This window comes from Luteibacter sp. dw_328, from assembly GCF_018449605.1.
Taxonomy (GTDB): Bacteria; Pseudomonadota; Gammaproteobacteria; order Xanthomonadales; family Rhodanobacteraceae; genus Luteibacter.
This window is the reverse complement of the sequence record NZ_JAAVUW010000002.1, coordinates 1-115,343: the sequence shown is the minus strand read 5'-3', so window position 1 is coordinate 115,343 and position 115,343 is coordinate 1. Positions and strand designations below refer to the sequence as shown.

Sequence of the window (115,343 nt, the reverse complement as noted above, 5' to 3'; positions counted from 1 at the left end):
ACGGCTACGACAACCTGGACCCGACCATGCGTGCCCTGTTCATCGCGCGCGGGCCGGCCTTTGCCCACGGCGTGATCGTTGCGCCGTTCCCCAATGTGGACGTGTATCCGCTGATCATGAGCGTGCTGCGCCTGCCGGCGGAGGCCAACGATGGTCATATCGAGGATGTGAAGGGCCTGCTGGCTCCGGCGCAAATCCCGTAGAATCGGGGTATGCGCCAACTCTATACCTCACCCCGCCCGGAAAATATCGACCGGATCGTGTCGCTCCTTACCGAGCACGACATCGAGACGACCGTCACCAACCGGTCGACCTGGAATCGTCCGACCTACCAGCGCTTCAGCTATTCGCAGCGCAATAACGACCGCGATTCGTGGCCGCAGGTATGGGTCAAGAGCGCCGACGACTTTCCCAAGGCCCGTGCCTTGCTGAAGGACATCGGCATCGAGCCGGTCGTGCGTTTCCAGGAAGAACTGCAGATGCACCGCTCGCCGGACCTGCGTCCGAAGCCCCAGCGCACCGCCTCGCGCGTGCGCCTGATGGCGTTGGCGATCGTCGCCGGCGTGGTGGTGGTCGTGGTGCTCAAGGCTGTCCAGGTGCTCTGAATGGCCGGAGTCGTCGGTTCGACGCCCGCCCATCTTCTCCTCCGTGAAGCGACCCGCGATGCCCATGAGGCGGCCGAAGCGACGGCCGGCATGCGCCTGTTGCTCGCCGGCGATCTGGATGAGGCCGGTTATGCCGGGCTGTTGCGGGCGCAGCTGACGCTGTTCCGTGCCTGGGAAGCCGAGCGAAGCGGTTGGCTGGCCAGGCTGGAAGAGTGGCGGTACGTGTCGCGCGCTTCGTTGATCGAGGCGGATCTGTGTAGGAGCCGATTCATCGGCGATTCGGCGCGCGATAACGCTACCTACCCCGCTGCGGCGCCTATCGGCGATGAATCGGCTCCTACCGACCATGGCCTTGCGGCCACCGAACGGGGTGCGGTGCATGACCACGCCGCCCACTGGGGCGAACTCTACGTCATCGAAGGCTCCGCTCTCGGCGGCCGCGTGATCGTCCGCCGCCTTCGCGAACTCTACCCGCAGCTATCGCACACCTTCTATGCCGTCGGTGAAAACGCCCCGGCCAGCTGGCGACGCTTCCAGTCCCTCCTCGACCACGCACTCCCCGACGAGGCCTCCCAGGACGCCGCCATCGACGCCGCGCAGCGCATGTTCGCGCGCTTTCAACAGACGCTGAAGGATCCTGCCGCCCATGACTGACCTGCCCGATCTGACCGCCTGCGACCGCGAACCCATCCATATCCCCGGATCGATCCAGCCTCACGGCGTCCTGGTCGTGGTGGACGCGCGCACACGGACCATCCTGCAGGTGAGTGAGAACGCAGCCCGTGTACTCGGGGTCGAACCGGCAACCGTACTGGACGCTCCGCTGGACGAAGTCATATCGCTTCCGGCAGATCTGTTCGAGGATGACGAACGCCCGGCCCATAGCGCGTGGGTGCCCGTGGCTTTCCCCAACGCAACGATACCGGCCGCGTGGTACGCCTCGGTGCACGCCTACGACACGCGCTGGATGATCGAGATCGAGCCGCGCGAGCGTGCCTTCGAAGACGAACCGTTCCGCGTGGGCTACGACCTCACGCACAAGCTGGAGCTCGACGCCACCGTGGAGCGCGCCGCCGCGCGCGTCGCACGCACCGTACGCAACCTGCTTGGCTACGACCGCGTCATGGTCTACCGCTTCGATCACGACTGGCACGGCGAAGTCGTGGCCGAAGCGCGCAAGGAAGACCTCGAGGCCTACCTCGGCCTGCACTACCCCGCCACGGACATCCCCGCGCAGGCGCGGGCACTCTACCTGCGCAACCGTGTGCGTCAGATCAGCGATTGCCGCTATGTGCCCGCGCACATCCTCCCGGCTTACGATCCGGAGACCGCGGCCGCGACCGATCTCAGCGATGTCTCGCTGCGCAGCGTGTCGCCGGTGCATCTCGAATACCTCGGCAACATGGGGGTCACCGGTACGCTCGTGGCGTCGATCATCACCAACGGCAAGCTGTGGGGCCTGATCTCCTGTCACCACTACAGCCCGCTTTTCGCCGATCACCGCATGCGTGAAGTGACCGATGCGGTGGCACGCGCGTTTGCCTCGCGCGTGTCGGCGATCGAGGAACTGGCGAAGATCGAAAGCGAAAGCATCCTGCTCACCGTGCGCGAGAAGCTGATTACCGCGTTCAACGAGCGCGATCGTATCGATCCGGAACTGCTGGCTTCGCTCGCGCCTGAACTGCTCGAAGTGGTCGACGCCGACGGCATCGCCATCTTCGCGGGCAACCGCGTGATGCGTCACGGCCAGTTGCCGGATGAAGCGGCTTTGCTGCGCATTCGCGACTTCGTCGGCAAAGGCGTCACCGAGGACGTCGACGGGATCACCGGCGTCCTGCATACCGACGAGATCGGCGCACGTTATCCGGAGCTGGCGGACCCCACCGTCGCCAGCCTGGCGGCGGGCCTCATCTTCATGCCGTTGCAGTCGGACGCCCACAACGCGGTTGTCTGGACGCGCGCCGAGCAGGTGCGCAACGTGCGCTGGGCCGGCAACCCTGGCCTGGCCAAGCTGGAGAACTACCCCGGTGCCCGACTGTCGCCACGACAGAGCTTCGCCACATGGCAGGAGAACGTCCGCGGTCGCTCCCGGCCGTGGTCGCGGCTTCACCTGGAATCCGCGCGGGGCCTGCGCGTACTGATCGAGATGATGGAGCGTAAGCACTTCCAGCAGAGCTTCGCGCTGATGCGCGCCTCGCTGGCCCGCCTGCCCGACCCGATCGTCATCACCGATGCCTCACAGGACGACTGGCGCGAGTGCGCCGTGGTGTTCGTCAACGATGCTTTCGTGCACAAAACCCGCCGCAGCGCCGAGAGCGTCACCGGATTGCCGATGTCCGCCCTGCTCGGCGAAAGCGCCAACCCGGTGGTCGTACCCCTGCGCCATTCCGACGGCTCGCTACTCAAAAGCCGCGTCGAGCTGCAGCCGGTAGCAGACCCCGCCGGCGCCATCACGCATTGGATGTCAGTCTTCCATTTCGGCCCCTGACCCGCCCCTTCGGACCCTGGCCCACGCCCCTGTAGGAGCCGATTCATCGGCGATCCCGCGCCCGCGGGCCAGACTACCGCCAGCACCCATCGCCGATGAATCGGCTCCTACGGCGCAATCCCATTCCGCGAGACGCCAACCGGCCTTAGCGCTATAACATCCCCATGACCGACCGCGTCCGCCTATTCCAAACCCTGCCGCACACCTGCGGCTATTTCGCCGAGCGGACGGCGCAAAATCTCGTGGTCGACCCGGGCGCGCCCAACCTCGACAAACTCTACGGCCCGGCGCTCGCCAAAGGCTTCCGCCGTGCCGGCGGCCACCTCTACCTGCCCCAGTGCACCGCCTGCCAGGCCTGCGTGCCCTGCCGCATCGACGTCGAGCGATTCACGCCGGACCGCGCCCAGAAGCGCTGCCTCAAGCGCAACGCCGACCTGACCATCCGCGAAGGCCTCCCGGGATTCACCGCCGAGCGGCACGAGCTGTACGAGCGATACCTGCAGGCACGCCACAGCGGCGGCGGCATGGACGGGGCGGACGAAGAGGATTTCCAGCGGTTCCTGGCTGCACCCTGGAGCCCTACCCTCTTCCTCGAGTATTACCTCGGTGAGCGCCTGCTCGGCGTCGCCGTGACGGATATCGCCCTTGCCGGGGTTTCGGCCGTCTATACGTTTTTTGATCCTGAGGAAGAAGCTCGCGGCCTTGGCACCTTCGGCATCCTGCAGCAGGTGGAGCTGGCGAAGCGGCGTGGCATTCCATATGTGTATCTTGGCTTCTGGATCGCCGGGCATCCGAAGATGGATTACAAGCGGCGGTTCCGGCCGCTGGAGATTCGGCGGCATGGGCGTTGGATTGAGATGCCTTGAAGCATTGGCCTCAGCGTTCCGACCCATGGTCCCATGGCATGTTATTTTCGAGCGCGTAGGACTTTCCCTACAGACACAGAATCCCCGGCTCGCTTATCTTCGCCGTAGAACGGGGCGCTCTGGCCCCTGAGGGGAACACCTTCCTTGGGTAGTCGGCGTCCATGATCAACATCGAAACCCTGACGGCCGTAACCCTGCCCGCTTTAGCACACTCGGGTCATCTTTTTCGATTTCGGATTGATCCACTACCCGGAGGCTGAACCGGATCTCCAGTTGGTCCGTAGGCCAAGTGATCAAAACATCAAGGATGTAGCCAGTGCCTGAGAACGCCCTTCTTGACGATGCGAATGTCGAGTCCATCGACATCGACGCAGTCAACAGGATTCTTCGCATCCGCGTGAATCGTTACGAGGCTCCTGACTCCAAGCAGAGAATCCAGGCGACAGTTCAGTTCGGAAACGTCCAGTCGTTCTCGGGAACCTTGAATCTCATGGCGTTTCTCTCAAATGCCTGGGATGGCCACATCCAGTATTGGCAACCATCGACGGGCTTCGGCCTGAGCTACGTGTATTTCGCCCGCGGTGTTTTTTCCATTCACTCGGATGAGCCGTTCATCCTTTAAAGGGGTCACTGCGTGCCTGAGAAGGTCAATCTTCACGACGCAAACGTGGAATCGGTTGAAATCGACGCAATCAACAGGATTTTTAGAATCCGCATAGATCGCTACGTGAGCGATGATTCGCGGGAAAGAGTCCAATCGACAGTTGAATTCAAGAACGTCCAGTCGTTCTCGGGAACGTTGAATCTCATGGAGCTCGTCTCGCATGCCCGGTTTGGTAACGTCGCGGACTGGGAGCCATCGATGGGTTTCGGCCTGAGCTATCTGTACTTCGCCGGAGGCGTCTTCTCCGTCCACTCCGACGAACCGGTGATCTTTTGATTCACGACAAACAGATTGCAGAGCGCATGTTGGACCTGAAGCACGCCACTAGCGATTAGGTGAATGAATCGATCCGAAAAGTGCAAGAACAGTGCACCAAGGAAGAGTTCGAGGTCTACCGTCGTAGGGCCTGGTGTGTGATGGGCTACGCCTACACGGACGTTATGGTTCCCATCTCCGAAAACATCTGGATCTCAAGCCAGCGATGGCGCGGTAAGGTCGTCGATTCAGGAACCCTTTGCGCGCGGACTCTTGATTTAAAGGAATCACATGGAATTGGGGCAGGTAATCGCATCGCGGACGTTCTCGATGGACGACGCAGTTGTCGAACTTCTCATTGGTGTGCCCATTCCTGAAGGACCGGACTACTTCTGCCCCGTCCAGGTGAAGGGACTGGGAAACGAGAAGATCCGCAAAATCGGCGGCATCGATTCGTTGCAGGCGTTGATTCTTGGCATCGAATACGCAGCGATCTACCTGTCGACGACCACCGAGGCGAAGAGCGGCCAGCTGACCTTTCTCGGTGCGAGTGGAATAGGTTTCGGCGCGTCACCGTAGCCGCTGTAGTTCCCGTTGGATGCACCGGAACGCCCACGGGCCCGCGCCGCATCGTCCGGTTAACGCTAGACACGATTTCTGCCTAGCCCCGCAAGTCCTTGCACAAGGCGGGACGGCGTGACTGGCAACGATGAGGAGCCGGAACAATCAAGGGCTCCGTGGGGGCTTGCGAGGACTGTGAAAAGTGAAGACGATCAATCCGATCATTGCTGTTTTTCTTGGGCTGCTGGCACTCCTGTCCATCTATGTATGGTGGTCACGACGCACCAAGGTTGATAACAGAGTTAAGCGAACGGCCGACTTCGTCTTTCTTTGGCCTCTCGTTTTACGGGGAAGCCGAACTGGCAGGGAGAAGGTCTTCATCTGTGTCGGCGTCGTCATTGCGCTCCTTCTCATCTGCTGGTCCTTTACGCTGCCTAAGCCCTAGCGAAGCCAACGTATGAAGTCGCCGCGTAGGCTACATTTCGGCCGGTGCCGTGCGGGCGAGACCGATTTGGCTCAGGAGGTGTTGAGCCCTCACAATGGGCCCATTCCCCCGCTTCGGAACCCCCCATGGGCCCGCGCCGCATCGTCTGCCTCACCGAAGAACCGACCGAAACCCTCTACCTCCTCGGTGAGCAGGACCGCATCGTAGGAATCAGCGGCTTCACGGTGCGACCCACCGAAGCGCGCCGGGACAAGCCCAAGGTCAGCGCGTTCACCAGTGCCAAGGTCGACAAGATTCTCGCGCTGAAGCCCGATCTCGCCATTGGCTTCTCGGACATCCAGGCCGACATCGCGCAGGCGCTGATCAAGGCTGGCGTGGAAGTGTGGATATCCAACCACCGCAGCGTTGAAGGCATCCTCGAATACATCCGTCGGCTTGGCGCAATCGTCGGCGTTGCGGATAAGGCCGAGAAGCTCGCGGCAACGTTCGAACGCGGGCTCGATGAAACGCGCGAAGCGTCGGCGCGCCTGCCCCGCCGGCCACGCGTGTATTTCGAGGAATGGGACGAGCCGATGATCTCGGGCATCCGCTGGGTGTCCGAACTGGTGGGCATCGCCGGTGGTGACGATGTGCTGCCGGGCCGCGCCGTGGAGTCGCTGGCGAAAAACCGGATCATTGCCGACGCGCAGGAAGTCATCGATACGGCGCCGGACATCATCATTGGCTCCTGGTGTGGGAAGCGTTTTCGCCCGGAGCAGGTTGCCGCGAGGCCGGGCTGGGAGAATGTGCCGGCGGTTCGCGATGGGCAACTGTATGAGATCAAGTCGCCGTTGATCTTGCAGCCGGGACCGGCTGCGCTTACCGATGGGCTGGGGGAGTTGCGGCGGATTGTTCATGGGTGGGCGGTACGGTAGGAGCATCGTTACCGGGTGGGGCGTAGGTAGTTTTGCGGAAGTCCGGTACGTGCAACTGCGCTGTCGCGGGCTGTTGTGCGGATCGATCCTTTCCCTCGGGATCCGCATGAGGGAGAGCGCTCGTGAATGCACGCATGGTTTGGCGGGTGGGCATCGCAGCCCTCTGCGCCCTTGGCGTACCGGTCGCCTCGGCGCAGGCACCTGCGCCCGCGCCGGCCGCACAAAATGCACCGGCTCCTGCTTCGGCACCGGTATTCAAGAAGGAACAGATCGACCAGTTCATGGCGCCGATCGCGCTGTATCCGGACGCTCTGCTCTCCCAGGTATTGATGGCCTCGACCTATCCGGCTGATGTCGCCGATGCGGCCGCCTGGTCGAAAGCTAATCCCAAGGCGACCGGCGATGCCGCCGTGAAGCAGGTTGCCAACCAGCCCTGGGACCCCAGCGTGCAATCGATGGTGGCCTTTCCACCGGTGCTGGCCCAGATGGGTGCGCATCCGGATTGGGTGCGCAATGTGGGTGATGCCTTCCTCGCCCAGCCCGATGACGTGATGGGCTCGGTACAACGCCTGCGTGCGCAGGCGCAGAAGGCCGGCAACCTGAAGAGCACCGAGCAGCAGAAGGTGATCGTGCAACAGACCGCGCCGACGACGACGATCATCCAGATCGAGCCGGCCGATCCCCAGGTCGTCTACGTGCCGTCGTACAACCCGACCGTGGTGTACGGCACCTGGGCCTATCCGGCCTACCCGCCGCCTTACTATCCACCGCCTCCCGGCTATTACCACCCGGTCGCGACGGGTCTGGCTGCCGGCCTCGCCTTCGGCACCGGTATCGCCGTCGCCAATTCGCTATGGGGCGGGTGCGACTGGGGGCATAACGACGTCAACATCAACGTCAATCGCTACAACAACATGAACGTCAACAACCGTATCAGCGGAAACGGCAACACCAACTGGAACCACAATCCAGCCAACCGTCGCGGCACGCCCTATAACGGCGCGGCTACCCAGCAGCGCTTCAACCAGGGCGTGGGTGGCGCGCAGCAGCGTCAGGCGTTCCGTGGGCAAGCGGGAGGCGCAGACGCCAGTCGGCAGCGGGCGATGCAGAGCTTCGATCGCACAACGAATGGCGGCGCGGCAGCCTCGGCGCGGCGGCCCGGTGAAACGTTCAACGGCTCGCGCCATCCCGGCGGTGCGGGCAACGCCGGCAATCGCGCCGACCTCGGGAACCGCGCCAACGGCGCCGACCGGCAGGGTGGCCTCAACAACCGCCCCGGGGCGAACGGCGGCGGCATACAACACCAGCCTGGCGCATCGCAGGCGCGTGCCAATGCCTTCTCGGGTGTGCGCTCGCCAGGTGATGGTGCGGCACAGCGCGAGCAAGGCCAGCGCAGCATGCAGAGCCTGGGAGGCCAGCGCGGCGGTGCCTCTGCTGGGCGCCAGATCAATCGGCCTGTCCCCGCGCGCGCCGGCGGCGGCGGATTCCATCGTCGCTAGGAGCACGACATGACCCGACTCATCACTCAACGCTTCGCGCAATCACTCCTTGCGTCGTCCCTGCTCGTCACCTTCGCCGCATGGGCCGCGGCGGCAACCTATCCGACGCCGGATGCGGCATCCGATGCATTGGTCGCCGCGCTGAAAGCACACGACCAACCTGCCCTCGCCAAAGTACTCGGCGACGACTGGCGCACCTACATTCCCACCGACGGCATCGACCGCGACGACGTGGATGCCTTCGTCACCGACTACGACAGCGCGCACAAGATCGTTACCGAGGGGACCACCCACCACCTCGCTGTGGGCAGTTCGAACTGGGTGCTGCCGATCCCCCTCGTGAAGGGCGCGAACGGCTGGTCGTTCGACACAAAAGCCGGCCGCGAAGAGATCCTCGCCCGGCAGATCGGCCACAACGAAGCCTCGGTGCCCCAGGCCCTGCTCGCCTACTACGATGCGCAGCGCGACTACGCCTCGAGCTTGCACGACCAGGACAAGGTGCTGCATTACGCCAGCAAGCTGATCAGCACGCCCGGCAAGCATGACGGCCTGTACTGGCAGGCAAAGGACAACGCACCGGAGAGTCCGCTGGGGCCGTATTTCATCACACCGCCCACCGGCGGCGGCTACTACGGCTACCACTACCGCATCCTCACCGCACAGGGGCCCTCAGCCCCCGGCGGGGCTTACAACTACATGGAAGGCAAGCTGCTGACCAACGGCTTCGCGCTGATCGCCTGGCCCGTGCGCTACGGCGAAACGGGAGTGATGACCTTCGCGATCAGCCACGATGGGCAGATCTTCCAGAAGAACCTGGGCAAGGACACCGAGCACGCCGCTGCCGCCATTACCCGCTTCGACCCGGACTCCAGCTGGACCGACGTACCGGCCGACACCCCGACTGCAGGAGACACCAAGTGAACGCTCGCACCTTGCCCGCTTTGCTCGTCCTGGCCGCCGGCACGCTCACCGCCACACCCGGTCATGCCGAGGCCACCTTGAAGTGCACGATGCGCTTCGATCTCGCTTCGTGGTCCATCCTCTACAAGCACGCCGCCGGGACGGGGACAATCACCTGTGCGAACGGCAGCCACCTGAAAGTGAAGCTCACCGCGAATGGCGGTGGTCTCTCCGTCGGCAAATCCAGCATCAAGGGTGGCAAGGCCAACTTCTCCGACGTAACATCGATTGACGAAACACTCGGCACCTACGTCGCCGCCGAGGCCAGCATGGGCATACCCAAGAGCGGCGAAGCCCAGGTCATGACCAAGGGCGAGGTGAACATGTCCCTCGCTGGCGCCGGCAAAGGCTTCGGCCTCGGTGTCACGGTAGGTGGCATGACGATCGAGAAAGTGCCCTGAGGTGAGGTACAACGCCATGCGCAAGGTGAAGCTCGATTACTCCTACGAAGTCAGCTGCGTGCGGCACGAGAGCGACACGGGCGCCTCGTGCTTCTCCGCGGACGTGATCATTCGCGATGCCGATCACAAGGAAGTCGCTCGCGTGGTGGGCAAGCGTCTGCACAGCTACGCGGAAGCGGCCGAGGACGAAGCCGTGGAATCGGCCAGGCAGGAGGTGCGCCGGCTTAAGTCAGGCCAGGCGCCTGATGCTGGCAATCATCACTGACGCAACCAGTGACAGCTATCGCCGCTGAAGCGGCTCCTACGGGGGTGGACCACCGCTCTTGTAGGAGCCGCTTCAGCGGCGAAATCCTATCTGCCTGACTACTTACCCGTCACCGCATCGTTAAGCTTCTCGATCGCCTGGTCGGCAGTGAAGGTGTTCGGCTTCTGGATCTTCGGGAACTCACCAAAGGTTTGATTGAATTTGGTGAGTAGCGCTATGGCGCCGTAGACGATGTAGACATGGTTGATGTACCAGTCCCAGTAGGTGTTCGACGTGACGTCCGCAAACTCATACGGATCCGTCCTCAGGTTGTAGATCTTGGGAATGCGCATGGCCGTGAACGGTTCGCCCCAGATCTGCATCGTTCCCCTGCATCTCTGCTCCATGAACGTTATCTTCCAGTTGTCGTAGCGAATGCCAAGGATGTCGCCGTCATCGGAGATGTAAACGAAGAGCTTGCGCGGCGATTTCGCCTCCTGGCCGGTGAGGTACGACAACAAGCTCACGCCATCGATGTGATTCTTATAGGTGCGGCCTAGCGCCTTGACGCCTTTCTTGAGATCGTTGACGACGGTCGTGTTGCCCGCGAGCTCCAGAAACGTCGGTAGCCAGTCATGGTGCTGCACGATCTCGTTCGATACGGAACCGGGCTTGATCTTCCCGGGGTAGCGAACGACGAGCGGGATACGGAAGGCGCCCTCCCAGTTGGTGTCTTTCTCGCTGCGGAACGGCGTCGTACCACCATCGGGCCAGGAGTTCCGGTGGGGGCCGTTGTCCGTGGAATACAAGACCAGGGTGTCGTCGGCGATGCCGAGTTCATCAAGGTAGTCGAGCAGGGTGCCGACGTTCCTGTCGTGATCGACCATGGTGTCGTGATAGGGGGACTGCCAACGGCCGGCCTGGCCCAGGCTCTCTTCCTTGGTATGCGTATACAGGTGCATGTGGGTGAAGTTGACCCAGACAAAGAAGGGAACATCGTCGTCTGTCGCCCGCTTGATGAACCCCGTCGCCCTCTTCGCGAAGTCGTCATCGCAGGTGAGCATCCGCTTCCGGTTGAGTGGGCCGGTATCTTCGATCTTCTGCTTGCCGATCTTTCCCCACCTTGGCTGCTCCGTCGGGTCGTCGACATCGGTGGCGAAGCTATGGATCACGCCTCGCGGCTTCACCGTCTCGATGAAAGCGCCGAATTCCTTTTCGGGAAAGTAGTCGTACATCTCCGGCTCTTCTTCAGCGTTCAGATGATAGAGATTGCCGTAGAACTCATCGAAGCCATGGTTGGTCGGCAACATGTGGTTGAGGTCACCCAGATGATTCTTGCCGAACTGGCCTGTCGTGTAGCCCTCGTTCTTCAGTAGCGCGGCGATCGTCACGATCTTTTCGTTCATGCCGACCGGCGCGCCAGGTATGCCGACTTTCGACAGGCCGGTGCGCATGACGCTCTGGCCCGTGATGAAGGAGGATCTTCCGGCCGTGCACGACTGCTCGCCGTATGAGTCGGTGAAAATCATTCCTTCGTTTGCCAGGCGGTCGATGTTCGGCGTCTGGTAGCCCATCAACCCTCGCGTGTAGCAGCTCAGGTTCGATATGCCGATGTCATCGCCCCAGATCACCAGGATGTTCGGGCGCTTGCCCTTCCTGGAGGCAGCTCCTTGGGCCGATTCGGCCTTTTTTGCCTTCTTGTCGCTCTTGCTTGCGCTTGCCATGGTCATTCTCTCCGCGAATGCACAGGTGGATCAGGGGGCCGACGGTCGTGGGGTCACCGACGGATCGAACACGGTCTTCCAGTCGTTCCTGATGCTGACGACGCGGAAGTGGTAACGGGTAGCGGCAGCGAGGGAGTCGCCGTTCTTTTCGGCGTAGACGAACTCGCGCTTGGCGTCGTCGTGATTAACCAGCAACGCAAACGACGGACCGCCGCGATCCATCGCATAACGCATCATCGCCACGTCGCCGACGCCGCCCACGTTGCCGCCGACGAAGACAGGCCGGCGTCCAATGGCCAGATGGATGACCGGCGGCTTGCCCTCACGATCGGTCACGTGCTCCACCTTGCCGGTATAGGTCAGCACCGTCTTGCCGTCGCGTTCGCCGAAGCGCGTCTGCAACGAACTGCCGATGACCCGTTCGGGGGGAATACCGAAGACTTCCTGTGACATGCCCCGTGTGTAGGCGACAGGTGAGCCGCTGCATATCCACGTCTGGAAGCCGTTGGCCTCGAGATAGCGCAGCAGCTCGACCATCGGTCGATAGGCGAGCTTCGTGTAGGGCTGACCAAAATGTGGGTTGGGCGCCGCGCGCTCTTCACGCGCCATGTCTGCGGAAACCTCGTCGACCGTGCGACCATCGATGGCGGCGGCGACGATTTGCGCGAGCCCCGTTTCGCCGAGCGCCTGCAGGCCCTTTAAGTCACCGGCGAGCAGGGCCGCCACACCGGGCTGCTGTTTCAGCTCCGGGTGCTTGGCCACCGCCGTCTTCACGTCCGCCACCAGCGGCAGCAAGGCACCTGGCAAGGGCTTCTCGGGCATCAGCGTACCGTCCATGTCGAACACGGCAACGCGGGCTTCCGGTGCGATGTAACCCGGATCGCCGTCTTTCGTCGCCGCGGTGACGAAATCGATAACGGCCGTCCGCGTCGGACCATCGTTCCAGGAAGGCAGTACGCCGCTATCCCCGTCCGAATGCGCCCGACCCGTCGTGGCGAGGATGAGCAACATCGCGAACGTCGCGACCGTGTGACGCATTTCCCATCGGTAGCACAGCATGGACACCCTCCTCTTGAGCATCCGATGATCCGCATGTGGATGACACAGTCGAAGCGTAGTAGCGCCGAGAAGACCCTAGGTAAATCTACGAGGGACGGGAAGGCTACGTAGAAATACCCAGCCCTTTCGCGGAGGTTTGCGCTGTGGCATGCGACGATCGGCAGCGAAGATCGGGGCATGCGAATCGCGACGATCCCACGTCTGATGTGCCGCGCGTTGCTCGCGCTGGCGCCCGCCTGCGCCTTCGGCCAGGAAGCCGCACCGACCACTCCGGGAATACCCCCCGCGCCCGCGCCGAAGGAATCCTTCTGGCAGCTCATCCATGACCCGAACGACCACGCCATCGACATGTCGCGCTGGCTGCTCCAGCATAAGGGCGCACTGATCGTGCCCATCGTCATCACCGAACCGGCCGTGGGCAACGGCGGTGGCGCCTCGGCCGTGTTCTTCCGCCCCGCGAAGCAGTCGCAGGCTTCGAAAGACCGCGGCGAGCGTATCGCCCCGAACATCTACGGGTTCGGTGCGGCAAAGACGCAGAACGGCACCTACGGTGGCGCCCTGGCGGGTGAATTTCATTTCCGCGACGATCGTTGGCGCTACAAGGGCGCCCTGGGCAAGGCTTCGGTCAACCTCGACTTCTACACCCAGGGGCTGGTGCTGGCGCCACGCAAGATCGGCTACAACCTCGACGGCTACTTCTCGTTCCAGCAGGTGCAACATCGCGTCGGCGACACGCCGCTCTACCTGGGCGTGCGCTGGATCTACATCGATCTCAACAGCCGCCTGAACATCGAAGGCAACAAGCAGTTCTTCAAGCCGAGCGACTTCGCCAGCAAGGCCTCCGGCCTCGGCCCGGTGATCGAGTACGACACGCGCGACAACACGCTGACCCCGTCGAGCGGCGTGCTCGCGATGATCGACACGACGTTCTACATGCCGGGTATCGGCAGCAGCAATACCTTTCAGTCCTATCGCGCCCATACGCTGGGCTATATCCCGATCGGTAGCAGCCTGGTGCTCGGCCTTCGCGCGGATTACCGCACGGCGCCGGGTAACGTGCCCTTCTACCAGCTGCCCTCGATCGACCTGCGCGGCATTTCCTACGGACGCTACCAGGACACCTCGGTCGGCATGGTCGAAGCCGAGCTTCGCTGGAACATGACCAAACGCTGGGCCACCCTGGCCTTTGGCGGCGCGGGGCGCGCGTGGGGCAGGCATAACGCGTTCGACAGCGCGCCGACGGAAACGACCAAGGGTGTCGGCTTTCGTTACCTCATTGCCAGCGCGCTCGGGCTATATGCCGGCGTGGACTGGGCCTGGAGCCACGACGACCACGCCTGGTACCTGCAGGTGGGCAGCGCGTGGCGCTGACGCGGAGACTTCGATGAATACACCATCCGGCGGCTACCGTTACACCGTTGCGGCCATCGACGGCGACCGGCACGATCCGGCTGTCGAGCTTTCGTCGCGACGCACCGGCATGTCCTTCCAGCGCACGCGGATGAGCACCGACCGCACGCTGATGTCGGTGATGCGGACCTCGATATCGCTGATCAGCTTCGGTTTCACCATCGGCCAGTTTTTCGAGCACCTGCGCACGTCGAAAATCCTCGCCGAAGGAAGCCACGCCCCGCGTAACTTCGGCGTCGCCCTGGTCGGGCTCGGTATCGCCATGCTGGTGCTGGGCATCGTTTACCACCTGCACTACATGCGTACGCTCCGTGCCGAGCGCGAAGCGATGGCACGCGAAGGACTGATCCACGGCGAAACGCCCTACCCCGTCTCGATGACGTTGCTCGTCGCGACGGTCATGCTGCTACTCGGCGTCCTCGCCATCATCAGCATGACCGCCCACATCGGTCCCTTCGACTAGCGGATGACGCCATCGGCCTTCATTTTGGGGATGAGGGTTTTCGACAGTTCGTTCGTGGCCTTCGGAATGTCATTGCTCGCCAGGCCTTGTGTGGTCACGGTCCAGACCAGCTTCTGGCTACGCACGTCCCACAGGCTCGTCTCCAGGGTGACAACCGTGGTCTGGGTGACCTCCGGTGTGTTGTCCCACGCGCCGCCGTACCAGCCATAGAAACCGCCATACCCCGGACCCGGTCCGGTAGGCGTCACATTGATGCGATCTTCCACACGCTGGATACGCGTGACCAGCACCGCATCGCTGCCCGTGCTGCGAACGACGTCACCGAGCTTCGCCGATCCGTCATGCCCGGAGGGAATCGCCGCGTAACTGGCCTCCGCACGCACGCCGGCGGTGGTGAGATCGCGCGCGAAGGTGTCCTCGAAGAGACGCCGCATGGTGTCGCTGCGCGCGACGCCGATGACGAGGATGTTCGACGCCGGTGGGCCGGACCAGCCCGGATCCTTCCATTCGTTGGTGACACTGAAGGTGGCGCAGCCGGACAACACCAGGGCGACGACGACGCTCGCGCGATACTTCATGATCGGACCTCCTCGGGTTAAGACGGCTTCTGCGGCAGACCCTCGTCCCGCACCGCCGTGTACGGACCGCCGGGATCCCGAATGAGCCCCATGCGGATGGCTTCGCGCACCAGGGCCACGCCACTGTGCACATGGAAGAGATCCAGCAACGACTGTCGGTGACTTTCCACCGTGCGCACCGAAATGCCGAGCTCCGTCGCGATGTCGCTGGCCCGCAGCCCGTTCGCCATTCGCTCGAGCACTTCGCGCTGGCGTCGTGTGAGCCGGTGGACGGAAGGCGGCGCGTTGACCAGGGCGGCCATCAGCCCGGGGCTGACGTAGCGCTGCCCGTCCAGGACATCCCTGACCGCATCCAACAGCTCGTTGCGTGGCGACTGCTTCAAGACATAAGCCCATGCACCCATCTGCATCGCATCCTGGACGATCAGGGGCTCGTCATGCCCGGAAAGCACGATGAAGCGGCTGCCGTCACGGCGTTCGGCGATACGGCGCACGGGCTCGAGGCCCGGCATGTCGGGCAGATCGATATCGCCGACGACGAGCATGCCGGGCGACACACCGTCGAGCAGCGCGCCAGCCGAATGCACCAGCACCACGGAGCGCACGTAAGGCCTGAGCAAGGCGGAGACCCCTTCGGCGACTACACGGTGGTGGTCGGCGACGATGATGTCGACCGCCAGGGGTGGGCCTTCGCGTGGCTCATGCATCGCCGTCAGAGCGCAAGACTGATGTTCAGGACCAGCGGCTCACCCTTGATGCGATTCTTCACATCGAACTCCTTGACCCAGCGCAGGGTGAAATCGATGTTGCTTTCCTTGCTGAAGGACTTTTTATAGGCGAGCGCAGGGCCGGCGCCGTACGAACGACCCTTGAAGCCATTGAGACGATCCGCCGTGGGGCCCTTGTCGTCGTCGATCTGGCGGATCACGCCGATGACCCCACCAAAACCCCAGCCGCTCGGCGTGCGCTTCATCGCCAGCAGGTCGAGACGAAAGACCGCGCCATTCTGGTAGTCGGTGGCGTGGTTCTTCGAATAGAAGTCCACGCCGGCAAGCGCGCTGAACTCGAATGCGCCCTTGTCGTAAAGGTGCGTATAGCCCACGGCCGGCGAATAGGTCCAGATGTTGAGACCCTTGTTGGCCAGCCTGCCCTTCGTGTAATCGGCAGTGGGCGCGTAGACGTACACGCCAAACGACCAGTGCTCCACCTCGCTCACGTGGTAGCTGGCGATCACCGGTGCGAAGTACAGGTCGAACAAGCCCGACGCACGGTCGCTCACGGCGGCGGAGCGCTGGCCGATGAAGAGCGATGCCGTGGCCGAGGGGCGGATGTACGGGACGGTGAACATACTGGCGAAGTTCCAGCGGCCCTTCCCCGTGTCCCATATATACGCGAACGTCGCGGCGTATAGATCGATCTTGGCATGCAGGTCCAGCGCCGTGCTGCCGCCGATGGGCACCGGCCTGCTGCCGCCGATGTTGCCGTCATAGTTGACGTAGCTCACCGAGACGTTCAGGCCGGGCGTCGGCGGCACGATACCGACAAAGGGGGTGATCTGCGCGCCCGTGATCGAGCGACCCAACGCGCTCTCCGTGGCATGAGCTGCCACGGGTGCAAGCGCGGTGGCGATCAGGACGAAGGCAATTCGATGGTTCATGGTCACGATCCGGCATCGTTGACGGTATATGCAGAGTGCGGCCCTCGTGCCCATGCGATAAGCGAACTTTCACCCTGCGCACGTAGGTAAAACTACCGGCCTCACAACCTGGGTCGCAGCAGGGAGCCGAAGTTCAGGTAGACGGCGGTGTGTCCACCGGCGGCATGACCGACGCCGAGGAACACGGGACCGAGAGGCGACTGGACGCCGGCGAAGATGCTGCCGGCGTAGATCAGTGAACCGAAGCTGACATCGCTCTTGCGTTGCCATGTATTGCCCGCTTCCAGGCTCATGCCGATGAAGATGGGCGTGGAGAACAAGGCGTCGAGATTGCCTGTACGCCGGTAGAGAACGGCACGCCCAAGGGCGGACTGGTTGCCGTAGAGCGATCGCTCGCTGTAGCCGGAGAGGTTGAGGAAGCCGCCGAGGAAGTCCTGGGCCTCGAAGAAATTGGAGTTGTCGATGGCGCTGGATGCACGCACACCCAGCAGCAGGTGATATCGACCCGTGCTCATCCCCCAGTCCGGCACCCAGTCGGCGACGATGCGCGCGACATCGCCTTTCACATCACCGCCAAGGAAGGGCCGGTAGCTCTCGTAATCGATATTGACGTGCGCGCCCTGCGTCGGAAACGCCGCGTTGTCCAGGCTGTCCCAATCGACCTTGGCACCGATGGAGGCGAACTCCGAACTGCCACTGGGAAAAGCCGAGGGTGTACCGATGCGAAGGTCGCCGTTATCGCGACCACGGGCAAAAATGGTCGAGATACGCCAGTACGACGCCGGCGTCCAGCCGAGTTCGAAACCCGCGTTGCGACGGCGGATACGGTATTCGGCCAGCTGATGATCCGCACCGTGATCGAACACCGGCACATCTTCATTGCGCACCACGACAAACGGCATGACATACGCCGTCGCTCCCTCCCCGAACGGCTGGTAGAACTCGGAGCGAATGCCGCCAATGCGACCGCTCCATAACGTGTTGCGCCATTCGCCGCCGCTGTCGTTGAGGTTGGCTGCGGTGATTTCGGCCGAGATCAGGTATTCGCTTCGACCGTTGAAATCGTCGTCCAGCTGAAAGCCCATTTTCCCGTAGATCGGCCCCCACGACTTATCGACGGGAGTCAGGCGGATGCCACGATCCGCACCGCGCTCGACGAGGTGGTAGTCCACCTGCTGGTAACCGCCCTGCCCATAAATCGTGCCGATGCGCGCTTCGACGTCTTTCGGATCGAAAGGCTTGCCGACCTCGGGCTGCAAGCGCCTGGCGGCGGACTCGCCACTGCGCGTGCTCTTGGTGTCCACGTCGATGAAGGCCACGAGCTTCGGGTCGAACTGGCGCTGGCGATGATTATCCTCGAAGGCCTGCCAGGCCTGGGGCGACGCGGTGAGCGCACGCAGCCGCGGAAGGGCGGCCTCCGCAGCGGCCCGGCCGATCGCGATGGCCTCCGGTGCGCGATTGAAGTCGCCCGCGCCCAGCTTCCCCAGGGCTGGCCGGATGAGGATGTCGCGGTCCTCCAGGGCGCCGAGTTGCCGCTCCGTCTTCTCGGCCATCAGCGCGCTGACCATCTGGTTGAGCAGGGCCACCGGATTGGACAAGGTCGATTCCTCGGCCAGCGGCGAGCCGACATCCACCACGATGAGCCGGTCCGCCCCCATGCCGCGGACCACGTCGATGGGCACGTTGTCCATGAGGCCACCGTCGACCAGCAATTTGCCGTCGACATTGGTTGGCGCAAACGCGCCGGGCACCGACATGCTGGATCGGATCGCCAGGGGCAGGTCACCATGGGAGAACACCACCGGCTTGCCGGCCACGATGTCGGTCGCCACGGCGCGGAAGGGCACGGGAAGGTCGTCGAAGTTGTTCACGTTCCACGTCGAGACCAGTAAGCGGCGAAGTAGCAGGAGCAGCTTTTGCCCCTGGACAACGCCGGCAGGCGTGACGATGTGGCCGTTCTTGTAGCCGACCTCGAAATTCAGCAGATAGCGATAATCGGCATCTTTGCGACGCATCGGTTCTTCGACGCGGTCCGGATCGTCGGAGAAGAGGTCCTTCCAGTCGAGCTGGCCGATCACGTTGGCCATCTCCTCGGAGCTGTAGCCCGCCGCGTAGAGGCCGCCGACGATCGAGCCCATGCTGGTGCCGGCGATCCGGCAGATGGGGATGTGCTCGCGCTCGAGGACCTCGATCACGCCGATGTGCGCGGCACCGCGCGCGCCGCCACCACCAAGCACCAGGCCGATGCAGGGCGACGGATCCCGCGGTGCGGCATGTGCCCCGCTCGCACAGATGAGCAGGCCCGCTGCCAGCGTCCAGAGACAGGAGAGGGACAGGCGCATGCGGTTTGCCCTTGTCGAGATCGGTTCCCCAGTCTCGACCCGGAGGGTCCCGCGGCGGCAGCGAAGAAGCGGCCGGGGGAACTGCGCAGAATTACCTAGACCGAAGTGGGATGGACGTCTGTGTACCGACGACACCCATCGGGCGGCGCACGGGTATAGTCACCCGAGGGTGTGGCGGGGGCCGCCCTTGACTGTCGTGACAGCTGGTCGGGTCACCCTTGAGGGTGATGGGAGAGGCGATGACGCAGGCCTTGGCAACGACGCATAACGCGACCCATTGGTGCGGGGGTGTCTTTGCGGGCGTCATGGCGGCCCAGTTGCTTTCCGCCGCGCTATGGAGCCATCAGGGCGGTACGCACATCGTCTGGTTCCCCGGCGCGGTGCTGCTCGGCGCCCTGCTTGCCACGCCGCGGCGCATGTGGCCCGCGCTGATGGGTGCCGCCCTGCTTGGACTGGTGACCACAGGCGTGGCATTCGGCCTGCCATTGGCCGATACGGCCCTGGTCGTAGCGCCCGCCGTGCTGCTTACGCCGATAGCCGCGTGGTCGCTCCAGCTCCTGCCCTCGCGCGCCCCGCCACTGGAAGACTTCACCCGGCTCTACGCCTTCGCGGCGGTGGCGGTCATCGCCCTGCCCGCCGCCTGCGCCACGCTGATCGATCACGCGAGCCACTACACGTCGTTTCGCGGATCCATTCTCAGCGACTGGCCGAACATCGCCCTCGCGCATGCGCTCGGCTATGTGCTGTATGTGCCGGTGTGGATGAGCGTGCGCAGTCCGGACGCGGCCGTGCGCCACGAGCCACCGCTTCCCACCGAGTTCTACCTGCTGATGATCGTCTCGATCGCGCTGCTTGGGGTCATCTGGTATGGCTACGGCGACCGCCCGGAGCTCGTGCCCGTGCTCTGCCTCGCGCCGGCGCCGATCATCATCGCGGCGATCATCCGTGCGCAGATGACGGGTAGTTCCATCGCTGTCTTTATTATCGTGATCATGGCCGGCCACCTGAGCATCGGCGGCCACGGCCCCTTCATGGCGGCCACGCCGCAACAGACGACGCTCGCCCTGCAACTGTGGACTCTGACCGCGGCGCTGTCCGCACTGACGCTCGGCGTCGTCGTCGAGCAGCGCTTCGCCAGCCGCCGCGCCCTCAGCGACGCCCACGCCGAACTGCGCGAGATGACCGGGCGGCTCATCGCCACCCAGGAGCAGGAGCGCGCACGCCTCGCCCGGGACCTGCACGACGACATCAACCAGCGGCTTGCCGCGTCGTCGATCGGCCTGAGTGCACTACGACGACGTGTACCACCGGCGATACAGTCCGAGGTAACACATATCCAGCATCAGGTCATCGCGCTGTCCGAGGACGTGCGCCAGTTATCACACGAACTTCACCCCAGCTGCCTGCACCATGCGGGCCTGCGCGATTCACTCGAAGCCCTGTGCCATACGTCACGGCGCCCACGCGCCCCGCACGTGGTGTTCATTGCGGATCGCGCCATCGACGTGCTTTCGGCGGACATCGCCTTGTGTTTCTATCGAGTCACCCAGGAAGCACTGACGAATGCCCTTCGTCACGCGGAAGCCAGCCAGGTGACCATCAAGGCGTCGGTGACCAGCGACCTCGCGTCGCTATGGATCTTCGATGACGGCAAGGGGATCGATCCCGACGAGTTGCCTTCGGCGGGACCGGGTATCGGTTTGATCAGCATGAACGAACGTGCGAAGTTGCTGGGGGGCAGCTTCGAATTGCGTACCGCACCGGGAAAGGGAGTGGATCTATGTCTGCGCATTCCGCTGGAAACGAACTGAGTTGCGAGGCGCTTCCGCGCATCGTGTTCGCGGATGACCACCGCATGGTCGCCGAGGGCATCGAGCGCCTTCTCGACGACGACTTCGAACTGGTCGCCCTCGCCCAGGACGGCCGCAGCCTGCTGGATGTCGTCGAGCGCGAGAGTCCGGACCTGATCCTCTCGGATATCAACATGCCCGGCGGCAACGGCCTGGAAGTCCTGAAGACGCTCCGCAGCCGCGGCGACAGCACCCCGTTCGTCTTCCTGACCATGCATGCCGAACCCGCCCTGGCCGCCTCGGCCATGCGCTCGGGCGCCAACGGCTACGTTCTCAAGGTATCCGCGGGTGACGAATTGCTCAGTGCGCTGCGCCAGGTGCTCGCCGGTGGCACCTACGTCACACCCTCGCTGGGCGCTCGTTACCTACGTGGCCGCATGGCCGACCTTCACGAACTCACGCCGAAGCAGCGCGAAGTGCTGCGTCTGGTCGGATCCGGCCTGCGCTCCAAGCAGATCGCCGCGCAGCTGGGGCTCTCGGTACGCACGGTGGAAGCCCATAAGTACACCATCATGCAGATCCTGGATGTGCACAGCACGCTCGAGCTGGTGCGGCGCTCGGAGGACCTCGGTCTGCTGTTCTGACCGGGAAAACACGGAAGTAGATATACGCAGCAGCAATCGCGTGGCTTTACGCTGTTCCGCGCCGGCTGCGAAGTGGAGAGTTGAATTCATGGACGAGTTACGTTTCACACCTTTCCGGGCCAGTGTGGTTCTCGCGGACGACCATCCGCAGACCGCGCGGGAGCTGGAGCGCTTGTTGCGAGAAGACTTCGACGTCATCGGTGTCGTCAGTAACGGCGTTTCGCTCGTGTCGCTGGTCGAAATCCTGAAGCCGGACGTCGTCGTCACCGACATCGCCATGCCGGAGATGGACGGACTGGAAGCGGCGCGCCGACTCACCCTCAGCTGCCCCGGCCTACCCGTGGTTTTCGTCAGCTGCCACGACGACGCCGGCGTCGCGCGGCGTGCGCTTTCCCTCGGCAGCGGCTACGTGGTCAAGGCATCGGCCGGTGAGGACCTGCTCGACGCCGTGCACGCGGCGCTCCGTGGCGACGCGTACGTGTCGTGCTCGGTACGCATCGGCTACCAGGACACTCCGTAAATCTACTTGAGCGGAAACCGTAGTTCCTCGGTCGCATGGCGGTGATCGACGCGCGAGCATGGACGCCGACATCCTTTTCCCGCTTGCCACGCCCGGCGGAACACGGAACATGGCCACCACCACCCCCGGTGGTCTGCCGTCGGCGTGGCGAGTGGGTTCTTTGCCGAGGCAACCTCCAGGGAGTGCTCATGGCCCTCGCCAATCCCGTGCACGCTTTCCCCGCCACGCGGGAGCACGACGACATGATCCGGCTGGAAGGCGGCATGTTCCGCATGGGGTCCGAGCGCTTCTATCCCGAGGAGCAACCCGTGCACCGCGTGCGTGTGGATCCCTTCCGGATCGACCGGGCGCCGGTGACCAACGCGCAGTTCGCGCACTTCGTGGAGGCCACGGGTTACGTGACGTTCGCGGAGATCCCTCCCCGCGCTGAGGACTATCCGGGCGCCCTTCCCGACATGCTCCATCCGGGCTCTCTGGTTTTCGTGCAACCGCCCGGTCCGGTACCGATGCAGATCGATCGCTGGTGGCGTTTCGTTCTTGGCGCCGACTGGCGGCACCCGACCGGCCCGGGCAGCGATCTCGATGGCCTGGACGATCACCCGGTGGTGCACGTGACTGCCTCCGATGCCGAAGCGTATGCGACGTGGGCAGGCAAACGCCTTCCCACCGAAGCCGAATGGGAATTCGCCGCGCGTGGCGGACTCGACCACACGGAGTACGCCTGGGGTGATTTCCTCGAACCGGCGGGCCACTTCATGGCCAACTACTGGCAAGGCCGTTTTCCCTACGAGAACACCGCGCAGGATGGTTACGAGCGCACCTCGCCGGTGGGGTCGTATCCCGCAAACGGCTACGGTCTCGTGGACGTGATCGGCAACACGTGGGAATGGACGTCCGACTGGTATCGAGCCAGCCACGCTGCCGAGGTGCAGAAGGCATGCTGTGTACCGGCCAATCCCCGTGGCGGCAGCATGGAGCACAGCCATGACCCACGCGCGGCGGGTCCTGCCATCCCGCGACGGGTACTTAAAGGTGGCTCTCACCTGTGCGCCGTGAACTACTGCCAGCGCTACCGGCCGGCAGCACGTTACCCGCACCCGATCGATACATCGACCAGCCACATCGGCTTTCGTTGCGTTGCCGACATCGCCCCGGAGGCGTCATCGTGAACGTCACGCAGCTACTGAGCCTGTCGCAAGTATTCACCCTGCTGTTCGTGGTCATGGGGCCGCCGCTGAAAACGCCACTTGCCTACTACGTGCGCATGCAGGCCTTCGATGCCGCGACACGCCGGAGCCTTGCATTCAAGACGGCCATACTCGCGACCGTCGCGGCCCTGATCGGCGGTTTTTTGGGCCTCGCACTGCAGCACAGCTGGCAGATATCCGTGCCGGCGATGCTTCTGGCCGGAGGCTTGATCTTCCTCCTGGTGTCGCTGCGTACGGTGCTCGAGCAATACACGCCCAGCCCGGTGCCCCACCCGGTACCGGAGGGGACGGCACCGACGCAACCGCATGCGCCCAGCGCGTTCGAACTCTCCGTGCCGATGATCGTGACACCCTATGGACTGGCTGGACTCATCATCCTGCTCGCGTCCAGCCATAGCACCGAGCGCACGTTGGGTATCGTCGCCATGCTGGTGCTGGTGATGGTTTTGCATCTGCTGGCGATGCTCTTCTCGGGGCCGATCGTCCGCGGGATCGGGCCATTGCCATTCAAGCTGTTCGGCACGGTGATCGGCTCGCTCACGGTCGGCCTGTCCGTGCAGATGATGATCCTCGGTTACCAGATGCTGGCCTCGGCACCCGCGCTCAGTGGCCCGATATCGTCACCGTGATCTTGCGCTGGTGGGCTTCGTGACGATGGTCGTAGAGGAACACACCCTGCCAGGTACCCAGCAAGGGGCGTCCACCGTGCACCGGTACGGAAAGCGACACACCGGTAAGCACGGCACGCACGTGCGCGGGCATATCGTCGGGGCCTTCGTCCTGATGGCGAAATAGCGGATCGCCATCAGGCACCAGTCGCGCGAAGAAACGCTCAAGGTCGGCCACCACCGTCGGATCGGCATTCTCGCCGATGAGCAGCGAGGCACTGGTGTGCTGGACGAACACGTGCGCAATGCCGGTCGTGACACCGCTGGCCGAGACGGCGTCGGCGATCCGGTCGGTGATCTCGATGAGCGACCGCCCTCGCGTGTGCACGGTGAACGTGGTCTGCGCGATGTGCTGTACGGGCTGGGCGCGGCTCATCGCAAACTCCGGATCAGGGATAAAGCAGGCGGCTCGTCCAGCTTGTACCGTGTTCCGCGTGCACGATACGCTCGTGCAGGCGAAACTCGGCGCCGTACCAGAACTCGACGCGGTCCGGCTTGAGAAGATAGCCGCCCCAATGTGGAGGACGCGGCACGTCGCGGCCTTCGAACTCTTTCTCGAAATGTGCCACACGGTCTTCAAAGGTCTGCCTGTCCGGCAGTTCCTGACTCTGCTTCGACGCCCAGGCACCGATCTGGCTGCCACGCTGGCGGCGAACGAAATAGGCGTCCGATTCGGCGGCACTGGCCTTGCTCACGCGCCCTTCGAAGCGCACCTGGATGCCTTCGCGGATCTGCTTCCAGTGGAAGCACACCGCCACCTGGTCGTGCGCGGCCATCTCACCGGCCTTCGCACTCTCGTAGTTGGTGAAGAAGCCCAGGCCGTTCTCATCGATCTGCTTCAGCAGCACGATGCGTGAATGCACGCGGCCGGTAGCGTCCACCGTGGCGAGGTTCATGGCGGTGGGTTCACGATCGCCGCTGGCCTTCGCTTCGTTCAGCAGGCCACGGAAAGTGTCGAGGATCTCGGGAGTCAGCATGGGTAGGCTATGCTTGCCGGTATGGAATCAGCCGATGCTATCACGCTCGCCGAGCGGGTCCTGGGGCGTTTCGCCGCGTCGATCGCGCACGCCTCGTCGCCGTTCATCCTCGGCATTTCCGGCCTGCAGGGCAGCGGCAAGAGCACGCTCGCGGCCTCGCTGATCGAAGCCGCACGGGAGCGGGGCTGGTCGGCCGTGAGCCTTTCACTGGACGATGTCTACCTGACCCGCGCCGAGCGCGAGACGTTGGGACGTCAGGTCCATCCGCTACTGCGCACGCGCGGCGTTCCCGGAACCCACGACCTCACCCTGCTCGCTTCGACACTCAACGCCCTGGAGAAAGCCGCTCCCGAGCGACCCGTTTCGATCCCGCGTTTCGACAAGGGCCAGGACGACCGCTATGCGCTGTCGCTATGGCCCGAGGTCCCGCAGCCCCCGATGCTGGTCATCCTCGAAGGCTGGTGCCTTGGCCTCGAGCCGCAGGCGGATGCCGATCTGGTCCCGTCGATCAATGCGCTGGAGGCCGGGGAGGATCCCGACGGCGTCTGGCGTCGGTGGGTGAACACGAAGCTCGCCGACTACCTCACCGTATGGCGCCGCCTCGATGCCCTCGTCCTGTTGCACGCCCCCTCGTGGGACATCGTGGCCCGCTGGCGCGACGAAGCCGAATGGTCGCTACGCGCCCGCGGCGAACCCCGCGCGATGGACGAGGAAGAGATGACGCGCTTCCTCCAGCATTACGAGCGACTCAGCCGACATGCACTCGCTACGCTGCCGGCAAAGGCCGACATGGTTGTCGCGCTCGATCGTGAGCGCCATCGAATCGGATAGCTCGCTGCGCGAGCTCGTGCTCTGTCCTGTAGGAGCCGATTCATCGGCGAAAACCAACGGAGCGGTGATGCCACAGGCCTATCACGCTGGGGGATATGCGGGAGCCGCGAGGGGCAAGGCCCTTGGGGCCGCGGCGCGGCTCTTCGAGACGGGCCGTAGCGCCTCTTTCGCATTCCCTGTGGACTGAGCGGCCCTCAGCTTAGGCGTCCCCAAGGGCCTTGCCCCTCGCGGCACCGAACGCCGAAGTTGCGTGTAGCCGAGCGCCCCGCCAGCGACTCGCAGCGCCGCTTTTTGTAGGAGCCGATTCATCGGCGAACCCTCAGCGCTCATCCTCGCGAATGAGGCATTGCATCGCATCGTGCGGGCGTTCAACCGCTCGCCCGATCACCACAAGGCCTCGTTCGCAAACCCGATAGCCCGAGGGTTCGCCGCTGAAGCGGCTCCTACGAAGGCGTGTTGGCGCGTTGAGGCAGTCGTGCGACGCACGGCGACGAAGCGGCGTTGCGCATTTGCCGCGCGCAACCTCAACGTCCGGTGTCGCGGTCGGGTTGGCCCTTGGGGCCGCCTAAGCTGAGGGCCGCCCAGTTTCCGTGCAAGCGATTGCGCCACCTACGGCCCGTCTCGAAGAGCCGCGCCGCGGCCCCAAGGGCCAACCCGACCGCGACTCCAACGACAGCACGAGCGTGAGGCGGCAACGCCGCTAAGACATGCGCCGCGTAGCGGCGATCCTTTCAAATGCCCAACATCAAATAAGCGCGGCATACCCCATCCGCGCATCCGGCCAGCGACACTGGAATCCCGCCGCGCGAAGGCGCGCATTCGACATGCGCTTGTTGCCGACACCTGGGGCGGATGGCCCCTCGGGGGGAGGTGCCGCACCGAGCAGGCCGGCGAGGTAGTCATAGAGTTCATCGACAGGCAGCGGCGTATCGTCGACGCCGACGTACAGCGACTCGGGCGCATCCAGTGACAGGAGATGCGCCATCGCCGCAGCCGCGTCGTCCACGTGAATCCGATTGGCGAAGACGCTGCGACCGCGCGGCACGGAAACCTTGCCTTCGCGGAGCCGGTCGAACAACTGCGTGCGGCCGGGGCCGTAAAGCCCGGCGAGCCGCAATGACATGCCGCCCAGATCACGCGATGCCAGCCACTGCTCGGCCTCGACCAGAACACGTCCGTTGAAGCCTGGCGGATCCGTCGGCGTCGTTTCGTCGACCCAGTCGCCGGCGTGCTCGCCGTAGACGGCTGTCGAAGAGACGAAGAGCGTGCGACGGGGCGGCGCCGGTAGCGCTTCGACCAGATGACGGAGCCCATCGAGGAACACGGCGCGATACGCCGCCTCATCGCGTGCATCCGGCGTCGGCGCGAAGACCACCGCGTCGACCTTCGGAAGGCCACGCAAGGTGTCCGGACGGGTGAGGTCGCCGCGCAGCCAGCGAATCGCCGGATCGGGTGGCATCTGGCCACGGCGCAGCGCAAACACCTGTTTTCCCTGCGCCACGAGGCGCCGGGCCACGCGGCTGCCGACGTCGCCGGCGCCGGCGATCAGCACGGTCTCGTTCTTCTGCGGATGGCTTATTGCTAGCATGGGTGCGATGAATCCTTCGCCCAACCTGTTCCTGGTCGGCCCCACGGGGGCCGGCAAGACCACGATCGGACAGCGCCTTGCGGCGCACTATGGCCTGACGTTCGTCGACCTCGACGTTGAAATCGAGGCACGCTGCGGCATGACGATCCCCGCGATCTTCGAAAGCGAAGGCGAGGCGGGTTTCCGGGCGCGCGAGTGCGCGCACCTGGACGAGTTTAGTCTGCGCAACGGCATCGTGCTCGCCACCGGCGCCGGCGCCGTGCTCGATCCCGCCAACCGTGAGGCGCTGATGAGCCGGGGTACCGTGCTCATGCTCGGCGTCGACGTGGACGAACAGCTCGACCGTCTGCAGCACGATCGCATCCGCCCGATGATTGCCGGTAGCGACCGCCGGGGCCGGCTGGAAAACCTCGCGCACGACCGCAATCACCTTTATGAGGAGATCGCCGACCTGATCTTTCGTGGCCGCCACGAAGGAGTCGACGATGCCGCCCCGCGGGCAATCGCCCTGCTCGACCGCCACTGGAAACGCAGCTGATGGAAACCGTCGATGTCGCACTCGCCGGACGCGATTACAGCGTCTGGATCGGCCCTGGCCTCATTGCCGATAGCGCCCGCTGGCGTGCGAGGATTCGGGGTCGGCACGTGCTGGTGGTCAGCAACACCACCGTCGCGCCGCTCTATCTTTCCGCGCTGGCCAAAGGCCTCGAGGGCCTCACCTGGTCGTCCTACCTGATCGATGACGGCGAGGCTCACAAGACCTTTGCCAACGTCGGTCGTGTCCTCGAAGCGCTCGGTGAACTCGGCGCCACACGCGACGCCTGTGTCATCGCCCTCGGTGGCGGCGTGGTCGGCGATCTCGCCGGTTTTGCCGCCGCCTGCTGGATGCGTGGTATCGACTTCATCCAGGTACCCACCACCCTGCTTGCCATGGTCGATTCATCGGTCGGCGGCAAGACGGGCGTGAACCTGCCCGCGGGCAAGAATCTCGCCGGGGCCTTCCACCAGCCGCGCGCCGTCGTCGCCGACGTGGATGTCCTGGCCACCCTGCCCCAGCGCGAATACCGCGCCGGTCTGGCGGAAATCGTCAAGGGCGCCGCCATCGGCGATCCGGCCTTCTTCGAATGGCTGGAAACCCATGCCGACGCGCTGGCCCGACGCGAGCCCGCCATCCTGATCGAGGCCATCGCGCGTAAGTGCCGCTACAAGGCCGGCGTGGTAGCCCGTGACGAAACCGAACAGGGCGAGCGCGCGCTGCTCAACCTCGGCCACACCTTTGGCCATGCCCTGGAAACCGCGGGCAATTACAGCGAGATTCTTCACGGCGAAGGCGTGGCGATCGGGATGGTGCTCGCGGCCCGCTTGTCGGAGAAGCTCGGCATGGCGCCCGCCGCCGATACGCAACGACTCACCCGATTGCTGGAGGGCCTCGGCCTGCCTACGGCGCCATCGCGCGAACACGCCGCCAGCCGCCTGCTCGACCTGATGCGCCTGGACAAGAAAAACACCGCAGGCACGCTGCGCCTGATCCTCTGGCGCGGTGTCGGGCGTGCGGAGATCGTTTCCGGCGTGCATGACGCCGATGTGCTCGCCGTGCTGGATTGACGCATATCGTGCGTACCCCGGGGCGACCACCTACAATGATCGGCCCTGCGCCAGCCCGGATCGTTTGATGCGGATCTACATGCAAACCATGCCCGAAGCGGTGACGGAAGCGCCCCGCTTTTTCCAGATCACGTTGGAGCAGGATCTCCTCGGTGGCTGGACCCTGTACCGCGAGAGCGGCGTCCAGGGTGGCAAGACGACGCTGAAGCGTGAGGTCTACCTCGAGCGCGATGCCGCGCAAGCCGCCTTCGAGAAGGCGCGCGACGCACAGATAAAAAAAGGGTTCAAAGTCATGTTCAGCCAGGGCCAGGAGTCAGCGCATGGCCGCTGACACGCTCCGCAACGATCGTTTTCTCCGCGCGCTTCGCCGTGAAGCCACCGACACCACGCCGATCTGGGTGATGCGCCAGGCCGGCCGTTACCTGCCGGAATACCGCGCCACCCGCTCGAAGGCAGGCAGTTTCATGGGCCTGGCGACGAACCCCGAGTACGCCTGCGAGGTCACCTTGCAGCCACTCGAGCGCTTCGATCTCGATGCGGCGATCCTGTTCTCGGACATCCTGACGATTCCCGATGCGATGGGCCTCGGCCTCTCGTTCGCGCAAGGCGAAGGCCCGCGCTTCGAGCGCCCGCTGCGTGATGCCGCTTCGATCGAAAAACTCGCCGTGCCCGACATGGATGGCGAGCTTCGTTACGTGATGGACGCCGTCCGCCTGATCCGAAAGGAACTGGGCGGCCGCGTGCCGCTGATCGGCTTCTCCGGCAGCCCGTGGACACTCGCCTGCTACATGGTGGAAGGCGAAGGCTCGAAGGATTTTGCGCGGGTCAAGGCGCTGGCCTGGAACGAGCCCGCCCTCGCCCACCGCCTGCTCGATACCGTCGCACGCGCCGTCGCGGCCTACCTGATCGCGCAGGCCCATGCCGGCGCCCAGGCACTGATGATCTTCGACACCTGGGGCGGTCTGCTCGGCCCGACGCCCTTCAGGGAATTCTCCCTGCGTTACATGGCGCAGGTGGTGGATGCACTGAAGACCGATCCGGTCAGCCGCGAGCTGCCGGTGATCCTGTTCTCCAAGGGCGCCAGCGGCCAGCTCGAAGCGCTCACCGATACCGGCTGCACGGGCCTGGGCGTGGACTGGACGATCGATATCGGCGAAGCCCGCCGTCGCGTTGGCGACCGCGTTGCCCTGCAGGGCAACCTCGACCCGTCGGTGCTACGCGCCTCGCCGGAAGTCGTGGCGCGCGAAGCCCGTGCGGTGCTGGACGCCTTCGGGAATCACCCGGGCCACGTGTTCAATCTCGGTCACGGGATCACGCCGGAAGTCGATCCGGACAATGTGAAGGTGCTCGTGGATACCGTGCATGAGCACGGGCGAGTCGTTCGGGGCGGCTGAGGCTAGCTGGCCGCGCTTTCGCGCGGATCGCCGATGAATCGGCTCCTACCCGAGCAGGGGATCGCTCCGGCTCGGTAGGAGCCGATTCATCGGCGAATAAAGACATGCGCGGCGCAGCCGCGAACCGCCGATGGCGGCCCCCGGTCAGGCCAATCCCTTAAAACCGATTGGGCCCCGCAATATGACATTTCCCCACTTCAGCCCGAGCCGCCATCGCCTGGCTCTGGTCATTCGCCTGCATGCGCATTTCGTAAATGGTCTGCCAGTTGCGCGCGCAGAGGCTGCCCGACTTCGGGCCCATCTCGAACGACTGCTTCGCCAGCTTCTCGGCGAGCGGGAAGTCCTGCATGCGGACAGCCACTTCAGCGCGGTCCTGGATCAGTTCCGGCGCCTCGGGCGCCATCTTCAGGGCCTGCACGAGCTTGGCATCCGCGTCCGGGTAGCGACCGGCCTGTTCATCCGCCTGGGCGGACTTTTCCAGGCCCTGCACGCCAGGATCGCGTAACGGAGCGACTTCGATCGCCGACTTCTCGCGCTCACCCGCAGCGCGGATCTGGGCGACGATGTCGTAGGCGGGTTTGCTGGGACGGGTAGCCTGCGGCGGGGCGGGCTGGCTGCAGGCGGCGACGAGCGCGACGGCGGCGATGGCACAAAAGCGAAGGCGATGCATGGGTCAATCCGTAGGATTACTGGGAACGGGCGGCGCCGGCTGGGCGTCACCGCCGCCGAACATACCCTTGAATTGCTGCCAGAAACAGCCCTCCTCGGCATCCGGCACGTAACCGGACACGAACGGGAACTGCCGGGCGCCCTGGCAGGAGGGGTCGGTGCGCTTGCCTGTCTGCGGGTTCACCCAGGCCATTTCGAGGCCATCAGCCAAGGTCGTGGGTAGCGGCCGGGTCGGCAGCTTGCGGAACAGCTCCTGCCACACGCGCATGCTGCCGGTGGCGCCGTAGAGCCCCGTTGGCTTGTTATCGTCGCGGCCCATCCAGATCACCGCCAGGTGCTCGCCGGTGAAGCCGGCGAACCAGCTGTCGCGCTGGCTGTCGCTGGTACCCGTTTTACCCGCCGCGTGGAGCGAGCCCAGTGCGGAGTTGCCGATGGCCGCGGCGGTGCCACTGGTGACCACCTGCTGCATGGCCCACGTGGTCAGGCGCGTGGCCTGCTGGTACTCGCCTTCGCCACCCTTCACTTCGTAGCGCTTGATCGCCTGGCCCTTGTTGTCCATCACGCCGCTCACTGCCACCAAGGGCAAGGCATGGCCGTCGGCAGCAATGTATTCGTAGAGCTGGGCCACCTGGAAGGGTGAAAGGTCGATCGCACCAAGCAGCAGCGAGGGACTCGGATTGACATCCTCGAGACCGAACGATTCGAGGAAACCCTTGATCCGCGGCACGCCGACCTGCATGCCCAGGTGGACCGTCGCCAGGTTCCACGAATGCACCAGGGCGTCGAGCATCGGCACCTCGCCGTGAATCTCGCGATCGTCGTTCTGCGGGGTCCAGGGCTTGCCGTCCGGCTGGGTCATGTTGATCGGCGTGTCCTCGACGATCGTGGCAAGCGACCACTTCGACGGCTGCGCCCATGCCACCAGATACACCAGCGGTTTTACCAGCGAGCCGATCGAGCGGCGGGCATCCAGCGCGCGATTGAAGCCCTGGTCGCCCGGATCGCGCGAGCCGACCACGGCCAGCACGCTGCCCGTGGTGGTATCGGTCACCACGGCCGCTGCCTGGGCGGCCGCACCGCGCTTACCGAGCGATTTGGCCGTCGTCAGGATGGCCTGCTCGGTGTACAGCTGGGCGGCCGGGTCGAGCGTGGTGAAGATGCTCAGGCTACCGTCACGCAGGGCGGCTTCGTCGAAGTCGTTGGTGATCTGCGCACGAACCAGCTGCATGAAGGCCGGGAAGCGATTGTGCGGAAGCTGCGCGTTCTCGGCGATGCCCAGTGGCGTGGCCTGCGCCGCCTTCAGCTGGGCGTCGTCGAGCAGGCCGGTGTCGTGGAACTGCTGCAGCACGAGGTTGCGGCGCGATAGCGCGCGGTCCGGGTAACGGCGGGGATCGTAATAGCTCGGCCCTTTGACCAGACCGACAAGCATGGCGATTTCCTGCGGACGCAGGTCTTCGAGGCGACGGCCGAAGAAGAACTCGCCGCCGGCGGCAAAGCCGTGCACGGCCTGGCTGCCCTGCTGCCCGAGGAAGACCTCGTTGACGTAGGCCTCGAGAATGCGTCCCTTCGAGTAATGCGCCTCCATCAACACCGAAAGGATGGCCTCGTTCACCTTGCGCAGCATGTTCTGGCTGCGATCGAGGAACAGGTTGCGCACCAGCTGTTGGGTCAGCGTCGAGCCGCCCTGCACCGCATGACCGGCCCGGAGATTGGCCAGCGACGCGCGCGCGATCGCGGAGAAGTCGATGCCGATGTGATGGTTGAAGTCGCGGTCCTCCACAGCCTGCAGGCCCTGCACCAGCAGCGGCGGCACATTCTCGAGGCGCACGATGCGGCGCTCTTCCTGCTGCGCGCCATACAGCGTGGCGATGCGGGCGGGGTCGAGGTGGATGCTCTTGATCGGCTTGTCGTTCGTATCGTCGACGACCTGACCCACCTGGCCGTTGGCGAGAGTGACCCGGATGCGGTGCGGCAGCTCACCGCCATCGGGACCCGAATAGCCGCGCGAGGCGATGAGGAAGCGTGAACCGCTCTTCGAGTAGCTGCCCTGGACCTTGCCGCCGCCTTCGGTGGTGTAGCCGGCAAACGTGAGCTCAAGTTCCAGCGCCGCAGGCGTCATCGCACGCCCCGGTTCCAGCGGGAGCGGCCGCGCATAGACGCGCGTCGGCACCGCGAACACCAGGTCGTTGAAGCGATCCTGCAGGCGCGCATTGAGGATCAGCGTGTACGGCAGGAGGAAACCGAACACCAGGCCCATCACGAGCCAGAAGGGAATGCGCAGCCAGGGCCAGCTGGCACGCAGGAGGGAGCCAAGACGATTCAGGAAAGCCAACGCGGGGAGGTCCTGGGGAAAGAGACGTAGCCGGATGATAGGGGCACAGCCCCGGCGCTCATCTGAACGAATGCTGGCGAAGCGACGACCCCGACGGTCAGGACGCCACCTGCCAGGTCTCGGGTCGTGGCGAAAAGGCGCGCGGATGAATGTCCAGAGCGGCTTCCAGGGGGCGATTGTCGGCGATCAGGTCGCTATCGAGTCGGTGAATGGGCCCGCGCATCGCCGGCGAAACAAGGGTAGCCACGTTCAGGATAAACCGCGGAATCGGCAACGGCAGGGTCACCGACCCGGCCGTACGGCGTGCCCGGCGGAACATTTCGGCGGCACTGAGCCGTTCGCCGCCACCGATCGAGAACGTCTGGTTACGGCCCGCCGGCAGCGCCAGGGCGGCCACGATGGCGGCGGCGATGTCGTCGGCGTGGACCGGCTGACGTTGCCCGCGCCCTGCCGGCAGCGGAAAGACGTGGCGGCGGAGGGCACCCTGGACCACGGGGGTGAGGCTCTTGTCCAGACCGGCGCCATAGATGAGGGTCGGCCGGAAAATCGTCCACGGCATGCCTCGTGAGGCGCATGTCGTGCTGAGTTGCGTCTCGGCGTCGCGCAGCGTTCGCGACAGCTCGCGCTCATCGGCGTTCGCGGAATCGCGTTTGGTCTCCGCACTCATGGACGATGTCGCCAGGACATGTGGCGTACCCGGCAGCCGCGTGAGCGACAACCAGTGCGCCATCCAGTTCACGGGACCAAGGCAGACAATCGCCTTTAACGGCGGCAGCGAAGGCATGCCATCCGGAAGATGACCGACGAGCCAGTCGGGGTGATCGCCCCGGGACGTCCGGCTCATCGCGAGTACGTCTTCGCCGGCAGCCGCAAGGCGAGGCAGGAGAAAGTGGCCGATCTGACTCGATGCGCCAATAACGAGAATCTGCATGCGTTCGCTCATCGCCCCGTCGCGATGCGCTCGTAGGCGCCCTGGAGGCGCGGATCGTCCGGCGCGTAATGGCGTGCGCGATCGAGGGCCTGGAAGGCGCCCTGGCGGTCGCCTTGCGAGGAACGCTGGAGGGCGCTGTCGATCCACGCACTGCCGAGGCGGTGGCGCATTTCGCCTTGCGACGCATCACCGGGTGCGAGATCCGAAAGGGTGGCGTAGAGGTCCTCCGCACGCTTGACGTTGCCGTTGGCAACGGCCTGCTGCATGAGTTTCTCGACCTGCCCGGGCAAGCCCTGCAAGCCGGCACGAGCGGCCGGGTCGTTGCCATCGATCGCCAGCGCATTGCGATACAGGTCGTAGGCGCTGTCTCCGGGCGGGTCCATGATGTCGCCGCGCGTCACGGCGGCCTGGGCACGACCGACCAGCGCGGCGACCTTCGCCTTCTGCTCCGGACTGACCGCCAGCGAGGCCTCGGCGGTATCGCCATTACCTGTCGTGGCGACCGCGTCGGAAGACGTGCCGCGCTTGACGCTCTTGGACTCGCCGCCGCCGATGCGGGCGCGTGCGGCGGCGAGTTCAGCGGATTTCGGCGCGAGCTTGGCTGCCTGATCGAGCAGACGCGAGGCCTGCGCATCGTCTTCGCTGTCGAGCGCGGCATTGGCCTGCACGATCAGCGCCTGCGCGACCTGTCCAAGACCGGCCTTGGCGTCGGCGTTGTCGGGATCGGTCGCGAGCACGGCACGGAAACGTGCGAGCGCGTTGTCATCGCCGTCACCGGTGAACCGGCCGGCGCGCATGGCGTCGTTACCCTGCTGAATGAGGGCGGTGATCGCCTGGTCGTCCTGCTTGCGGTTTTCCGCCAGCGACGCGCGCAACGACGGCAGATCGCCGTAGCCCGGCACGAGGATCGCGATGCGATCGACCAGCGCGTTGGCCTTCGGCCTGTCGTTGTCCGCAATGGCCTGGCGCGCCTGCGTTGCGAGCGCGTCGCCGACCTTGTCCAGACCCCGCGCGGCGACGGCATTGGATTTGTCCGCGTCGAGGACGCGGCGGTAGAGGGCACCCGCACCGTCGTCGCCATCGAGTTTGCCCGCGGCGAACGCCTGCTGCGCCTGATCGACCAGGGACTCGGTATGGCCCTGCGGATTGCGCGCCTGGGACAGGCGAGCGCTGAGCTGCTCGACATCGTTACCGCCACCCAGCAACTCCCTCGCCACGCCGAGCGCGGCGTCCGCTTCGTCGAGCCGACCGGCGGAAAGTGCCTGGTCGGCGCGGGCGATCTCCGCCTGCCCCACCCGGCGCAGGCCGTCGCGAGCCTGGTCGCTGTCCGGTTGCTGGTCGCGCGCCTTTTCGAACAACTCACGCGCACTGTCGCCCTGCGTGCCGTCGAGCTTGCCGGCGTCGAGCGCCTGGTTCGCCTGGGTAAGCACATCGTTCAATTCGGTGCTGGGGACGAGGTTGCGCAAGCGGTCCTGCTGCAGGTACAGGCCGGTGGCCGCACCAATCAGCACCAGCACCAGCACGGGAATCAGCCAGCCGCGTTTGCGCGCACGCCGTGGGGGTGGCGGCGTGGGGCCACCCGTACGGCGACGCGGCTCGTCGACGACGAAATGAGGCAAGCCGTCGTCGACCGGCGGTGCCGGCTTGTCCAGGTCGTCGAGCCGACCGAGGGTCGGTTCGGTTCGTCCGCGGGGTTCGTGGTCGTTCGAGTCTCGGCGTCCGCTCATCGGTCAGGCATCTTCCCTAGGAGCGCAGCAGCTTAACATCGGGGTGTGAACGCCCGTTCAAAGCTCGACGCGGATGCGGCTCGCCGCGCGCTTGGCCTTCTCCAGCGCCTCCTCGACCGTCGCACCCCTGGCGAGCGTCACCGCCATGCGCCGGCGTCCACGCACTTCCGGCTTACCGAAGATGCGCAACATCGTGCCGGTCTCGGCCAGGGCGTCGGCGATGCCGTGGTAGGTCGGCGCCGCACCCTCGCCTTCAACGAGCACGGCGCAGGAGGCCGCCGGGGCAAAGGCGTGAATCTCGGGCACGGGCAGACCGAGGATGGCGCGGGCGTGCAAGGCGAACTCGGAAAGATCCTGCGAGATCAGGGTGACCAGACCGGTGTCGTGGGGGCGCGGGCTCACCTCGGAGAAGATGACCTCGTCGCCGCGCACGAAGAATTCCACGCCGAACACGCCCCAGCCACCCAGGGCGGCCGTGATCGTGTCGGCCTGGCGTTCGGCGGATGCACACGCGGCATCGCTCATCGGCTGCGGCTGCCACGATTCGCGATAGTCGCCCTCCTCCTGGCGATGGCCAATCGGCGCGCAGAACGACACGCCGTCACGATGGCGCACGGTGAGCAGGGTGATCTCGTAATCGAAGTCGATGAAGCCCTCCACGATGACGCGGCCGCGACCGGCGCGGCCACCCGACTGCGCGTACTCCCACGCGTCGTCCGCATCGTCCGGCTTGCGCACGACGCTCTGGCCTTTGCCTGAGGAGCTCATCACCGGCTTGACCACACACGGCGTGCCGAGCACGGCGATGGCGTCGAGAAATTCCTCGCGCGTGTCGCAGAACCGGTAGGGCGAGGTCGGCAGTCCCAGCGTTTCCGCCGCGAGACGGCGAATGCCTTCGCGATCCATCGTCAGCCACGCGGCTTTCGCGGTGGGAACGACCTTGAGGCCTTCTTTCTCCATCTCGATGAGGGTCTGCGTGTGGATCGCCTCGATCTCGGGAACGACCAGGTGCGGCTTCTCTTCCTCGATGAGCTTGCGCAGCGCAGCGCCGTCCAGCATGTCGATGACGTGGCTGCGATGCGCCACCTGCATCGCCGGTGCGTTCGGGTAGCGGTCCACGGCGATCACCTCGACGGCGAAGCGCTGGAGCTCGATGGCGACCTCCTTGCCGAGCTCGCCGGACCCCAGCAGAAGCACCTTGAGGGCGTTAGGGGAATGCGGTGTGCCAAAGGAGGTCATGGGGCGGGTCCGGGAGGGGGTCGAAGCCCCCATTCTACCGGGCCTGACCACGACCAATGGGGTACTTGACTCCGGCCACGAAAGTGCTGTTATGAAGGTGTCCCCAACAATCCGGAAGTACGCTCATGAGACGTCGTCTTGCCGCCGTCGCCGTACTGCTGTGTCTGACCGCCACCTCGGCCCTGGCGGATCAGCGCTGGATGACCGTTCTCCTCGACGGTCGCAAGGTGGGCAACCTGGAAATCGACCGCGATCTGGCGGGCGACAAGGTGACCACCACCCAGGTGCTCAATTTCCGCCTCACCCGCGTCCACACGCCGATCCTGCTCCAGACCCGGATCAAGACCGTCGAATCCCCTCTAGGCGCCCCGCTGGCGTTCTATGCCAGTACCAACATGTCGTCGCAGCAGAATCTCGTGCAGGGTGAGGTGCGCGATGACGGCGCCTTCCAGGTCGCCAATACCGTGGGTGGCCAGTCGAAGGTCAACCTGCTGATCTGGCCGACTGGCGCCTCGCTGGCCGAAGGGCAGCGCCTGTCCATGGTTGCCCATGGCTTCAAGCCGGGTACGACCTACCAGATCCGCAACTTCGACGCCGTAAAGCAGCAGGTCGCCAACGTCGAGGTTGCCGTGATCGGTGACGAGGTGGTCGACATGCCCGACGACCGCCGCGAGACGGTGCATCACCTGCGTGAGTCACTGGTCGGTGCCACGGGGGACCACAGCGTGGACATCTGGGTCGACAACCAGGGATACATCCGTCGTGGCATCTCGCCACTACTCGGGTTCCGTCTGGAAATGGCCGCCTGTAGCGAAGCCTGCGCGAAGGCGCCCGACCAGGACGTGGACCTGCTTCGCGCGGCCATGATCCAGTCCCCGCGGCCGATGGTGATGGGCCTGCGCGCCGCCCCGGTCCGTTATACCGTCACGGTTCGCGGCAACTACCCACAGCCCTTCGTCGAAACCGACGAGCAACGCGTGAACTCGATAGGCGACGGCGTCTACATCATCGACGTCGGTTTCGGCCGCATGACGGACCACGAGGCCGCGCCTTCTCCCGAAGACACCGCACCTAACGCCTGGGTGCAGTCGGATTCGCCGCAGATTCGCGCGTTCGCAAAACAGATCACCGGCGACGCGACCAGCGATCTCCAGCGCATGCGCCGGCTTCGCTCGTACATCTCCGATTACATCTCGAGGAAAGGCCTCGACGTCGGCTACGCCTCCGCGCTGGAGACCATGGAAAGCCGGAACGGCGACTGCACCGAACACGCGGTACTGCTGACCGCCCTGGCGCGATCGATGGGCATCCCAGCCCGCGTGGTCACCGGCATCGTCTATGTCGAGCGCATGGGCGGTGTATCGCGGGTGTTCGTTCCCCATGCCTGGACGCAGGCCTTCATCGACGGCCGGTGGATCAGCTTCGACTCCGCACAGCGACGATTCGATTCGACCCACATCGCGCTGGGCGTGGGCAATGGCGACCCGTGGCGATTCTTCGCCGCGATGAGCACGCTGGGCCACATCACCATCGACCGGGCCGTGGCCGCCTCTAACCTGATGGACTTGCCGATGCCTTCGGGCATCACCGCCAACATCGGGGGCGGGGGCAAGGGGTCCGACTGAGCCGGGAGGGCATCGCCGCTGAAGCGGCTCCCAGAAGAAGCATTGTGGGAGCCGCTTCAGCGGCGACGCCTACGGAGCGGACCGTCCGCCCCCGCGAAGTCCCAAACCCGCCGCGATCCACCCGACGATAAACGCGACCCCACCCACCGGCGTCACCAGCCCGACCAGACGCGGCGCACCCAGCGCCAGCGCGTAGAGACTGCCCGAGAACAGCACGATACCCAGCGCGAACAAGCCGATCGTCACCGATCGCGCCCGTCCCGGCGGCAAACCGATTACCGCGCCAAAGAGCGCCAGCGCGTGCCAGAAATGGTATTCGACGCCCGTGTGCCAGATCTCCAGCCCGCGGTCGTCGACCACGCCGCGCAGCGCATGCGCGCCGAAGGCACCCAGGGCCACGGCCGACGCGCCGGCGATTCCGACGAGAAGGGCATGGGCGCCGCTGACATGTTGTCGCATCCGGATCGTTCCTGGCAGGGGAAGTGCCTGATGGCCGGCACGGGTGGCGTATCCTTTGCGGGATATGTCGCGGAGTGTCGCATGAAGCCGTCGTTCTCCCGCCGGGCCCTTGGGGCCTTGCTGATCCTGATCGCCCTCGTCTGCGTAAGCGGCTGCCAACACGAGCCGCAACCCGCCTGGCGGCTGACCGACGTGTCCGGCCACCTGCCCGACCTCGACTTCCGACTCACCGACGACAACGGCAAGGCCGTCACCGGCGCCGACTTCAAGGGCAAGGTCACGCTCATGTACTTCGGCTACACGCACTGTCCCGACGTGTGCCCGCTGACGCTGACCCAGTTGCACGTGGTCCTGGATCGCCTCGGACCACCGGCCGACAACGTACGCATCCTGTTCGTCAGCGTCGACCCGAAGCGCGACACGCCGGCGATCATGCATGCCTACGTCAATGCGTTCGACAAGCGCGCCGTTGGCCTGGTCGGTTCGGATGCCGACGTCGAGGCGCTGGCCAAGCGCTACCGGTCGGCTTTCACCCGTGAGCCCGACCGCGGCGACGGTGCCTACGACGTGAGCCACAGTTCGGCCATCTATTTCTTCGACGCCCAGGGCAAGGCCCGCCTGCTGGCTACGCCGTCCGCCTCGCAGGACGACATGGTGCACGACCTGCACCTCCTCACTTCGCTGGGAGCCCAACCGTGATCTTCCGTTCGCTCGTTGCCGCCATGCTGCTCTTCACCGGGGCGGTACACGCCGCCGATGCGCCTACCGTCAAGGCCAGCGATGGCTGGTTGCGCGTGCTTCCCGGCAACCTCCCGGCAGGCGGTTACGTGAGCTTCGAGAACGTGTCCGATCGCACGGTATCCATCGTCGGTGCCTCGTCAGCGGACTACGCCGACGCAATGGTCCACCGCAGCAGCACCGATGGTGGCATGGGCCGCATGGAGATGGTCGACAGCGTACCGCTACCGCCGAAGGGCAAGCTCGCGTTCTCGCCGGGCGGCTACCACGTCATGCTGATGGGTGCGAAGCATCCGGTGAAAGCCGGCGACAAAATCGTCGTGACGTTCGCGCTGTCCGATGGGGAGAAGCTGCCGGTGACGTTCCTGGCCCGCCCTGCGAATGCGACGGGCCCCACCGACTGACCTGTGGGAGCCGCTTCAGCGGCGATGGGTGCTTGCGGCGACCTTGCCCGCTGCCGCGGGATCGCCGATGAATCGGCTCCTACAAAAGCAGGGCACTTTCCCGACTATCGGGCGACGAACTCGGTCGGCGCATCGTGTGCGCCGATGTCCTCGCGGTAGAGTTCGTTGACCTCCGCCGACTCGGGGCCGTCGTGCAGCCACACCTCGAGCCGGTCGATCGCCGCCGCCTCGCCATAGACGACCACCTCGACACTGCCGTCCAGCAGGTTGCGAGCATGGCCGGTGAGCTTGAGTGCCGTTGCCTTCTCCCGTGCCGACGCACGGAAGAACACACCCTGCACCTTTCCCCTCACGACGAAGCGAGCGGCTTTCATCTCATTTCCCCTTGCTGATGGCCTCGCCGAGACTCTGCTCGGTGACGGGACCCACGAAACGCTTGGCAACCGTGCCATCCGGCGCGATCAGGTACGTTGTCGGCAGGCCTTTCGGCTCTTCGAAGGCCTTCGGCGGATCCGTCACGTCGACCTGGGCGATCGGATAGACGACCGGATGCTTTGCCACGAAGGCACGGATGTCCTTCGCGTCGGTATCTTCGAAGGCCAGGCCGATCGCGGTCACGTTCTTGTGGTTCTTCACGAAGGCGGAAATGTCCGGCATTTCCTTGATGCAGGGCACGCACCAGGTGGCCCAGTAATTCACGATGACCCACTTGCCGTGCTGTGCGGCAAGGCTGAACGGCTTGCCGTCCAACGTGGTGACTTTCAGGTCGGGTACGGTGGCCGTGGCGGCGATCGCGGGACCGGCAAGAGCGAGTGCGACAACGGCGACGGCAAGAAAGCGGCGAATCATGCGGGGGTATCCTCGGGAGCGCTAACGACAGCGGGGGGAAAGAGCTGATCGAGCCTCGCACCCAACGTCGCGTCCAGCGCGGCGGCAAGATGGTCGAGCAGCACGAGCAACTCGGTGGGGAGATAGATGCCGAGCCGTTCCACCTGGTCGCGCGGATGCAGTGGCAGGCGGTACGAGGTGCAACGATAGACGCGGAGCAGTTCGGTGCAATCGAGGCTGCGGGTGAGCAGCCAGCCACCGGCCTCGCCGCGCTGGATCATGTCCGAGCGCTGCAGGTCGTCGAAGTAGCAGGTGATCGCACTGGACGGCAGGTAGGGAGCACGAACGCGCACCGTGGCCGGATCCACGCTGTCGCCGGCGCGTTGCGCCTCGACGAAGTGCTGCAGCACCACCAGCAAGCCGATGAACTCCGCCCCTTCGGGCAGGGCTTCCTGCGGCATGGTGTATTCGAACGCGGAAATCGACGCGGCGATCGACGCGCCGAGGATCACGATGATCCAGGACAGGTAGATCCACAGCAGGAAGATAGGGATGGCCGCGAGCGCGCCATAGATTTCTTCGTAGGTCGGGGCGTTACGGATGAACAGCGTGAAGCCCCAGCGCGCGACCTCGAACAGGATCGCGCCAAGCAGGGCACCGATGCCAGCGTGCCTCCAGTTGATCCGGCGATTGGGCACCATGGTGTACATCAGTACGAGGGTGACGAAAGTGATCACGAACGGCAGGAAATTGAGTAATCGGCTCTGCGTGGCGATCTGGTCGGCCGCCGCATGCAGCATCGGGAACGCGGTGATGTAGGAAGTGAGCACGAGGCCGCCGACGACGAGGATCGGCCCCAGCGTGAGTGCCGCCCAGTAGAGCAAAAGACGCGACGTCCATCCGCGTGGCTTGCGCACACGCCAGATGCGATTCATGCGGTCTTCGATACTGATCATCATCGACACCGCGCTGAACAGCATGACCAGGATGGAGATACCTGTCAGCTGGCTGGCCTTATCGGCAAAGGCAAGCATGTACTCCTGGATCTTGATGCCCGTGGCGGGCACGAAGTTCTGGAAGGCATAGTTGGCCAGGCTACCGCGCCACTCGGCGAACACGGGGAAGGCCGAGAGAATCGCGAACACGGCGACGGTCAGCGGCACGAGAGAGACGAGCGTCGTGTAGGACAGCGCACCGGCCGTCTCGAAGCATTTGTCGTCGACGAAGCGCAGCCACGTAAAACGGGTAAAGCTCAGGGCGCGGTCGCGATCGAAGCGAAGCGGCGGCATGTCTATCCTTAATCCTGTCCCGAAACGTTGGGAACGTGTGGTAGTTCTGCGAGACTAGTGCCTTCGCACAGGCGCCCATCCATGTCCCACGACGTCCTCGTACTCTACTACAGCCGTAGCGGCCACACGGCCCAGCTCGCACGCCTCATCGCCCGCGGCATCGAGGAAGTCCCCGGCATGCGGGGACGTCTTCGCCAGGTGCCCCCGGTGGCACCCGTGACCGAGATCGCCATGCCTCCCGAGCCGGACGAGGGCGCCCCCTACGTCTCCCGCGTCGATCTGGTCGAGTGCGTGGGCATGGCCATGGGTAGCCCCACGCGCTTCGGCAACATGGCCGCACCGCTGAAGTACTTCCTCGACACCACCGGTGCGGAGTGGGCTTCCGGCGCCCTGGCCGGCAAGCCCGCGGCCCTGTTCACCTCGACCAGCACGATGCACGGTGGCCAGGAAGCGACCTTGCTGTCGATGGCCCTGCCCCTGCTTCACCACGGCATGCTGATCGTCGGCATCCCGTACACCGAGCCCGCGCTGACCAGCACGACCACCGGTGGCACGCCCTACGGCGCCAGCCATGTGGCCGGCGGTCGCGGGGATAACGTCATCAGCGAGCACGAGCGGGAGCTCGCCCGCGCGCTGGGGCGCCGGCTGGCCGATGTCGCGCGGCGACTGGCGACGCACGCGTGAGCGCGGCCCTCAGCGGCACTCAGAAAACCGGGCTCGGGGCATGGGCGGGACTTCTCACGCTCCAGATCCTCTGGTACTCGCTGTATCCACCGGTGTCGATTCCGACGTGGGTCGCCTTCGCACTCACCGTGCCGCCTCTGCTGCTGCCGTTGCTGTCGCTGCCGAAGGTCACTCGCGCGCTGCTTTGGGTCGGTGTACTGGCGCTGTTCTATTTCTGCCACGGCGTCACCGAAACCTGGAGCGGTGGCCCCGACCGTTGGCTCGGCGTGATCGAACTCGTACTGACGCTGCTGCTCATCGGTACGCTGGGCGCAGGCGTCCGCAGGCGTCGTTGACCCTCCAAAGTCATCGGCGCAGGCTAGGCCTGCTTATTGACGGAGAGGATGCCACGATGAGTTTTCTGCAGGACGCGCCTCGCCTGGCGCATCCGTATCGCGCCGACCGTGTACTGAATGCCTGGCTCGGCCGCGTCTTGCCGGCCGGACGCCTCGACGCCATGCGCGCCGACCTCGACGCCCTCGGCGACTATGCCGTGATGGCCTGGGATCGACGCGGCCGCACGCCGCGCACCGAACCCGTCCTCACCTCATGGGATGCCTGGGGAGCACGCGTGGATCGCATCGCGCTCACCCCCGCATGGGAAGAAGGTCCCGGCGTGACCACCCGTCATGCCGTGCTCGCGTCCGGCCACGACGCCTCGGCCTGGGCACGCGTGGAAGAGTTCGCACGCGTTTACCTGTACCACATCGCCAGCGAGTTCTATTGCTGCCCCCTGGCCATGACCGACGGCGCCGCCACCGCGATTCGCGCCTCGGGCAACCATGCACTCATCGAGCGCGCGCTACCGCATTTTCTCAGCCGGGATGCCTCCACGTTCTGGCTTTCCGGGCAATGGATGACCGAGACGCCAGGCGGCTCGGACGTCGGTCGCACCGAGACGATCGCCCGGCAGGACAGCGACGGACAGTGGCGGCTGCATGGCCGCAAGTGGTTCAGCTCCGCCGTGGTGGGCGAAGCCGCGCTTGCCCTTGCGCGGCCGGAAGGCGCTGGCCATGGAACATCAGCCCTCGCCCTGTTCTACGTCGAAACCAAGGATGAGCAAGGCGCCTGGCGCGGCATCACGATCGACCGCCTCAAGAAGAAGCTGGGCACGCATGAACTACCTACCGCCGAGATCCATCTCGACGGTCTGCCGGCGACGCCGGTCGGGCCGCTCGATCACGGTGTGCGGCAGATTGCGCCGATGCTCAACGTGACCCGAACCTGGAACGCCGTTTGCGCGGTCGCGAGCATGGCCCGTGCGATTTCGCTCGCACGCGATTACGCCACCCGGCGCAGTGCGTTCGGAGCGCGGCTGATCGATCAGCCGCTGCACGCCCGCACGCTTGCCGACATGCAGGCCGAGTTCGAGGCCGCGTTCTCGCTCACCTTCTTCGTGGCCGAGTTGCTTGGTCGCACCGAGCGCGGCGAAGGCGCGGCGCACGAAGCCGCCCTGCTCCGCCTGCTCACGCCGCTGGCCAAGTTATGGACGGCGAAGGTGTCGATACGCATCGTGTCCGAAGCGCTCGAGTGCTTCGGCGGCGCCGGTTACATCGAGGACACCGGGCTGCCACAGCTCCTGCGCGACGCCCAGGTGTACGCCATCTGGGAGGGCACGACCAATGTTCTCTCGCTCGACATGCTGCGTGCCATCGGCGCGAACGGCATCGCCCCGTTGCGCCTGGCGATCGACGGCCTGATCGGCCCGGACGCACCGGAGCGCGCGGTCATCGGGGCCACGCTCGACACGACCGAGGCACTGCTCGGCGACGTCGTCGCGGATCGCGCTTCCCTCGAAGCATCGGCCCGCGGGGTCGCCTACACGCTGGCGCGGACGATGGCAGCCGCGCTGCTGGTGCGCTCGGCGACATGGGCGAACGCGACGGGCGATGCGCGGCCCGCCGCTGCCTCCCGACGATTCCTCGCACGCGGCCTCGACCGGCTGGCATTGCCGGAAAACGACGAAGACATCCTCCTTGCGACCGACACCCCACCTCATGCCGGGGCAAGCAAGGTTGCGGCCGACGCAATGGCCAACCCGGTCACGAGGTAGAATGGGCGCCCCGCTTTACCCGGCTTCCCAGGTCAGACATGCAGCAGCTCACCATCGTTACCACTGGCGGCACGATCGACAAGGTCTACTTCGACGATAAATCGGACTACCAGATCGGTAGCCCGCAGATCGCCGATATCCTCCAGCAGCTTGGCGTCGCCTTCCGCTTCGACGTGATTCCGATCCTGCGCAAGGACAGCCTGCATGTCACGGATGAAGACCGTGTGCTGATGCGCAGCACGATCGAAGCGCAGCCGCACCGCCACGTGCTGGTGACGCACGGCACCGACACCATGGTCGAGACCGCACGCGTGCTGGCCGGCATCCCCGGCAAGGTCATCGTCCTTACCGGCGCGCTGAACCCGGCGCGTTTCCAGGGCTCCGATGCGGTGTTCAACATTGGTTGCGCCGTGGGCGCGGTGCAGACACTGGACGACGGCGTCTACATCGCGATGAACGGCCGCGTGTGGGATCCGGCCACGGTGCGCAAGAACCGCGACGCGAATCGCTTCGAAGCCATCTGACTCACCGGATCAGGAACGTGGCCGGGGAAGAACGCGATCCTCGACCACGGCATTCACGGTTGCGCCCGCATCGATCAGACCGGCACCGCAACCTTTCGGGCAAGGGCCGGGAAGCGGCCGCGCGTTGTCCACCAGCTGGGTCGTGATGTCGTCCACGCCGATGAGCGGATCGGCCGATCGCATGAGCGCAACCAGCCCCGCCACCTGCGGCGCGGCCATCGATGTGCCTGCGTAGTATTTGAAGACGGGACGCTGGCGGCCGCGCTCGCCGCCGTCGACCGATGAAAGAATGTCGTCTACCCCCATTCCCCCGAGCGAACCGCCCGGCGCGGAAACGGTCACGCCATCACCGTGGTTCGAATACCAGGCCATGCTCCCGTCGCGTGCCAGCGCGGCGACGGAAACCACTCCCGGGCAGTTGGCAGGCGACACCGTCGAGGCCTTGATCGAGTCGTTGCCGGCGGCCGCCACCACGGCCGTGCCCCGACCTCGCGCCTGCGAGATAGCACGCTGCATGGTCATGCTGCAGGCACCGGGCACGCGCAGACTGAGGTTGATGACATCGACCGGAGCACGGCTGGGCACCCCCGCCACTTCGCCACCGGAAGCCCATACGATGGCATCGGCCACGTCCGACAGCCGCCCGCCACACCGCGCCATGACGCGCACCGGGACCACCTTCGCCTCCGGTGCGACACCGACGATGCCCGGCCTGTTGCCAGCGCGGGCCACGACGATGCCCGTGACGTGCGTGCCGTGCCACGACGAGGGCGTGCTCTGGCGAGCGCCGCAATCGCCCGGCTCCGTCCAGTCGCCCTCATCGGTGGGGTCGTCATCGCGACCGGTGCCATCACGTGCGGCTTGCGCATCGGTGACGAAGTCGTAGCCCGGAAGCAGCTGACCATCGAACTCGGGGTGCGGCGTGACACCGGTATCGAGGACCGCGACGACGGCGCCTTCCCCCCGCGTGTCGACCCATGCCACCGGTGCGTCGATGCCGACTTTCGGGTCGTGCATATACCACTGGCGCCGCCAGAGGGAATCGATGATGCCTCCGGCCGGCGTGACCATGCGGTCTTCCTCGATTGCCACGACACCTTTCGATGCCGCCATGGCTTCTGCCTCGACGGCGGTGAGCTCGAACAACTCACCGCCCGCCGCGAGGTGACGCAGATGCCACGCAGGCGAGCCACGCTGCGCCATGGCATGCGTCATCTCCGTCGCGGCGACCTTCGCGGCGACCGGGTCGTCGAAGTGGACGATGTAGCGATTCGTCGCTGCGTCCGACGCCACGGCACGCGTGCTCACCGCGAGAGCGAGAGCGACAAGGGGCAAACCGGAATACTTCGACATGCTGCGTTCCTTCGACAAGACGCTCATCGGCGCCGGTCGAAACACGCTAGAAGACATGCACTAGCTCGACCATTCGCTGCACCTCGACAGCGAACGTGAGGATGACGCAGACCGTCCTCGAGACAACGCTTACAAAGAAAGGCCCGGCGTCACCGCCGGGCCTCGGGTACAGCACTATCTCAAACGCTTACGGCGTCCAGGTTGCCTTCAGCGAAACACCCGAGAAAGCCGTGTAACCGCGGACTTTCACGTAGTACGTACCGGCCTGGGTCGTCGTGAACGTGCACGACTCGGCGTTACCCGTCAGGTACGGACGGCAGTTGTAGCTCGAGGTGGTCGGTGCGGAACCGAACTTCACGTAGAGATCCGCGTCACCCGTGCCACCACTCGTCGTGATGACGAGATTGTGCGCGCCAGCGGCGACGACCACCGTGTAGCTCAGCTCCTGGCTGGCACTACCGGCGAGACCGGTCTTGGCCACGCCATTCTGCAGTGCCGTGCCACCACCGCCGCCACCGGTCGAGCAGGTCACGCCCACGCCCGTGAACGCCGAGGCCACATCCGTCGCGGAGAGACCAAGGTCGGTCGCTGCGCTGGCGACGCCGCACGCACCGCTGTTGAAGGTGGAGCTCGCCGTCCAATACAGGGCATTGGCGCGTGCGAATACCTTGAAAGCCTTCACCGTGTCCCAGCCTGTCTTTTTCGCCAGCAGACAGAACGCCTTGTTGTAGACGCCGGACGAGTAATGCACGTCCAGACCGCTGGTGTAGTCGGCGGCATTGCCGATCGAGCCACCATCCTGCGGCGGATCGCACATGTAGCGAAGCGCGGTGCCGATGCCGGCACTGGCCTTGACGATATCCGCACCCACAAGGAAGTCGTTGGTACCGCGGTCGTAGAACTCGGCCGCCTCACCGGCGATGTCCGAATAGGCTTCGTTCATGCCGCCCGACTGGCCACTGTAGGTCAGGTTCGAGTGCTGCTCGGTGTAGCCGTGGCTGATTTCGTGCGAGGTCACGTCCAGAGCCACCAGCGGATAGAACGTACTGGCGCCGTCGCCGAAGTTCATCGAGCTGCCGTCCCAGAATGCGTTTTCGTAGCTGGAGCCGTAATGCACCTTCATGAGCAGCACCTGGTTCAGCGGCGCCGCACCGGTGTACGCGGTGTACATGTCATGCACCACGCCGCCAAAGTGATGGGCGTCGTTGATGGGGCCGTACGCACCGTTGATCGCATCGCCGGTGGAATTGAAGCAGGTGAAGCTCCACAACGTTCCCGCGCCGGACGTGGCGTGGTTGAGGTTGTATGTCTTCACGTTGGTGTTCTGCGCCGTACAGGTGTTACCCGACTGCGTCACGATCAAGGCGGGTTTGCCGCCGGCACCCCAGGTGTATTGCCCGGTTTTCTGGTTGCCGCCCGGACCGGTGGCATTGACTTCGGCGTACGTCAGACCTTCCCACTGCTGGATGATCTCGCCGGTGTTGGCGTCGATGAGCGCCGTGGGGCGCGTCGGATGATCGCCACCGGAGAAGAACGAGGTCAGGTACACCAGGCGTGCGGGAACACCGTCGCCCGGATACACGTACAGGTCCGCTTTGGCGTTTTCGGGTTTGGCCACGGCACCGGCGAGTGTCTTCGCCTGCTTGCCGAGAAGCGCGATGGCGCGAGCTTCATCGATCTTAGGCGTGACCGATGCGAGGTCCACCTGCAGATCGGATGTGACCACGCCATTGGCGACCAGCGAATTGCCCTGGGCGTCCTGCTCCACGGCGATGCTACGACCGAACACCGGCACGCCCTTGAAGGTCTGCTGCATACGAACCGTTTGCGTACCCCTGACGGTCGGCAGTGCGGTTTTCGCGACGAAAGCGTTGTCGGCCGACAGGCCGAGTTTCGCGGCCAGCTGGCTGGCGGGGACGGCTCCCAGGCTCTGTGCACGCAGGGCCTGCTCGGTAGCCGCCGAGGCGACAGCGCAGGTGGCGATACCCAGTGATGCGACCAGGAGTTTCAAGCGAACATGACTTGCCATTACGTTCCTCCTCCAGGAACAGGCCACACGAATCCCTTGCGGTCGTGTGGACCACATTCCGAACGATATGATTGACGCGCCGAAGCGCGATGCCCGTTGCGACCTCCGGCCCCCTGCCGAAAGTCCTTGTCAACCTAGCGCAAGTTCTCGCGGTCGACTACCTAGGGATTTCCCTAGGGCACATGAACTTGCGAAGATGATCCCCATGACGCAGCCCACCGATATCGACCTCGACCTCCGCCACATGACGCCCTCGGTCCGGGCCTCGTTCCGGCTCACCTCGGAACGGCACACGCTCGACCACCTGCTCGACGAGCTCGGCGTGAAAGGCGCCAGAAGCTGGCAGCGCGGAGAAACGGAGGGAGACACCTTGCAACGGCGCAGCCATGGCTGGTGCGTGGAGTTGCCCGAGCAGCGCACCTACTCACTGGACGATGCCCTCAGCCAGTTGCTGGCCGTGCTGGCACCGCATCGCGACGACATCGTCGCGACCATTCGCAGCCTGGAACTCGACGCGCACGTCGGCTTGCAGGTGCAGGTGGCCGGCGACCGCGTGCCAGCCTGCTACTGGTCACCGGTGAACATCAGGACCGTCGCGCTCTACGGCGCGTCGCTGGAAGCCGACATCGCCGTCTCGCTGGCGCCCTGACGCTCAGAGCATGCCTGTCTCGAGCTTGGCCGCGTCCGACATCATCGAATGATTCCAGGGCGGATCGAAAACGAGATCGACATCGGCTTCGACCACCGTGGGGATGAGTTCCAGCTTGGTGCGGACATCGTCGATGAGGATGTCGCCCATGCCGCAACCCGGCGCGGTCAGGGTCATCTTCACGTAAGCCTTGCGCGCACCTTCGTCGGTGGCTTCGAGACTCACGTCGTAGACCAGGCCCAACTCGACCACGTTGATCGGAATTTCCGGATCGAAACAGGTACGCAGTTGCTGCCAGACGAGCTTCTCGACCTCGTCGTCCGACGCACCGTCTTCCAGTTCGATCGGGCGAGGCGGCTCCTTGCCCAGCGCGTCGGCGTCGGCGCCGGCAATGCGGAACAGGTTGCCTTCCACATACACGGTGAAGCTGCCACCCAGGGCCTGGGTGATGTAGCCGATCTGGCCGGCCGGAAGCGTCACTGTCTCGCCCTGCGGCACCATGACCGCCTGGCAGTCGCGCTCGAGGGTGAAAGGCTCGCTGCTGAGGCTGAAACCGCTCATTGCTGTCCTGTGAAGGCCGCACCGCGGCCGCAAAGTCGTCGATTATGCGCCCGCCGGGATACGACGGTAACTATCCTGTTGCCTAAATCGGGGCGACGGCCGACTGCCTCAAGAGCGCGCGGTCCGCTTGCCCGCTATCATTGCCCCCCTTTGCCCACCCCCGGATCCCATGCGCCATCCGAAGGAACACCATGCCGGCTGAGCGTCTCCGCCGTCTCCCCGGCCTCCTGTTCGGCGCTTTCTGCGCCGCCGCGTTCGGTTTCGCCGCCGGTGCCGTCTGGATGGTGCCGTCGATGATGTTCGGCCGTGCCCTGCCCGCGCTGGTCCTTCCGGCAGGCTGGGTACTCGGTATCGTGGTTCGCCGCTGGCTGCGGATCGACCGCGTCCTGGGCTCGGCCCTGGCCGCGCTCGCTACCCTGCTGGCGGCGGGCTATACCGCCTGCCTGGTCGCCGCAGCCACCATCTCCGGGATGATGGGCCTCGGCTTCGGCCAGGCTATCCATGACGCCGGGGCCCCCATGCTCCTGGAGCTGGCCCGCCTGGCCCAGGGACCCTGGGACCTGGTGCTGTATGTCGCCGGCGCCCTGCTCGCCGCGCTGGTCGCCTGGCCGATCGGCCGCCGCCCGCCAGACCGCCACTGACTTCATAAGCCGTAAATGCCCGGCCTAGGAAGATGGCGGGTGCATAACCAGTCAACCGGCGGTCGCCGACCGCGTTTACCGGAGTGATCCAGGCCGTATGGAGCATGAGGATGCCAACACCGAAGAAGCGAAGGGCGCCGTGAACGGCTCGCTCGCGCTCGACAGCGCATCCCTGGACGATGTCCGCGAGGTTCCGGCGAACATGGACGCCTTCCTGGCGGCCATCGAACGCAGGGCCTGGCGCATGGCCGAGATTCATCTGGGCAACCGCGAGGACGGCATGGATGCGGTGCAGGACGCGATGCTGCGCCTGGTCCGCCACTATGCCGACAAGCCGCCCGGCGAATGGACGCCGCTGTTCTGGGGCATCCTCCGCCGCCGCATCGTGGATCTCCAGCGCCGCCGCAAGGTTCGCTCGATCATCGTTGGCTGGATCGGCGGCGGACGCGACGAGGATGGCGACGAGTTACCGGCCTGGGAACCCGCCGACGACAGTCCGGATCCGTCGGCCCGGCTGCAGGATTCGCAGGCGTACGGCGACATTGTCGTCGCGGTACGCAAGTTGCCCCAGCGCCAGCGTGAGGCGTTTACCTTGCGCATCATGGAAGGGCTGGATGTCGCCGAAACGGCGGCCGTGATGGGCTGCTCCGATGGCAGCGTGAAGACTCACCTTTCGCGCGCGATGCATGCGCTGCGCGATCAACTGGAGGCATGGCGATGAGCCAGCACGATCGAGACCTCGAACGTCGCGCCCGGGAACTCTACCTGCGCGCCAGCCGCGATGTGGATCCGGTAACGGCCGGCCGCCTGCGTGCGGCGCGGCGTACGGCGCTGGCCGCACCGCACGAATCCGCCGCGCGTCGACTGATGCTCCCCGCCGGCGCGTTCGCCGTCGTCGCGCTCGCCTCGCTCATGCTCTGGCAACCGGGCGGCGCACCGCCTTCGGCACCACCGGCGGTCATGCAGTCGGCGGACACCGAGGCGACCGACCTGCCGCCGGATCCGGACAGCACCGATCCCGCTCTTTACCAGAACCTGCAGTTCTACAGCTGGCTGGCCTACAACGACACGCAGCCGTCCGCTGCCCACAAGTGATTCCCATGCGCCGCCTTCCTTTCGTCATCGCCATTCTGCTCGCTCTGGCGGCGCCTTTCGCCGCCCCGGCGCAGGACCGTCCGCCGTTGCCGGCCGGAGGGTCCGATTGGCCCGACAGCCAGCATCCAACCGTGCCGCCGCGTCCGTGGAGCCAGCTCACGCCCGACGAAAAGGACATCCTTTCCCCCGTGGCTCACGACTGGGACGGTTTCACCCCGAGGAAGCAGTCGCACATGCTGGAGATGGTGCAGCGCTGGAAGGGCCTGCCGCCGGAACGCCGCGCCCAGATCCGCGACCGCATCGACCGCTGGCAGCACATGACGCCGGAAGAGCGCGCCGAAGCGCGCAAGAACCAGCAGAAATTCAAGGACCTCAGTCCCGAGCAGCGTGCAAAGCTGCACGACGCCTTCGAGCGTTTCCGCAACTTGTCGCCCGCGCAAAAGCAGGCGCTGATGGAAAAGTGGCGCAACCAGAGCCCCGAGCAGCGCCGTCAGGCCATCGACAACATGGGACCGAACGACGCCCTGCCGCCCCCGCCGCCGGGCGACCATGGGCCGCCGCCGGACGGTTCCGCTAAACTGGGCGGATGACGCAGACCACGCTGGAACTCCTCGACCGCCGTCGCTCCGTGCCTTCGCGCCAGCTCGGCGAACCGGCACCCGACGAAACCACCCTCAAGCGCCTGCTCGAAGCGGCGATCCGCGTGCCGGATCACGGCAAGCTGGAGCCGTTCCGCATTCGCGTGCTGCGCGGCGAAGCCAAACGGCACTTCGGTGCACAGCTGGCAAAGCTCGCCGTGGAAGCCAACCCCGACCTCTCCGAATCCAAGCGTGAGAAGGAGCTTCGACGCTACGACCATGCGCCACTGGTTCTCGTCGTGTCGGCGAAGATCGACGACGAGAGCAAGGTGCCCGAGCTCGAACAGAACCTCACCGCGGGCTGCGTGGCGTACAACGTGCTGCTTGGCGCCCAGGCGCTCGGCTATGGCGCGCAATGGCTTACCGGCTGGGCCGCGTACGATCGTAACGTGGCAAAGCTGCTCGGCATGAAGAAGAGCGAGCATGTCATCGGGTTCATCCACATCGGCACACCTTCGATGGACGCGCCGGAGCGCGAGCGGCCCGCCTACGACGATATCGTGAGCGTGTGGACCCCGTGAGCGCGGACTCCCTCGTCCACCTGGTGGACGGCAGCCTCTATGTGTTCCGCGCCTGGCATTCCATGCCGGACGAGTTCCACGACCAGGACGGCGAGTCGGTCAATGCCGTGCACGGTTTCACGCGGTTCCTCTGCGAGCTGCTCGAACGCACGCGCGCCGAACATGTGGCCGTGGCCTTCGACGCCTCGCTCACGACATCGTTCCGCAACGCCATTTATCCGGCCTACAAGGCCAATCGCGATCTGCCGCCGCCGCAGCTCGTGCGCCAGTTTTCACTCTGTCGCGAAATCTCCGCGGCGCTTGGCCTGAGCGTGCTCAACGATCACCAGTACGAAGCCGACGACCTCATCGGCAGCGCGCTGTGGGGTTTGCGTTCGCACGGTTTCCGCGGCGTCATCGTTTCTGCCGACAAGGACTTCGGCCAACTGCTCGGCGAGCACGACGAACAGTGGGACTTCGCCAAGAATGTCCGCTGGGGCCCGGCCGGCGTCTTCGACAAGCTCGGCGTGCATCCTCACCAGGTCGCCGATTACCTGGCGCTGTGCGGCGATGCCGTCGACAACATCCCGGGCGTGCCCGGCATCGGCGCAAAGACCGCGGCGGCCCTGCTTGCCCACTTTGGCAGCCTCGACGCGCTGCTCGACCGCATCGACGAAGTACCGTACCTGCGTATCCGCGGCGCGGCGGCCTGCGCCGTTCGCTTGCGCGAGCATGCCGACCAGGCCCTGCTGTGCCGCCGCCTGACCCGCATCGCCCTGGATATTGCCGTTGCCGAGACCGCGGACGCGCTACGCCGTCGACAGGGCGAAGCGGCCACACTGGATGAGCTCTGCGAGCGTCTGCGCTTCGGCCCGCTCACCCGGTCCCGGCTGCGCGCGCTGATCTGAGGCGATTCCACCCAACGTCACACGGCCGCGCTACCCTTGCCCGGATACTTCGTATCCATCGCCAAGGAGCCCGCCCATGCAGACCAGCCCGTTGCCCCACGCCTCGCCGATCCCCGACGACGCCAGCGCGCCGGAAGAGGTGCTGCACAAGGCGAAGTGGCTGACCCTGAAGCGGCGCGGTCGCTGGGAGTACGCCGAACGGAACAATCCCGGCGGTGCCGTCATCATTCTCGCGGTGACGCCGGACGACAAGGTCGTCTTCGTCGAGCAGTACCGCGTGTCCATCCTGGCCAACACCATCGAGATGCCTGCCGGCCTGGTCGGTGACCTTGCCGGGGCCGAAGACGAAGATGTGCTGATCGCCGCCAAACGCGAGCTCGAGGAAGAAACCGGCTACGCCTGCGGCAGGATCGAGTTCATCCACACAGGCCCGTCCTCGGCCGGCATGAGCACCGAGATGATCGCCTTCGCCCGAGCCTGGGACCTCACGAAGGTCGGCAAGGGCGGTGGCGACGAGACCGAAAACATCATCGTGCACGAGGTACCGCGTGCCGATGCCGGCAAGTGGCTGTTCGACCGTGCCACCGAGGGCTTCTCGATCGATGCGAAATTGTTCGCGGGGTTGTGGTTCATCGAGCACCCCGAAGCCCACATCCGGGATAACCGCAGCCTTTGATGGCCTGGCTTGGCATGGCTTGGCTTGGTAGGAGCCGATTCATCGGCGAGCTCTTTCTTTCGGTGGGAACCGAGGCCAGCAACCTCAAGGAGCGCGGCTGCGCCGCGGGTGTATTCACTATTCGCCGATGAATCGGCTCCTACGGTGGGTTCCATGGGCGGGGTGGTGGCAAAGTCAATTCTTGTCCCTAGCTCACTGCCCGGTTAGCCTTCCCTCTGCTTCACCCGGCGCCGCCCATGTCTGTTCGCTTTGCCCATCTTCACCTGCACAGCGAGTACTCGCTGGTCGACTCGACCATCCGCATCAAGCAGCTGGTCGCCGCCTGCGTGCGTACCGGCATGCCTGCCGTCGCACTGACCGATGAGAACAACCTCTTCGGCCTGGTCAAGTTTTACAAGCAATGCACGGCGGCGGGCATAAAGCCCATCGCCGGCTGCGACATCTGGGTGTCCAGCCCGGACGATCCGCGCCCCTGGCGCCTGACCCTGATGTGCCAGGACCGCGACGGCTACCTCAACCTGTCGAGGCTGGTCTCCCGCGCCTGGCGCGAAGGCCAGGGCACCGGGCGCGCGCTGGTCGACGCGACCTGGATGCATCCCGAGAGCGTACGTGGCCTCATCGCCGTCGTCGGTCGGGAAAGCGAGCTGGCCCGCGTGGCCCTCGGCGCCGGTCTTCCGGCTGCCGGCGCGCGACTGGAAACGCTGCGCCGCCTGTTCCCCGACCGCCTCTACCTCGAGCTGACCCGTACGGGCCGCCAGCACGAGGAAGACTGGGTGCGCGCGGCCATGGCGCTCGCCGGCGATTACGAATTGCCGGTGATCGCCAGCAACGACGTTCGCTTCCTCGAACGCGAAGGTTTCGAATCCCACGAAGCGCGCACCTGCATCAACCAGGGCCGCGTGCTCGCCGATCCCAAGCGTCCGCACGACTACAGCGAAGAGCAGTATTTCAAGAGTGCCGAGGAAATGGAGGCGTTGTTCGCCGATATTCCCGAAGCGCTCGAGAACACCGTGGAGCTGGCCAAGCGCTGCAACCTGGAACTGACCTTCGGCGAGTACTTCCTGCCGAACTTCCCGGTGCCCGAAGGCCATACGCTCGACTCGTTCATTCGCGCCCAGGCCCAGGCCGGTCTCGAAGAACGCCTTGCCGTCCATCCGCTCGCCGCAGGCAAGACGCGCGAGGACTATCAGGCGCGCCTGGATCGCGAAGTCGACGTCATCATTGGCATGGGCTTCCCCGGCTACTTCCTCATCGTGGCCGACTTCATCGGCTGGGGTAAGGACAACGGCATTCCGGTCGGACCGGGCCGTGGTTCCGGTGCGGGCTCGCTGGTGGCCTGGGTACTCAAGATCACCGACCTGGATCCGCTCCAGTTCGAGCTGCTGTTCGAGCGATTCCTCAACCCCGAACGCGTGTCGATGCCCGACTTCGACATCGACTTCTGCATGGATCGCCGCGATGAGGTGATCGACTACGTGGCGCGCAAATATGGCCGCGACCACGTCAGCCAGATCATCACCTACGGTTCGATGGCGGCGAAGGCCGTGCTCCGCGATTCCGGTCGCGTGCTCGGCATGGGTTACGGCCAGGTGGATCGGCTCGCCAAGCTGATCCCCAACCGTCCGCTCGACCTCACACTGGGCGACGCGCTCGGCCGCACCGAAAAGTCGAAGAAAGAACCGGACCGCATCGTCAAGGAATTCTGCGACGTCTACGAGCAGGAGGAAGAGCCGCGTCAGCTGATCGATCTCGCGCTCAGCCTCGAAGGTCTCACCCGCAACGCCGGCAAGCACGCCGGTGGCGTCGTCATCGCGCCCACGCCACTGACCGATTTCGCACCGCTCTACTGCGAAGCGAGCGGTGAAGGTGTCGTTACCCAGTACGACAAGGACGACGTCGAAGCGGTAGGCCTGGTGAAGTTCGACTTCCTTGGCCTGCGCACGCTCACGATCATCGACTGGGCGGTCAAGGCGATCAACAAACGCCGTGCGGCCGAAGGCACCGAGCCCTTGGTGATCGAAGCGCTGCCGCTGGACGATCCCAAGGTGTACGACCTGCTGAAGAAGGCGCAGACCGTCGCCGTCTTCCAGCTCGAGTCGCGCGGTATGCAGGGCATGCTCAAGGATGCCCAGGCCGACCGATTTGAAGACATCATCGCGCTGGTGGCCCTGTATCGCCCCGGCCCGATGGATCTGATCCCCAGCTTCTGCGCGCGTAAGCATGGTCGCGAAGCGGTGGAGTATCCGGATCCGCGTGTCGAGCCCATCCTGAAAGAGACCTACGGCATCATGGTCTATCAGGAGCAGGTGATGCAGATGGCGCAGATCGTCGGCGGTTACACGCTGGGCGGCGCCGATCTGCTTCGCCGTGCGATGGGTAAGAAGAAAGCCGAGGAGATGGTCAAGCATCGCGCCACCTTCCGGGAAGGCGCAGCGAAGGACGGCATCGATTCGATCAAGGCCGATGCGATCTTCGACCTGATGGAGAAGTTCGCCGGCTACGGCTTCAACAAATCACACGCTGCCGCCTACGCGCTGGTGTCGTACCAGACGGCCTGGCTGAAGGCGCATTACCCCGCCGAGTTCATGGCCGCGACGATCTCGTCGGACATGGACAACACCGAGAAGGCCGTCACCTTCCTCGAAGAAACGCGCGCGATCGGCATCAAGGTGCTGCCGCCGGACGTCAATGCGTCGGACTGGATGTTCGAGGCCGTGGAACCGAAGGTCGTGCGTTACGGCCTGGGCGCGATCAAGGGCGTCGGCCAGGGCATCTGCGAGGAGATTGTCGCCGAGCGCAAGGCGAAGGGTCTCTACCGTGGGCTCGTCGATTTCTGCCAGCGCGTCGGCTCGAACAAGCTCAACAAGCGCACGATGGAAGCGCTGGTGCAGTCCGGCGCGCTCGACGGGCTAGGCGAGAACCGCGCCACGCTCATCATGCATCTGCCCGAAGCCATGCGTGCCGCCGACCAGGAGGCGAAGAACCGCGCTTCCGGCCAGGTCGACATCTTCGGCAACGCCTTCGGCGCGGCGGAAACACCGAGCATTATCGAACTGTCCGGTGCCGTTCCCGAATGGCCGCTCGAACAACTCCTGCAGGGCGAGCACGATACGCTCGGCCATTACCTTTCCGGTCATCCCACGGATCCCTGGAAGGGCGAGCTGGCGCAGTTGTCGAGCTGCCCGATCGGCGAAATTCCGCAACGTTACCAGCCACCCAAGCCACGCCGTAACGACGACGACGAGAATGCCAGCCGTTTCCGTCGCGGTCCGGAAACACCGTGGACCGTGGCCGGCATGGTGGTCGGCATGCGCAAGCGCGGCGACAGCGATGCCTTCGTGCAGATCGAAGACGCCACCGGCCTGCTGGAAACCAGCTTCTTCCGCGAAGTGTTCACTGAAGCTGCGCCGCTACTTACCCGCGGTACGCTCATCGTGGTCGAGGGCGGCCTGCGTATCGATGACTTCGCCGGCGGCTACCAGCTGCGTGCCCGCAAGGCATACGCCTTGTCGGAAGCCATGGAACATTTCGGCCGGCTGCTGACGCTGAAGCTCAATGGCATCGGCCCGGACTTCCCGCAGCATCTGCGTCAGGCACTGATGAGCTATCGCGGTGGACGCACGCCGCTGATGCTTTCCGGTTACCGCAACGACATCGGACAGGCGAGCTTCGAGCTGGGCGAGGCATGGCGCGTGCGCGCCCTGCCCGACCTCATGCGCACGTTGCGCGCGTTGCCCGGTGTCCTTGGCACCGAGCTACGGCTGGTTCGTCCGTCGGACTAAGTCAGAAGTCGGTGTAGAGGCCCCTCGTCTCGACCACCTCCACCCCCTGGATGAGAAGGGGCAATGCGTCCCCGCCCTTTCCAATCGCTATACCCAACTGACTGATGCGTGTATTGGGCGGAGCCTCCAGGCGCGCCACGAACGTGGCGGGAAGGTCAGGCGTTCCTGCGTTCTCGTCCTGGAATTCGCTGGACACTTTTTCATCCTCGTCGTCGGCGATGATGAGCTTCATACCCAAACCGACCTTGCCTCCCGCGCCATACGGAGCGTAAGTGACGCGCACGCTGTACTCCGTCGCGCCATCCCAGGTGCCGTCCGACCCCGGGACGGGAATCCATTGGAATACTGAATCGCCGGGCTTGTTCAGGACGACGCCTGGCTTCGGACGGTCTCCCGCCGCATAGGAAGGCTCGCCCGTGCCTACGAATTCCCACGGCAGCAAGTGATCGCGAACGGAATGGTCCCTGGGCGGAGTGATCCGCCACCAGCTGAAAGGCGATTCCCAAGGGTGCCTGAAGCCGCCGGTTTCGGTACCGATCGGCGGCGATGCACCAAGGAAGTCGCCGTTCGGCACGGCGACACTGCACCAGGTGGTGATCGCATCGCTTCGTTCCCGGCCATTGGCACACCATCGCGCGTCAAAGATATCGGCAACGGCCAACTGCGGCAGTGCGGACAGAGAAACCGCCACGAACGCGGCGCGGCAAAACAATCCATGTCTCATGGGATTTCCTTTGCTTACTCAGCGGGCGGCGTAACACCCAGGCGCGTACGCACGATGCGCACGTCATCGACCTGAAGCAGGGTCGACGTGTTGTTGTCCGTGCGCTGGAGACTGACGATCAACATCGAAGGCTCCGGGAAGGTCACGCCATCTACCTTGAATTCGATGTCGGCCCAGTCCCAGCCAACCGTTTGCGTGGTGGCAGCCAGGCCGCGCAACTCCTCGGACGGGCGATCGGGATTGGAAACGAGCAGCCCGACCGCGAGCTTTGCAGGGAGTGCACCCGACCCTCGCGCACGCAATTTGACGGTATACGACTTCTGCGGCGCGGGCGAGAGCGTCGATCCGGGCGTCAGGATGACACCCGTGAGGGCGACCGCGCCTTGCGGCATAGCCAGCACCTTCGAATCAGGCGTCCGGCCCAGGTACGGGGTCGGCGCGCGCTTGGGCGAGTCGAGCAGCCAACCCGCGAGGAGCTCCGGTTGGTTCGGGTCTTCGAAGTCACCGTTTGGCAGCCCCGCGCGGCACACATCCTGGCTCCAGCTGTCGGCGCAGACGACCATGCCGCGGGGTATCGACTGCCTCAACTCCCATGCCTTGAGCTGGATAGCGAGGTTCGCCACGTGCACCGCAACGAGGCCGATCGCCCCGATGGACGCCTGTGCCGGAGCGGCCACCAGCGCGAACCCGAGCATGCTGCAACAAATCACAGACTTCTTGATCTTCATGTTGTCTCCTTGGTTGAAATGACGGACTTCCTTTCCCTGCGAATCGGCTTCGCATGCCCTCCCGTCGGAGGCAGGATTTAGCGGGTGCTTAGCGCCGTTGCACCGTCGGACTCGACCAGATACACGTCGTCGATCTGTACCGTGTCGTGGTTTCCGCCTTCGCTGGCAATCTCCAGCAAGACATGCGCCGGGGCGGCGAACGGCACGCCGTTCACGACCAACTCGACCGTGCTCCATTCACCCTGGCGAGCGACCGCCGTCGTCGAGCCGATGGGCCGTGTCTGCTTACCGTAGGCATCGCTCATGGACAGCGTCGCCCTCACCTGGTTGTCGCCATTGTGGGATCGGACGCGGAATCGCAATGCGTAAGCGAGATCGTTCGGCGACTTTCCGAAATGGGCGTAGACGGCCTGACTGATGGTTGCTCCGGTGTAGAGCGCAGCGTAGGCATTGCCGAGTTCGTCATACCCGATGGACGGCAGGCCGGAGGCGGACGTCCACCCCTGCAGGCTGTCGAACTGATGGCTCTTTACCGGCAGGTTGCAGGCATCCGCGTCACCGCCCGGCCGGCAGGGTGGAAGGCGCGAGGGATCGGGCCCGTTGCCGGCGAGAGCCGAGCCCGCGCACGAGAGCGCGCCAAGGCCAAGGGCGAGCAGCCGGCGATGGCGCAAATGGAGTGCTTTCATGATCATTCCTTGATCGTCGGGGGGGGAACGCCATTCCAGCAAAGTTGCCGGCGCAATTGGGCGCGCCCTACAACTGACGCGCCGTTCGCTGACAAACTTCTCAGTGCATGCCCCGGCCAACGCAAGGGCTCACCTGCTCCATCCGCCGGTCGCGACGACTTTGCATTCAATCACTTAGGCAGGCACCGCCCGACCGTACCCCGGCGCACACTGACGCCCCGCGCCACCCGGTATACTGTCGGGTCTTCCCGAACCACCGTTGCCCATGAATCCCAACTTCCTCGATTTCGAACAACCCATCGCCGAACTGGAGGCAAAGATCGAAGAACTTCGCCATGCTAGCACCGGCCAGGCGTTCAACATCGATGAAGAAGTCGGCCGGCTGCGCGAGAAGCTGAAGATCAAGACCGCCGAGATCTTCCGCAACCTCACGCCGTGGCAGGTGAGCCAGGTGTCGCGCCATCCCGCGCGCCCGTACACGCTCGACTACATCCAGGCCATGTGCGAGGAATTCCACGAACTCAAGGGCGACCGCATGTTCGCGGACGATCAGGCGATCGTCGGCGGCCTCGGCCGCATCAACGGTCGCTCGGTGATGATCGTCGGCCACCAGAAGGGTCGCGACACCAAGGCCAAGGTGAAGCGCAACTTCGGCATGCCGCGTCCCGAGGGCTATCGCAAGGCGTTGCGCCTGTTCAAGATGGCCGAGCGCTTCGACATCCCCGTATTCACGTTTATCGACACTGCAGGTGCATGGCCCGGCATCAATGCCGAAGAGCGCGGCCAGTCCGAAGCCATCGCGCGCAATCTGCTCGAGATGGCCGAACTGCGCGTGCCGATCATCTGCACCGTTACCGGTGAGGGCGGTTCCGGCGGCGCGCTGGCCATCGGCGTGGGCGACCGTACGCTCATGCTGCAGTATTCGACCTATTCGGTCATCACGCCGGAAGGCTGCGCGTCCATCCTGTGGAAGAGCGCGGACAAGGCCAAGGATGCCGCCGACGTCATGGGGCTCACCGCGCCGCGCCTGCTCGAGAACGGCCTGATCGACAAGATCGTGCGTGAGCCGCTGGGCGGCGCACATCGCAATGCCCAGTCCATGGCCATTCGCCTCAAGGCCGTGCTGCTCAACGAGCTGGACGAACTGGAAAAGCTCGGCGTCGATCAACTGCTCGAACGGCGCTACAAGCGCCTGCGCGGCTACGGCGCCTTCACCGAAGGCTGAGCCCCGTCACACCGCGCGGGGTAACATCGGCCTTCCATGCCCCGCCCGCGGATAGAATCATGGCCAACGATGTCACCGATAAACTCGCCGTCCTCATCGACGCGGACAACGCGCGCCCGGCGATCGTCGACGGCCTGCTCGCCGAGGTCGCAAAGTACGGCACCGCGCACGTAAAGCGCATCTACGGCGACTGGACCGGCCCCCATCTCACCGGCTGGAAGACGGCATTGCTGGATCACTCCATCCAGCCGATCCAGCAGTTCGCCTATACCTCGGGCAAGAACGCCACCGACTCGGCGATGATCATCGATGCGATGGACCTGCTCTACTCCAACCGTTTCGACGGTTTCTGCATCGTCTCCAGCGACAGCGATTTCACGCGACTGGCGTCGCGCATCCGCGAAGCCGGCCTCATGGTCTACGGCTTCGGCGAGCAGAAAACACCCAAGCCCTTCGTCTCTGCCTGCGACAAGTTCGTCTACACCGAAGTGCTCGTCGGCACGGTGGAAAATGAAGCCTCCGAGCCACCGGTGCAGCGTACGGCGCACGAACTGCGCGGCGACACCAAGCTGGTCAACCTGATCCGCAACGCCATCGACGCCGGCTCCGACGAGAATGGGTGGGCCAGCCTCGGCGCCATCGGCAGCATCATCAACAAGCGTTCGCCCGAGTTCGACTCACGCAACTACGGCTACTCGAAGCTGAGCGGCCTGATCAACGGCGTCGGCCTGTTCGATGTCGAGGAACGACAGCTCGGCAACGCCCGGCACCTTTTCGTTCGTCTCCGCGCCAAGGGCAAATGAATATCTCGCTGATCGATCACCTTGCCCTCGCGCTGGACGACGTGCCGGGCGTGCCGCTGGTCGTTGCCTTCAGCGGAGGGCCCGATTCCACGGCGCTGCTGCATGCGCTGGCCGGCCAGATGCCACGACCACCGCTGCGTGCGCTTCACGTCGACCACGGCCTGCACGCTGACAGCGCCACCTGGGCGGTGCACTGCCGCCGCATGTGCGATTCGCTCGGCGTGCCGATCGACGTGGTGCGGGTAACGGTCGACCTCACGCGCGGCGAAGGGATCGAAGCCGCGGCGAGACGCGCACGCCACGACGCGTTTGCCTCGGCGCTGAAACCCGGCGAACACATCGTGCTTGCCCACCATCGCGACGACCAGATGGAGACCGTCCTGCTCAAGCTCATGCGCGGCGCCGGGCCCGATGGCCTGGCCGGCATGCGGCCTATGCGTCCGCTTGCAGCCGGCGTGTTGTGGCGGCCACTCCTGGACCTGCCACGTGTCGCCCTGCTCGACCATATCGCCGCAAACGGCTTATCCACCCTGCACGATCCCTCCAACGACGACCCGCGCATTGCGCGTGGTTACCTGCGCGCCACCGTCATTCCCGCCCTGGTCGACCAGTGGCCCCAGGCCGCCATCAGCATCACCCACAGTGCACGCCTGTGCCGTGAGGCTGCCGACGGGCTACGCGAGGGCTGGATCGAAGCCCTCGATCGCCTGCGTCGCGACGAGAACACCCTGGACGCCCGTGAATGGCTCGACCTGCATCCTGCATGGCGCGCGCCCCTGCTCGATCACTGGCTGCATGCAGCCAGCCTGAGCGCGCCCACCACGGCACAGCGGGATGCGCTGGAGCGGCAGATTCGCGAGGCCTCGGCGGAACGCCTTCCGCTGGTCGGTTGGCAGGACACGGAAGTCCGGGTCTGGAAAGGTCGTTTGTGGGCCATGCCGCGCTGCCAGCCGTTCGACGAGGCGTGGTCGGCCCCCTGGCACGGCGAGCCGCTCGCGCTACCGGGCGGTGGCATGCTCACCCTGGGCGCCACGCGGCTTCCCGAAGCACTCACGGTGCGCTACCGCCGCGCCGGTGATCGTATCCGCACGGCCGGCAACCACATCACCAAGGAACTGCGCGATCTCTTCCAGGAAGGCGCGGTGCCACCCTGGCGGCGGCCACGCATGCCACTGCTGTGCGAAAACGGCAGCCTGGTGGCCGTCGCGGACCGCTGGCTCAGCGATCGTGGCAAGGCGCTGTTCGACGCCGCGGGGTCCCTGCCGAGGTGGCAGCATGGCGTTTCCGATTGATCAAAAAGGCCATGTGAGCTAATTTTGCGGCCATGCCGAAGTCCCCTGCCCCCGCCGCGCCCGCCTCATCCATTGCCGAATTCGAGCACTCGCTCGACGAACTCGAGCAACTGGTCACGCGCATGGAAGGCGGCGACATGAGCCTCGACGAATCGCTCAAGTCGTTCGAGCGCGGCATCGGCCTTTACCGGCACTGCCAGACAGCGCTGGAGCAGGCGGAACTACGCGTGCGCCTGCTGCTCGACCCCGAAGCCCCCGAGACCGCCGAACCCTTTGACTCCCATATCGACTGACCTGCCAGCGCCGCTGAAGGCGCTGGTCGGCCGGGCTGACGACGCGCTGGCGCGCGCGCTGCCCGGCGGTGACCTCCCTCCCGTGGAACTGCATGGCGCCATGCGCTACGCCGTGCTCGGCGGTGGCAAGCGCCTGCGCCCCTTGCTGGTCTACGGCGCGGGGCATGCCCTCGGCCGTGACGACGGCGTGCTCGACGCGCCGGCCTGTGCCGTGGAGATCATCCACGCGTATTCGCTGGTGCACGACGATCTGCCGGCCATGGACGACGATGCCCTCCGCCGTGGTCAGCCGACCTGCCATGTCGTATACGGCGAAGCCATGGCCATCCTCGCGGGCGATGCCCTGCAGGCGCTGGCATTCGAGATCCTCGCCACGCCTTACGGTGAGCGCGACGACCCGGCGGCACGCATCGCCATGTTGCGCGCCCTGGGCGCCGCCTGCGGCGCCGAGGGCATGGCCGGTGGTCAGGCTTTCGATCTTTCGGCGGTAGGTCAGAAGCTGTCACTCGTTGAACTCGAGCGCATGCATGCCTACAAGACGGGCGCCCTGATCCGCGCGTCGGTGCGCCTCGGGGCCCTGGCGGCCGGCTGCACCGACCCCGAACTCCTGGCTCGCCTTGATCGCTACGGGCACGCCGTGGGCCTGGCCTTCCAGGTACGCGACGATATCCTCGACGTGGAAGGCGAATCCGCCGTGATCGGCAAGACCGCCGGCAAGGACGCTGCCGCCGACAAGCCAACGTTCCCCTCGATCATCGGCCTGCCCGCTTCCCGCGAACGCCTCGATACCCTCGTCCGCGACGCCCTCGAAGCCATCGAACCGCTGGGCACGCGAGGCGAATACCTCGCCGACCTGGCACGCTATTCGGCGCAACGCGCTCACTGAAGGGAGCCGCGAGGGGCAAGGCACCGGACGTCGAGGTTGCGTGCGGTCGAGCACACCGCCCGCAAGTCGCAGCCCCGCTCCTGTAGGAGCCGATTCATCGGCGAACCCTCAACGGTGATCGTCGCGAACGAGGCATTGAACCTCATCGTGGAGGCTATTCAACCGCTCGCGCAATCAGCACAAGGCCTCGTTCGTAACCTCGAGAGGCTGAGGGTTCGCCGCTGAAGCGGCTCCTACGGGAGCGCGTTGAGGCAGTCGTGCGGCGCACGGCGACGGCGCGGCGTGGTGCTTTTGCCCCACGCAACCTCGACGTCCGGTGTCGCGGTCGGGTTGGCCCTTGGGGCCGCCTAAGCTGAGGGCCGCCCAGTTCCCGGGCAAGCGATCGCGCCGCCTACGGCCCGTCTCGAAGAGCCGCGCCGCGGCCCCAAGGGTCAACCCGACCGCGACTCCCACAACAGCACGAGCGTGAGGCGGCGAACGCCGCTAAAACACGGGCCGCACAACGGCTTTCCGCATAAAAAAGCCCGCTTTCGCGGGCTTCTTCAATACACGACACAAAAACTCAGCTTATCAATCGCAACGCGAACGGATAGCGGTAGCTGCCCGTCTGGCTGACTTTCATCGCGGCGATGATGCAGAAGATCACGTTGACGATGAACAACGCCCAGTGCAGGAAGGCGCCGATAACGATGATCAGGAGGATCCAGCAGATCACATAGCCCAACAGGATCGTGATCTGGAAGTTCAGCGCTTCCTTGGCCTCGGTGACGAGATAGCCCTTATCGGCTTTGTCCTTGTTGATCAGCCACACGATCAACGGCACGAGGATGCTGAAGGCGAAGCCCAAAAGATGCGTGAACACCGCGATGTTCTTGTCGTCGTTCCCCTGGTAAGCCGGCGGAGCCGGCTCATACGGCGGCGGGCTCGGCGGGGGTGACGGTGGAATCTGATCGGATGGCGTACTCATGGCGCGGCTCCGGCGGCGATGTCGGTCCCACTGTCGGAGAGCGCCAGGGATGTGTCAAGCCGTCCTTCCGACACATGCCGCCCCGGCAGGGGCGGCAGGGTGCGATCACTCGCCCGCGATCGTCATATTCTCGATCAGCCACGAGCCGGTGAGGATGTGCGAGCGACGGTCGACGTCGTTGCCCACGGCGACAAGGTTGGCGTACATGTCGCGCAGGTTGGCCGCGATGGTGATCTCTTCGACCGGATAAGCGATCTCGCCGTTTTCCACCCAGAAACCCGATGCACCACGCGAATAATCGCCTGTGATGAGCGATACGCCCTGCCCCATCACCTCGGTGACCAGGAGGCCGGTGCCGAGCTTGCGCAACATACCGGCAAAGTCGTCGTCACCCGTCTTCACCAGCAGGTTGTGCACGCCGCCCGCGTTGCCGGTGGAGGTCAGGCCGAGCTTTCGTGCCGAATAGCTGCCCAGGATGTAGCGCGCGAGCACGCCATCGACGATCAGGGGCGCGTCGATCGTGGCCACGCCCTCGGCGTCGAATACGGACGAGCCGATGCCTCGCGGAATGAGAGGTTTCTCATCGATGCGAAACCACGACGGCAGAATCTGCTTGCCCACGTGGTCGAGCAGGAAGCTTGAACGGCGATAAAGCGAACCGCCGCTGACGGCGCCGAGCAGGTGGCCGATCAACGAGCGCGAGATCTCGGGGGCAAACAGCACCGGGGCCTGCCGGGTACCGAGGCGACGTGCGTTGAGGCGCGCCAAGGTGCGCTCGGCGGCCTTGCGGCCGATCGCGGCGGGATCCATGAAATCGGCCGCGCTGCGCTGGCTGTCGTACCAGTAGTCGCGCTGCATGCCGTCATCGTCGTCGCCGGCGATCAGGGCAACCGACAGCGAGTGGCGCGTGCCGCGTTCACGCCCGAGGAAACCATGAGAATTGGCGTAGACCGACAGGCTCTGGCCGGCGCTCACGCTCGAACCGTCGGAATTGGTGATGCCGCCGATGGCGCGGCCAGCGTCCTCGATCTCCTGTCCCAGGGCGATGGCGCGGTCCACATCGAGGTCCCAGGGGTGCCACAGGTCCAGATCGGGGAAGGTCGTGGCCATACGATCGGCCTCAGCCAGACCGGAAGCCGGGTCGTCCTCGGTAAACCGGGCGATGGCGCAGGCCTGGTCGATCGTGGCCTGGATCGAGTCCGGATTGAGGTCGGCGGTGCTCGCCGAGCCCTTGCGCTGGCCGAAGTACACGGTGAGGGCGAAGCCGCGGTCCCGCGTGTGTTCGACGGTTTCGACCTCGCCCAGGCGGACATTCACACTCAGGCCGACATCGACACTGGCGGACACCTCGGCCTGGGTCGCACCGGCGGCGCGGGCTCGGCGGATGGTGTCCTCGGCAAGGGTGGCGAGGCGATCGAGGTCCTGCTGGCTGCTGTCAACGGTGGAAACGAGGCTCACGTGGGCTTCCCGGGGGCTGGCGGTTAGAATGGCAGGCCGCACGCGGCCGATTCCATCCAGATGGGGTCGCGTCACCCGATTAAAAAGCAACGCACCGCGCATGGTGCCATGGAACACATATGAGCATCCGTGTCGGCTTCTACCGCCACTTCAAGGGCATGCCCTACCGCGTGCTCGGCACCGCCCGGCATAGCGAAACCATGGAAGAACTCGTGGTTTACCAGGCCCTTTACGGCGAGCATGGCCTGTGGGTCCGCCCCGCGGCGATGTTCGCCGAGACCGTCGAACACGACGGCCGCACGCAAGCCCGCTTCGCCTTCGAAGGCGAAGCCACCGACCTTTTTGCCACGCCGGAGACCCAGCCATGAAGCCCTACGACGATCGCCCGAAGAAGGACGACGAAGAAGACTTCGGCCCGAGCCGCAGCGAACTGCGCCGCAATGCCCTCGACATGCTCAAGCTGGCCAAGCAGCTGGTCGAACTGCCGCCCAGCCGCATCCCCAAGCTGAAGCTGCCCGAAGACATCGTCGACGAGATCGGCCGCACCCGTAAGGTCACCGCCCACATCGCCCACAAGCGCCAGCTGGCCTTTCTCGCCAAGCAGATGCGCCGCCACGGCGACGAGGCCTTCACCGACGCGCGCGCAGCGCTGGGTGAGGACCGCGATCGCCAGCGTCAGGAAGCCGCTCATATGCACCGCCTTGAAGCGCGGCGCGAGAAGCTGTTGGAAGGTGGTGACGTCGCGCTCGGCGAACTGTTCGACGAATACCCGAACCTCGATCGCCAGCACCTTCGCTCACTGGTCCGCCAGGCGAAGGCCGAACGCGAAGCAAGCAAGCCGCTCCACGCGTTCCGCGAGCTGTACCGCATCATCAAGGAGCTCGAAGCCGGTTCGGGCGACGACGAAGCCTAAGCCTCACGCCCCACTGTAGGAGCCGCTTCAGCGGCGAAGCTCCTCAATGAAAAGCCGGCGCCTCTCGCGCCGGCTTTTTTTGTGTGGGAGCCGCTGCAACGGCGATAACCAGGCTACCGTTCACCTCACTACCGCGATCACATCAGCGCTTAGGGAAGCGAGCCATCGCAGAAAGACTCTAGATCGTTGATTGTCGGAAGTGTCTTCGCCGCTTCTCCGGTCAGTCCATAGACCTCGATCCCTGCCAGCCGACCCGCCTGTTCGTATACGAAGATGCCGCTGCGCTCCGATCCCGACCGAAAGACGTATTCAGCTAGAGGTCGCATGCCACCCGTTGGCGCAGGGCAATCCTTCATTTCGAATTGAAGGCTCGCGCACCCGCACTTGCACTTCCAGGGTGAAACTTCGAGCAAATCAACTTGAGACAAAAAGCCAACTGCTGAAGTCGGCCCATTCTCGAGCATCCCGCAAAGAAGCTGCTTTTCTGCGTCGCTGAGAGGGCGATTCATTCGTCGTGCCTGTGGGGCGGGTTCTGGTGACGACATTATCGAAGGCGGCGTGGCGCGGCAATCTGGCTATCGCCGATGAATCGGCTCCTACAGAAATCTTCGTCGTACAGAAATGTCTCGTGACGCGCTCAACGAATGGCGACGACGAAGGCGGCGGCCGATGCCACATGCGTAGCGGGCGAAGCCACAAAAGCGCCCAACATCAGCAGGCAGGTCAGCACACCGGCGGCGAAGAAGGTCTGCAGCATGGCGGTTTCGAATTTCATGGTCGTTGCCCTTTGGCGATGTTTGGAGTGGGTTCGCGATTACTGTTGCATCGGGCGTGCCAACCGCTGGAATGGGCTGCAGGGCGCATTCCTGGGCGGTTTACGCCAGTCGGACGAACGCAGCGGTCGTGTCCGCGGACGATGCGCGGGGCGTCCGGACGGGTGTCCGGGCGTTGTGGCGATCTGGTTATCGCCGATGAATCGGCTCCTACATAAAGAAAAAGCCCGGCGTAAGCCGGGCTCTCCTTTGCAAAGGGCGGCGGGTCGTCCCGCCACCCTTGTCTTACTTCAACCCATTACCAACCGATCCCGAGTTCGAGATGTTCCGGCTGCGTCTCGATCAACGTCGAGCTCTGGTCGGATACATCGTCGTACGCGAAGCCATAGGCCTTGCCGTTCACGCCGTGCAGGTGCCAGAAACGCGAGTAGTAGTTCGCCGGCGACTGCAGGTAGAACGAAGAGGCATCCTTCCACTGCGTGGTGTCTTCCATCACGTGGCGGTTGAACGCTGCGCAGATCTGCGCCTCCAGCTGGCCTTCCACGCCCCAGGGGTCGCTAGAGCGAGCCAGGTTGCCCTTGCCTTCCAGCACGTCCTGCGTGGTCGGCTTCTGCACGTTGAAGAGCATGCCTTCCGGCTCGTCCGCTTCGTGCGTATCCGCCCAGTTCGTGTGAGTGAAGGTCAGTACACCGTTGACCACGGTTCCTTCGAACTGCTTGGCACCGATGGTCATCTCAAGCACGTGGTTCTGGTAGTACGTCCAGGAATCGTCGATGTAGCTGTCGAAGTAATGCTCCTGCGGCTTGCCGACGTCGAACTGATCCTTGCCGGGAGCGAGGATCCGGACCGGATCCGCCTGGGTCAGCGCGAACTCGGCCGGCACTTCCTGATTGTACTGCGCGAAGATCTGCGCGCGCGTCTGCGTGATGCCGGACGACACGTGACGGGTCTTGTTGCCGCCGAACACATCGAGCGCGAGCGGGATGGAGAACTGATCCACCTGCGTCGTGTTGATGAAGATAGCGTTGTCGTTCCAGGTGAACTCGTACCAGTCGTAGTAGACGCCGATGTTCGGATCGGTGCCGTTGAGCGGATTGGGGCCCGCGAAGCCGATCGAGTTGTCGGCGGCCTTGAGCACCTTGATGTACATCGGTTCACCGACCGAGACGAAGATGCGACCCGAATCCAGCTTCGGCAGCAGGAGCAGCTTGGACTGCGCCAGCGTGAAGAAGTAGTTCGGATAGTTCTGGCCGTTCTTGGTCAGGTGGCCGTTGCCGTCGTTGTCCTCAACCGCGAGCGGCGCGATCGTGCCATCCGGCTTGACCCACGAGAACACGTTCGTCTTCGGATCGCGACCGATCACCGCGACGTACACCTTGTCGTCGGCCCACTTGCCATTGGTCGTGTTGCGCAGCTGGGTGCCGATGAAGCCCGGATACACCGAGTAATCGAAGCCCTGCGACGGATCGTTGGAACCGGGGTTGGTCGGCTGCGTCGGGGTCGTGCCACCGCCGTCGGTACCGTAGACCTCGAGCTCCCACAGCGAGTAACCGTACTGCGTGCTGCGCTTGATGCCATGCATGCGCACGTACTGCGCCGAAACCGGCGTGAACGTGCGCGTTTCCACGCCACCCGTGCTTGCCGGATTCGCATCCGCCGTCTGCCAGGTTTTGTGGTCGGTCGACACTTCGATCGCGTACGACGTGGCGTGCGCGTTCTCCCAGTTGAGCACGACCTTGTTCACCAGCTTGACCGAACCGAGATCCACCTCGATCCACTGGTCATCGGTGAAGCCGGACGACCAACGCGTGCCTGCATCGCCATCGTTGACGTTGCCCGGCTTGAACGCCACCGGATTCTCCGAATCCGAAGCGACCACCGGACGGTTCAGGGCGAGGTTGCTCGTGCCCGACACCGGCTGCTGCGGAGCGGCCGGCTGCTGCACGGTGAGCGTCGCGGCCTGACTCGTAGCGGTACGACCCGCCGTGTCGGTGACGACCACGTCGTAGTTACCCGCGTCGGCGACCGCGGCCGTGAAGCCGAGGCTGGCCTGGGTGGCACCGGCGATCGAGGCACTGTTGCGGCGCCACTGGTAACCGACCGTTCCATTGGCCTTGACGCCGACGGTGAAGTTCACCGCCTGCCCTGCCGTCACGCTCTGCGACTGTGGCTGGCCGACGATGGTCGGGGCCGAGGCAGCGTAAACCTCGAACTCGAACATCGAGACGCCGTAGTCGGTGTTGCGCTTCAGGCTGTTCATGCGGACGAAGCGCGAGGTCTGCACCGCGAACGTCTGCGTGTCCACGCCGCCCTTGCCGACGACCGGACCCACGATCGTGTTCCATGCCTTGCCATCGTCGGAGATGTCGATGGTGTACTGGGCCGAAGACGCATTTTCCCAGCGCATGATCACGTGGTCGAAGCTCTTCGGCGTACCGAAGTCCACGATCAGGTCGACCGGATCCTGCTTCTGCACGGAACCCCAACGGGTGGTGAAGTCGCCATCGATGGCCGCACCGGGATTGAGATCCGGACGCTCCGTCGTGTAGGACGACGATGCCGTGGCACCGATGGCGATGTTCACGCCACCCTTGCCGTCACCCGGCGTACCCGGGCTGGGCGGATTGCCGCCACCGTTGTCGTTGCCACCGCCGTTGTTCGGCTGCGTGACCGGACCGGCCCACGTCGGCGGATCGTTACCGGCGTTGGAGTTGTCGACCGTCAACAACACGTTGTTGCTCGCGGTGGTGAGGCCTTGCGCACTGACGACATTGACGCGGTAGACGGTCCCATTCTGGGCGGCCGTGAGGGCGCGCGTGGCGTACTTGCCGTCGGCCGTGCTCGACACGAACGTGAGCACGTCCTGGTCGTTCGCGTCCTTGGTCACGGTGTACCAGTCGTAGCTGAGCGGACCGACACCCGTCGCCGTCACGGTGAAGGGTGCGGAACGACCCACACCAGCGGTCTGGTTGGTGGGCTGGGCGGTAATGGTCGGAGCTACCACCTTGGTGCCCTTCACGCAGAGCACGTGGCCCGGGTTGTTTTCCGCCACTTCGCGGCGGACATCACCCAGCGAGCTCACCTGGAAGGCAAAGGTCGAATCCGTCGGATCCTGACCGTCCGTCCACGTATTCCAAGCACCCGGGAACGCTTCGCTCGAGTAGCTCTGGCCGCTGATGGCCAGTGCTTCGTCGACGGTTGGCAGGCGCATGCCGTCCTTCGCGCATTCCTGGATGGCAACCGACTGCGTGAACTGCGCACCCTGGTCGAGGAAGCCACGCTGCACGCGATCCCACTGCAGGCCGCTCAGGTTATCCGTTACCAGGTTCGAACCGGTCGCGGAGGTGTAGCGGTCCGTGACGGCACAGCAACCCGCCGAGTTGTAGACCTCGAACTCATACAACGAGTAGCCGTAATCCGTGGCACGGTGGATGCCCTGCATGCGCACGTAGCGACCCTTCACCGGGTGGTCGAAGGTGAAATCCTCCGTGCCGCCGGTGCTGGTATCGGTGTGGTACGCATCCTGGAAACCCGTGTTCGGATCGTCCGAATACTGGATCTTGTACTCGGTGGCGTGGGCGTTTTCCCACTTCAGCACGACACGGTTGAACGTGCGCGACGAGCCGAGATCGACGGTGATGTATGCGTTGTCGTCACCGATCTGCGAACCCCAGCGCGTGGTTCCGTCGCCGTCGACGGCCTGCCAGGCGGCGGTACCGTTCACGTCCTGCACCTGCGAGGCGAGCGTCACTTTTTCACGGGCGAGGTTCGCACCCGGCGGAGCCAGCGTGAGCTTGGCTGTCGTCGTTGCCACCACGCCGGTGATGTTGGTCACCGTGACGGTGTACGTGCCGATATCGCTCTGCTGCACGGACGGAATAGTAAGCGTCGGCAGGTCATCGCCGACTGCCACGCCACCGACCGACCACTTGTAGTGGAACGGAGAGGTCCCGGCCACCAGCGTCGACACATCGAACGTCGCCGGCTGGCCCGGGTTCGCACGAACGTCGGCCAGCGTACCGGTGAACACCGGCGGGCGAGGCTGATTAACCGTCAGATGAGCCGCCTGCGATGGTACCGAGCTGCCGAAGTTGCTGATGACAACCGAGTAGTCGACATTGCCGTCGGCGACACTCAGCGTCGGCGTGTCGTAGCTCGTACCGTTTGCACCCGGAATGGCCGACGCGCCCTTCATCCACTGGTAGGTGAGCGTCGGCGAACCGTCGGCCACGACCTGGAAGTGGGCCTGCTGGCCTGCATCCACGTTCTGAGCAACGGGCTGTGTGCGGACAACCACCTGGCTGAAGGCGAAGACCTTGAGCGCGGCGGCACTGGATTCCTGATCGGGACCCTGGCCGTGCACGACCACGGTATAGCTCGCGCCGTCGTCGCCACGCGTCGAGGCCGGGGTGACGTAGCTCGCACTCGTCGCACCCGGAATTTCCACGCCATTCTTCTTCCAGGTGAAGCTCAGCGGCGGCGTGCCGGAAGCGGTCACGGAGAAGTGGCCAACGTCACCTTCGGTAATGTCCTGCTCGATCGGCTGGGCAATGATCGAGGGCGGACCCGACGCGGTCGGCGGCGCCGGCACATTGACGATAGCGAACGTGGCGGAGCCAGCCGTGAGGCCCGGTGCCGTAGCGGTCACCGTCACCTGGCCCGGCGTGAACTTCGAGCGCAGAGCGATCTTCTGCAGACCGCCCTCGAACTGCAGTTCCGGCGAACCCGGCGAGTGATAGCTGTGGATCGGCTCGGCAATACCGCCATTGTTGTCCGGCATTTCGCCGGCGCTGTAATCGACGTACTGCTGCGTGCCACCCTGGTACGTCACGATCGACGCGCCACTAGTCACTTCGAAGGTCACCTTCTGCGCGGCATCCGGCACGACGACGTTGTTCGCATCGACGACCTTGGCAACGATGAAAGCGGCATCCGAACCGTTGGCTGTCACCTGGAAGGTGGTGCCGTCCGGCTTGACGACGTTCGGCACGACATCGAGTTCGATGTGATCGGCCTTGCCGGCCGTGGTCAGTGTATCCGCCACGGGCTGCCCGTCGGCACCGGTACGCACGCTACCCAGTGCGTCGATGCACTGCGCGGTCGCGGTGCCCGCCTTCCACGTGACGTTCCAGTGCACCTGGCCCGGCAGCTTCGTGGTGGCCTGCGCCTTGTCGGAACCGACGATCTTGCCGGTGTCTTCGTCCGTGGGACCGTTCTCGACGGCGTACGAGGCGTCGTCGATCGTGTCCCAGCGGTTCGGCACCTGGTCGCTGCCCTGCGGTACGCCATTGACTAGCAGGCGAACGGCCGGGCAGTTGCTGAAGGCGTTGACCTGGATGTCGCCCGTGCGATTCCAGGTGTTGGCCAGCTTGACGACCGGACGCAGGTCGTAGGGCACCCAGACAGACTCGTACACGTAGTACAGCATGCGCGGGAAACGGTTCGCATCGGTCATCGACGCGTTGTTGCCGCGGACGTTGTGGCGGAAACCCTTGATCGGCTTGCCGTCCGGATGCGTCGCGATGCTGCCGTCCGGGTTCTTCTGGTAAGCCCAGTGCGTCGCGTCCTCGAGGCCTTCGACCATCTCGATGACTTCACCCGGCGTGTCGGACATGTACCACTGGGCCATGCCGAACGTGCCGACCTTGCGGGCCTGCGAGTAAGGCACGAGGTAGTTCAGCGCAAAGGCCAGCTCGTAATCGTACGAGTGACGCAGCGTGCCCGGACCCCAGTATTCCGCGCCCCAGGCGGGCTTGTTCGGAAATTCGTTCGAGTGCAGGTAGGTTTCGCAACCGGCCTTCGAGCAGCTGAGGATATCGCCGTTGGCGGCGTCCGGCGTGCGGTCGGCGGCGGCGCGGGGATTGATGCTGTCCCAGGTCCGGGCCAGCGCGCGAAGCTCGACGGCAAACGGCGTCGACATCACGCCATTGTCGTGCTCCCACGCCAGGATCGACGGATGGCTGCGATCGCGGATCACGATGTCACGATGGACCTCGCGCTTGATCGTCCACATGTCGTTGCACTGCTGGTCGCCCGCCTTGCATGGCGTGGCAAATCCGTTCTCGCCATCGCCACTGGGCTGCACGATGAACACGCCCAGCGCATCCGCAGCCTCGACGAACTCGGGGCTGGACGGGGAGTGACCCGGACGCCAGAGATTGCCACCACCGGCAGCGAGCTGCTGCAGATCGCGCCACTGCTGCTCCTCAGGCACGGACGAACCGAGCGCGGGATAGTCGTAGCGGCCCGAGCCGCCCCACATGTATTGCTTCGCGCCGTTGACGTACGGGAAGTCCTTATCCCAGGTGATGACACGGATGCCGAGCGTGCTCTGCTTTGCATCCACCACCACGCCGTCGATGCTTACCGTATGCAGCACCTTGTACAGGTAAGGTTTGCCGTTGACGCTGTTGTTCGGATACCACAGGTGCGGGTTGCTCACCTGGATGGTTTCGTCGAACACCGGCGTTTCGTTGTTCGGCACGAAGTTCGGCGGCAACGTCTTCTGCTGCTGGTCGGACTTGACCACATTGCCGTCGGCGTCGACGATCTGCGTGGTCAAGGTCACCGACTTCGCGACGTTGGTTTCGTTCACCACGTTGGTCTGCACTTTGACCGTCGCGGTGGTGTGGTCCGCGCTGAGGGTCTGCGTGCCGACGTACGTGCCCCAGGTGTTCTGGCCCGCGTAGACGTTCTCCGGGATGTGCACGAAGTTGGTCACGTGCAGCTTTACCGGACGGAACAGGCCGGCTTCGGCCTGGCCGAAGCGGAACGAACCGGAAAAGCCGGGATCCTCGAAGAAGCCACCACCACCGCGGCTGACCTTCACGGCCAGCACGTCGCTGCCGTCGAACTTGAGGAAGGGCGTCAGGTCCACGATGTGCGGCAGGAAGCCGATCACGTGGGTGGCATTCGCATCCGGCTGGCCCGGCTGGTTGAGCACGCCCGTACCGGGAACGAAATGACCGTTGATGTAGACGCGGTCACCCGTGTGGGCGCCTTCGAACTCGACCATGACTTTCTTGCCGGCGAACTTCGCCGAGTCGTCGAGCTTGACGCGATACCAACTGGTCTCACCATCCAGGCTGCCCTGGCCGCCGCCAGACTCCTGATTGATGAAAGTGGTGAAATCGTTGGCAGCGTGCGGAATACCAACGGTCAGCCATGCGCTGTCGTTGAAGGTCGGGATCGCACCGTCGTCGCCATTGGGCAGCGGTGCGTAGACGACCGGGTCATTCGGGTTCTGCACGGCCTGCTTGGTGTATTTCCAGGGTCGTGCACCGAGATTGATGTCCTGGCGATCCGATGGCGCGAGGGTGACCGCCTGCGCGGTCATCGTCGCGCCAAGGAGTACGGCCGCGAGCAGGCTTGCCAGCCGCCCTCGTCCGTTCGCCCCGCGTTGCAGTATCGGGTGTGTCTTCATTGGGTAGGGGTCCCCCTGTGAGAGCCGCTGAGGGACAGCGCGTTCGCAACACGCACGACGGCACGAGCCGGCGGGAGGAGCTGCCGGCTGTACTGCTGTCGATACGAGGTGAGTGGAGGGATTTAGCCGTCCATACGCTGTCTGCCGGCGGATCATCCGCTTGACTGATGACAGTCACAATACCTTGCGGTCACCTATCAAGGACTTTCGCCACCATACGCTCGCGTTCCGTGACGCAGGTCATATTTGTACGACACTGGATAGAATCGGCCAAGAGGATTCTCCCTCATCGTGCTGAGCTATGGCGACATCCCTCTATGGAGGTATGCCGCGGTGCTCATCACTTCTTCGACAAGGCGTCGAACTGCTGCTGAAGGTAGCTGCTGGTACTACCGAGCTTGGTCATCATGGTATCCAGCGCAGTGAACTGCTTCGTGGTGCGGTCGACGAACGCCTGCATCGTGATTTCGAAGTTCGCCTGCTTCTTGTCGATATCCTTGGTGCGCGCGTTGAGGTTGGCCGTGCGCTGACTGAGGATGCCGTTCGTTGAGGTCCAGTCGGTGATCAACTTGTCCAGCTTCACGGTGGCACTCTGCGAGCCACTGAGGAGTTCCTGGGTCTCCGCGGGAGAGGTGGCGAGCACCTTCGTCAGCTTGGTTCCATCGAACTTCAACGTTCCGTTGAGCTGGAACGCCACGCCGAGATCGCTCAACGAGTGCGGGCCTGCCGCGTTCCCCGATGTCTTCGAACCGACCAGCGTGGAGATCTGGCTCTTGATGGACGTCACCGTGGCGTCGCCGATCAACGCGCCGACCTGCTGGTTCGTCTGGTCGTACTTGGTCAGCGCCTGGTAGGTCGAGATGAACTGGTTGTATGCGGTGACCAGCGAGTTCAGGCTGGTGGCGACGGCACTCGAATCGGTCTGGATGTCGACCGTGCTGGTGCCGATCTTGGTCAGCGTGAGCGTCACGCCGTCGATCGCCGACGCGACGGTGTTCGTCGGACTCGTCGCCTTGGTATTACCGTCGATGGTGAACTCGGCATCCTGCGCCGCGGTGATCGCGGTATCCTTCGCCGGGTCGAAGGCGAGTTGCGAGAGATCCGCGTCGCCGTTGGCGGAAACCGTGAATGCGTTCTGCTTGCCGGTCGATGCCGAGGTCAACGTCAGGTGCGCACCGTCCGTGCCCGTGACGATGCTGGCCGTGACACCGGGATTGCCCTGCGCCTTGTTGATCGCGTCGCGGATGTTCTCCAACGAGTTCGCCGGCGGTTTGACGTCGAGGGTCATCGACCTGGCGCCGATAGCGATCGTCAGCGTGCCCGTGCCCACCGCTGCCTTGCCCCCGGCCAACGCCACGGAGGTGGTCTTCTGGGCGGCGGCCAGCCTGGTCACCTCGATGGTGTAGTTGTTGGCACGTGCATCGGGGTCGGCCACGGCTGAGAGCACGGTGGGCTCACTGATCGAGGTCTTGTGCGCCTTGAAGGCCGAGCCATCCGACAGGGACTTGATCGCCTTCTGCAGGTTCGTCAGCGACGCAGTGAAGTTGCCTACCGAGGATATCTTCGTCTTGTTCGTATCTTCCAGCTTCGCCAGCGCCTTATCCGTCGCCTTGCGCTTGTTGTCCGATAGATTCTTGACGATGCCGGCGACGTCGATCGAGCTCGAGCCGAGATTGATGGTGTTGGTTGCCACGAGGTTCTCTCCTTGAGAACGCCTGCCCAGGGCGTCGGGATCTTGACGGCGCGGGCGCCGTCACGCTGATATCCCTACTCGCAAGCAATTACGATGCCATCGTAATTTTTTGATCAGGCCCTCAGGACGCGGTGCCGCCGACCGTCATGGCGTCCACCCGCAGCGTCGGCTGGCCGACACCGACCGGGACGCTCTGCCCGTCCTTGCCGCATACGCCAACGCCTTCGTCGAGCTTGAGGTCGTTGCCGATCATCGAGACCCGGGTGAGCACTTCCGGGCCGGAGCCGACCAGGGTCGCGCCCTTGACCGGACGCGTCACCTTGCCGTCTTCGATGAGGTAGGCCTCGCTCGCCGAGAAGACGAACTTGCCGTTGGTGATGTCGACCTGCCCGCCACCGAAGTTCACGGCATACAGGCCGCGCTTCACCGAGCGGATGATTTCTTCCGGCTCACGATGACCCGCGAGCATGTAGGTATTGGTCATCCGCGGCATCGGTAGCTGGGCGAACGACTCGCGGCGACCGTTACCGGTGGACTTAACGCCCATCAGCCGTGCGTTGAGCTTGTCCTGCATGTAGCCCTTGAGGATGCCGTTCTCGATCAGGGTGGTGCACTCCGTCGGCGTGCCCTCGTCGTCGATGCTGAGCGAACCGCGGCGGCCCGGCAGCGTGCCGTCGTCGACGATCGTGACGCCTTCGGCGGCGACGCGCTGTCCAATGCGGCCGGTGAAGGCCGAACTGCCCTTGCGGTTGAAGTCGCCCTCGAGGCCGTGTCCGATCGCCTCATGCAACAGCACGCCGGGCCAGCCGGGACCGAGGACGACGGTCATCGTGCCGGCCGGGGCGTCTACCGCCTCGAGATTGACCAGCGCCTGACGCACGGCTTCGTCGGCAAAGCCGTGAGCCCGACCGTTGGCGATCAACTCGCCATAACCGTAACGGCCGCCACCACCCGAATGGCCCTGCTCTCGCCGGCCGTTCTGCTCGACGATGACCTGGATGTTGAGGCGAACGAGCGGACGCACGTCAGCCGCCAGCGTGCCATCTGAGCCGGCGACGAGGATGGTGTCCAGCGTGGCGGCCAGGCTGACCACGACCTGCTTGACCCGCGGGTCGCGAGAGCGCGCGTACGCGTCGATTTCGCGCAGCAGCTTGATCTTGTCTTCGTTGGGCAGGCTCTCCACCGGGTCGATGGCCGGATAGAGACCGCGACCGGTGGTAATCGCCAGCGGCTTGCCCGCGCCGGCGCCGCCCTGGGCGATGGCCCGGGCCGCACGCGAGGCTTCGAGCAGCTGCGGCAGGACGATTTCGTCGGAATAGGAGAAGCCGGTCTTTTCGCCCGAGATGGCGCGGACGCCGACACCCTGTTCGATGGAATGGCTGCCGTCCTTCACGATGCCCTCCTCCAGCACCCAGGACTCGCTGCGCGAATGCTGGAAATAGAGATCGGCCGCGTCGATCGAGGGCCCCATGATCTGGGAAAACACACGATCCAGGTCCGTGGAAGCAAGGCCGCCGGGGGTGAGCAGGCGACGTTCGGCGAGGGAAATCAGGGAGTCCATCAGGTCTGCCGGTAGGAATTCGGGGTAACCCCGGATTTGGGGTCGGATGCGGCCAGCTTAAACCCTCCGGGGCCGGCCGACAGACCGGTCGGGACACAAGTTGCTACGATGCCGTTCAATCCATCGGGACGGACACCATGAGCAAGGGAATCAAGCGCAACTTTGCCCGCCGCGTCGCCACGGCGCCTGTCAGGCGGGCCGAGGCGGTCGTGGACGAAACCCGCGACCTGCTGCACAAGAGCGGCGGGCTGTCTCCGGCCAAGGCCATGGTGAGTACGGCCATCGCCCTGTCGCTCGGCTTTCTCTGCCTGCTTGCGGTCATCGCCTTCCACTACCCCCAGTACCTGACCACGCCGGACCTGCGACACAAGTATTCGGTCGACGTGCTCCGCCAGGCCCTGCTCGGTGGCCTGCTTGTCGCCGGTGGCCTAGCCCTTGCGAACGTCATCCTCGGCCGCAAGCGCAATCTCAACATCGCGGCCTTCATCATGGTGATCGCCGCGGTCGCGCTGGGCGGCTCACGCGTGCCGGTGGGAGCCTTCCCCGATCACACACCGTATATCGGCCTGGACTGGTTCATTCTCGACCTGCTCGGCTCGACCGTCCTGTTCGTGGTGATCGAAAAGCTCTTTCCGCTCTACCGCGGACAGAGCGTCTTCCGCTTCGAGTGGCAGACCGACATGAAACATTTCGCCGTGAACCACTTCATCGTGGGTCTGGCACTGCTGATCGTGAATTTCCTCATCCATCATGCCTTCGGCTGGCTGGTGAGCAGCAAGTTCCAGCAGATGATTGCCGGCATCCAGTTCGTGCCACAGCTACTGCTGTGCGTCCTCGTCGCCGACATGGCGCAATACTGGACGCATCGCGCGTACCACGAAGTCCCCTTCCTCTGGCGCTTCCATGCCGTCCACCACAGCGTGAAGACCATGGACTGGCTGGCCGGATCGCGCCAGCACATGCTCGAACTGATATTCACCCGCGTCTGCGTGCTGGCGCCACTCTATGTGCTCGGCTTCAGCGAGGCGGTGATGAACGCATACATCATCGTCGTCGGCTTCCAGGCGGTGTTCAACCACGCCAACGTGCACCTGCCCTGGGGTCCGCTGAAGTACGTCGTGGTCACGCCGGACTTCCACCACTGGCACCACGCCTCGGACGACGAAGCGATCGACAAGAACTATGCGGCGCATTGGGCGTTCCTGGATTACCTCTTCGGCACGGCTGTGAAGGCCACGAAGACGAAGTTTCCCGCGAAATACGGCGTCGTCGGCGATTACATGCCGGAGGGATTCGTCCGGCAGCAACTGTTCCCGTTTCGTCGGCAGAAGCCGTGACGTGACAAAGCCCGCCGGCTCACGCCGGCGGGTAAGCGTGGCAGTCGAGCCAGGTCACGCCGCTCCCTGTCGTCTGCTGCAGCAGCCACGGAACCGCGACCTGCGCTTTGGGATGAATGTCGTGAAACAGGATGACGCCGTGACGCCAGAGCAGCATCAACGCCAGCACGCGCTGCTTCACCTGCTCGGCGTCCACCTTGTTGTTCCAGTCCTGTGAGTCGATGTTCCACAGCGTCACTCGCAGGCGGGCATCGGTAAAGAACGCGTCGCTGTCGGACTTGCGTTGTCCATACGGCGGACGAAACAACGGCACGAAACTCGCCGGCAGATTATCGTGCACGAGCGCGATGCTCCGGGTGACGGAGTCCTGCCAGTCAGGCATCGAGCTGTGTGACTTGTGTTCCCAACCGTGCGCACCGACGCACATGCCCGCATAGGTCGCACCCAGCGACGCCGGCGATGCCTGCTGCAGCCGATTCTGCAGGTTGCCGCCCAACGTAAAGAACGTCGCGTTGAGGTGAGCCTCGCGCAGCATCGCCAGGGTCTTGTCGGTGTTTCCGGCAGCGCGGGTCGGGCCGTCATCGAAGGTGAGCAGGAAGTGCCGATCGGGGGGCTCGTTCCCGCTCAACTCATGGTCGGAGAAAGTGGATACCTCACTGCTCACCCGTGGAAAAAGCGCAGCGAGTCGCAGCAATTCGTTGAGGTAGACACGGTGAAACGTGACGTCATTCTGGTACCACGCCTGGTACCGAGCATCGGAGATGCCCACGAAGGCAGTCGCGGCCTTGCGGAAGGCTGCTTCATCCGCGCCAGCGGGGCAGAACACCTCTTGCGCGCCGCAATGCGCCGATGCAATGGCGTAACCGGATGCGAGTCGCTTCCAGTACATGTCCCGGATCGCTTCGACCGAAGCGTGATCGACCTGCTTGATCTTCAGGGCGTCGATGAGATCGGCGTCGGTGAGCTTCTCACTTGCCGCGAGCTCGTGCGCAAACACCAGCATTTCCGCACGCGATGCGCGGTCGAAGCCGGCGGTGCTATCGACCGGGTCTGGCCAGAGGCTGCGATCGGGAGCGGCAACGGCGCTCGGCCCGACCGCGTGTGCGGCGCCGGCAAGGCACATAAGAAGGAAAACCAGAACAGCTTTGCGCACGATGAGCTCCTGCAAGAAAAGGGGCCCTGACGGGCCCCGTTCCGATTATTGGTGGGCGCTGACGCGCTCGATGGCTTTGTCGTAGACCGGGTTTGCCTTTTCCTGCCTGGCGGCGCGGTAGTTGGTCAGCGCATCGGCCCACTGACCCGCGTCTTCGTAGAGTCGGGCAATGTTGTAGTAGGCACCGGCACGGGTGGTGGCCGCATTCGGACCTGACGCAAGGGCGATGGCCTTTCTGTCCGCCCAGATGGCTTCCGCCGAACGGCCGGCCTTCTGATAGGCGAGTCCAAGATTGGCGTATGCCTGACCGTTAGCGGCATCGAGCTGGGTCGCTTCCTGGAAGAGGGAGATGGCATCGTCGAGACGACCCGCATGGTAGGCCGTCTCACCTGCCTGGTTGCGCGCCTTGGCTCGTGTCGGATCGGCGGCAGCCTCGTTCGTAGCCGCTACGTGAGTACCTTCATTGCCGTAGCGTTCGATCGCGCCCGTAGCCTGAAGGAAGCTGCCGCGCATGCCTTCCATCGCGTTGATGTCCTGGAACTCACCCTCACCGGTCACCCGGAAGACCGCCCACAGATTGCCGACCTTCCCGGTGGGTACGTAGTAGGTGCGCACGAGCGACTGGCCGATATAGACGAAGACCTTGGCGCCGCTTTCCGAGAGGTTTCTCGTATCAGGCGACATGTTGTCGGTGTAGTCGTGCACCGAATACACGTACGTCTCGCCGTCGTGCTTGCGCTCCAGCGTGATGGTCTCCGGACCGAAGCTCGTCGTGTCGTCGACATCGAGGTTGGCGTCCGTGCCTTTCTTCGAGCCGAAGTAAATGTGGTTGCCCGGGTAGGTGATGTGCGAATCGAGATCCGTTGGCTTCTCGCCCCATGTCAGCACGATGCGCATGCCATCGAGGTTGTGCATCACAGGGCTAAGAGCATACGTCATGCCTTCGCACGGGCACTTTGCCACCAGCGTCGAATAGCCTTCCTTCTTGACGATGATCAACGTCTCCGCGGCGTCCTGGTAACCACCCGGCAGGGCCGCGTGACCCTGGGAGTCGCTCGACACACCGACCGAAGGCTCACCGTTTTTCTGCAGGATCACCATCGCGCCCGCGACAGCCTGATCCTTGACGGTGGCACTGAGGATCTGGACGTTCCCTGCATGAGCAGCCATGACAAAGGACAGCATGCCCAGGACGGACAGCTGCCGACGACGTGCGAGTTTCATGGTTCATCCCTGTTTGGTTGGAAGGCTGGAGCGCCTGCAATCTTCCGTGGTCTTCGTGCCTTCGGCCGGCCTCAATTATGGCGCGACGGTGGCAGAGCGCCTGGCGAGCACGGCTGCTCTCCGGGCGGAGATCCTATGTGATCGGCGCCTCGAATACGAGCCGCCGCATGGGACTCAAACGCCGCGATTCCGTTTGGCTGGCTGCGCCGATCGGCGCGTTGCCGGTTCTAGAGCAGGGGGGCGGTGGAGGTGCTGCCCTTGTCCATCGGCGTAAAGACGGGTTTTTCCCAGGTGCCGGTGACGTGGTAGCGCTTGCGGGCCGCTTGGTTGAGGCCATGCCCGAGGATGCCCTGCACGGCAAGTCCGGCGGCGGCGCCAACGGGGCCACCGGCGATGGCGCCGACGATCGGCAGGCTGCTGCCAAGGTGAGGCACCACCAGCACTTCCTGGTCGTAGTCGTGTGTCTTGAGTCCGGTACGACCGGTAATGGTTATCTCAGCGGCGGGACCGCGGATCTTGAGGTTCTGCGTGCTCGCATCGCCATTGGCGAAGCGGAAATCGCCGGTGATGGAGTCGAAACCGAAACCTTTCCCCACCACGTCGCCGAAGTCGAGCGCGAGGCGACGCGGCAGTTCGGTAACGGAGACGAGGCTGAAGAGTCGACCGACGCCGGGCTGCACTTCGAGGATGCGACCCTTCGCGATGTCCACCTTGAGCGTGCCGTCCATGTTTGCCAAGGCAAGCGCCGACGGACCGCCCGGCCACACCGCGTCGAGCTTCGCCGACGTACGTCCGCCCTGGAAGATCCCGACGAAGCCGAGTGCATCGAGCATGCGAGCGACATCTTCGGAAGCGAAGTCCATCGCCAGATGGGTGCGGCTACGCTTCTCGTCGCCGATCCAGTCGCCGGCAGCGGTGATCTGCACGTTCTTCGACTGTGCGCGCAACTGGTCGATATGCATGCCCTCATCCGTGGGCCAGGTTTCCAGACGGGCTTCGCCGAGCTTCGCCTTGCCCAGGCGCATATCCGTCACTTGCAGGTGCAGGGGCGGCAAGCTGGACGGCGCGACGCCGGCATCGTTGGCGTCGGGCGCATGGGTTGCAGCGGTCGTGGCAGCAGCCTTGTCTTCGGCCTTCAAGGTCGTCGACGCTACGGTCGCGGCGGCACCGGCGGCAGCCTTGCCCTTCTTTGTCGCGTCGGCGGCATCGTCCGCCGCAGGCCACCACAGGCGATCCATGCGCGCCGTGATACCGCGACGACGCAGCTCGTCATTGGGCACGTTGAGCTGCCCGGCCATGGCGTCGCTGTCGACACGTAGCGAAAGGTCCTGCGGACCCGGACGCGCAACGATGTGCATGTTCGAAAAATGCTGGCCGAAGACTTCGCCATCGTCGGTGACGAGATCCAGTCCGCTAAGGCCCGGACCACTGCCGCCGCTGGCAGACATGCCGACCACGTATTGCACCCATCCGGAAACGTCGAGTTTCGACGCGTGTCCGCCGATGAGGTAGCCCTGCGCCGGCATAGCCGTGGGAACGGCCGCACCCAGATTGAAGGCGGCGGCGATCGGCACTTTGTCGGTAGGCAGGCGGAGGCGTCCGCGTACGACATCACCCAGGGCGAGGTCGAGTCGCGCACCATCGACAGGCAAGCCAACGCGCAGCGACAACGGTTCGGCGAGAGGCGCCGGCTTCTTGACCGGCGTGGGCAGCAGAAGCTCCACGCCACGCAGATCCGAATCGACCGTCAACGCTTGTGCCGTCGCGTCACCCTGCCCCGTTCGGGACAGTACATAGCCGAGGCGGAAATTACCGCGACCTTTCGCGGTATCGCCGATCCACTTCAGATTCTCGTAGTCGGCGACCAACTCGCTCACGGCGAACGCGCCGGTAACGGACGCATCGATGATCTTCGCCGGGTCGCCGGTCGCGCCGCCGATGGCCAGATCGAGATCGGCCGGCTGGCCATGGAAGGAGGTCTTCAGGTCGGTGGCCTTGAAGCCCTTCGCGTCGAAGCTCATCGGCCCGGTGATTTTGTCCAGGCGCAGCTTCCACTCGTTAGCGACGAGGTCGGCGTCCTTCAGCGTGGCCTTGCCGTCCAGCGTCACGTCGTGCGCGTTGCCCAGTGGCAGCAGCATGTTGAAGCCGAACTCACCCGTGCCACCCAGTTTCAGCTTGTCGATGGACTCGCGACTGTTGCTGGCGATGGGGCTGTTCTTGATGAAGTCCAGATAGCTGCCTCCGGTACCCGCGCCACTGACTTTCAGGTCGAGGATGCCGTTGGCGAAGTCGGGAATGGCGGCGGTCGCCGAGCTGACCGCATTGCCGAGCGCGTGGCCTTCGGTCGCTTCGACGTACATGCCATTGTCGATGAAGGTGGCCACGGCCGAGAGGCCTTCGGCGCGCGGCCAGCCCGTGCCGTAGTCGAGCACGGTGTCGTCGATGACGGCACGACCTTCGAAGCGGCCTTCCTGGTTGCGGAACGGCCAGTCGCGGAGGTTGCCACGCACCACCGCCGAACCGCTTTCGATGTGCCCGGAGACAAGGCCACGGTTGAGCCAGTTCTGCGAACCTTCTGACATGGTATGAGGCCAGAACAGCTTGGCCGCCGGCACGTCGCCCGGTCCGAGGGCGACGTACATATCCATGAAGGGACCGGTGTCGGCGCCGGGAACGACGAACTCGCCGCGTGCCTGGCCGCCGAAACCTTCGCCCTGGAAATCCAGCGGATCGACGCCGATGTGCCAGTCGTCGCCGTCCTTGTAGGCAGCCATGTCGCCGCCGAGCATGGACATCACGAAGGGCTTGCGGAACACGCCGGTGAAATCGAGCGTCGTAGCCTGCCTGGGCAGGCTGAGCGCCAGCGCCTGGTCGTCGCCGTATACCTCGCCATCGAGCCTGGACACGCCCGGCAGCTTGCCGATCGCGTCGATACCCAGGCCGGCGAAGGTGGCATGGACGAAGCGGAGACCGTCGACGGAATCCCAATCGGCATGGACATCGCCGAGGCGGCCGCGTGGTCGTCCGTCCGAGAGCCAGCGAGCGAGTGCCGGAGACACCTGCGGCGCGAGCCCGGCCCAGGGCAGCAGCGGCCCGAGCTCGATCTTTCGCGCGACGACCGTGCCGTTACTGCGATCGCCCTGCGTATGCGTCACGAGGGCGAGATCGCCACCGTCGGCGCCTGCCCAATCGACGCGTTGGCCATCGGCAGTGCGATGCATGTCGACAATGCCATGCAGGCCCGGCGTACTTACCGTGCGCGCCGGACCACGTACCGCGAGCTCATCGAAATCGACGCGCGACGTGGCGCGCACGACGTGTCCGTCGCGCCAGTCGAGCCATGATTCGAAACCACCCTTGCCACCGGCCAACGCATAGCCTCCGGCATTGAAATCCGCCGTCAGTGCGGCCAGGTCCAGGTCGGCGCCCTTGACGTAGACGCGACCATTGGAGCCGTCGGCAGCGAAGCGCCCCGCCGCGGTCAACAGGCCACTGACGTTTTCGCGGCGCAAGCTGCCACCGACACGAACCGCCTGCCCCTGAAGGCTGATGCGCAGCTGGTCGGCAATGAGTCCGTAGCTGCGGTGAGTGGTGTCGTCGGCGATTTCAAGGCGGAGGTTGCTGAGCCAGAGGTCCGCGGAGAGGTTGCCGAAGGAAACTTTCTGCGTACCGCCACCGGCGCCAAAGCCATCGACACTCCAGCGGCCATCGACGGCACGATGCAGGCCCATGCGCATGTCGCGCAGGCGCAGGTTGAGCAGGTGCCGCGACGGCAGCACGAAGGCACCGAAGTCGAGCTTTACCGCCGCCTGCGGCAGACGCAGCGCGTCACCGCCTTCGGTCGGGGCAATGGTCACATCGCGCATCACGAACAGCGGACCCGACGGCCGCCAGAAACCTTCGAGCGAGCCGAAGCGCACCGGCTTGCCCAGCTTCTTGCTGAGCAGTGCGGCGACACGGTCGGGATAGTGCGCGGCCAGCGGCAACAACAGCTGGCCGACCGCCATCACCAGGGCAAGCGCCACCAGCACACTTGCGACCAGACCCAGAAGGAAGAACCGCAGGCGTCGTGCGCGATGGCGCCAGCCGGGACTCACCGGCCCACGTTCCGGCAGGCGCCGGCGTCAGAGAAGCACGACATCGAACTGTTCCTGCGAGTAGTGCTCTTCCGCCTGGAAGCGGATGCTCTTGGCGATGAACTCCTCGAGTTCGGCCACGGCAGCGGACTCTTCCTCGAGAATGCGACCGACGACTTTCGGGCTCGCCATGACCAGCAATTTCTGCGCATTGAACTGGCGCACGGCGCGGGTGATTTCGCGGAATATCTCGTAGATCACCGTTTCCGCGGTTTTCAGTGCACCGCGACCGCTGCACGCCGGGCACGGCTCGCAGAGCTGGCGTTCGAGGCTTTCGGTGGTGCGCTTGCGGGTCATCTCGACCAGACCCAGCGCCGACATCGGATACACCGTGGTCTTGGCGTGGTCCTTCTGCAGGCCCTTCTCGAGCATGCGCAACACCTGCCGCTTGTGCTCGTCGTCCACCATGTCGATGAAATCGATGATGATGATGCCACCCAGGTTGCGCAGCCGTAACTGGCGCGCCGCGGCCTGCGCCGCCTCGAGATTCGTGCGGTAAACGGTTTCTTCGAGATTGCGGCTGCCGAGGTAGCCACCCGTGTTCACATCGACGGTCGTCATCGCTTCGGTCTGGTCAACGATGAGGTAACCGCCGGACTTCAGCGGCACCTCCTTGCGCAGGGCGCGCTGGATTTCGTCCTCCACGCCGTAGAGATCGAAGATCGGACGCTCGCCCGCATAATGTTCGATACGGTCGGATAGCACCGGCATGAACTTCTGCACGAATTTGACGGTTCTCTCGTAGGTTTCGCGTGAATCGACACGCACCTTCTCGATGCCGTCGTTCAGCGAATCGCGTAGCGAACGCAGCGGCAACGAGAGTTCCTCGTAAACGCGCTCGCCCATCTTCGCCTTCTGGATGTTCTCCTGGACCACGCGCCAGACCTTGCTCAGGTAGGTCACGTCGAATGCGAGCGATTCCTCGGACTGCCCTTCCGCGTTGGTACGAACGATGTAACCCAGCGGGTTCTCGCCGATCAGCGGCGTAATGATGTCTTTCAGTCGCTGCCGCTCGGACTCTTCCTCGATCCGCACGGAAACGCCCAGCGTGCGCGAATGCGGCAGCAGCACCAGATAACGGGAGGGAATGGAGAGGTGCGTGGACAGCCGCGCACCCTTGCTGCCGATCGGATCCTTGACGACCTGGACCACGATTTCCTGGCCTTCGTGGACGAGCTCACTGATCGGCGGCACGGGACCGTGACCGTTCGACTTGCCATCGACAGGGGCATCGGTCGGCGGAAGTGGCGCCCGGACGATATCGGAGGCATGCAGGAATGCGGCGCGATCGAGACCGATCTCGACGAACACCGCCTGCATGCCGGGCATAACGCGCTGCACGCGACCCTTGTACACATTGCCGACGTAGCCGCGCTTCGATGCGCGCTCGACGTGGACCTCCTGCAGCATGCCATTTTCGACAACGGCCACCCGCGTCTCACGCGGTGTGACATTGATCAGGATTTCCTCGCTCACACCAGCCCCTATCCTTAAGTCATCGCGCTTTATAGCCCGCGCGCCGACAACATGTCACTGACTCCTGAGGAGTCGGGAAGTTTCGTGGAGCGGCAGGCCCATGACGCCCGAATAGCTGCCGGAAAGGTGTTCGATGAAGGCCGCGGCGCGACCCTGAATGGCGTAGGCCCCAGCTTTACCGAAGCATTCGCCGCTGGCTACATAGTCGTCGATCTGGGCCGCGTCGAGTGGGGCGAATCGCACGATGGACACCGAAAGTGCATCGCGCTCGCCTTTTTCGTCGATCAGCCAGACCGCCGAGACCACCTGGTGCTCGCGGCCGGACAGGCGGTGCAGCATCGATGCCGCGTCGGCCGCGTCGCGCGGTTTGCCGAAAACCTCATCGCCCAGTATCACCTCGGTGTCCGCACCGATCACGCGGACTCCCGCTTCGGCCGAGACCAGGGCGTAGCCCGCGCGGGCCTTGTCCAGGGCTACCCGGGCAACGTACGCCTCGGGCGCTTCGCCGGGCCGCCGGATCTCTTCCACATCGACGTCGAGCACGCGCGGCGCTTCACCGATCTGGCCAAGGAGTTCCCGCCGGCGCGGCGATTGCGAAGCCAGGTAGAGCACGGCGTGTCCTTCAGGCGCGATGGTAGGGATGACCGGCCACCAGGGTGGTAGCGCGGTACAACTGCTCGGCGAGCACGAGACGCACGAGCATGTGTGGCAGGGTCAGCGGTCCCAGCGACCAGCGCTGGTCGGCGCGGGCGAGGACATCGGGCGCGTGACCATCCGGTCCACCGATGAGGAACGCGACATCGCGACCGCCCATCCGCCACTGTTCGAGCTGCTGGCCCAGGTCTTCGCTGGACCATGTCTTGCCGCGACCGTCGAGTGCGACGACATGGATGTCGCGAGGCAAGGCCGTGAGAATGGCCGCGCCCTCGTCGAGCGTGGCCCGCACGTCATCGCGACCCTTGCCACGAAGTCCGGGCTTGATCTCGATCAGTTCGAGTGGGAACTCATGCGACAGCCGCTTGCGGTACTCGGCAAAGCCTTCCGCCACCCAGGCCGGCATGCGCTCGCCGACCGCAATGAGTCGAGCCCGCATAGCGGGCTCAGTCGTTGGCGGCTTCGAAGCCGTCGTCGCCCACGGTCCACAGGCGCTCGAGGCCGTAGAACTCGCGGATGCGAGGCATCATCACGTGGACGATGATGTCGCCCAGGTCGACCAGCACCCACTCGGCTTCGGTCTGGCCTTCGACGCCGAGCGGCATCACACCCGCCTGCTTGGCGAACTTGATGACTTCGTCGGCAATCGACTTGACGTGACGGGCTGAGGTGCCCGACGCGATGAAAAGGATATCGGCGATGGAGGTCTTGCCACGAACGTCGATTTCGCGGACGTCCTTGGCCTTGAGGTCTTCGAGCGCGGCGACGACGCGCTGGCGCAGGAGCTCGTTACTGACGGCGGACTTGCCCTTGGCCTTGCGGGATGCGGTCGAACTCAAGATGCGAAAACCTCATGCGGCGGAATGCCGGCTTCGAGGGCAGTATAACCCCCGCTGGCGGCGGGCGCGTCAAATGCCTGGACAGGTATTCAGGGCCGGACGGCCTTGGGCTGGAGCATCGCCGCTGGAGCATCGCCGCTGAAGCGGCTCCCACAAGGAGCCTGCCGCAGACCTGTGGGAGCCGCTTCAGCGGCGATCAGCCCCTCAGGGCCCGATAAGGCGCCAGGAGGGCCTCATCCTCGAAACAGGCCGACGGCAGCAGAAACCGCGGCTCGTGGCCCGCCGCAAAAGCCTCACGAATGGCCGTGGCGGCGATATCCAGTGGGGTAATGGCGATGTCGACCACCGATCCGGCGGGTCCGTGGACCCGCTCCGCACGGCGTCCCGCGGTGAAATCAGCCAGCTCGCCCGACGGCGCATGGCTGACACCAGGACGCGTCAGCACCCCCACGTGGGCGAATTCGAACAGCTGTCGCCAGCGGTGCCAGGACGCCAGCCCGACGAACGCATCCGCCCCGACAAGAAGCACCAGCGGCCGGTCCGGCCCGATATCCGCGCGCAGCGAGGCCAGCGTATCGACGGTGTACGAAGGGCCATCGCGGTCCAGCTCACGCGTATCGATGGTTAACCGGTCCTGGCCCGCGAGCGCCGCGCGCAACAGGGCAACACGACCTGAGGCATCGGCAACCGGGGCCGGCCGATGCGGCGGCGTGCGTGCCGGAACCATCCTGACTTCGGCGTCGAGCGCCTCGGCGGCTTCCCACGCGGCCCGCAGGTGGCCGTGATGGATCGGATCGAAGGTGCCGCCGAGGATGGCGAGCGGACGCGCCTGATTCATCCGAAGGCGGCCGCGGCGCGGGGTTCGGCGATGGCGGCGATCAGGCGCTCGGCCTCGAGCCAGGGATTGCCCTGCTCGCGGCCCTTGGCCATGCGGTCGATCCGTGCGGCGCGTGCCAGGCACGACAGCCAGTGCTCACGAGGCGCACGACGCAAGGCCTTGCGAAACAATTGCTCGCGCGCGGGCCAGAGTCGTTCCACCTTGGCCTGCGCGGCGAAATCTCGTGCATTGGCCAGGCGCAGCGCCAACTGAAGTTGGTTGACCAGCCAACCCATCAGGGCGATGAGTTCGTCGCCCTCGGAGTGCAGGCCGGCCAGGATGCGCAGCGCGCGGCCACCCTCCCCGGCAAACGCCGCGTCGGTAAGCTTGAAGGCGTCAAAGCGGGCACTGTCGGCCACAAGGCCTTCCAGCGTCGCCGCGTCCAGGCGCTGGTCGCCCGCAAGCACCACCAGTTTGTCGATTTCCTGGGCGGCGGCCAGCAGGTTGCCTTCGACCCGCTCGGCCAGCATGGCGACGGCGTCGGGACTTGCCTTGACACCCCGCGAGGTCAGGCGCGCGCCGACCCACTGTGTCCATTCATTCGGGCGAGGTGCGTTGAACACCACCTGGATGCCACCGGCGTCCACGTTCTTCGTCCACACCGCCTCGTGCTTGGCGCTCCACTCGGTCGCCGTGATCAGCAGGGTCGTATCCGGCGGTGGATTGGCAACGAATTCGCTGATCGCCGAACTACCGTCCTTGCCCGCTCGCCCGCCCGCGAGTCGCAGGTCCAGCAGCCGCTGGGTGGCGAACAGGGAAAGGCCAGCGGAGGAACGGGCGAGATCATCCCAGTCGAAGCGGCTGTCCGCTTCGAGGACTTCGCGCTCGTTGTAGCCCAGCCGCCGTGCCATGGCCCGCACGGCATCCGCCGCTTCGAGCACGAGCAATTCCTCGCCTGCCAGCAGGTACACCGGTGCCATCCGGTCGCCGGCGAGGTGCTTCTGCCATTGGCCGGGACTCATCGGCACGGTCAGGCTTCCTCAGGTACCGCTGGGCTTCGTCGCCGGCGTCGCCGCGGCGGCCGGATGTGCCCCAGCGGCCTCGAGGCGGAACAGGATCGACTGGACCATGTCGCCGATCAGGCTGCGCTGCAGCTCTTCGGTCTGGCTGGCCGTACCGATGGTGTTGGTGGCGTCGTAGCTGAACTCGCGGGACATGTCGACCGACTGCGGCGGAACGATGACCGTGCCGTCGCCCGCCCTCACGTTGAAGTCCACGTGGTAGCGCACCGCGTACTCAGTCACGCGTGCCGTGCCGCTCACGGTGAGCGAATCGGTACGGAAGGTGTTCGAGGTGATGGTCAGGTCAGCCGCGTCGACCGAGGCGTGGTCGACGATCTCCGCGTTCGAGTTCGTCAGCGCACGACCGAGCTCGCGCTGCAGCATGCCGCCCGATGCCACCGTGAGATGGATTTTCTTCATACCCGGCGGAAGAGCGGCCGTCTGTCGCAGATGGAAGCCGCAGCCACTGACCAGCGCGACGAAGGCGAGGACCAGGGCGGTACGCAGCGAACGGGAGAGGTTCGGGCTCATGATTATCCTGCGACGATGTTGACGATCTTGCCGGGCACGACGATCACCTTGCGCACGGTCTGGCCTTCGAGCATGCGCGCCACGGTAGGCTCGGCGCGCGCCATCGCCTCGGCGTCTTCCTTCGACGCCGAAGCCGGCACCTCGATGGTAGCGCGAAGTTTGCCGTTGACCTGCACCGCATAGGTCAGCGAATCGCGAACCAGGGCGGTCGGATCGACCACCGGCCAGCCCGCATCCTCGACCAGGGTCTCCCCGTGGCCGAGCACCTGCCACAGCGCATGGGCGATGTGCGGGGTGAACGGATTGATCAGCTGGACGACCGCGGTGAACGCCTCCTGGCGCAGGGCGGTGCCCTTCGCACTGGCGTCGTCGAACTTCGCCAGCGCGTTCAACAGTTCCATCAGGGCCGCGATGGCCGTATTGAAGGACTGGCGGCGACCGATATCGTCGGTGACCTTCTGGATGGTTTCGTGGAGCTGGCGGCGCAGGGCCTTGCGCGCACCGTCGGCGGCAGCGTTGTCACCCTCTGCCTGGGCAGCCACGTCGGCATGCGCCGACACGTCGCGCCACAGCCGGCGCAGGAAGCGGGCCATGCCTTCCACACCGGCCTCGTTCCATTCGAGCGACTGGTCCGGCGGCGCGGCGAACATGGAGAACAGGCGCACCGTGTCCGCGCCGTACTTGCCCACCATGGACTGCGGGTCGACGCCGTTGTTCTTGGACTTGGCCATCTTCTCGATGCCACCGATTTCCACCGGCTTTCCGTCGCTACGCAGCACGGCGCCGACGATGCGCGCGCGTTCGTCGCGCTGCACGTCCACGTCGGCCGGATTGAACCAGGTGAGCGATCCGTTGGCTTCCTTCCGGAAGTAGGTTTCGGCGATCACCATGCCCTGGCAGAGCAGGTTCGTGGCCGGCTCGTCGCTGTTCACCAGCCCTTCGTCACGCATGAGCTTGTGATAGAAGCGGAAGTAAAGCAGGTGCAGGATCGCGTGCTCGATGCCACCGATGTACTGGTCGACCGGCATCCAGTAGTTGGCGCGCTCGTCCACCTGGGCATTCGCGCCCGGACTCGTGTAACGCGCGGCGTACCAACTCGACTCCATGAAGGTGTCGAAGGTATCCGTCTCGCGTTCACCCGGACCGCCGCAGGACGGGCACGTGGTCTTGCGCCACTCGGGATCGGCCTTGATCGGCGACTGCACGCCGGAAAAGGCGACGTCTTCCGGCAGTACGACCGGCAGCTGGTCTTCCGGCACCGGCACGGCGTCGCACTTGGGGCAGTAAATGACCGGGATCGGGCAGCCCCAGTAACGCTGGCGGCTTACGCCCCAGTCGCGGATGCGCCAGTTGACCCGGCGCTCGCCGCGGCCGGCCGCAATCAGCGCCAGCGAGATGGCGTCGAACGCCGCCTTGAACTCCAGGCCATCGAACTGGCCCGAATTGATCAGCGTGCCGTACTCGGTGTACGCACCGGCGGTCTGGATATCGGACTCGAAGGTCTTGATCGTCTCGACCGCCGAGGACGACTGGTAGGCATCGGACGAGCCGCCTTCCAGTGCGTTCTGCACCGCGTCGCCACCGTCGGTCGCGAGGTCGCGACGCAGTTCGGCCACGGCATCGACCACACCGCGATCGACGACGACCATCTTGATCGGCAGCGAATACTTCTGGGCGAATTCCCAGTCGCGCTGGTCGTGGCCCGGTACGGCCATGACGGCACCCGTGCCATAACCCATCAGCACGAAGTTGGCGACCCACACCGGCACCTTTTCGCCGGTAAGCGGATGCGTGGCATCGACGCCCGTGTAGTAGCCGCGCTTCTCCTGCGTCTCGAGCTCGGCTTCGGATACACCGCCGGCCTTGCAGCTTTCGATGAACCCGGCAAGACCCGGATTGCCCACCGCGGCACGCGTGGCAATGGGGTGCTCGGCCGCTACCGCGACGTACGAGACACCCATCAAGGTGTCCGGGCGCGTGGTGAAGACCGTCAGCGGCTCAGACTCGCCGTCCACGTCGAAGTGGATTTCGAGGCCCTCCGAGCGACCCAGCCAGTTGCGCTGCATGGTCTTGACCGCATCGGGCCAGCCCGGCAGCGTATCCAGGCCGTCGAGCAGTTCCTGCGCGTACGCGGTGATCTTGAGGAACCACTGCGGAATCTCGCGCTTTTCGACCAAGGCACCCGAGCGCCAGCCGCGACCGTCGATCACCTGCTCGTTGGCCAGCACGGTCTGGTCGACCGGATCCCAGTTGACGACGCTGTTCTTGCGGTACACCAGGCCCTTCTTCATCAGCCGGGTGAACATCTGCTGTTCCCACCGGTAGTACTCGGGGCGGCAGGTGGTGACCTCGCGGGTCCAGTCGTAGGCGAAGCCCATGCGCTTGAGCTGCTCGCGCATGTGCTCGATGTTCTTGTAGGTCCACTTCGCCGGCGCGGTGTTGTTCTTGATCGCGGCGTTTTCGGCCGGCAGGCCGAACGCATCCCAACCCATCGGCTGCAATACGTTCTTGCCCTGCTGACGCTGGAAACGGCTGATCACGTCGCCGATGGTGTAGTTGCGAACGTGGCCCATGTGAAGGGCGCCCGAGGGGTACGGCAGCATCGAGAGGCAATAAAACTTCGGCTTGCTCGCGTCCTCGGTCACTTCGAACGCGCGGGTGGCGTTCCAGAAGTGCTGCGCGGCGGTCTCGACGGCGTCGGGGGCGTAACCGCCCTGTTCGCGCGTGCCCTGGTCTTGGGTGTCCTGCATGGTGTTGGGTACCGGTGGGATGCTCACAATCGCGGGAGACTATCCCACGGGGACGGTTCAGGCAAAGCGAAAGGCGGCGCAGGGACGCTTTCTGTAGGAGCCGATTCATCGGCGATCCCTGCGGAGCGGGGCTTCGGGCGTGGGCGCGAGCACCCATCGCCGATGAATCGGCTCCTACAGGGGAGCCGTTACTGGCAGGTGGACTGGCCGGCGGCGACGGCGCGGACGGCGGCAGCCACCTGGTCGGCGACCTGGCCGATGGCCCGTTGATGGGCTTCGACGAGGCTGTCGTAGCTCGAGCCCGCCGGCTCGCTGGCCCGCGAGGCGCAGGCTGCGCCTGCCGTCTCCCCCGAGCGAACCGACCAGCTTGCCTCCAGGGTGGCGCTACCGCCCACTTCGGAGTCGAAGCGGCGTACATCCAGCTGCACGCGAACGACCTTGTCGCCCTTGGCATGGGGCAGTCCGTGCACGTCGTGCGTTCCCAGGCGAGCGGAGAGGTCGGCCACCAGGGCGCCGCGAATCTCGTCGCCGAGCGGCGAGGCCCAGCGCTCCCCATCCAGCACGGAGACACCGGTGGCGCCGTGGCGCAGTACCAGGGAAGGTTGGTCCACCTGTGGCGGCACGCCGACGGCCTGCACGTCGATCACGAAGGGCGCGGCCACGGACGCCATCGGGGCCGACGACGGCACCAGGGTATGGAAGTGCGTGGGCGCCGAGGAGCACGCGCACAGGGCGGTGACCAGGAGAGCGGCGCCGGAAAGGCGAAGTGTCTGGATCATGGCTGTACGTCCTTGCCCTGCTTCGGGGTCGACGGCGTGGAGACCGGCGGCGGAGCGTCGGCGCCCCGGCCGCGCAGCAACGCCTCGGGATGACGACCGAGGTAATCGGTGAAAGCGCGAACCGAGCGCACCGTGCGCTGCAGCTCCTCGAGGGTGTTGCCGATGTTCTGCTGGAGCGGGGAATCCTCCGACAGCGCATCGTTGGCCGTGCCGACCGTCTTGTTCACGCCTTGCAGCGTGCGCTTGGCCTCGGGCAGCAGCTCGGTATTGACCTGCTTCAACGTGCCGTTGAGTTCGTGCAGGCTGCCGTCGAGGTTCTTGCCGATGGAATCGAACGGAATCTTCTCGATCTTGTCGACGATGCTGGCGATCTGCTCCTGCAGGTGGTCGAAATCACCCGGCGTCGTCGGGATCTCGAACGGCCGGGCGTTCTCGTTGAATGCCACCTTCTTCGCCTTCGGATCGAAGTCCAGGGCGATATAGAGTTGGCCCGTGAGCAGGTTGCCGTTACGTGCCTGCGCACGCAGGCCGTGGGCCACCAGACCACTCATGATCTTCGGCATCTCCGAATCGTCGGTGCCGCCGGAGAGCTTCGCCAGCTTGTCGTGGGCCTGGCCCAGGCGGTCCGGATAGACCACCGCACCGACGATGACCGGGAAGGTCTGCGTTTTCGCATCGTAATCGAGGTTGACCGACACGACGCGACCGAATTTCACGCCGAGGAACTCGACCGGGGCGTCCACGTTGAGTCCACGCAACGAGTGCTCGAAGCGCATGCGGATATAACGCGGCTTGCCGTCCGGCGGCGCGATGGCCGTGGCCTGGTCATTGAACAGGCTGAACTCTTTCATCTCCGGCGCCGCCGTTTCGTCGTGCGGCCCCGGCGCATCCTGGAATGCGACGCCGCCGGCGATCACCGTGGCGAGCGACTGCGTGTTGAGCTTGAGGCCATCGGCACCGAGCGACACATCCACGCCACTGGCATTCCAGAAGCGTGCATCCTGGTGGACGAAGCGATCGTTCGGGCCGTCGACGAACAGCTGCAGGGACACGCCCTTGCCGTCCTTGTCCAGCTCGTACGAAACGATGCGGCCGACCTGGATGCGCCGGTAATAGACCGGCGAACCGATATCGAGCGAGCCCAGGTCGGCCGCGTGCAGCACGAAGCGACGCCCGGGCGCACCATGGGTCACCGCAGGCGGCGTTTCCAGTCCGGTAAAGTCGGTCTGTTCTTCTTCCGAATCGCCGGCGTCTGCACCAATGAACGCACCGGACAACAGCGTATCGATACCCGACACACCGCTCGCGCCGATGCGCGGACGAACGACCCAGTAGCGCGTGTTCTTCGTAGCGAACGCGGCCGCGTCTTTTTCCAGGTCGATGACCACGGTAATGTGCGTGCGATCTTTCGACAGGCGCATGGTGGTGACCTTGCCGATCACCACGTTCTTGTACTTGACCTGCGTCTTGTTGGCTTCGATGCCTTCGGCGGTGAGGAAGGTCACCGTGATCTTCGGGCCGGCCGACGTGAAGTGGGTGACCAGCAGCGAGATACCGACCAGGGCGGCAATGATCGGCACCAGCCAGATCAGCGAGAAGCCGAGCTTCGATTTGCGCACCTCGGGCTGCGGCAGGTCGTCGTCCTGTGCCGGCGTATTTCCTTGGTTGGTGTCGCTCATTGCGATTTCCTGTTGTCCCAGATCAAACGGGGATCGAAGCTCATGGCCGAAAGCATCGTCAGTACGACGACTACGCCGAAATAGACCACGCCGGGCAAGGGCTCGACGCGGCTGAGAATCTGAAAGTGCACGAGGGCGGAAAGGATCGCCACGACGAACACATCGAGCATCGACCAGTAGCCGATCAGCTCGACGAAGCGGTACAGCCTCGCACGCTGTTTCGACACGAGGCCGCTCGAACGCTGCACGGACACCAGCAGGATGGTCATGATGATGAACTTGAGCATGGGTACGACAATGCTCGCCGTGAAGACGATGACCGCCAGGCCAGGCGAGCCGGCGCGCCACAGCTCGAAAATGCCGCTCAGGATGGTGTTGTCGTCTTTCGAGGAAAGGCTCTGCGTGCGCATGATCGGAAACACATTGGCCGGTATGTAGAACATCGCCGCAGCCAGTAGCAGTGCCCAGGACCGCGCGATGCTGCCCTGCTTGCGCACGTGCAAGGCACTATGGCAACGCGGACAATGCGCGTGCGGATCGTCGCTGTAGGCGGTAACCAGGCGACATATGTGGCACGACATCATGCCCAGTTCCCGGGCGCGCGGAGGTGCGCTCATGCTTTCGCGTCCTTGGTGACGTCCCATAGGTGGCGGGTGTCGTGGCTCGAGAACACGGTGATCAGCACGGTCAGGAAGCCGAAGGCCCAGATGCCCGGACCCGGCACCACGTCGAAATAGGTATGCGCCTTGACCACGGCGACCAGGGTGCCAAGCATGAAGACCTCGATCATGCTCCAGGGCTTGACCCTGACCAGGGCCGTCATGGCCTGGGCGAAGCCGGGGGCGCGGCGACCCTCGCGGGCGAACCAGAGCACCCAGCAGAAGATGACGAGCTGGCTGAGGGGGAAAAAGAACAGGGTCAGCGCCGTGAGCGCCGCGACCAGCTGCGCGCCGTCGTTCCACATGGCGATCACCGCACCCCAGAGGGTGGTGGTCTCGGCCATGCCGGAAAGCTTCAAGGTGACGATCGGCGACACGTTGGCGATCACGAAAACGATCAGGGCGGCAATGATCAGGGCGAACTGCCCATCCACACCGATCCACTGATGGCGCTCCAGCACGGCGCCGCAGACGGTGCAGTCGGCCACCTGCCCACGCGATAGCTTCCGCTTCTGGTAGACGGAGTCGCAGTGCTCGCAAATGATCAGGTTCTGGGCGTGGTGCATGCCGTCCCGGCGCTTCAAGGCCACGGTGGCCTGCCCGCCTATGATCGCAAATCCGCGTAAACGGCGCATGACGGGCGACGTAGGATCCGTCCTAAATCTGTGTGCGGGCTTGATATGCTCCGCCTCTTCCCCGATTTATGGGGCATCGAATCAGCGTCCCAGGAGCCCCACGTGACCAGCGCCCAGACCCGTAGCGAGCATATCTTCGACGCGACCACGGCCGGCTTTGAGGAAGATGTCATCAAGGCCTCGCTGACGACCCCGGTCCTCGTCGACCTGTGGGCCGAGTGGTGCGGCCCCTGCAAGTCGCTCGGCCCGATCCTGGAGAAGCTCGCCGGGGAGTTCAACGGCGCCTTCCGCCTCGCAAAGATCGACGTGGACGCCGAGCAGGAGCTCGCCGCGATGTTTGGCGTGCGCAGCATCCCCACCGTGATCCTGATCAGCGGCGGCCAGGTGGTGGATGGGTTTGCCGGCGCCCTGCCCGAAGGCCAGATCCGCGAATTCCTGACCAAGCATGGCGTGCAGCCGGGCGAGGCGGCCAATGACGAGGACGCCGAAGCCGCAACACCGGAAACGGCCGAGGAAGCCATCAACCGTCTCCAGCAGGCCATCGCCGCCGAGCCGGAGCGTGCCGAGCTCAAGCTCGACCTCGCGCTCGCCCTGATGCGTGCTGGCAACGTGGCCTCGGCCCAGTCCGAGCTGGATGCCCTGCCCGCCAACCTCGCCACCGACGCGCGCGCCGTGCGCCTGCGCAGTCAGCTCGAGCTCGCCCGAGCCCTGGCCGGTGCGCCCTCGCTCCAGGAGCTGCAGGCCCGGGTGCAATCGAGCGATACCGACTGGGAAGCACGCGACCTGCTCGGTGTGCGCCTACTGATCGAAGGTGAGGCCGCGGCAGGTCTCGACCAGTTCCTGGACATCCTCAAGCGCCAGCGCGACTGGAACGAAGGCCAGGCGAAGAAGCGCCTGCTGGCGGCTTTCACCACGCTGGACGATGCGGCGCTGGTGAGCCAGTACCGTAGGAAGATGGCTTCGCTGGTCTTTTGAGGAATCGCCGCTGAAGCGGCTCCCACAAGAGCATCGCCGATTTATCGGCGATGCCTTAGCGCCTTGCCTCACCGCCCCTTCTTGCGCCGCACGTAAAGCTGCTTCCGCACCGAAGCCACCAGTTCCCCGGATGCCGTCCGCACATCCGTATCGAACCAGCGCAGGCACTTCTCGCCGTTTGCGGTAGCCGCGCGAAGCTCATCGAGCACACCGTCCTCGATACGGAATTCCGCGAACACGTCCTCACGCCCCGGCGCAACGAAGCGGATCTCGCCCGCCTGGTCCCAGACGATGTAGTCGTCGCCCAGGCTCTTCAGCGTCATGATCATCCAGAACGGATCGGTCATCGAGAACAGGCTGCCGCCAAAATGCGTGCGCACGTAATTGCGGTTGTACCAGGCCAGCTTCAGCCTGACGCGCGCCTGCCGGTAATCGTCATCCAGCCGCAGCACGCGGACGCCCGCGAACAGGAACGGGGGCCACCAGTTGAGGACGCGCCGCAGGGTGCTTGCTTTCATGTCGGAGGTTTCGGGATCGGGGAGCCAGCCATCCTAGTCGCGCCGCGCCGGCGAACGTAGACCCCCGTTTTAAACGAGGGGTGACCAATGGCAGGGGGCCGCCCCGTTCCACGCGCCTACCATCGATCGCACTCACTCGCCGCCGGAATCCGAGCCATGCGCCTTACGCTCCGCCGTGCCACCCTGCCCGCCGCCCTCGCCGTGGCGATGGCCTTCTCAGGCTCCTCCGCCGTCGCCCAGGATCTTCCTGCTCCCGTCGACCAGCCCTACCAGGGCACCCTCGGCCTGACGGTGGACCTGACCGACGCGCCGAAAAACATCTATCACGTGCACGAGACCATCCCGGTGGCGTCCGGTCCCCTCACGCTGTTCTACCCGAAGTGGATCCCCGGCGAGCACTCACCCACCGGCCCGATCCAGAACGTGGCCGGCGTGGCGATCACCGCGAACGGCAAGCCGCTGGCCTGGCGTCGCGACCTGAAGGAAATGTACGCGCTGCACGTGGATGTTCCGGCCGGCGTAGACAAACTCGACATTGCCTTCGAGTTCCTCGCGCCGCGTGAAGCGGGCGGCTTTTCGTCCAGCCCTTCCTCCACGCCGAACTTCGTCGCGCTCGAATTCAATCAGGTGGCGTTCTATCCGGCGGGGTACTACACCAGTCGCATCATGATCCAGCCGACGGTGAAGCTGCCGGCGGGCTGGAAGTTCGCCAGCTCACTGGAGACGGACACACCCGACAGCGCGACGCCGAGTTTCAAGGCCGTCAGCTTCGAGAATCTCGTCGACTCCCCGCTGATTGCCGGCCGTCATTTCAATCGTGTGGACCTTTCGCCAGGCGCCCAGCCCGCCGTGCACCTGAACATCGTCGGTGACAGTGCCGCGAGCGTCAAAGCCACCGACAAGCAGATTGCCGGCCAGCGTGCGCTGATCGTCCAGGCTAACAAGCTCTTCGGCGCGCATCACTACAGTCACTATGACTTCCTGCTGATCAACTCCGATCACACACAGCACTTCGGCCTCGAGCACCACCAGTCGAGCGACGATCGCCTGTTCGCCAATTTCCTCACCGACAACGATGTCAATCTCGCCGCCGGTACGCTGCTTCCCCACGAGTACGTGCATTCGTGGAACGGCAAGTTCCGCCGGCCCGCCGACCTCTGGACGCCGACCTTCACTGAAACGATGCAGGACGACCTGCTCTGGGTTTACGAAGGCCTGACCGACTACTGGTGCGGCGTGCTCGCGGCGCGCTCCGGCATCTGGACCACCGAGCAGTGGCGCGATTCGCTCGCCAGCATCTCAGCCGGCATGTCCAATCGCACGGGCCGCTCGTGGCGTTCGCTGCAGGACACCGCCGACGCGGCACCCCTGACCTATGCGGGAGCCGGCGGCTGGTCCAACTATCGTCGCGGAACGGACTTCTATCCCGAAGGCCAGCTACTCTGGCTCGATGTGGACACGAAGATCCGTGATCTATCGGGCGGCAAGCATTCGCTCGATGACTTCGCGCGCGCGTTCTACGGCATGGACAACGGTAACTACGCGACGAAGACCTATACCTTCGACGACGTTGTCAGCACGCTCAACGGCGTGCAGGCCTATGACTGGGCGAGCTTCCTTCGCCAGCGACTCGATGCCACCGGCAATACGCTGCCCGAGCATGGCATCGAAAACGGTGGTTGGAAGGTCGTCTACGACGACAAGCCGAGCGGCTTCGACAAGACGGCGGAGACGCTGCGCAAGTCGACCAACTTCGCCTATTCGCTCGGCGTGCAGGTATCCGACAAGGGCGTGATCCAGGACGTGCAATGGGACGGGACCGCGGCAAAAGCCGGACTCGTGCCGGGCCTGACCATCGTCGCCGTCAACGGCAAGGACTTCTCCGGCCAGACACTCAAGGATGCGGTCACCGATGCGAAGTCGACCACCACGCCGATCGAGTTCCTGGTCAAGAACATCGACGAGTACAGCACGGTGAAGGTCGATTACCACGGCGGCCTGAAGTATCCGCACCTGGTCCGCGGCGATGGCAAGGATCTGATCGGCGTGATCGCCACGCCGCGCAAGTAAGGCGGCACGAAAGGTGGCGCGGCAAGAGCCGCGCCACCTCGCCGGTCAGGTGTTCTCGCGATTGGTTTCGAACAGGAACCACACGCGGCGTTCGCCCTGGTCGATCCAGTTTTCGATGAGGCTGGCCGTGGCGACATCGGAATACTCGTCGCACAACGCATGCGTTTCGCGCAGGAATCCGACCAGGCGCTGGTTGTCTTCGCGCAACTCGGCGAGCATGTCCTGTGGCGTCACGAAGTCAGCGTCGTTGTCGGACAGGCGCTGCAGCCGCGCGATGTGCCCGATCGAACGCAGCGTGGTCCCACCGATCTTGCGCACGCGCTCGGCGAGATCGTCGGTCATGCTGAAAATCTGCTCACCCTGCTCATCGAGCAGCAGATGCAGGTCGCGGAAACGCGGGCCCGACATGTGCCAATGGAAATTCTTGGTCTTCAGGTAAAGCGCGAACGTGTCCGCGAGCAGGGCGTTGAGTTCGGCCGAGATGTCGCGGGTGGCGTCTGCACCGAGGCCGGTGGGCGTGTGCAGATCGGCTTTGCGCTTGGCTTTGGTCGCTTCAGGGTTCTTCATTGCTGCGCTCCACGGTGGGCCCCTGAGTATGCGCCGGCCTTTGTTACGCGGATTGAAGATTTTGTACCCGGCGCTCAGGCCAAGGGCAGTGTCACCACCACACGCAACCCCGGCCCGGACTCCGCATCCAGCAACTGGATGCTCGCGCCGTGCAGTTCGGCGGCACGCTGGACAATGGAGAGGCCCAGGCCGAAGCCTTCGCCCTGGGTATCCAGTCCGCGTTGGAAACGGGTGAACATGGAGGCGCGGCGCTCCGGCGGAATGCCCGGGCCATCGTCGACGACCTCGATGACGGCCTCGTCATCGTTATGACTGATGGAAAGCTCGACATGGCCGCCCGCCGGCACGTGCCGGAATGCGTTCTCCAGCAGGTTACGCAGCAGGGCGCCGAGGGCGACACCGTAGCCCTCGACGACAAGCTCCGCGGGCAGTTCGCGGATACTCAGCTCGACCCCGCCCCGGCCGATGAGTGGCGTAAGTTCCTCGATGACTTCCAGCGCCAGTTCGCCGAGATAGACGCGGCTGCGTGGGCCCGATGCCGCGCCGACCTCCAGGCGCGCCAGCGCAAGCAACTGCTCGGTGCGACGCGCCAGCGACATCAGGCACTCGCGCGCCGCCACCAGGGCGGCCTCGGCCTCGTGTGGCTGGGCGGAGTTCATGGCGTTCTCGAGATTGATCATGGTCGAGGCCAGGGGCGTACGCAGCTCGTGGGCCACATCGGCGCTGAAACGGCGTTCCCGCTCGAGCGCACTTTCCAGACGGCTGATCTGGCCGTTTAGCGCGTCCAGCACGGGTTTCAGCTCGTTCGGCGCGTGATCCAGACGGATCGGCTCCCGGCTACCCGGCTCGCGACGCGACAGCGCGCGAGCCAGCGTCTCCAGCGGCTGGAGACCCCGCCGAATCGCCCAGCCGACGAGGAGCGCGAGAAGAGGCAAGCCCAGGAGGGTCGGCAGTCCGTGCTCGATCCAGAGTGCACGAGTGATTTCGTGGCGACTGTCGTAGCGCTCGCCCGAGCGAATGGTGATGCCCTCGTCTTCCATGATCAGGGTGAAGACACGCCAGGTGTACCTGCCACTCTTGACGTCCTCGAAGGCGCCGTCGGCGGCAGGCGTATTCGGTAGCCGGGCGAGATTCTCGGTGGCGAGCAACAGCATCCCATCGTGATCGAACACCTCGAAACCGACCTCCGATTCATAGGTGCGGCCCTGCACGATGAGCTCCTGCGGATGATCGGACACGCTCGACACCAGCAGACGGGCGGCGCGCTGGTTGCGTAGTTGGTCCACGCCAATGCGACGGACAAGGACCTCGAGCGTACGTGCGGACTGGGCAAGACGGCCGTCCGAGAGTTCGTCCACTTCTTCCAGGGTACGTTGGGCGCTGAGCACGCCCAAGGGCAGGAGCACCGCCGCGAGCACGATGATGATCAGGACCAGGAGGTGCGAGCGCAGGCTGCCTGGCTTCACGTGGGTTCCCGGGGCACCATGTAGCCGAATCCGCGCACGGTCTGGATGGCATCGTGGCTGAGCTTGCGGCGCAGGGCGTGCACGAGCACCTCGAGCGCACTGGAGCTCATCGCCGCCTCGGGCCCATACAGCGATGCCTCCAGGGCCTCGCGCCGGACGATACGACCGGCGCGTTCCATCAGCGCCTGCAGCAACGCGAACTCACGCCGGGTCAGGTCGACCTTGTCGCCGTGCCAGATGACTTCCCAGGTACCCAGGTCCAGGCTCAGCGCCCCGGCGTCCAGACGGTTGACCGAATCGCCGCGTACGCGTCGGGCCAGGGAGCGAATGCGCGCGGCCAGTTCGTCCAGGTGGAAAGGCTTGATCAGGTAATCGTCGGCCCCGGCGTCCAGCACGCGGATGCGTGAATCCAGGGCTTCGCGGGCGGACATGACGATGACCGGCGTGGTCACGCGAGACTGCCGCGCCTCGACCAGTACATCCATACCATCCTTCCCCGGCAGACCGAGATCGAGCAGTACCAGGTCGGCCTCGTGGTCGCGCATGGCCGCCAGCGCCTCGTTGCCGTCGCGGAACCAGCTGATCGTATAGGCCAGCCGTTCCAGCGCCCTGCGAATGGCATCGCCAAGCTGGGCGTCGTCTTCGACGAGGATGATGTGCAAGACGGCGGCCCGGTGGCTGAGACGCCGATAGTATCCGTGCACCGAGCTTAGCGCTGCCTTAGAGCACCCCGTCAACCGGCCTCGAAGCGGGCGATCTCGTCCAGCCGCTCGTGGGCCCGGCGCACCGCCCTTCCCTCCGGCGCACGAGCCAGCCGCGCCACCACGGCATACACGCCGAGGCAGACCAGTGCGGTCAACAGCTGGAACCCGATGAAGGCCGGATGGGCTGCCACGATATCCACACCAAGCAGCCCGAACGCCCAGACGATCATGGCTACCCACATGAAGCATCCGACGATGCCGAACCATCGCCCTTCGCGGATGCGCCAGGCACGCAGGGTCACTACGCGACGCTGAAGCTCCAGCACGGGCGCCGCTTCGTTCACGCGGCCGACCAGGAACAGATTGCGGGCGGCGGCAACGATCATGGCGATGGCGTACAGGTGCAAGAGCACCCCCGTCACCAGCAGGTTGGGAACGTCCCGGTGGTCGACCCAGAACGAGCCCGCCGCCATGGCAGACGCCACACCCACCACGATCTGGATGGCCTGGCCGATGACCAGCGGGCGCAGTTCCGCGCGGACGCCGCCATGGCCCCGGTCGGCGATAACGGTTTCCAGGCGCGCCACACGCTGGTCCAGTACCTGCCAGCCTGCCTTCAGTTCATCGAGTTCCATGGTTCTCTCCGTTGGGTGAAGTCGCGCCGGTCATGTCCCGGCGAAGACGTTGCTTGAGCCGCGCAAGGCGGGTACCTACGTTGGATTCGCCGATACCCAGCACCGCCGCGATCTCGGCATAGGGCTGCTCGTCGAGATAGAGCAGGATCAGGGCGCGGTCGAGGGGTTCCAGGGTCTCGATGGCATGTGCCAGTTGGGCAAGCCGCTCGTCCGGCTCATCGATCGGCGTGCCGCCACCGAGCGTGTCGATCAGCGTCGCATCCAGTGGCTGCAGTCGTTCGCGTTGGCGTCGGGCATGCGACAGACCCACGTTGAGCGCCACGCGGTACATCCAGGTAGAGAACGAACGGCTTGTGTCGTACGCACCGAACGATCGCCAGACCTGGAGCAGGATTTCCTGCGCAAGATCCCGCCGATCCTCCTCGCCATGGGCATAGATGGCCGCGACCTTGAAGACGATCTTCCGGTGTGTCTGCAGCAGCGCTTCGAAAGCGCGCCGTCGCTCAGCCTCGGCCATGGACCCCTCCTCTTTCCACCATGATTCGCGAGCGCGGAGAAAAAATCACACAATGGTCCGATTCTCCTGCCGGATGGGTTCATGTCTGCCACGCTCCCCGCACGCCTCCTCCTCGCCCTGATCGCCGTGGCCCCGGTCACGATCCAGGCGAAAGACACGTGGATCACGCCCGCCGAGGCGTCTTCCTTCCGCACGACACCGTCGTATGCCGAAACGCAGGCCTTCCTGCAGCGGCTCGCCCAGGCGGCACCGGACACGATCCGCCTCGCGACCTTCGGCACGACGCCCGAGGGCCGGCCGATGACGGTCGTGATCGCAGCGAAGGACGGCGACCTGACGCCCGAAAAGGCCCGCGCCGCCGGCAAACCCATCGTACTGCTCCAGGCCGGCATCCATCCCGGCGAGATCGAAGGCAAGGACGCGGGCCTGATGCTGCTGCGCGACTTTGCCGCCACCCATCGCCTGCCCCATCTGCTCGACCACGCCGTGCTGGTCTACATCCCCGTGTACAGCGTGGATGGCCATGAGAACTCAAACCCGTACAACCGCATCAACCAGAACGGGCCGGCCGAGATGGGTTTTCGTGGCCAGTCGCAATACCTCAATCTCAACCGCGATTACGTCAAGGCCGATGCGCCCGAAACGCGCGCGTGGCTGACACTCTGGAACACCTGGAAACCCGACCTGCTGATCGACATCCACACCACGGACGGTGCCGACTACCAGTACGACCTCACCTGGTACGCGGAGGACGCGCACAAGCTGCCGCCGTCGATCGCTGCATGGCAGAAGGCGGCCTACGAAGGCGACGCCATCCCGGCCTACGAGAAGCTCGGTCACCTCGCCGCGCCCTACCTGGAATTCCGCGACGGACGCGATATCACCAAGGGCATCGAGAACTTCGGTTCCGGCCCGCGCTTTTCCACGGGCTACGCCGCCATTCGCAATCGCGCCGGCCTGCTGATCGAAACGCACATGCTCAAGTCCTACGAGGTGCGCGTGCGTGCGACCTACGATGTGGTTCGCAGCGTGCTCGCACACGTGAACAAGGAGCCTGCCGCCCTCATCACAGCGTCGAAGGAGGCCGATCGCTGGGCTGAAGCGCTTTCCGCAAAGCCGGACGCCTCGCAGCCGGTGACGTTCAAGCAGGATCCGGCATCGACACCGTTCACACTCAAGGGCTACGCATTCACGCAGACCAAGAGCGATGTCTCCGGCGATCTCTGGGTGCAATACGACCCGAAAACGAAGAAGGACTACAGCATTTCGAACTGGAACGATCTGCTTCCGGACGTCTCGGCGTCGATCCCCGCCGCGTGGGCGATTCCGCCGCAATGGACGGACGTGATCGATCGCCTCGACGCGCATGGCATTCCGTACACGCGGACGACCACCGCCGTGCGCGTGCACGCGGAGCGCGACGAGCTGACCGACCCGAAGTGGGCGGACAAACCTTTCGAAAGCCATCACATGCTGAAGGATGCACACATCGCTTCGTCGCGGGTCGATGTCGATCTCCCGGCCGGTACCGTCATCGTGCGCGCGGACAATGCCGATGCCGTGCTCGCCCTGAACCTGCTCGATGCCCGCGCACCGGATTCCCTGCTCCGCTGGGGCTACTTCAATGCCGTGTTCGAGCAGAAGGAATACGGCGAACCGCGCGTGCTCGAGGCACTGGCACGGAAGATGATGGCGGCGAACCCGGCGCTGAAGACGGAGTTCGAGGCGAAGCTGAAGAACGACGCCGCCTTCGCTGCCAGCCCGCGTGCGCGCCTCACGTTCTTCTACGAACGCAGCCCGTGGTACACGGTGCAGAAGGTGGGCGTTTATCCCGTGGTTCGCCTGGATGCCGACGCTCTAAGGCAGTTGTAGGAGCCGTTTCAGCGGCGATTGGGTGCTCGCAGCAGCCTTGCCCGCTGCCGCGGGATCGCCGATGAATCGGCTCCTACAAGAGCGGGATTACGCGACCACCTCGAACGGTCGCATCATCTCGTTCGCCTCGTGCTCGGCGAGATGGCAATGCCATGCATAGCGGCCGGCATATCCGTCGAACGTTGCGACGATGCGGGTCACCATGCCCGGGTACGCCTGCACCACATCCTTCCAGCCGCGTTCGTGCGGCGGCGGTTCCTGTGCCGGGCCAACGTAGCGAATGGTCTTTTTCTCCATGTACTCGTCCACGTCGTACGGGCGCCGGTCGAGGATCTGAAAGCGCACCAGATGCAGATGGATCGGATGCGTATCCTCGGTGAGGTTTACCAGGTTCCACATCTCGGTACTGCCGAGCTTCACCGTCTCCGTGACAGGATCGTGCCAGCGCTTGCCGTTGAGCAACATGAGCATGGGCGTGGCGACGCAGTCGCTGTATTCGTCGAGCGTGAGCTCGCGTGATTTCGACGCACTGGCTTCCGTGACCCGGGGCAGATCGCGCAAGACATCCGGCAGCCGGCTGTCGTCGCGAACGGCACCCTGCCCCACCGCGAAACGCATCAGCGGCAGCGCATCGTTCATCAATTCCACCGTGCCACCGCGCAACGCGGCGAAGTCGACGACGAGGTCGGCACGTTCACCCGGCGCAAGGAAAAGGGAGGTCACCTTTGCTGGGGCGGCCAGCAGGCCCTGGTCGGAACCGATAGCGTGGAATGGCCGGCCATCCTTGAATCGCAGATGGTAGAAGCGGCCGTTCGCCGCATTGAGCACGCGCAGTCGGTAGCGTCTTGGCTGCACATCGGCACGAGGCAGGATGGCCCCATTGACCAGGGTCAGGTTGCCGAATACTTCGGGTACCCACGGCGCATGGGCGTCACCCGAGTCCGGATAGTAGAGACGGCCGTCCGTGCGCAGCAGTCTGTCGGCCAGCACCAGCGGCAGTTCCTGGTCGCCGGAAGGAAGACCAAGCGACAACTCGTGTTCGTCGCGCAGAAGGTAGAGTCCCATCAGCCCGGCATACATGTTCAGCCGGTTAATGCCCATCGCATGGTCGTGGTACCACAGCGTCGCCGCGTCCTGGGCGTTCGGGTAATGGTGTTGGCGCGATTTGCCGGGTACGTACCAGTCTTCGGGATAGCCGTCGTCCTTATGCGGCACCTTGGCGCCGTGCAGATGGACGATGGCGCGCACCTCGGGCTGGTCGGCTTCGGCACCGCAGATGGCGTGGTCGACGGGAAGGAAGTGCTTCGTCGGCAGCGCATTCGCCCAGCGCACGTCGAAGGCCTCGCCGGTACGCGCCTCGATCGTCGGGCCGGGATAGTGCCCGCCATACGTCCACAATTCGGTGGGTGGCAGATCGCGATGCAGCTTCTGCGCGGTCTGCGCCATGCGCACGTCGAGCGTCTTGCCCGCGACGGGGCGCAGTGTCGGCGGAATCGGCAGCGGATCGACGAACGCTGCCAGCTTGCCCGGATCGACCAGGCCCGGCATATGCGTCGTATCACCCATGGGGTGCATGCACAGGTCGTTGCCGACCTTGCCCGCCTGAGTGGCCTGCATGCCGTGCATGTCATGCGCGAGGAGCCGCGACGGGATCCAACCCGCCGCAGCCATCCACCCCGCCGTCTTCAGAAAGCGACGGCGATCAACCATGCCCACCGTTCCCGAACGGCCACTGCGCACGCTTCGGCTGACCGGTCGACTCGTCGAGGATCAGCTTGCGGTCGAACAGGCGCGGGAAGAAAAAGTCGAACATGCTATCGATACGGCCCGCCGTGGCATCGGTGGAACCGCCACCCAGGCGCTTGCTGTCGAGCCAGTTGTCTTCGATGAAGCGGGTAATCGAGCTCTGGTCGGTCACGCTGTGGTCGACCATGTTCTCGCGTGCCCACGGCGACACCACCAGCAGCGGCAGGCGCGGACCGAAGCCGCAGCGGCCCTGCACCGGTGTCTTGCCATCCAGGCCCGGCAACGTGACGCGTCCCTTGCACACGCCGGCGCCGTCGAGCGCGTCGGTGGTGCCTGTCGAGGCGTTGGTGTGCGGCGGTTCCTGATGGTCGTACCAGCCATCGGAATCGTCATAGGCGATGACGACGGCCGTGTCCTTCCACTCGCTGCTCTGCTGCAGCGTGTTGATCACGTGGACGACGAAGGCCTGTTCGTCGAGCGGATCGGAATAGCCGGCGTGACCGTCCTGGTAGGCCGGCGCCTTGAGGAAGCTCACCGCAGGCAGGTTGTCGGTATCGACGGCGTCATAGAAGTCCTGGATGTCGTACTGATGGTTAGCCGCATCCGTCTTACCGATGGCGGCGATCGACGACGGCCGTGCGTGCGTCGGGTTGGCCGTGGACGGGTAGTACTGGAAAGGCGAATGATGCGGGCTGTAATCGTTCGAAGTGGTGTTGGTCACCTTCGACAACGTGCGGCGCGTGCAGCCGGTGCTGCCGTCGGGGTTGGTGAGCGTGAGGTCGAAGCCGCCCTGGAACCAGCCCCAGGTGACATTGTGATCGTTGAGCAGGTTGCCGATATTGCGGCCGCCCATGGTCGCCTGGCTAGCCGTGGGCGAAGAGCAGACGTCGCCGATCGGATCGGGGTCGCCGATCATGGTCAGGCCGCCGTGGCCATCGTCGGTCTCGGCACCCGTGCCGTTGAGCGTGTCGATCACACCGGCGGTCTGGCCCGCGATCAGGTTCACCGCACCCGGCGACGACGGACCGAAGCCGGTGCCGTAGTGGTTGTCGCTCATGGCGAAGTTCTGCGCGTAGTTCCAGTAAGCGGTGACCGTGTTGCCGTCGTAATACCCCATGACCTGGCCCTTGCCTTCCTCGGCGGCATCGCCACCCGGCAGGGTTTCACCGTGACCGGTATACAGCGGGAACAGATCCATCTTGCCGCCATCGAAGGCGCGCTGTTCCGAGGTATAGCCGTGGTCCTGATCGGCCGTCGCCGCCTGCGCACGCGCGAGGCGGAACGGATTGATCGCCGCGTCGGCATTGCCGGTGTTGGCCGCGTTGGGATTCTTCGTCAGCAGGCGATGCGACAGGCCATTCACCGGCGGCGTAAAGGGCCGTGCATAGAACGATGGCTCGCCCTTGCCGTTTTCGGCAAGCGGATAGGTGCCGAAGTAGTGATCGAAGGAAACGTTCTCCTGGAAAATCACGACCAGATGCTTGATCGGCGTGGCGGTGCGCGGATCGCTACCGTGACCGCCGTGGCCGAAGCCCAACGCGGTCGTGGCGGCATCGGCAGGGGCGGAGGCCACCTGCTGGGCGGCGACGATCGACGCGGCGGAGAGGGTGAGCACGCAGGCGATGCCTGCGGCCAGTAACTTGCGCATGACTAAGCTCCTCGAAAGGTGTGGCGGCCGGACTGCACGGATCCGCATCCCCTGTCATGCGGTCTGACCAGCGTAAGAAGGGCGCATGACAGCCCGGGGACAAAGTCCGCAAGGTCTTACGAATTTTCTCAATCCATGACCTTCGTCACGGTCGGCCCTCCAGCCCGTTCCCAACGGCTATGCTCGGAACCCACCGGTGCCCGGGGGCACCGCTTTCACTGGACAGAGGGACACTCATGACCAAGCAGTACCTGAAGCCGCTCGCACTCGCGCTCAGCGTCGCGCTCGCCGGCACGGCATGCAGCAAGCACAACGATGCCGATACGGCCGTTCCGGCCGGCAACCCGCCTGCCGCCACCGGCAGCGCCGCCCCGGCGCCGGCGGCCACGACCGCTGCCGCACCTGCCGCGCCCACGTTCAATGTGGCCGACATCGACACGACGATCGACGCCTGCGACGACTTCAACGGCTTCGTCAACGCCAAGTGGGTGGCGGTCAACCCGATTCCCGAAGACCGCACCCGCTGGGGCGCCTTCGACCAGCTCGCCGAAAACAGCCTGTCCACGCAGCACGACATCGTCGATGCCATGGACAAGGGTGCGGCGAATGCCAAGGCCGGCTCGATCGAGCAGAAGATCGGCCTGCTCTATCGCTCGGGCATGAACGAATCCGTGATCGAGAAGGCCGGCATCGAGCCGCTCAAGCCGGAACTGGCCAAGATCGACGGCCTGAAGAACAGCGACGACGTGGCCAACTTCCTCGACCAGAGCTTCGCCGATGGCAACAGCTACGTGTTCGGCTTCGGCTCAGGCGCGGACTTCAAGAACGCGAAGATGCAGATTGGCTATGCGCAGCAGGACGGCCTCGGTCTGCCGACCAAGGACTACTACACCGATCCGAAGCAGGCCGACAACCGCAAGGCCTATGTCGACTACATCACCAAGACCCTGACCCTCGCCGGCGTCTCCGATGCTGACGCGAAGACCCAGGCCGATGCCGTCATGGCATTCGAGACGCAGCTGGCTGCCGCCTCGCTGGCCCCGGTCGAACTGCGCGCCCCGGAAAACCAGTACCACTTCGTCACCGTGGCCGAAGCCGACAAGATCACGCCGCACTTCAACTGGGAGAAGTTCTTCGCCGCCCAGAGCGTGACCATCGACAAGGGCTTCTCGCTGTCCCAGCCGAAGTTCTTCAAGGCGTTCGACAAGATGCTGGCAGCGACGCCGGTCAGCACGTGGCAGGCTTACCTGCGCTTCCACGCGATCGACAGCGCTTCGCCGTACCTGTCCAAGACCTTCCAGGACAACAAGTTCGGTTTCTACGGCAAGACCCTCGCCGGCCAGCCGAAGCAGAAAGATCGCTGGAAGCGCGTGCTCGGTACCGTCAACGCGTCGATGGGCGAAGCCCTCGGCCAGCTGTACGTCGCCAAGGTGTTCAAGCCCGAAGCGAAGCAACGCGCCACCGAACTGGTCGATAACGTGCGCAACGCCCTCAAGGCACGTATCGAAAACCTCGACTGGATGAGCGCCGAGACGAAGGAAAAGGCGATCCAGAAGTGGAATACCTTCCTGCCCAAGATCGGCTACCCGGACAAGTGGCGTGACTGGTCGGGCCTGGAAGTGAGCGGCGACGACTACTACACGAACGTGCAGGCTGCCAGCAAGTTCAACTATCACTACGACATCGCCAAGATCGGCAAGCCGACCGATCGCCTCGACTGGGGCATGACGCCGCAGACAGTGAACGCGTACTACAACCCGACCGACAACACGATCAACTTCCCGGCCGCGATCCTGCAGCCGCCGTTCTTCGATGCCAAGGGCGACGACGCAATCAACTACGGCGGCATCGGCGCGGTGATCGGTCACGAAGCCAGCCATGGCTTCGACGACGAAGGCAGCCAGTTCGATGGCGAAGGCAACAATAAGAACTGGTGGACGGCCGCCGACAAGAAGAAGTTCGAGGAGCGCACGAAGAGGCTGGTCGACCAGTTCAACGACTACGCACCGCTCAAGGACAAGCCGGACCTGCACGTCAATGGCCAGCTGACCCTGGGCGAGAATATCGCCGACCTGGGCGGCACGGCGGTGGCGTATGACGCCCTGCAGGAAGCCTTGAAGAAGAACCCGCAGGAAGCCGACTCCAAGATCGACGGCTACACGCAGGACCAGCGTTTCTTCCTCAACTGGGCCCGCGTCTGGCGCGGCAGCGTCCGTGAGAAGCAGGCCATGTTGTACCTCAACACCGACCCGCACGCGCCGGCCTCGCTGCGCGCGATCGGCGCACCGTCGAACATGGCGGCCTTTGCCACGGCATTCCAGTGCAAGCCGGACGCGAAGATGGTTCGCTCGGGCGACAAGCTGGTGAAGATCTGGTAACCGCTCTACGTAGAGGCTGATCACCAAGGCGCCGCATGCCATGCGGCGCCTTTTTCTTGGTTCATCGTAGATTACCCGGGCCCGGGCGCGCGGGTTTCGGTCGGGGCATTCTTTCGCACCTCGCACCTCGCACCTCGCACCTCGCGCATGGCTCGCCTTCGGCTTCGCGGGGCTCGGCTTTGCCATCGCTCTCTACACTTGGGCGTCTCGCGGGGAGACCTTGGTGCCCACCCTCGCTGCTCAGACAGTCCTCCGCGTTCGAAAAGGAAGGCCGCTGACGCGGCCCATGTATCTATCTGGCCTACGGCCGCTCCACTTGTGCGGAACTCGCCTCGAGGGTGGACACCAAGGTCTCTCAC

At 64.9% G+C, this 115,343-nt stretch carries 106 protein-coding genes (1 of these 106 running past the window's edge); 53 read left to right on the top strand and 53 right to left on the bottom strand.

The window, feature by feature from the left end; all coding sequences use genetic code 11:
* The 13 genes from HB634_RS05075 to HB634_RS05015 form a co-directional block, all read left to right on the top strand.
* On the top strand, positions 1 to 203 hold the end of the coding sequence (locus HB634_RS05075; protein ID WP_213947808.1) for an ectonucleotide pyrophosphatase/phosphodiesterase. The gene continues 1,060 nt to the left of window position 1, outside the view; the window shows 203 of its 1,263 coding nt (coding positions 1,061-1,263); its start codon lies off the left edge, out of view; its stop codon occupies positions 201 to 203.
* Positions 204 to 212: 9 nt separating this feature from the next.
* Complete coding sequence (locus tag HB634_RS05070; RefSeq protein ID WP_063573208.1) at positions 213 to 605, top strand: DUF2007 domain-containing protein; 393 nt, start codon at positions 213 to 215, stop codon at positions 603 to 605.
* Positions 606 to 1,259, top strand: coding sequence for a biliverdin-producing heme oxygenase (locus tag HB634_RS05065; protein ID WP_213947807.1), 654 nt, complete (start codon positions 606 to 608; stop codon positions 1,257 to 1,259). It abuts the gene before it with no gap.
* Positions 1,243 to 3,093 carry a GAF domain-containing protein gene (locus HB634_RS05060; RefSeq protein WP_213948164.1) on the top strand — a complete coding sequence of 617 codons (1,851 nt, stop codon included), beginning with the start codon at positions 1,243 to 1,245 and terminating at the stop codon, positions 3,091 to 3,093. The genes HB634_RS05065 and HB634_RS05060 overlap by 17 nt, the downstream gene beginning before the upstream one ends.
* A 164-nt stretch (positions 3,094 to 3,257) precedes the next feature.
* Positions 3,258 to 3,959: an arginyltransferase gene (locus HB634_RS05055; RefSeq protein WP_063570415.1), complete on the top strand. Its 702-nt coding sequence runs from the start codon at positions 3,258 to 3,260 to the stop codon at positions 3,957 to 3,959.
* A gap of 316 nt (positions 3,960 to 4,275) precedes the next feature.
* Complete coding sequence (locus HB634_RS05050) at positions 4,276 to 4,581, top strand: hypothetical protein (protein ID WP_063570414.1); 306 nt, start codon at positions 4,276 to 4,278, stop codon at positions 4,579 to 4,581.
* A 12-nt stretch (positions 4,582 to 4,593) separates the two neighbouring features.
* On the top strand, positions 4,594 to 4,899 hold the full coding sequence (locus HB634_RS05045; RefSeq protein WP_063570413.1) for a hypothetical protein: 306 nt from the start codon (positions 4,594 to 4,596) through the stop codon (positions 4,897 to 4,899).
* A 270-nt stretch (positions 4,900 to 5,169) separates the two neighbouring features.
* Positions 5,170 to 5,457, top strand: coding sequence for a hypothetical protein (locus HB634_RS05040; protein WP_063570412.1), 288 nt, complete (start codon positions 5,170 to 5,172; stop codon positions 5,455 to 5,457).
* 552 nt (positions 5,458 to 6,009) lie between these two features.
* Positions 6,010 to 6,798, top strand: coding sequence for a cobalamin-binding protein (locus HB634_RS05035; RefSeq protein WP_213947806.1), 789 nt, complete (start codon positions 6,010 to 6,012; stop codon positions 6,796 to 6,798).
* Positions 6,799 to 6,920: 122 nt separating this feature from the next.
* A complete protein-coding gene (locus tag HB634_RS05030) occupies positions 6,921 to 8,297 on the top strand; it encodes a DUF3300 domain-containing protein (RefSeq protein WP_345777467.1) in 1,377 nt (458 codons plus the stop codon).
* 9 nt (positions 8,298 to 8,306) lie between these two features.
* Positions 8,307 to 9,218, top strand: a complete 912-nt coding sequence (locus HB634_RS05025) for a DUF2950 domain-containing protein (RefSeq protein ID WP_063570409.1) — start codon at positions 8,307 to 8,309, stop codon at positions 9,216 to 9,218.
* On the top strand, positions 9,215 to 9,658 hold the full coding sequence (locus tag HB634_RS05020; protein ID WP_063570408.1) for a hypothetical protein: 444 nt from the start codon (positions 9,215 to 9,217) through the stop codon (positions 9,656 to 9,658). The genes HB634_RS05025 and HB634_RS05020 overlap by 4 nt, the downstream gene beginning before the upstream one ends.
* Before the next feature lie 16 nt (positions 9,659 to 9,674).
* Positions 9,675 to 9,923 (top strand): hypothetical protein, encoded by a 249-nt coding sequence (locus HB634_RS05015; protein ID WP_213947805.1) that lies wholly within the window; start codon positions 9,675 to 9,677, stop codon positions 9,921 to 9,923.
* A gap of 98 nt (positions 9,924 to 10,021) precedes the next feature.
* On the opposite strand, the gene HB634_RS05010 is transcribed toward HB634_RS05015, so the two are convergent.
* The gene (locus HB634_RS05010; RefSeq protein WP_063570406.1) at positions 10,022 to 11,626 is read right to left on the bottom strand and encodes an arylsulfatase; all 1,605 of its coding nucleotides are present in this window, start codon (positions 11,624 to 11,626) and stop codon (positions 10,022 to 10,024) included.
* A 30-nt stretch (positions 11,627 to 11,656) separates the two neighbouring features.
* Positions 11,657 to 12,685 (bottom strand): HAD family hydrolase, encoded by a 1,029-nt coding sequence (locus tag HB634_RS05005; RefSeq protein ID WP_213947804.1) that lies wholly within the window; start codon positions 12,683 to 12,685, stop codon positions 11,657 to 11,659.
* Positions 12,686 to 12,862: 177 nt separating this feature from the next.
* Here HB634_RS05005 and HB634_RS05000 point away from each other — a divergent pair, with 177 nt between their 5' ends.
* Both HB634_RS05000 and HB634_RS04995 read left to right on the top strand, forming a co-directional pair.
* A complete protein-coding gene (locus HB634_RS05000; RefSeq protein ID WP_213947803.1) occupies positions 12,863 to 14,056 on the top strand; it encodes a BamA/TamA family outer membrane protein in 1,194 nt (397 codons plus the stop codon).
* A gap of 13 nt (positions 14,057 to 14,069) precedes the next feature.
* Positions 14,070 to 14,558: a DUF202 domain-containing protein gene (locus HB634_RS04995; protein ID WP_213947802.1), complete on the top strand. Its 489-nt coding sequence runs from the start codon at positions 14,070 to 14,072 to the stop codon at positions 14,556 to 14,558.
* On the opposite strand, the gene HB634_RS04990 is transcribed toward HB634_RS04995, so the two are convergent.
* The 4 genes from HB634_RS04990 to HB634_RS04975 form a co-directional block, all read right to left on the bottom strand.
* The gene (locus tag HB634_RS04990) at positions 14,555 to 15,136 is read right to left on the bottom strand and encodes a hypothetical protein (RefSeq protein ID WP_213947801.1); all 582 of its coding nucleotides are present in this window, start codon (positions 15,134 to 15,136) and stop codon (positions 14,555 to 14,557) included. The genes HB634_RS04995 and HB634_RS04990 overlap by 4 nt on opposite strands.
* A gap of 17 nt (positions 15,137 to 15,153) precedes the next feature.
* Positions 15,154 to 15,843: a response regulator transcription factor gene (locus tag HB634_RS04985; RefSeq protein WP_213947800.1), complete on the bottom strand. Its 690-nt coding sequence runs from the start codon at positions 15,841 to 15,843 to the stop codon at positions 15,154 to 15,156.
* A gap of 5 nt (positions 15,844 to 15,848) precedes the next feature.
* On the bottom strand, positions 15,849 to 16,793 hold the full coding sequence (locus tag HB634_RS04980) for a transporter (RefSeq protein WP_213947799.1): 945 nt from the start codon (positions 16,791 to 16,793) through the stop codon (positions 15,849 to 15,851).
* Between the two features lie 101 nt (positions 16,794 to 16,894).
* Positions 16,895 to 19,135: a patatin-like phospholipase family protein gene (locus HB634_RS04975; RefSeq protein ID WP_063570401.1), complete on the bottom strand. Its 2,241-nt coding sequence runs from the start codon at positions 19,133 to 19,135 to the stop codon at positions 16,895 to 16,897.
* 239 nt (positions 19,136 to 19,374) lie between these two features.
* On the opposite strand from HB634_RS04975, the gene HB634_RS04970 reads away from it, so the two are divergent.
* The 5 genes from HB634_RS04970 to HB634_RS04950 all read left to right on the top strand — a co-directional run bounded on the left by HB634_RS04970 (position 19,375) and on the right by HB634_RS04950 (position 23,926).
* Positions 19,375 to 20,946 carry an MASE1 domain-containing protein gene (locus HB634_RS04970; RefSeq protein ID WP_213947798.1) on the top strand — a complete coding sequence of 524 codons (1,572 nt, stop codon included), beginning with the start codon at positions 19,375 to 19,377 and terminating at the stop codon, positions 20,944 to 20,946.
* Positions 20,916 to 21,569 (top strand): response regulator transcription factor, encoded by a 654-nt coding sequence (locus tag HB634_RS04965; protein WP_082878828.1) that lies wholly within the window; start codon positions 20,916 to 20,918, stop codon positions 21,567 to 21,569. The genes HB634_RS04970 and HB634_RS04965 overlap by 31 nt, the downstream gene beginning before the upstream one ends.
* Positions 21,570 to 21,657: 88 nt before the next feature.
* Positions 21,658 to 22,089, top strand: coding sequence for a response regulator transcription factor (locus tag HB634_RS04960; protein WP_063570399.1), 432 nt, complete (start codon positions 21,658 to 21,660; stop codon positions 22,087 to 22,089).
* 188 nt (positions 22,090 to 22,277) lie between these two features.
* A complete protein-coding gene (locus HB634_RS04955) occupies positions 22,278 to 23,258 on the top strand; it encodes a formylglycine-generating enzyme family protein (RefSeq protein ID WP_213947797.1) in 981 nt (326 codons plus the stop codon).
* Positions 23,255 to 23,926: a MarC family protein gene (locus HB634_RS04950; protein ID WP_213947796.1), complete on the top strand. Its 672-nt coding sequence runs from the start codon at positions 23,255 to 23,257 to the stop codon at positions 23,924 to 23,926. The genes HB634_RS04955 and HB634_RS04950 overlap by 4 nt, the downstream gene beginning before the upstream one ends.
* Here the strand turns inward: HB634_RS04950 and HB634_RS04945 are convergent.
* A complete protein-coding gene (locus tag HB634_RS04945) occupies positions 23,901 to 24,341 on the bottom strand; it encodes a secondary thiamine-phosphate synthase enzyme YjbQ (RefSeq protein ID WP_213947795.1) in 441 nt (146 codons plus the stop codon). The two genes, HB634_RS04950 and HB634_RS04945, sit on opposite strands and share 26 nt — an antisense overlap.
* Before the next feature lie 13 nt (positions 24,342 to 24,354).
* Positions 24,355 to 24,942, bottom strand: coding sequence for a pyridoxamine 5'-phosphate oxidase (gene pdxH, locus HB634_RS04940; RefSeq protein WP_213947794.1), 588 nt, complete (start codon positions 24,940 to 24,942; stop codon positions 24,355 to 24,357).
* A 21-nt stretch (positions 24,943 to 24,963) separates the two neighbouring features.
* Here pdxH and HB634_RS04935 point away from each other — a divergent pair, with 21 nt between their 5' ends.
* Positions 24,964 to 25,773: a hypothetical protein gene (locus HB634_RS04935; RefSeq protein WP_063573615.1), complete on the top strand. Its 810-nt coding sequence runs from the start codon at positions 24,964 to 24,966 to the stop codon at positions 25,771 to 25,773.
* A 745-nt stretch (positions 25,774 to 26,518) separates the two neighbouring features.
* Here HB634_RS04935 and HB634_RS04930 read toward each other — a convergent pair.
* Positions 26,519 to 27,361: an SDR family oxidoreductase gene (locus HB634_RS04930; protein WP_213947793.1), complete on the bottom strand. Its 843-nt coding sequence runs from the start codon at positions 27,359 to 27,361 to the stop codon at positions 26,519 to 26,521.
* Positions 27,362 to 27,368: 7 nt separating this feature from the next.
* Here HB634_RS04930 and HB634_RS04925 point away from each other — a divergent pair, with 7 nt between their 5' ends.
* The 4 genes from HB634_RS04925 (at position 27,369) to hemE (ending at position 30,360) form a co-directional block, all read left to right on the top strand.
* Entirely contained in the window at positions 27,369 to 27,899 is a 531-nt protein-coding gene (locus HB634_RS04925) for a shikimate kinase (protein WP_213947792.1), read from the top strand.
* The gene (gene aroB, locus HB634_RS04920) at positions 27,899 to 28,966 is read left to right on the top strand and encodes a 3-dehydroquinate synthase (RefSeq protein ID WP_213947791.1); all 1,068 of its coding nucleotides are present in this window, start codon (positions 27,899 to 27,901) and stop codon (positions 28,964 to 28,966) included. Before HB634_RS04925 ends, aroB begins: the two co-directional genes overlap by 1 nt.
* A 67-nt stretch (positions 28,967 to 29,033) precedes the next feature.
* On the top strand, positions 29,034 to 29,297 hold the full coding sequence (locus tag HB634_RS04915) for a WGR domain-containing protein (RefSeq protein ID WP_063574064.1): 264 nt from the start codon (positions 29,034 to 29,036) through the stop codon (positions 29,295 to 29,297).
* A complete protein-coding gene (gene hemE / locus HB634_RS04910) occupies positions 29,287 to 30,360 on the top strand; it encodes a uroporphyrinogen decarboxylase (RefSeq protein ID WP_213947790.1) in 1,074 nt (357 codons plus the stop codon). Before HB634_RS04915 ends, hemE begins: the two co-directional genes overlap by 11 nt.
* A gap of 157 nt (positions 30,361 to 30,517) precedes the next feature.
* On the opposite strand, the gene HB634_RS04905 is transcribed toward hemE, so the two are convergent.
* The 5 genes from HB634_RS04905 to purT form a co-directional block, all read right to left on the bottom strand.
* On the bottom strand, positions 30,518 to 31,030 hold the full coding sequence (locus HB634_RS04905; protein ID WP_063572578.1) for a hypothetical protein: 513 nt from the start codon (positions 31,028 to 31,030) through the stop codon (positions 30,518 to 30,520).
* Between the two features lie 3 nt (positions 31,031 to 31,033).
* Positions 31,034 to 33,361: a penicillin-binding protein 1B gene (gene mrcB / locus HB634_RS04900; protein ID WP_213947789.1), complete on the bottom strand. Its 2,328-nt coding sequence runs from the start codon at positions 33,359 to 33,361 to the stop codon at positions 31,034 to 31,036.
* A gap of 97 nt (positions 33,362 to 33,458) precedes the next feature.
* Positions 33,459 to 34,292 (bottom strand): NAD-dependent epimerase/dehydratase family protein, encoded by an 834-nt coding sequence (locus tag HB634_RS04895; RefSeq protein WP_213947788.1) that lies wholly within the window; start codon positions 34,290 to 34,292, stop codon positions 33,459 to 33,461.
* 8 nt (positions 34,293 to 34,300) lie between these two features.
* Positions 34,301 to 36,019 carry a hypothetical protein gene (locus HB634_RS04890; protein ID WP_213947787.1) on the bottom strand — a complete coding sequence of 573 codons (1,719 nt, stop codon included), beginning with the start codon at positions 36,017 to 36,019 and terminating at the stop codon, positions 34,301 to 34,303.
* A gap of 57 nt (positions 36,020 to 36,076) precedes the next feature.
* On the bottom strand, positions 36,077 to 37,258 hold the full coding sequence (gene purT / locus HB634_RS04885; protein WP_213947786.1) for a formate-dependent phosphoribosylglycinamide formyltransferase: 1,182 nt from the start codon (positions 37,256 to 37,258) through the stop codon (positions 36,077 to 36,079).
* Between the two features lie 125 nt (positions 37,259 to 37,383).
* Here purT and HB634_RS04880 point away from each other — a divergent pair, with 125 nt between their 5' ends.
* Positions 37,384 to 38,883 (top strand): transglutaminase-like domain-containing protein, encoded by a 1,500-nt coding sequence (locus tag HB634_RS04880; RefSeq protein WP_213947785.1) that lies wholly within the window; start codon positions 37,384 to 37,386, stop codon positions 38,881 to 38,883.
* Positions 38,884 to 38,952: 69 nt separating this feature from the next.
* Here HB634_RS04880 and HB634_RS04875 read toward each other — a convergent pair whose 3' ends face one another.
* Positions 38,953 to 39,342 carry a DUF423 domain-containing protein gene (locus tag HB634_RS04875; RefSeq protein WP_213947784.1) on the bottom strand — a complete coding sequence of 130 codons (390 nt, stop codon included), beginning with the start codon at positions 39,340 to 39,342 and terminating at the stop codon, positions 38,953 to 38,955.
* An 81-nt stretch (positions 39,343 to 39,423) separates the two neighbouring features.
* On the opposite strand from HB634_RS04875, the gene HB634_RS04870 reads away from it, so the two are divergent.
* Positions 39,424 to 40,041, top strand: coding sequence for an SCO family protein (locus HB634_RS04870; RefSeq protein WP_213947783.1), 618 nt, complete (start codon positions 39,424 to 39,426; stop codon positions 40,039 to 40,041).
* Positions 40,038 to 40,484, top strand: coding sequence for a copper chaperone PCu(A)C (locus tag HB634_RS04865; RefSeq protein ID WP_345777466.1), 447 nt, complete (start codon positions 40,038 to 40,040; stop codon positions 40,482 to 40,484). Before HB634_RS04870 ends, HB634_RS04865 begins: the two co-directional genes overlap by 4 nt.
* Before the next feature lie 104 nt (positions 40,485 to 40,588).
* Here the strand turns inward: HB634_RS04865 and HB634_RS04860 are convergent, their stop codons facing one another.
* From HB634_RS04860 to HB634_RS04850, 3 genes are read right to left on the bottom strand one after another with little or no spacing between them, the layout of a single operon-like run.
* Positions 40,589 to 40,858, bottom strand: coding sequence for an acylphosphatase (locus HB634_RS04860; protein ID WP_213947782.1), 270 nt, complete (start codon positions 40,856 to 40,858; stop codon positions 40,589 to 40,591).
* 1 nt (position 40,859) lies between these two features.
* Positions 40,860 to 41,333, bottom strand: coding sequence for a TlpA disulfide reductase family protein (locus HB634_RS04855; protein WP_213947781.1), 474 nt, complete (start codon positions 41,331 to 41,333; stop codon positions 40,860 to 40,862).
* Entirely contained in the window at positions 41,330 to 42,601 is a 1,272-nt protein-coding gene (locus HB634_RS04850) for a YihY family inner membrane protein (protein ID WP_213947780.1), read from the bottom strand. Before HB634_RS04850 ends, HB634_RS04855 begins: the two co-directional genes overlap by 4 nt.
* Before the next feature lie 81 nt (positions 42,602 to 42,682).
* On the opposite strand from HB634_RS04850, the gene wrbA reads away from it, so the two are divergent.
* The 4 genes from wrbA to HB634_RS04830 are packed head-to-tail and all read left to right on the top strand — an operon-like array spanning position 42,683 to position 45,901.
* Positions 42,683 to 43,285 (top strand): NAD(P)H:quinone oxidoreductase, encoded by a 603-nt coding sequence (wrbA, locus tag HB634_RS04845; protein WP_063572810.1) that lies wholly within the window; start codon positions 42,683 to 42,685, stop codon positions 43,283 to 43,285.
* Positions 43,282 to 43,620, top strand: coding sequence for a DUF2069 domain-containing protein (locus HB634_RS04840; RefSeq protein WP_213947779.1), 339 nt, complete (start codon positions 43,282 to 43,284; stop codon positions 43,618 to 43,620). The genes wrbA and HB634_RS04840 overlap by 4 nt, the downstream gene beginning before the upstream one ends.
* A 56-nt stretch (positions 43,621 to 43,676) precedes the next feature.
* A complete protein-coding gene (locus HB634_RS04835) occupies positions 43,677 to 45,377 on the top strand; it encodes an acyl-CoA dehydrogenase family protein (protein ID WP_213947778.1) in 1,701 nt (566 codons plus the stop codon).
* A 38-nt stretch (positions 45,378 to 45,415) separates the two neighbouring features.
* Positions 45,416 to 45,901: an asparaginase domain-containing protein gene (locus tag HB634_RS04830; RefSeq protein ID WP_213947777.1), complete on the top strand. Its 486-nt coding sequence runs from the start codon at positions 45,416 to 45,418 to the stop codon at positions 45,899 to 45,901.
* A gap of 9 nt (positions 45,902 to 45,910) precedes the next feature.
* Here HB634_RS04830 and HB634_RS04825 read toward each other — a convergent pair whose 3' ends face one another.
* A complete protein-coding gene (locus HB634_RS04825) occupies positions 45,911 to 47,254 on the bottom strand; it encodes a S8 family serine peptidase (RefSeq protein WP_213947776.1) in 1,344 nt (447 codons plus the stop codon).
* Positions 47,255 to 47,441: 187 nt separating this feature from the next.
* Positions 47,442 to 49,283 (bottom strand): M4 family metallopeptidase, encoded by a 1,842-nt coding sequence (locus HB634_RS04820; protein WP_213947775.1) that lies wholly within the window; start codon positions 49,281 to 49,283, stop codon positions 47,442 to 47,444.
* Positions 49,284 to 49,488: 205 nt separating this feature from the next.
* Here HB634_RS04820 and HB634_RS04815 point away from each other — a divergent pair, with 205 nt between their 5' ends.
* On the top strand, positions 49,489 to 49,932 hold the full coding sequence (locus HB634_RS04815) for a DUF4279 domain-containing protein (RefSeq protein WP_213947774.1): 444 nt from the start codon (positions 49,489 to 49,491) through the stop codon (positions 49,930 to 49,932).
* A 3-nt stretch (positions 49,933 to 49,935) separates the two neighbouring features.
* On the opposite strand, the gene sufT is transcribed toward HB634_RS04815, so the two are convergent.
* Positions 49,936 to 50,493: a putative Fe-S cluster assembly protein SufT gene (sufT, locus tag HB634_RS04810; RefSeq protein ID WP_063573378.1), complete on the bottom strand. Its 558-nt coding sequence runs from the start codon at positions 50,491 to 50,493 to the stop codon at positions 49,936 to 49,938.
* Positions 50,494 to 50,684: 191 nt separating this feature from the next.
* Between sufT and HB634_RS04805 the strand changes: the two genes are divergently transcribed.
* The 8 genes from HB634_RS04805 (at position 50,685) to dnaE (ending at position 58,733) form a co-directional block, all read left to right on the top strand.
* Positions 50,685 to 51,134, top strand: a complete 450-nt coding sequence (locus tag HB634_RS04805; protein ID WP_213947773.1) for a hypothetical protein — start codon at positions 50,685 to 50,687, stop codon at positions 51,132 to 51,134.
* Positions 51,135 to 51,273: 139 nt separating this feature from the next.
* Positions 51,274 to 51,855, top strand: a complete 582-nt coding sequence (locus tag HB634_RS04800) for an RNA polymerase sigma factor (protein WP_063574259.1) — start codon at positions 51,274 to 51,276, stop codon at positions 51,853 to 51,855.
* Positions 51,852 to 52,229 carry a hypothetical protein gene (locus HB634_RS04795; RefSeq protein ID WP_213947772.1) on the top strand — a complete coding sequence of 126 codons (378 nt, stop codon included), beginning with the start codon at positions 51,852 to 51,854 and terminating at the stop codon, positions 52,227 to 52,229. The genes HB634_RS04800 and HB634_RS04795 overlap by 4 nt, the downstream gene beginning before the upstream one ends.
* A 5-nt stretch (positions 52,230 to 52,234) precedes the next feature.
* Positions 52,235 to 52,819, top strand: a complete 585-nt coding sequence (locus HB634_RS04790) for a DUF3106 domain-containing protein (RefSeq protein WP_213947771.1) — start codon at positions 52,235 to 52,237, stop codon at positions 52,817 to 52,819.
* Positions 52,816 to 53,388 carry a nitroreductase gene (locus tag HB634_RS04785; RefSeq protein WP_213947770.1) on the top strand — a complete coding sequence of 191 codons (573 nt, stop codon included), beginning with the start codon at positions 52,816 to 52,818 and terminating at the stop codon, positions 53,386 to 53,388. The genes HB634_RS04790 and HB634_RS04785 overlap by 4 nt, the downstream gene beginning before the upstream one ends.
* On the top strand, positions 53,376 to 54,275 hold the full coding sequence (locus tag HB634_RS04780; protein WP_213947769.1) for a 5'-3' exonuclease H3TH domain-containing protein: 900 nt from the start codon (positions 53,376 to 53,378) through the stop codon (positions 54,273 to 54,275). The genes HB634_RS04785 and HB634_RS04780 overlap by 13 nt, the downstream gene beginning before the upstream one ends.
* A 76-nt stretch (positions 54,276 to 54,351) precedes the next feature.
* Positions 54,352 to 54,951, top strand: a complete 600-nt coding sequence (locus HB634_RS04775; protein ID WP_063574234.1) for an NUDIX hydrolase — start codon at positions 54,352 to 54,354, stop codon at positions 54,949 to 54,951.
* A 236-nt stretch (positions 54,952 to 55,187) separates the two neighbouring features.
* Positions 55,188 to 58,733 carry a DNA polymerase III subunit alpha gene (dnaE, locus tag HB634_RS04770; RefSeq protein WP_213947768.1) on the top strand — a complete coding sequence of 1,182 codons (3,546 nt, stop codon included), beginning with the start codon at positions 55,188 to 55,190 and terminating at the stop codon, positions 58,731 to 58,733.
* A 1-nt stretch (position 58,734) separates the two neighbouring features.
* Here the strand turns inward: dnaE and HB634_RS04765 are convergent, their stop codons facing one another.
* From HB634_RS04765 to HB634_RS04755, 3 genes are all read right to left on the bottom strand, one after another.
* Positions 58,735 to 59,457, bottom strand: a complete 723-nt coding sequence (locus tag HB634_RS04765; RefSeq protein ID WP_213947767.1) for a hypothetical protein — start codon at positions 59,455 to 59,457, stop codon at positions 58,735 to 58,737.
* 14 nt (positions 59,458 to 59,471) lie between these two features.
* Complete coding sequence (locus tag HB634_RS04760) at positions 59,472 to 60,185, bottom strand: hypothetical protein (RefSeq protein WP_063572987.1); 714 nt, start codon at positions 60,183 to 60,185, stop codon at positions 59,472 to 59,474.
* Positions 60,186 to 60,262: 77 nt separating this feature from the next.
* Positions 60,263 to 60,871 carry a hypothetical protein gene (locus HB634_RS04755; protein ID WP_063572988.1) on the bottom strand — a complete coding sequence of 203 codons (609 nt, stop codon included), beginning with the start codon at positions 60,869 to 60,871 and terminating at the stop codon, positions 60,263 to 60,265.
* Positions 60,872 to 61,136: 265 nt separating this feature from the next.
* Here HB634_RS04755 and HB634_RS04750 point away from each other — a divergent pair, with 265 nt between their 5' ends.
* The 5 genes from HB634_RS04750 to HB634_RS04730 are packed head-to-tail and all read left to right on the top strand — an operon-like array spanning position 61,137 to position 65,370.
* Complete coding sequence (locus HB634_RS04750; RefSeq protein WP_213947766.1) at positions 61,137 to 62,096, top strand: acetyl-CoA carboxylase carboxyltransferase subunit alpha; 960 nt, start codon at positions 61,137 to 61,139, stop codon at positions 62,094 to 62,096.
* A 59-nt stretch (positions 62,097 to 62,155) separates the two neighbouring features.
* Positions 62,156 to 62,899, top strand: coding sequence for an NYN domain-containing protein (locus tag HB634_RS04745; protein ID WP_063573704.1), 744 nt, complete (start codon positions 62,156 to 62,158; stop codon positions 62,897 to 62,899).
* On the top strand, positions 62,896 to 64,191 hold the full coding sequence (gene tilS, locus HB634_RS04740; protein ID WP_213947765.1) for a tRNA lysidine(34) synthetase TilS: 1,296 nt from the start codon (positions 62,896 to 62,898) through the stop codon (positions 64,189 to 64,191). Before HB634_RS04745 ends, tilS begins: the two co-directional genes overlap by 4 nt.
* 32 nt (positions 64,192 to 64,223) lie before the next feature.
* Entirely contained in the window at positions 64,224 to 64,484 is a 261-nt protein-coding gene (locus HB634_RS04735; protein ID WP_213947764.1) for an exodeoxyribonuclease VII small subunit, read from the top strand.
* Positions 64,465 to 65,370 carry a farnesyl diphosphate synthase gene (locus tag HB634_RS04730; RefSeq protein WP_213947763.1) on the top strand — a complete coding sequence of 302 codons (906 nt, stop codon included), beginning with the start codon at positions 64,465 to 64,467 and terminating at the stop codon, positions 65,368 to 65,370. The genes HB634_RS04735 and HB634_RS04730 overlap by 20 nt, the downstream gene beginning before the upstream one ends.
* A 562-nt stretch (positions 65,371 to 65,932) precedes the next feature.
* Here the strand turns inward: HB634_RS04730 and HB634_RS04725 are convergent.
* Positions 65,933 to 66,337, bottom strand: coding sequence for a DUF4870 domain-containing protein (locus HB634_RS04725; RefSeq protein WP_213947762.1), 405 nt, complete (start codon positions 66,335 to 66,337; stop codon positions 65,933 to 65,935).
* Positions 66,338 to 66,442: 105 nt separating this feature from the next.
* On the bottom strand, positions 66,443 to 67,795 hold the full coding sequence (pmbA, locus tag HB634_RS04720) for a metalloprotease PmbA (RefSeq protein WP_345777465.1): 1,353 nt from the start codon (positions 67,793 to 67,795) through the stop codon (positions 66,443 to 66,445).
* A gap of 119 nt (positions 67,796 to 67,914) precedes the next feature.
* On the opposite strand from pmbA, the gene HB634_RS04715 reads away from it, so the two are divergent.
* Positions 67,915 to 68,163, top strand: a complete 249-nt coding sequence (locus tag HB634_RS04715) for a DUF1653 domain-containing protein (protein ID WP_063573764.1) — start codon at positions 67,915 to 67,917, stop codon at positions 68,161 to 68,163.
* Positions 68,160 to 68,708 (top strand): ribosome biogenesis factor YjgA, encoded by a 549-nt coding sequence (gene yjgA, locus HB634_RS04710; RefSeq protein ID WP_213947761.1) that lies wholly within the window; start codon positions 68,160 to 68,162, stop codon positions 68,706 to 68,708. The genes HB634_RS04715 and yjgA overlap by 4 nt, the downstream gene beginning before the upstream one ends.
* Positions 68,709 to 69,345: 637 nt before the next feature.
* On the opposite strand, the gene HB634_RS04705 is transcribed toward yjgA, so the two are convergent.
* The 4 genes from HB634_RS04705 to tldD form a co-directional block, all read right to left on the bottom strand.
* Positions 69,346 to 69,483 (bottom strand): hypothetical protein, encoded by a 138-nt coding sequence (locus HB634_RS04705; RefSeq protein WP_157504948.1) that lies wholly within the window; start codon positions 69,481 to 69,483, stop codon positions 69,346 to 69,348.
* A gap of 296 nt (positions 69,484 to 69,779) precedes the next feature.
* Entirely contained in the window at positions 69,780 to 76,904 is a 7,125-nt protein-coding gene (locus tag HB634_RS04700; protein ID WP_213947760.1) for a beta-1,3-glucanase family protein, read from the bottom strand.
* A gap of 340 nt (positions 76,905 to 77,244) precedes the next feature.
* Positions 77,245 to 78,597, bottom strand: a complete 1,353-nt coding sequence (fliD, locus tag HB634_RS04695; RefSeq protein ID WP_213947759.1) for a flagellar filament capping protein FliD — start codon at positions 78,595 to 78,597, stop codon at positions 77,245 to 77,247.
* A 121-nt stretch (positions 78,598 to 78,718) separates the two neighbouring features.
* Positions 78,719 to 80,161, bottom strand: coding sequence for a metalloprotease TldD (gene tldD / locus HB634_RS04690; RefSeq protein ID WP_197478218.1), 1,443 nt, complete (start codon positions 80,159 to 80,161; stop codon positions 78,719 to 78,721).
* A 134-nt stretch (positions 80,162 to 80,295) separates the two neighbouring features.
* Between tldD and HB634_RS04685 the strand changes: the two genes are divergently transcribed.
* Entirely contained in the window at positions 80,296 to 81,495 is a 1,200-nt protein-coding gene (locus HB634_RS04685) for a sterol desaturase family protein (RefSeq protein ID WP_063571136.1), read from the top strand.
* A gap of 19 nt (positions 81,496 to 81,514) precedes the next feature.
* On the opposite strand, the gene HB634_RS04680 is transcribed toward HB634_RS04685, so the two are convergent.
* The 15 genes from HB634_RS04680 to HB634_RS04610 form a co-directional block, all read right to left on the bottom strand.
* Positions 81,515 to 82,648, bottom strand: a complete 1,134-nt coding sequence (locus HB634_RS04680) for a polysaccharide deacetylase family protein (protein ID WP_213947758.1) — start codon at positions 82,646 to 82,648, stop codon at positions 81,515 to 81,517.
* Positions 82,649 to 82,693: 45 nt separating this feature from the next.
* Positions 82,694 to 83,872 carry a tetratricopeptide repeat protein gene (locus HB634_RS04675; RefSeq protein ID WP_213947757.1) on the bottom strand — a complete coding sequence of 393 codons (1,179 nt, stop codon included), beginning with the start codon at positions 83,870 to 83,872 and terminating at the stop codon, positions 82,694 to 82,696.
* A 227-nt stretch (positions 83,873 to 84,099) separates the two neighbouring features.
* Complete coding sequence (locus tag HB634_RS04670; RefSeq protein WP_213947756.1) at positions 84,100 to 87,969, bottom strand: YhdP family protein; 3,870 nt, start codon at positions 87,967 to 87,969, stop codon at positions 84,100 to 84,102.
* Between the two features lie 27 nt (positions 87,970 to 87,996).
* Positions 87,997 to 89,484 (bottom strand): ribonuclease G, encoded by a 1,488-nt coding sequence (gene rng, locus HB634_RS04665; protein ID WP_213947755.1) that lies wholly within the window; start codon positions 89,482 to 89,484, stop codon positions 87,997 to 87,999.
* 54 nt (positions 89,485 to 89,538) lie between these two features.
* Positions 89,539 to 90,096, bottom strand: a complete 558-nt coding sequence (locus tag HB634_RS04660; RefSeq protein ID WP_063573121.1) for a Maf family protein — start codon at positions 90,094 to 90,096, stop codon at positions 89,539 to 89,541.
* Positions 90,097 to 90,106: 10 nt separating this feature from the next.
* Entirely contained in the window at positions 90,107 to 90,577 is a 471-nt protein-coding gene (gene rlmH, locus HB634_RS04655) for a 23S rRNA (pseudouridine(1915)-N(3))-methyltransferase RlmH (RefSeq protein WP_063573122.1), read from the bottom strand.
* A gap of 7 nt (positions 90,578 to 90,584) precedes the next feature.
* On the bottom strand, positions 90,585 to 90,920 hold the full coding sequence (rsfS, locus tag HB634_RS04650) for a ribosome silencing factor (RefSeq protein ID WP_107915045.1): 336 nt from the start codon (positions 90,918 to 90,920) through the stop codon (positions 90,585 to 90,587).
* Positions 90,921 to 91,173: 253 nt separating this feature from the next.
* A complete protein-coding gene (gene nadD, locus HB634_RS04645; protein ID WP_213947754.1) occupies positions 91,174 to 91,815 on the bottom strand; it encodes a nicotinate-nucleotide adenylyltransferase in 642 nt (213 codons plus the stop codon).
* The gene (gene holA, locus HB634_RS04640) at positions 91,812 to 92,822 is read right to left on the bottom strand and encodes a DNA polymerase III subunit delta (RefSeq protein WP_213947753.1); all 1,011 of its coding nucleotides are present in this window, start codon (positions 92,820 to 92,822) and stop codon (positions 91,812 to 91,814) included. Before holA ends, nadD begins: the two co-directional genes overlap by 4 nt.
* Before the next feature lie 12 nt (positions 92,823 to 92,834).
* Positions 92,835 to 93,386, bottom strand: a complete 552-nt coding sequence (gene lptE, locus HB634_RS04635) for an LPS assembly lipoprotein LptE (RefSeq protein WP_063574291.1) — start codon at positions 93,384 to 93,386, stop codon at positions 92,835 to 92,837.
* A 2-nt stretch (positions 93,387 to 93,388) separates the two neighbouring features.
* Positions 93,389 to 96,136, bottom strand: a complete 2,748-nt coding sequence (leuS, locus tag HB634_RS04630; RefSeq protein ID WP_213947752.1) for a leucine--tRNA ligase — start codon at positions 96,134 to 96,136, stop codon at positions 93,389 to 93,391.
* A 188-nt stretch (positions 96,137 to 96,324) separates the two neighbouring features.
* The gene (locus HB634_RS04625) at positions 96,325 to 96,915 is read right to left on the bottom strand and encodes a PqiC family protein (protein ID WP_213947751.1); all 591 of its coding nucleotides are present in this window, start codon (positions 96,913 to 96,915) and stop codon (positions 96,325 to 96,327) included.
* Positions 96,912 to 98,594, bottom strand: coding sequence for an MlaD family protein (locus tag HB634_RS04620; RefSeq protein ID WP_063573559.1), 1,683 nt, complete (start codon positions 98,592 to 98,594; stop codon positions 96,912 to 96,914). Before HB634_RS04620 ends, HB634_RS04625 begins: the two co-directional genes overlap by 4 nt.
* Positions 98,591 to 99,211, bottom strand: a complete 621-nt coding sequence (locus HB634_RS04615; protein WP_063573560.1) for a paraquat-inducible protein A — start codon at positions 99,209 to 99,211, stop codon at positions 98,591 to 98,593. The genes HB634_RS04620 and HB634_RS04615 overlap by 4 nt, the downstream gene beginning before the upstream one ends.
* Positions 99,208 to 99,888, bottom strand: a complete 681-nt coding sequence (locus HB634_RS04610; RefSeq protein WP_255548391.1) for a paraquat-inducible protein A — start codon at positions 99,886 to 99,888, stop codon at positions 99,208 to 99,210. Before HB634_RS04610 ends, HB634_RS04615 begins: the two co-directional genes overlap by 4 nt.
* Before the next feature lie 102 nt (positions 99,889 to 99,990).
* Between HB634_RS04610 and trxA the strand changes: the two genes are divergently transcribed.
* On the top strand, positions 99,991 to 100,863 hold the full coding sequence (trxA, locus tag HB634_RS04605; protein WP_345777464.1) for a thioredoxin: 873 nt from the start codon (positions 99,991 to 99,993) through the stop codon (positions 100,861 to 100,863).
* Between the two features lie 68 nt (positions 100,864 to 100,931).
* On the opposite strand, the gene HB634_RS04600 is transcribed toward trxA, so the two are convergent.
* Positions 100,932 to 101,381 carry a DUF4442 domain-containing protein gene (locus HB634_RS04600; protein ID WP_213947749.1) on the bottom strand — a complete coding sequence of 150 codons (450 nt, stop codon included), beginning with the start codon at positions 101,379 to 101,381 and terminating at the stop codon, positions 100,932 to 100,934.
* A gap of 156 nt (positions 101,382 to 101,537) precedes the next feature.
* On the opposite strand from HB634_RS04600, the gene HB634_RS04595 reads away from it, so the two are divergent.
* Positions 101,538 to 103,451: a PDZ domain-containing protein gene (locus HB634_RS04595; RefSeq protein ID WP_063574013.1), complete on the top strand. Its 1,914-nt coding sequence runs from the start codon at positions 101,538 to 101,540 to the stop codon at positions 103,449 to 103,451.
* Between the two features lie 45 nt (positions 103,452 to 103,496).
* Here HB634_RS04595 and HB634_RS04590 read toward each other — a convergent pair whose 3' ends face one another.
* The 5 genes from HB634_RS04590 to HB634_RS04570 form a co-directional block, all read right to left on the bottom strand.
* The gene (locus HB634_RS04590) at positions 103,497 to 104,018 is read right to left on the bottom strand and encodes a DNA starvation/stationary phase protection protein (protein WP_213947748.1); all 522 of its coding nucleotides are present in this window, start codon (positions 104,016 to 104,018) and stop codon (positions 103,497 to 103,499) included.
* A 74-nt stretch (positions 104,019 to 104,092) separates the two neighbouring features.
* Positions 104,093 to 105,484, bottom strand: coding sequence for an ATP-binding protein (locus HB634_RS04585; protein ID WP_213947747.1), 1,392 nt, complete (start codon positions 105,482 to 105,484; stop codon positions 104,093 to 104,095).
* Complete coding sequence (locus tag HB634_RS04580; protein ID WP_063572159.1) at positions 105,481 to 106,146, bottom strand: response regulator; 666 nt, start codon at positions 106,144 to 106,146, stop codon at positions 105,481 to 105,483. Before HB634_RS04580 ends, HB634_RS04585 begins: the two co-directional genes overlap by 4 nt.
* 71 nt (positions 106,147 to 106,217) lie before the next feature.
* The gene (locus HB634_RS04575; RefSeq protein WP_213947746.1) at positions 106,218 to 106,823 is read right to left on the bottom strand and encodes a hypothetical protein; all 606 of its coding nucleotides are present in this window, start codon (positions 106,821 to 106,823) and stop codon (positions 106,218 to 106,220) included.
* Complete coding sequence (locus tag HB634_RS04570) at positions 106,810 to 107,340, bottom strand: sigma-70 family RNA polymerase sigma factor (protein WP_213947745.1); 531 nt, start codon at positions 107,338 to 107,340, stop codon at positions 106,810 to 106,812. Before HB634_RS04570 ends, HB634_RS04575 begins: the two co-directional genes overlap by 14 nt.
* Positions 107,341 to 107,421: 81 nt before the next feature.
* On the opposite strand from HB634_RS04570, the gene HB634_RS04565 reads away from it, so the two are divergent.
* Positions 107,422 to 109,212 carry a M14 family metallopeptidase gene (locus HB634_RS04565; protein WP_213947744.1) on the top strand — a complete coding sequence of 597 codons (1,791 nt, stop codon included), beginning with the start codon at positions 107,422 to 107,424 and terminating at the stop codon, positions 109,210 to 109,212.
* A gap of 87 nt (positions 109,213 to 109,299) precedes the next feature.
* On the opposite strand, the gene HB634_RS04560 is transcribed toward HB634_RS04565, so the two are convergent.
* Entirely contained in the window at positions 109,300 to 110,922 is a 1,623-nt protein-coding gene (locus tag HB634_RS04560) for a multicopper oxidase domain-containing protein (RefSeq protein ID WP_255548390.1), read from the bottom strand.
* Complete coding sequence (locus tag HB634_RS04555) at positions 110,915 to 112,606, bottom strand: alkaline phosphatase family protein (protein ID WP_213947743.1); 1,692 nt, start codon at positions 112,604 to 112,606, stop codon at positions 110,915 to 110,917. The genes HB634_RS04560 and HB634_RS04555 overlap by 8 nt, the downstream gene beginning before the upstream one ends.
* A 236-nt stretch (positions 112,607 to 112,842) precedes the next feature.
* Between HB634_RS04555 and HB634_RS04550 the strand changes: the two genes are divergently transcribed.
* Entirely contained in the window at positions 112,843 to 114,984 is a 2,142-nt protein-coding gene (locus tag HB634_RS04550; protein WP_213947742.1) for a M13 family metallopeptidase, read from the top strand.
* Positions 114,985 to 115,343: the final 359 nt, after the last annotated feature.

Coding starts and splice junctions, on each gene's coding strand:
- HB634_RS05070 (WP_063573208.1), top strand. CDS start 213: ATGCGCCAACTCTATACCTCACCCCGCCCGGAAAATATCGACCGGATC.
- HB634_RS05065 (WP_213947807.1), top strand. CDS start 606: ATGGCCGGAGTCGTCGGTTCGACGCCCGCCCATCTTCTCCTCCGTGAA.
- HB634_RS05055 (WP_063570415.1), top strand. CDS start 3,258: ATGACCGACCGCGTCCGCCTATTCCAAACCCTGCCGCACACCTGCGGC.
- HB634_RS05040 (WP_063570412.1), top strand. CDS start 5,170: ATGGAATTGGGGCAGGTAATCGCATCGCGGACGTTCTCGATGGACGAC.
- HB634_RS05035 (WP_213947806.1), top strand. CDS start 6,010: ATGGGCCCGCGCCGCATCGTCTGCCTCACCGAAGAACCGACCGAAACC.
- HB634_RS05025 (WP_063570409.1), top strand. CDS start 8,307: ATGACCCGACTCATCACTCAACGCTTCGCGCAATCACTCCTTGCGTCG.
- HB634_RS05015 (WP_213947805.1), top strand. CDS start 9,675: ATGCGCAAGGTGAAGCTCGATTACTCCTACGAAGTCAGCTGCGTGCGG.
- HB634_RS05010 (WP_063570406.1), bottom strand. CDS start 11,626: ATGGCAAGCGCAAGCAAGAGCGACAAGAAGGCAAAAAAGGCCGAATCG.
- HB634_RS05005 (WP_213947804.1), bottom strand. CDS start 12,685: ATGCTGTGCTACCGATGGGAAATGCGTCACACGGTCGCGACGTTCGCG.
- HB634_RS05000 (WP_213947803.1), top strand. CDS start 12,863: ATGCGAATCGCGACGATCCCACGTCTGATGTGCCGCGCGTTGCTCGCG.
- HB634_RS04995 (WP_213947802.1), top strand. CDS start 14,070: ATGAATACACCATCCGGCGGCTACCGTTACACCGTTGCGGCCATCGAC.
- HB634_RS04990 (WP_213947801.1), bottom strand. CDS start 15,136: ATGAAGTATCGCGCGAGCGTCGTCGTCGCCCTGGTGTTGTCCGGCTGC.
- HB634_RS04985 (WP_213947800.1), bottom strand. CDS start 15,843: ATGCATGAGCCACGCGAAGGCCCACCCCTGGCGGTCGACATCATCGTC.
- HB634_RS04980 (WP_213947799.1), bottom strand. CDS start 16,793: ATGAACCATCGAATTGCCTTCGTCCTGATCGCCACCGCGCTTGCACCC.
- HB634_RS04975 (WP_063570401.1), bottom strand. CDS start 19,135: ATGCGCCTGTCCCTCTCCTGTCTCTGGACGCTGGCAGCGGGCCTGCTC.
- HB634_RS04970 (WP_213947798.1), top strand. CDS start 19,375: ATGACGCAGGCCTTGGCAACGACGCATAACGCGACCCATTGGTGCGGG.
- HB634_RS04965 (WP_082878828.1), top strand. CDS start 20,916: ATGTCTGCGCATTCCGCTGGAAACGAACTGAGTTGCGAGGCGCTTCCG.
- HB634_RS04960 (WP_063570399.1), top strand. CDS start 21,658: ATGGACGAGTTACGTTTCACACCTTTCCGGGCCAGTGTGGTTCTCGCG.
- HB634_RS04955 (WP_213947797.1), top strand. CDS start 22,278: ATGGCCCTCGCCAATCCCGTGCACGCTTTCCCCGCCACGCGGGAGCAC.
- HB634_RS04945 (WP_213947795.1), bottom strand. CDS start 24,341: ATGAGCCGCGCCCAGCCCGTACAGCACATCGCGCAGACCACGTTCACC.
- pdxH (WP_213947794.1), bottom strand. CDS start 24,942: ATGCTGACTCCCGAGATCCTCGACACTTTCCGTGGCCTGCTGAACGAA.
- HB634_RS04935 (WP_063573615.1), top strand. CDS start 24,964: ATGGAATCAGCCGATGCTATCACGCTCGCCGAGCGGGTCCTGGGGCGT.
- HB634_RS04930 (WP_213947793.1), bottom strand. CDS start 27,361: ATGCTAGCAATAAGCCATCCGCAGAAGAACGAGACCGTGCTGATCGCC.
- HB634_RS04925 (WP_213947792.1), top strand. CDS start 27,369: ATGAATCCTTCGCCCAACCTGTTCCTGGTCGGCCCCACGGGGGCCGGC.
- aroB (WP_213947791.1), top strand. CDS start 27,899: ATGGAAACCGTCGATGTCGCACTCGCCGGACGCGATTACAGCGTCTGG.
- HB634_RS04915 (WP_063574064.1), top strand. CDS start 29,034: ATGCGGATCTACATGCAAACCATGCCCGAAGCGGTGACGGAAGCGCCC.
- hemE (WP_213947790.1), top strand. CDS start 29,287: ATGGCCGCTGACACGCTCCGCAACGATCGTTTTCTCCGCGCGCTTCGC.
- HB634_RS04905 (WP_063572578.1), bottom strand. CDS start 31,030: ATGCATCGCCTTCGCTTTTGTGCCATCGCCGCCGTCGCGCTCGTCGCC.
- HB634_RS04895 (WP_213947788.1), bottom strand. CDS start 34,292: ATGCAGATTCTCGTTATTGGCGCATCGAGTCAGATCGGCCACTTTCTC.
- HB634_RS04890 (WP_213947787.1), bottom strand. CDS start 36,019: ATGAGCGGACGCCGAGACTCGAACGACCACGAACCCCGCGGACGAACC.
- purT (WP_213947786.1), bottom strand. CDS start 37,258: ATGACCTCCTTTGGCACACCGCATTCCCCTAACGCCCTCAAGGTGCTT.
- HB634_RS04880 (WP_213947785.1), top strand. CDS start 37,384: ATGAGACGTCGTCTTGCCGCCGTCGCCGTACTGCTGTGTCTGACCGCC.
- HB634_RS04875 (WP_213947784.1), bottom strand. CDS start 39,342: ATGCGACAACATGTCAGCGGCGCCCATGCCCTTCTCGTCGGAATCGCC.
- HB634_RS04870 (WP_213947783.1), top strand. CDS start 39,424: ATGAAGCCGTCGTTCTCCCGCCGGGCCCTTGGGGCCTTGCTGATCCTG.
- HB634_RS04860 (WP_213947782.1), bottom strand. CDS start 40,858: ATGAAAGCCGCTCGCTTCGTCGTGAGGGGAAAGGTGCAGGGTGTGTTC.
- HB634_RS04855 (WP_213947781.1), bottom strand. CDS start 41,333: ATGATTCGCCGCTTTCTTGCCGTCGCCGTTGTCGCACTCGCTCTTGCC.
- HB634_RS04850 (WP_213947780.1), bottom strand. CDS start 42,601: ATGCCGCCGCTTCGCTTCGATCGCGACCGCGCCCTGAGCTTTACCCGT.
- wrbA (WP_063572810.1), top strand. CDS start 42,683: ATGTCCCACGACGTCCTCGTACTCTACTACAGCCGTAGCGGCCACACG.
- HB634_RS04835 (WP_213947778.1), top strand. CDS start 43,677: ATGAGTTTTCTGCAGGACGCGCCTCGCCTGGCGCATCCGTATCGCGCC.
- HB634_RS04830 (WP_213947777.1), top strand. CDS start 45,416: ATGCAGCAGCTCACCATCGTTACCACTGGCGGCACGATCGACAAGGTC.
- HB634_RS04825 (WP_213947776.1), bottom strand. CDS start 47,254: ATGTCGAAGTATTCCGGTTTGCCCCTTGTCGCTCTCGCTCTCGCGGTG.
- HB634_RS04820 (WP_213947775.1), bottom strand. CDS start 49,283: ATGGCAAGTCATGTTCGCTTGAAACTCCTGGTCGCATCACTGGGTATC.
- HB634_RS04815 (WP_213947774.1), top strand. CDS start 49,489: ATGACGCAGCCCACCGATATCGACCTCGACCTCCGCCACATGACGCCC.
- sufT (WP_063573378.1), bottom strand. CDS start 50,493: ATGAGCGGTTTCAGCCTCAGCAGCGAGCCTTTCACCCTCGAGCGCGAC.
- HB634_RS04805 (WP_213947773.1), top strand. CDS start 50,685: ATGCCGGCTGAGCGTCTCCGCCGTCTCCCCGGCCTCCTGTTCGGCGCT.
- HB634_RS04795 (WP_213947772.1), top strand. CDS start 51,852: ATGAGCCAGCACGATCGAGACCTCGAACGTCGCGCCCGGGAACTCTAC.
- HB634_RS04790 (WP_213947771.1), top strand. CDS start 52,235: ATGCGCCGCCTTCCTTTCGTCATCGCCATTCTGCTCGCTCTGGCGGCG.
- HB634_RS04785 (WP_213947770.1), top strand. CDS start 52,816: ATGACGCAGACCACGCTGGAACTCCTCGACCGCCGTCGCTCCGTGCCT.
- HB634_RS04775 (WP_063574234.1), top strand. CDS start 54,352: ATGCAGACCAGCCCGTTGCCCCACGCCTCGCCGATCCCCGACGACGCC.
- dnaE (WP_213947768.1), top strand. CDS start 55,188: ATGTCTGTTCGCTTTGCCCATCTTCACCTGCACAGCGAGTACTCGCTG.
- HB634_RS04765 (WP_213947767.1), bottom strand. CDS start 59,457: ATGAGACATGGATTGTTTTGCCGCGCCGCGTTCGTGGCGGTTTCTCTG.
- HB634_RS04760 (WP_063572987.1), bottom strand. CDS start 60,185: ATGAAGATCAAGAAGTCTGTGATTTGTTGCAGCATGCTCGGGTTCGCG.
- HB634_RS04755 (WP_063572988.1), bottom strand. CDS start 60,871: ATGAAAGCACTCCATTTGCGCCATCGCCGGCTGCTCGCCCTTGGCCTT.
- HB634_RS04750 (WP_213947766.1), top strand. CDS start 61,137: ATGAATCCCAACTTCCTCGATTTCGAACAACCCATCGCCGAACTGGAG.
- HB634_RS04745 (WP_063573704.1), top strand. CDS start 62,156: ATGGCCAACGATGTCACCGATAAACTCGCCGTCCTCATCGACGCGGAC.
- tilS (WP_213947765.1), top strand. CDS start 62,896: ATGAATATCTCGCTGATCGATCACCTTGCCCTCGCGCTGGACGACGTG.
- HB634_RS04735 (WP_213947764.1), top strand. CDS start 64,224: ATGCCGAAGTCCCCTGCCCCCGCCGCGCCCGCCTCATCCATTGCCGAA.
- HB634_RS04725 (WP_213947762.1), bottom strand. CDS start 66,337: ATGAGTACGCCATCCGATCAGATTCCACCGTCACCCCCGCCGAGCCCG.
- HB634_RS04715 (WP_063573764.1), top strand. CDS start 67,915: ATGAGCATCCGTGTCGGCTTCTACCGCCACTTCAAGGGCATGCCCTAC.
- yjgA (WP_213947761.1), top strand. CDS start 68,160: ATGAAGCCCTACGACGATCGCCCGAAGAAGGACGACGAAGAAGACTTC.
- HB634_RS04705 (WP_157504948.1), bottom strand. CDS start 69,483: ATGAAATTCGAAACCGCCATGCTGCAGACCTTCTTCGCCGCCGGTGTG.
- HB634_RS04700 (WP_213947760.1), bottom strand. CDS start 76,904: ATGAAGACACACCCGATACTGCAACGCGGGGCGAACGGACGAGGGCGG.
- HB634_RS04685 (WP_063571136.1), top strand. CDS start 80,296: ATGAGCAAGGGAATCAAGCGCAACTTTGCCCGCCGCGTCGCCACGGCG.
- HB634_RS04675 (WP_213947757.1), bottom strand. CDS start 83,872: ATGAAACTCGCACGTCGTCGGCAGCTGTCCGTCCTGGGCATGCTGTCC.
- rlmH (WP_063573122.1), bottom strand. CDS start 90,577: ATGCGGGCTCGACTCATTGCGGTCGGCGAGCGCATGCCGGCCTGGGTG.
- nadD (WP_213947754.1), bottom strand. CDS start 91,815: ATGAATCAGGCGCGTCCGCTCGCCATCCTCGGCGGCACCTTCGATCCG.
- lptE (WP_063574291.1), bottom strand. CDS start 93,386: ATGAGCCCGAACCTCTCCCGTTCGCTGCGTACCGCCCTGGTCCTCGCC.
- leuS (WP_213947752.1), bottom strand. CDS start 96,136: ATGCAGGACACCCAAGACCAGGGCACGCGCGAACAGGGCGGTTACGCC.
- HB634_RS04625 (WP_213947751.1), bottom strand. CDS start 96,915: ATGATCCAGACACTTCGCCTTTCCGGCGCCGCTCTCCTGGTCACCGCC.
- HB634_RS04620 (WP_063573559.1), bottom strand. CDS start 98,594: ATGAGCGACACCAACCAAGGAAATACGCCGGCACAGGACGACGACCTG.
- HB634_RS04615 (WP_063573560.1), bottom strand. CDS start 99,211: ATGAGCGCACCTCCGCGCGCCCGGGAACTGGGCATGATGTCGTGCCAC.
- HB634_RS04610 (WP_255548391.1), bottom strand. CDS start 99,888: ATGCGCCGTTTACGCGGATTTGCGATCATAGGCGGGCAGGCCACCGTG.
- HB634_RS04600 (WP_213947749.1), bottom strand. CDS start 101,381: ATGAAAGCAAGCACCCTGCGGCGCGTCCTCAACTGGTGGCCCCCGTTC.
- HB634_RS04595 (WP_063574013.1), top strand. CDS start 101,538: ATGCGCCTTACGCTCCGCCGTGCCACCCTGCCCGCCGCCCTCGCCGTG.
- HB634_RS04590 (WP_213947748.1), bottom strand. CDS start 104,018: ATGAAGAACCCTGAAGCGACCAAAGCCAAGCGCAAAGCCGATCTGCAC.
- HB634_RS04575 (WP_213947746.1), bottom strand. CDS start 106,823: ATGGAACTCGATGAACTGAAGGCAGGCTGGCAGGTACTGGACCAGCGT.
- HB634_RS04570 (WP_213947745.1), bottom strand. CDS start 107,340: ATGGCCGAGGCTGAGCGACGGCGCGCTTTCGAAGCGCTGCTGCAGACA.
- HB634_RS04565 (WP_213947744.1), top strand. CDS start 107,422: ATGTCTGCCACGCTCCCCGCACGCCTCCTCCTCGCCCTGATCGCCGTG.
- HB634_RS04560 (WP_255548390.1), bottom strand. CDS start 110,922: ATGGTTGATCGCCGTCGCTTTCTGAAGACGGCGGGGTGGATGGCTGCG.
- HB634_RS04555 (WP_213947743.1), bottom strand. CDS start 112,606: ATGCGCAAGTTACTGGCCGCAGGCATCGCCTGCGTGCTCACCCTCTCC.
- HB634_RS04550 (WP_213947742.1), top strand. CDS start 112,843: ATGACCAAGCAGTACCTGAAGCCGCTCGCACTCGCGCTCAGCGTCGCG.